This is a genomic window from Shinella yambaruensis, from assembly GCF_022899355.1.
GTDB lineage: Bacteria > Pseudomonadota > Alphaproteobacteria > Rhizobiales > Rhizobiaceae > Shinella > Shinella yambaruensis.
Genome location: NZ_JALJCK010000002.1, coordinates 280,629 through 394,872, shown reverse-complemented (window position 1 = coordinate 394,872; position 114,244 = coordinate 280,629). Strand labels below are relative to the sequence as shown.

Sequence of the window (114,244 nt, the reverse complement as noted above, 5' to 3'; positions counted from 1 at the left end):
AGATCCGGATTGCAGGCGAGCGCCATGGCGATCATCACGCGCTGGCGCAGTCCGCCGGACATCTGATGCGGATAGTTCTTCGCGCGGCGGTCGGGATTGGGCACGCGCACATTGCCCAGCGCCTCGACGGCAAGCTTTTCCGCCTCGCCCCAGCTCTTGCCCTGGTGCAGCACGAACATCTCGGCGATCTGCCGGCCGACCGTGGACAGCGGGTTCAGCGCCGTCATCGGCTCCTGGAAGATCATGGCGATGCGGTTGCCGCGCAGGCGCCGCATCTCGCGCTTCGGCAGGGAAAGCAGGTTCTGGCCCTTGAACAGGATCTCGCCGCCGAAGACGGCGAGCGGTTTCTTCAAAAGCCCCATGACGGCCAGCGAGGTGATCGACTTGCCGGAGCCGGATTCGCCGACGAGCCCATAGGCCTCGCCCGGCATGATCTGGAAGGTGACGTCCTTCAGCAGCGGATGGTGGACGGAGCGGCCGAGCGCGACGCCGAGGCGAAGGTTCCGGATGTCGAGAAGCGGCGCGGTCATGGCTTGCGCGTCCTCATATGCGGGTCGAGGCTGTCGCGCAGACCGTCACCCAGAAGGTTGAAGCCGAGCACGGAGAGGAAGATGGCAAGGCCCGGGAAGATCGCCACCCAGGGCGCGAGCTGGATGAGCTGGCGCGCATCCGTCAGCATCGAGCCCCAGCTGGGGAACGGCGGCTGGATGCCGAGGCCGAGGAAGGAGAGCGCGGCTTCGGAGAGCACGGCCGAGCCCATGCCGAGCGTCGCCATGACGAGGATCGGCCCCATCATGTTGGGCAATATCTGCGTGAACATGATGCGCAGGTCCCCGTAGCCGAGCGTCTGCGCCGCCTGCACGTAGCCCTGCGATTTCAAGGAGAGCGTCGAGGAGCGGGCGATGCGGCAGGTCCAACTCCAGTTGGTGAGGCCGAGCGCGATCAAGAGCGACGGCAGGCCGGGGCCGAGCACCGCCATGACGGCGAGCGCGAAGATCAGCGAGGGGATGGCGAGCATGACGTTGGTGAGGCCGTTCACCAGGTCGTCCCACCAGCCGCCCCAGTAGCCGGCGGTCATGCCGAGCGTGATGCCGATGACCGAGTTGATCACCTGCGAGACGATGCCCACCGTCAGCGAGATCTGCGCGCCGTAGAGGATGCGGGTATAAACGTCACGCCCCTGCCCGTCCGTGCCGAACCAGAAGGTGGCGTCGGGCGGCAGTTCCGAGCTCATCAGGTCCGCGTCGAGCACCGGATCGAAGGGCGCGATCCACGGGGCGAGCACGCCGGCGAGGATGACCAGCGCCGTCAGGCTCGCGCCGAGCCAGAAGTTGAAGCCGAGGCGCATTCCCGTCACTCCTGCTTGATGCGCGGATCGATCGCGGCATAGATCAGATCGACGGCCGTATTGATGACGAGGAACCACAGCACGATGACGAGGATCGTGCCCTGCACCACGGGAATGTCGCGGATGGCGACGCTGTCGACCAGCAGCGAGCCGATGCCGGGCCAGGCGAACAGCTTCTCGATGACGACAGCCTGGCCGATCAGCGAGCCGAATTGCAGGCCGACCGTGGTGACGATCAGCACCAGGACGTTCCGCGCCACATGCCAGCGCACGACCTTCGCCTCGCTCATGCCCTTGGAATGGGCGGTGCGGATGAAATCGGCGTTGAGCACATCGAGCACGCCCGCCCGCGTGGTGCGCGCGAGAAGCGCCAGCGGCGTGACGCCGAGGGTGACGGCGGGCAGGATGAGGTTGCGGAACGAGCCGTCGCCATAGCCGAAGCTCGGCAGCCAGTTCAGTTGCAGGGCGAAGAGATACATCATCAGGAGGCCCAGCCAGAACTGCGGCATGGAGAGCCCCGAGACCGCGCCGATCATCGTCACCGTGTCGAGCACGGAGCCGGGCCGGAGCGCGGCGAGGAAACCGAGCGGCACGCCGACGACGAGGGCGAAGACCATGGCGGCGATGGCAAGCTGCAGCGAGGCCCACATGCGGTCGTTGATGAGGTCGATCACCGGCTGGCGCGTGCGGAAACTGGTGCCGAGGTCGAACTGCGCAAGATCCGTGACATAGGTCGTAAAGCGCTCGATCAGCGGCTTGTTGAGGCCGAACTCCTCGTTGAGGCGGGCGATCATCTGCGGATCGGCGGCGCGCTTGCCATCGGCGAAGAGGCTGGCGGCGAAGGTTCCGGGCACGACGGAGAAGATGACGAAGATTAGCAGCGCCACCACGACGACCGTCGGAATGATCTGGAAGATGCGGCGCAGGGTGAAGCGAAGCATGAGCGGTTCCGTTTTGGCCGCCCGGACGGGCGCGACAATCGATGCGGGGGCGACATCGATGCCGCCCCCGAACCCCTCAAGGCTTTACTTGCGCGAGTCCGGCGCGGTCTCGTCGATCCAGATCTCGTCATAGGGCTGGACCGCCAGTTCCGTGGCGTTGGGAACGAGGCCGTGGATCCACGGCTGGTAGGCCATGACCGCCTTGTTGTAGTTGAAGAACCAGACCGGCGCGTCGTCCTGCACGATGTTGTTGGCCTGGCGCAGGAGGTCGTTCTGCTTGGCGGGGTCACGCTCCTGCTGGGCCGCGTCGTAGAGCTTGTCGAATTCGGCGCTCGCATAGCTCGTATAGTTGCAGGCCGATTGCGCCGTCTTGGAGTGGTAGCAGCGCAGCGCGTTCAGCGGGTCGGGGCCGGAGAGGTTCGACCAGATGAAGGCCTGGAAGTTGTTGGTCGTCACCGCCTCGCCGAGCGCCGAGCTTTCCACCGGCTTCGGCTTCACGGTGATGCCGACCTTCTTCAGCATCGGCAGGATGGCCTCGACAATCGGCACGCCCCAGCTTTCGTTCGGGCTCGCCGTTACCTCGAATTCGAAGCCGTCGGCATAACCGGCCTCCGCCAGCAGGGCCTTGGCCTTTTCCGGATCGAAGGCATAGGCCGGCTTGTCCTTGTCGAAGGCCGGCGAGGAGATCGGCAGCCAGCCGGAAGCCGGATAGGCCTTGTTCTTGACGAGGCGCTCGATGATCAGCGGCGCGTTGATGGCGTGGTTGATCGCCTGGCGCACCCGCTTGTCCTTGAAGGGCTCGAAGGCCGGGTTGAAGCCGATGTTGCGGGTATAGACCTCGGCGACCTCCAGCAACTGCCCCTTCAGCGCGTCCTCGCCCTGATAGGCCTGGTACTGCGTCGGGCCGAGGATGGAGACGTCGATCTCCTTGTTGCGGAAGGCGACGTCGCGCGCGGCATCCTCGGCCATCAGCACGATGTTGATGCGGTCGAGATAGGGCTTGCCCTCCTCGTAATACTTGTCGAACTTCTCAACGACGACCTGCGAGCCCGGCACATGCTCCTTGAAGGTGAAGGCGCCGAGGCCGACGGGGGACTTGCCGAAGCTCGATTCGTCCTCGACATTCGACGGATAGATGACCGTCGTGTTCTGCATCAGCGGGAAACCGGGATTGATCGGGCCGGTATAGGTGATCTCCAGCGTGTTGTCGTCGATCTTCTTCAGGCCGGAAATCTCGTCCGCCTTGCCAACGATATAGTCGTCCGCACCCTTGATATTGGCGATGAAACTCGCCCCCGGGAAGGCATTCTTCGGATTGGCGATGCGCTTGTAGCTGTAGATGAAGTCGTCGGCCGTCAGCGGCTTGCCGTTGTGGAAGACGGCATTCTTGCGCAGGTGATAGGTATGGACCGTGCCGTCCTCGGAAACGTCCTCGGAATCCGCCAGTTCCAGCACCGGCTTGTTCTGGATCGAGTCCCAGCTGTAGAGCGCGCGGTGGATCGCCTGGGTGATGAACTCTTCCTGCGTGTTGGGGCTCGCCTGCACGTCGAGCGTGGCGAAGCTCGATCCGTAGGGTGCGGTGAAGACGAGCGTCCCGCCCTGGCGTTCACCCGCGGCGAGCGCCCCGGAAGCCACGCCGAGGCTGAGCATTGCGGCCAGTGTCAGTGTCTTGAGCATGTCGTTCTCCCTCTCGTGCCGTTTTCGGCATCGTTTCAGTTCAGTCCGGCAGGCGTTTACCGCGCATCATGCACGACACGGCCTGCAAGCAGGGTCAGCAGGCAGCGCGTGCCTGAGAGAATGGTTTTCGACTCCACTGTCAGAAGATCGTTGTCGAAGACCGCGATATCGGCCCATTGGCCGGGTATGAGCCGGCCCTTTACGCCCTCGGCCTTCTGGGAATAGGCGCCGTGTTCCGTATAGGCCTGCAGCGCCTCCTCCGGGCTCAGCCGCTCGGACGCGTCCATCACCGTGCCCTTGCCGGTCTGGCGCGTGATCATCGCGTGAAGGTTCGGGAAGGGATCGGGCGAGCAGACCGGCGAATCCGAACCGGTCGAGGGGTTGAGGCCCATGCGCATCCAAGTGCCGATCGGATAGGACGGCTTGCCGCGCGCCTCGCCGAGCACGGAAATGTAGCTGTCGCCGAAATCGTGGATGAAGGCCATCTGCGGCGCGGGCAGGATGCCGGCGGCCTGCATGCGCGCATGCTGTTCTGGCGTGGAGAAGCCGCAATGCTCGATGCGGTGGCGGCGGTCGGGATCCGGGTTGGCGGCGAGCGCCTTCTCATAGGCCGTGATCAGCTGTTCGATCGCCCCGTCGCCGATGGCATGGCAGACCATCTGGTAGCCGCGGTCGTGGCAATCGCGAACGACCGCCTCGACCGTCTCGTCCGGCAGCATCTGCACGCCGATATTGTCGGGCTCGCCCTCATAGGGCTTCGTCATCCAGGCGGTGCGCCCGCCGGCCGAGCCGTCGAGGAAGACCTTCACGCCGCCGACGCGCAGCATGTCGTCGCCGGCACCCGACAGCAGCCCGGCGCGCCAGGCGTCCTCGACGATGGAGACGCCGGGATCGCCGAGCAGCGTCAGCCAGACGCGCACCGGCAGGCGGCCGGACAGTTTTGCCATCTCATAGGCCTGGATCTCGGAGAACCCGGCGACATGGCCGACCGCCGCATCCATGCAGCTGGTGATGCCGAAGGAAAGCAGATGCCGGCCGGCCCGCTCGATGCCGTCGATCAGCTCCTCGGTGGTCGCCGGCGGCATGACGGCCTTGACGAGGTTCTGGGCGTTCTCCGCGAGAAAGCCGTTGAGCTTCCCGTCGGTGACGCCGATCACGCCGCCATCGGGCACCGGCGTCGCTTCGCTGATGCCGGCAAGTTCCAGCGCGCGGGAATTGGCGATGGAGACATGGCCGCAGGCGCGCGTCAGCAGGACCGGGTGATCCGGCGCGGCGCGGTCGAGATCGTCCCGCGTCGGGTGGCGGCCGGTGTCGAGCTTGACCTGATCATAGCCGCGGGCGCGCACCCAGCCGCCCTTCGGCGTCGAAGCCGCGCGCTCGGCAATGCCCTTCATCAGGGTTGCAAGCGTCGGCGCGGCTGCGGGCGTCGCATCGACGAAGCCCATGGCGATGCCGGTCGCGATGAGATGCAGGTGGTTGTCGATGAGGCCGGGCGTCGCAAAACGGTCCTCGAGGTCGATCACCTCGGTCGCCGCCCCCTTCAGGCTCAGCATGTCGGCCGTGCTGCCGGTTGCCAGAACCTTGCCCTGCCAGACGGCCAGGGCCTCGCAGATGCCTTCCTCCCGTCCCCGCCAGATGCGGCCATTGATGAGGACAAGATCGGCTTCAATTCCGAATGCCATGCACAGCTCCCCCTGTCGGCACCGGCGAACCAGCGCCCATTTCCTCCACGCGCAAACTGAAAGGTTGCGGCGGGCTTGGCCAATTCGCTTTTGGCACGATCCTATGCGAAATCGGCATACCCATTTCGATTGAATGACTTATGATCGCTTTCGCCGCGCAGAAGGCACCGGGGGACGCGCAAATGGAGATCAAGTGGCTGGAGGACTTCGTGACGCTGGCCGACACGTCCAGCTTTTCGCGCGCCGCCGAATTGCGCAATGTCACCCAGCCGGCCTTCAGCCGCCGCATCAAGCAGCTGGAAGGCTGGCTCGGCGCCACGCTGATCAGCCGCGCCACCATGCCGGCCGAGCTGACGCCCGCGGGGCGCAATTTCCTGCCCGTCGCACAGGAGGCGATCCGCACCTTCTATGCGGCACGGGAAGCCTTGCGCCCCGCGCATGAGCCTGGCCTCATCCGCTTTGCCGCCCTGCACACGCTGACGGTCACCTTCTTCCCGCGCTGGCTGAAGACGCTGGAAGGCGCGGGCGGCGCCTTCAGCACCTCGCTCATCCCCGATCGCGGCGGCATCGAGGCCAATCTCGACGCACTCGTCGGCGACGAGGCGGATTTCTTCCTCACCTATGCCCATCCGGAAGTGCCGTTCCATCTCGACCGCGGCCAGTTCGCCTCGCTGACGGTCGGGCGCGACCGGCTGATGCCGCTGGTATCGGCGGAGATCGCGATTTCGGGCCAGCTGCAGCCCGGGCGCAATCTCCTCGACCGCGCCGTCGCGCAGCCGCGGCTCGCCATTCCCTATCTCAGCTACGGCTTCAATTCGTTCTTCGGCGTCGCCCTGTCGCGCCTCCTCCTGCGCCGCCCGCCCTTCCGCCGGCGCACGACGCATGAAAACACCATCAGCGCCGGGCTGATGAACATGGCGGTGACGGGCGCGGGCGTCTGCTGGCTACCGGAGAGCCTGGCGCGCGAGGAGATGGAGGCGGGCCGCCTCGTGCCGGCCTCCGTGGACGAGGGCTGGAACCTCGACCTCGAAGTCCGCCTCTACCGCCATGCGGCGAGCCGAACCGGCAAGGTCGAGGATTTCTGGCGCACGGCGCGGCAGCTTCTCGAACGCGGGCCGCCGGACATCAGACCTTCAGGAAGAGCAGCGCCCTGAGGATTTCGGAGAAATCCCTGTGCTCGAAGGCGACGGCACGGGGACCATGTGCCTTCGCACCGGGATACCACGCGGCCCGGTAGGCCTCGGTCGGCGTGCTGAACTCGATCACCACTTCGTAGTGATCCGCCTTTGCGGGCAGCGCCTGCGCGAAGTCGCCCGACAGCGCCGCCGCCACGCCTTCGCGGATAAGGCGGCGCGACCAGGCCGGCGAGATGGATGTCGAGGCGCGGCCCCTGCCATCCAGCGTTTCCACCGTCGCAAGGCCGGGCACCATGGCCCGCGCCTCCGCGCAGATGCCCACGTCCCCGGCGAGGAAGACGGACGGTACGCCGTAGCCGGCCGCGCAGAGCGCGTTGAAGGTGAACTCGGACGCCACCTCGCCGTTCAGCAGGAGCCGAGAGATGCGCAGGTTGGAGGTGTGCGCGAGCGGATTGCCCTCCGTGCCGGCCTTGGAATGGTAGCCCGTATAGATCGCGGCGGCAAAGCCGGCGTCGATGCCGAACATCATCTCGTCCGGATGGCCGGACCAGCCGCGCACGATGCGGGCGTAGTCGGGCAGGCGGTCGAGGATGAGGTTGCGGCCGCTGTCATGGGCATCCTTGATCACCACTTCCGTGACGCCGGCGGCGCGCGCGCCTTCGCAGGCGGCGACCACCTCGCCCGTCATCAGCGCGCGGAATTCGGCCCAGTCCGGGTGGGTGCGCTCCGCCTCGTTCCAATGGGCGATGCCGGCCGTGCCTTCGATGTCGGCGGAGATGAAGACTTTCATGCGGCGGAGCTCTCCTTCAGCCAGTCCGTGAGGGCGGGATAGATGCGGCCGCTGCGCGCCGGCGTGGCGGGAGCCGCACAGAGCGCGTTCAGCACCGCCTCCTGCGTGGTTTCCGCGGCGGCGCGGAAGGCGATGTCGATATAGCTGTCGGACAGCCGCTGCTGCATGGCGACGGGCGCCGCCGGATCGTGCTCCACCGGATCGGCTGTGGTGAAACAGAGGACGACATCGCCGCTGCCATGGCCCCAGAAGGCGCCAAGCCTTGCAAGCCCCGCGCCGCCACGCCGGGCGACGCGCTGCAATTGCCGGTCCCCCAGCGGCAGGTCCGTCGCCATGACGACGATGACCGAGCCGCGCTCGGGGCTTGCCGGCACCCGCGGATCGGGCCGGCGGCCGTCCGGCAGGACGAGATCGCCCGCGGCACCGAAATTGGCGAGCACCAGCGTACCGAGCATGAAGTCGCGCTTGCCGATGCGCATCAGCCGCGAGGCGGTGCCGATGCCGGCCTTGAAGCCGAAGGCGGTCATGCCGGATCCGGCACCGACCGCGCCCTGCTCGACCGGCCCCGGCCGCGCGGCATCGAGGGCCGCCTCTGCATCCGCGGGCGTCACGCCGAGCGCCTGGATATCGTTGATGCTGCCGTCGTTGCATTCGCAGACCAGCGCGTTGACCGTCGAGGTCTTGCGGCCGATCGCCGGATTGGCGGCGATGGCGCGGCGGATCAGCGCCTCGGTGCAGGCGGCGACGCCGAACGTGTTGGTGAGCAGGATCGGCGTCTCGATCGTGCCGAGCTCGGCCACCTGCATCAGCCCGGCCGACTTGCCGAAACCGTTGACGACCTCGACCGCCGCCCGCGGCTTGACGCGGAAGAGATCGCCGGGATGCGCCACGATGGCCGTCACGCCGGTGAAGAGGCCTTCGCCGCGCAGCGAGCGATGGCCGACGGCGACCCCGGCAACATCGGTAATGGCATTGCCCGGCCCCGGCTCCAGCCGCCCCTCAGGGATCAGCCCCAGTTCACGCGCCGTCTTCATGTCCGCCCCTTCCGGCCTTCCAATCCTTGAAAGGATGACTTTTCCCGAGCGAGCCGCCTCGCCGGAAATGCTCTGGATTCCTGCTTTTACCGCATTATCCGACGCCGAAGCGACTTCGCTTCGGTGGGAAATGCTCTAGACCGAAACGCCGGCCGCTTCCAGATAGAGCGCCTGCAGTGCCCGCGTCCGCGGCCCGGGTCTTCCGTCACCGATCACCCGGTCGCCGATGCGCACGACGGGCGTGACCAGGCTGGAAGCGGAGGTCTGGAAGGCCTCCGCGGCATCCTGTGCTTCGGCGGGCGTAAAGGCGCGCTCCTCGATGTGCAGGCCCTCGGCGGCACAGAGTCGCGCAAGGGCGCGCTGGGTGCAGCCCGGCAGCGTGGCCTGCGAGGCGGCGCGGGTGAGGATGCTGCCATCGGCGGTGATGACGTGGGCGGTCGAGGAGGCCCCCTCCGTCACCAACCCGTCCTCCACCAGCCAGACATCGTCGAAACCGCGGGCGCGCGCCGCCTGCTTGGCCATCACCTGGCCGAGCAGCATGGCCGTCTTGATGTCGCGCCGCTGCCAGCGCGGATCGGCGGCAAGATCGACCGCAATGCCGTTCTGCTGCGCCTTGGTGCCGGTGAGGGTCTTGGCCTGCGTGAAGCCGACGAGCCGCGGCGCCAGCGTCGCGGGGTAGAAGAAGTCGCGGTCCGCCTCGCCGCGCGAGACCTGCAGATAGACCGTGCCGTCCTGCAGGGCGTTGCGGGCGATAAGTTCCGTCTGGACGGCCACGATGTCCGGCCGGGCCAGCGCCAGGGGGATGCCCAGCTCCTTCAGCGAACGTTCGAGCCGGGCGAGATGCAGGTCGTTGTCGATCATCCGCCCGGCGATCACCGCCGTCACCTCGTAGACGGCATCGCCGAACAGGAAGCCACGATCGAACAGCCCGATCCTGGCCTCCTCCTCCGGCACGAATTGACCGTGGACGTAGACGATCCTGCCCATCTGTTCCCCTTGCTGCGCCTGTGGCTCTTTGCGCCGAACATTGGTGCGACTTGCCGCGGCTGACCAATTCAATTTGGGCAGCATCCTATGCAAAAATCGCCTGAGCCATTGTTTCGCAATGACTTAGGTATTGTCACGTGCATCGGGTATAGCGGATTCCTCGGGCCAGCCAGCAGCCGAGCGTCAGGCCGGTGATGTGTCCGGCCGCATCGCGCTCGGCCAACAGCGTCCAGTCCCCCGGAGCGGGCGCGTCCATCGAGCGGCGCGTCACGACGATCCAGATATCGGGCCCGGCCGGCTGGACGATCTCGGGCCGGCCCGCGCCGAGGAAACCCTCCGCCCAGAGATAGGTCCCCCCGTCGCGGCATTCGATGACGATATCCGCCTCCAGCTCGGTGGAGCGGTAGCGGCCCGCAAGGCGCCCGTCTCCGAACGCCGGCACCGGGGCGACCGGCGCCAGCCTCTCGGCGTAATTTTCCTGCGCGCGCTGCATCAGGAGGTCCTCGCCCGCGCGGGCGACCGTGACGGACGAGGAGGCAAGGCCGCCGTCCTCCGTCTGCGAAAGGCTTTCCGGCGACGTGCCGAACCGCAGGGTCGCCGCGTCGAGGCCCGGCTCCAGCCGCGCGAGAAGACCGGTCTCGCGGCTCATCCACTGCCCACCCCAGCGCTCGCCGAGCGGCTGGGGGACGGGGTGCGGCAGGCCGAGCGCGGTGCGCAGCAGCCGGTGCGCCGCCCCATGCGCATCGCCGTGATGGTTGAACATCACCACGACTGAGAGCCGCGCTTCGGCCGAATGAGCCCGGTAGGCCCGGAAGCCGCGCAGGGCGCCGCTATGGCCGGTGAAGGCGACATCACCGACACGCGAATGCTGCAGGCCGAAACCATAGGCCGCGGCCGCACCGTCACGGAAGGTCTGCGGCACCGCGATCTGCCGGTAGAGGCTGTCCGGATCCCCGCGCGTAGCATCGATCCAGCGCTCATAGGCGATCATGTCGTCGAGCGAGGCGGAAATGCCGGCATCGCCCCGCCAGTAGATGCCGTTGTCCGCCGGCAGGTAGCCGGTGGCGTCGCTGCCCTCGTAGCCCACCATGCCGTCCTCCGGCTGGCGGGTATCGGCGGTCAGCACCGCGCCGGCCATGCCGGCCGGCTCCCAGATGTGCCGCGCATAGAGCGCCTCGAGCGTTTCGCCGGAGAACTCCTCGAGAAGATCGGAGACGAGGCGGAAATTGCCGTTGCTGTAGGAATAGCGCGTGCCGGGCGCAAAGTGCCCGCTGCGCGTGCGCTCGAACACCGCTGCCGCGTCATCGCGCGAAAAACGCTGCTCGGCCCTGGCGCCGTGCAGCACGGTTAGCGCCCAGTAGTCGCGCAGGCCCGACTGGTTGTTGCAGAGATCGCGCACGCGCGGCAGCGGGCCTTCGAAATTCGGCAGGTGCGCGGCAAGCCGTCCATCGAGTGCCTCCGGCGCCCCACAGGCGGCGAGCATGGCCGCGCAGGTGAACTGCTTGGAGACCGAGCAGATCGGCAGCCGCGTCCCCGTCGTCATGGCCCGAGGCGTGTCGAGATCGGAGAACCCCCAGGCACGAAGGGCGACGACCCGCCCTTCGCTGACCACGCTGGCGACGCCGCCCGGCCCGGGGAACCGCAGGGGAAGCGCATCCATCTCCGCTTCGAGCCGCTTGCCGTCGATCATGCCCTGCCTGCCTTCCATTCTTGCCCCGCCCGGCGCCTGACCTGCGGGGATCGCTGCGAATCTCACGGGCGGCCATTGTTGCCATCCGTGGCCGCTTCGCAACTCGGCAAATCTGGCCGGCAGGGCATGCGCCGGTCAGTCGATACCGTTTGCCCGCTGCAGCTCGCGCACATAGGCGATGACGTTCCGGAGGTCAGCCCATGTCATCGCCGGCTGGGGCGGCATGTCGCCAAATGTCCAGTGATGCGCGCACACCGTTGGCGACGGCCACCGCAAAGGCTGGGTCGCCGTGGTGCGAGGGCTCGTAGATCTCATGCACCAGCGGGGGCCCGGCCTCGGTTCCCGCGGCATTGGCGCCGTGGCAGGCGGCACAGACGGCGTTGAACGCCTTCTCCCCCATCTTCGCCGCCTCCGAGAGGGTGGCGGGAACGGTGACCGCGACCATGGCATCTTTGCCGGTCGCTGCTCCGGTCACCGGCGCCTCCGCGCCCCGACGCGTCCAGAGGGCGGCAGTGGCAATGCCCACCGCGACAATGGCGATGACGGCAATCTTCCCCTTGTTCATGCTGCCGGCCGACGCCGGCTTTTCCGGTGCGCCGGGCGCAGTCTTCGAATGCCCGGGCTGTTGATCGTTTCGTGTCATGGTTCCTGTCCTGATAGGAAGCCGGTCGCGGCGATCGCGCCCGGCAAGGAGCGGTTTCCAGAAAGGGCCGCGGGACAGGCGGGGCGGCCACCGGGGCCGCCCCGCCCGCAATGCACGCCGCCTTCACGCCTCGACCCGGAACTCGGTCATCATGCCGGTCGCAAGATGCGGCATGTGATGGCAATGCAGCATCCAGCGGGCGGCCTCCCCCGCATCCAGCGCCACCGTGACCATGGACATCGGCGGCACGTAGAGCGTGTCGCGCCGCGCGCCGGCAAAGCGGCGGGCATTGATCCCGACCACCTGGAAGGCATGACCGTGCAGGTGCATCGGATGCCCCATCATCGACATGTTGTGGAAGGCGAGTTCCACCCGCTCGCCGCTTTTTGCGACGATGGGGCGATGGTTGCCCCAGACCGCCCCGTCGATGGTCCAGGCATAGGGCTGCATCGCGCCGCCCAGCATGATCATGTGGCGGCGCTCCACCGGCCTTTCGGGCAAGGCGTCGATGCCGACAAGGCTCGCCTCCTGCGCAAGGTCGGTATCGAAGGCCGGCGCTGCCCTCTCGGCGAGGGCGTCGAGCCTGGCGACCACCGCACCGGGCGTGGCAAGGACGATGCCGGTCCGCTCGCGGGCACCCTCGCGAAGGGCGAGCATGGGCCATGCGCCGCCCTCGTTCGGCAGGTCGATCTCGATGTCGAGGCGCTGCCCCATGGCGACCCCGAAACGCGAACCCGCAAGCGGGCGCACCGGGTGCCCATCCACCGCGACGAGCTGCCCTACCACCGTGCCGGTATCGATCCAGAAGACCGTCGCGGCGGCGGCATTGATGACACGCAGCCGGACCCGCCCACCGCGCTCGACCGGCACGACCTCGGGATCGGAGAGCGTGCGGTCATTGGCGAGATAGGCATCCCAATCGTAGTCGTTGAGGTCCATGGCCATGCCGCCCATGGTGCCCATGTCCATCGGCGTCGCCATCGATCCCTCGGTTCCGGCGCCGCCATGCATGCCGCCGTGGCCCATGCCCGGCATCGCGCCGGAAGCCGTGGCGCCGTGTCCGCCGGTGATCTCCGCCAGCACCTCTTCCGCCGCCTTGAAGGAGAAATCATGCAGGAAGAGCACAACCTCCTGCCGGTCGGCGGCGACGTCCTCCGGCCGGCGCACGATCAGCGGGGCGGCAAGCAGTTGCATTTCCTGGATGGGAACGTGGCTGTGCATCCAGTGCGTGCCGGAAAGCGGGGCGAAATCGAAGCTGCGCGTCTCGCCGGGCGCAAGCAGCGGCTGCGGCATGTCGGGCACGCCGTCCTGCGCGTTCGGCGGGATCTGGCCGTGCCAGTGCACGATGGTCGGAACGGGCAGGTCGTTGTCGAGGTCGACCCGGAAACGCTGGCCGGGATCGAGCACGAGGCCTTGCCCGCCGGGGCCGGCAAGGCCGAAGACGGTGGCGGCGCGGCCGTCGATATCGAGCGTGCGGCGCGTGGCGGCAAGCCGTAGCGGCGCGGCCGCCTGGCCGAAGGCGCGGATGGGGAACTGGGTTGCAGCGAGCGTCGCTGCGCCGGCGGCCAGGAAGCCGCGTCGGGAAAAGGATCTCATGGCATCACCTCGGGACGGACGTCCCGCTCAAAAAATCTGGAGGAATACGGCAGGCGTGGCCTGCCGCGGCTTCAGAGGCGATGCGCTATGGGAGGCCGGTCGGTAAGGGCCGGCGGGGTCGAGACAAGGACCGCATCGGGATGGCGGCGATAGGTTTCACGCGGCATGGCGAGGCCTGCGGACAGCCGCCCCGCCGGCAGGAACACGCCGACGCCCATGCAGACGAGATCGCACAGGCCGGGATCCATCTTGCAGGTCCCGTCGTCGCTACAGGACGCCTTTGCCATGGAAGCATGGTCCATCGGCTGCATGCGGCCGGCCAGTTCCGTCGAGACGATCATGCCGGTTTCGTGCGCCGCGGCCGTAAAGGACACGACCGCGAACAGACACGCCGAAACGATGAGCATCAGGAACCGCAGCATGGAGCGAAAGTAGGAGCCCGGCCCGGCTTTGTCCATCGGACGGCCATGGGCAAAGTGCCGCGCGGCCTCCGATCCGGCCACGGCGATGGATTTACAGGCAAAAGGCCTTTAATCCTCGCAGGCGACGGCCCGAGGCCGTGCGTTCCGACAGCCGCGCCTTGCCGCTCGTCCGGATCGAGAATGGACCTATCGAGGCCGGGGCAGGGAGTGCGCAGATGCTCGTCGGAATTACGATCTTGCTTGTTTTCCAGTTGATCGGCGAAGTGACCGCCTATTTTCTCGGCGGCTTCGTGCCGGGACCGGTCATCGGCATGGCGATGATCGCCGTGGTCCTCACGCTGACCGGCGGCAAACCGCTCCTCGAATCCGCCCACCGGCAGACGCTCGACACCTCCAGGGCGATCCTCGCCAATCTCGGCATCCTCTTCGTGCCGGCCGGGGTCGGCATCATCCAGCACCTCGACCTCATCCGCGACCGCGGCCTGGCGCTGCTTGCCATCGTGCTGCTCTCGACCGTCATCACGCTCGCCGTCACCGTCTGGGTCTTCATCCTGGTGAAGCGGCTTTCCGGAGGCTATGCCGATGACTGAAGGGCTCTGGGTCTATCTCGCCACCTCGCCCCTGCTCTGGCTCGCCGCCACGCTGGCCGTCTGGCTGGCCGCCACCGGCCTTGCCGGGCTCAGCCCGGGAAATCCCCTGCTGAACCCGATCCTCTTCTCCATCGCCGCGATCGCGACGGTGCTCTGCGTCAGCGGGATCGACTACGCCGCCTATTTCGAGGGCGCGCAGTTCATCCACTTCCTGCTAGGCCCGGCGACCGTGGCGCTCGGCATCCCGCTCTACGAGAAACTGTCGCTGGTGAAGAGCAACCTCCTGCCGCTGCTCGCCGCCCTCTTTGCCGGCAGCCTTGCGGCGGTCGGCTCGACGGTGGTCTTCAGCCGGCTGTTCGGCTTCACGCCCGAGGTCGTCGCCTCGCTCGCCCCGAAATCCACGACCGCGGCGGTCGCCATGGCCATTTCGTCGGGCCTTGCGGGTGATCCGGCCCTTACCGCGGCCGTCGTCGTCCTCACCGGCATCTGCGGCGCGATCGTCGTGACGCCGATGATGAACGCCATGCGCATCAAGGACTACAGCGCCCGCGGCTTTGCCGTCGGCCTCGCCTCGCACGGCATCGGCACGGCGCGCGCCTATTCCGTGGATCCGGTCGCAGGCCTGTTTTCGGGAATCGCGATGGGGCTGAACGCGGTACTCACGTCGCTCATCGTGCATCTCTTCCTGTGACCGCTCACGCGATGGCGATGATCTCGAGCTCCTGCGCGCCGACGGTCACGAGATCGCCGACGGCCTTGCCCATGAGAATGCGGGCCACCGGCGCCACATAGGAGATCGAGCCGGCCTTGGGGTCGGCCTCGTCCTCGCCGACGATGCGGTAGGTCTGCACCCGACCGTCGTCGCGGCTGAAAGTGACGGTGCTGCCGAAGGAAACGACATCGTTCGAGGCCGGGGCGGCAACGAGCTCGGCGGTGCGGACCCTCTCGGCGAGATAACGCAGGTCCCGCCCGGGGCCGGCCGCCTGCCGCCGGCGCTCGTTGACGTCCTCGATGGCATTCGCCGCCGCATAGGCCTCGCGGGCCTCCTGAAGCTGCGCCTCCAGCGCCTTCAGCCCGGCCTCCGTGACGAGGTTCGGGTGCGGGGAAATCGCCCGTTCGGGCAGCAGGGTTTCCGCTGCCGTCTCGGCGCTTTCTTCCTTCATGAAGGCAACGCTCACGCTCGAACTCCATTCCTGTCGCGGCGGGCCATGGCCCGCGGGAACAGGAACCGTATCCCATCGCGAAAGGACGGGTCAATTCCTCGGCGGCGGAGCGCCGGCGGTCAGGCGTTCGGCGCCGGCATCGCGACGCCCAGCCGCTCCGCATCCCGGGCGAGCTTCGCCCAGACCGCATCGCCGACGGGAACGCCGCCCGACAGCGCCGCCTGCCGCTTGCGGGCCGCACTGTCGCCGGGCATGCGCACGGGACCGTTGTTCCAGGGGGCCGGCGGATTGTCCCGGCAGGCGGCGGCCGTCCAGTCCGCCTGGGTGGTGAAGGCGTCGAGCCCGGCGAAGAAGGCCGGATCCATCACCTGCAGGAAGGCGCTCTGCGCGAAGGTGCCGGGCGCGGTATTGGCGCGACCCTTTCCGGAAAGGCCCTGCCCCATGAGGTCGACCATGAGGGCGAGGCCGAAGCCCTTGTGCCCCTTGGCCACGCCGCCGAGCGGCATCATGGAGCCGCCGCGCTCGGTGATGTCGCGCGGGTCGCGGGTCGGCTCACCCGCCGCCGTGAGGCCCCAGTCTTCCGGAAAGTCCTCGCCGCGCTTGACGAGCGTCTGCGTCATCGTGGTCGTCGTGATCGAGCAGGAGACGTCGATCAGAATCGGATCGCCGAACGTCGGATAGCCCGCCGCCGTCGGATTGGGCGTCAGCAGCGGCCGGGTGCCGCCATAGGGCGCGACGCGCGCCGCGCCCGGATTGGAAACGGAGATCTGCACGATATAGCCGCGTTCGGTCACGCGGCGCATGAAGGCCGACAGCGCACAGGTATGGTGGCAGTTGCGGATGGCCGCCGCGACGATGCCATGATCGGCGACGCGTTCGCAGGCCTGGTCGAGCGCCCTGGTCAGCAGCCAGGCGCCCGGCAGCAGATTGCCGTCCCAGACGAAGGTGCTGCCCCGGTCGGCTACCACGTCGTAGCGGCCGGCCTTGGCCAGCGATCCGTCCTCGAGCGCCTCGAGATACCAGTGCAGCAAGCCCACCCCGTGCGTGTCATGGCCGATCATGTCGCCTTCGACGAGGATGGCGGCGGTGGCTTCAGCCTTGTCGGCCTCCATGCCGGCCTTGGCCAGCATGCGTTCGACGAAAGCGGTCAGGGCACGGTGGTCGACATGGGGCATCGGGCTATCCATCCATCGCTTGGCAGACGATGCGGGCCGGTCGGACCGGCCCGCACGACAGGCTTACTTGAACTTGATCTGGGAGAGCTGGAGCTCGGAATTCGTCGCGATCGTCGGCTTGAAATCCAGCCGGGGCGAGACGCGGGTGAAGCCGACCATGTGGAACATCGGGATATCGGCGATGATCTCCGCGTTCACCTTGGCGAACAGCTCCTTCCACAGCTTTGTGCGCTCGTCGCCCGTCGCCGTCGTCGCCTTTTCGATCAGCGCATCGACGGCCGGATCCCGCACCATCGAATGCGCGCCCGTCGAGGCATATTTGACGAAGGCGGTGAAGACCGGGTCGCCGGTGGCGTTGTCATGCTGCGACTGGGTCAGCGTCGGGCCGGAATCGGCCACATAGGGCGAGACGAAGTAGTTGTTCCACACCGACACGTCGTACATGTCGAGCTTCACGTTGAGGCCGACCTCCTGGAGCATCGCCATGATGGCTTCCATCGCCTCGGTGGCGTTCGGATACTGGCCATTGCGGCCGATGATGCGGACCACCTTGTCGACCGGTACGCCGTCGGCCTTCGCCTCCTCGACCAGCTTCCTGGCCTTTTCGGGATCATAAGGCCAGACGGGAATGTCGGCATTGTAGCCGATGGTCGTCGGCACGACGAGCTGGGTGGCGATCTGCGCCTGCTCGGGGAACAGCGTTCCGAGCATGGCCTGCCGGTCGATGGCAAGGTTCATCGCCTCGCGGATGCGCCGGTCGTCAAGCGGCGCCTCGCGCGTGTCGATGCGCAGGGACGTCGTCTCGGAATTCGGATAGGCGAAGTCCGTTTCCTTGTTCGTGGCATCCTGCAAGGCGACGGACGGCACGATATCCGCCTCGCCGGCCTCGACCATGGCCGCCGCCACGGCGCTGTCCGAGCGGAACAGATAGGTGGCCTGCTCCACGGCGGGCTGCTCGCCCCAATAGTTCGGGTTGCGCTTGAGGACGATCGACTGGCCGACCTCCCACTTGTCGAAGACATAGGCGCCGGTGCCGACGGGGTTGCGGGTGAATTCGTCGGCCGGCGTCGCCTCGGCGGATTCGACCGGCATGACGGTCATCAGCAGCGGAAGGATCGGCTGCGCCGGCTTGGTGGTGATGCGGATCGTATGCGCGTCGGGGCTCTCGAAGCTGAATTCGGTGCCGCCGAAATACTTGCCGCCCACCTCGCAGCTGAATTTGGGATTCTTGTTGCGCTCGATGGTGAACTGCACGTCCTTGGCCGTGAAGTCCTTGCCGTCGTGCCACTTGACGCCCGGCCGAAGCTTGAATTCCCAGGTATCGGCGTCGACCTGCGACCATTCCGTGGCAAGGCGCGGCTTCAGCCCGCCATTCACATAGTCGAACTCGACGAGCATCTCGTTGACATTCTCGGAAATGACGCGGCCGACATCCTGGCGGGCCGCCATGCAGGGCTCGACCACATCGACGGTTTCGGCAAGCACGATCGTCACGTTCCTGTTCGCGTCCTGCGCGGTGGCGTGGCCGGCGCCCAGCGCCAGCATCGTGGTGGAAAAACAGACAGTTGTCATGCGGCGTTTCATTTCGGTCTCCTCCCTCGGCATCCGGCAGGACGCCTCTTTTCTTTGATGAAATCCAGACCTGTGGGTCGCGATGGTGATCCGGGCAATTCCCCTCCGAATTGCGGATCAACTAATGCACATGCACACTAATATTCCAGTTCACCTCCTATTTCAAGCTTGGATGAGTCGGTTTGCGACGAGGAACTGCCGCAGGATGGCCTGCTGGTCGGACGAAAGCGGCCAGGCCGCGGGCGGGCGCGTCGAGCCGCAGTCGCAGCCCATCGCCGCAAGCGCCGCCTTCACGCCGGTGACATTGGCCCCGTTCAGTTCCATGGCGCGAACCGCTTCGAAAGGCGCCATATCCGCGATCAGGCCGCGCGCGGCGGCATAGTCGCCGGTTTCGAGCGCCGCATGGATGGCGATGGAGCGCTCCGGCCAGATGTTGATGAGGCCGGAGGTGAAGCCCCGCGCGCCGACGGCATAGAGCGCCGGCGCCCAGACCTCGGCGAGCCCGCCCACCCAGAGGATGCCGGGATCGCAGGCCGCGATCGCCTCGGCGAGCTTCAGCGGGTTCGGCGTCGCCCATTTCACCCCGATGACGCCGGGAATGGCGCAGAGCCGGGCGATGGCCGCGGTGCCGATGGCGTCGTTGCGCAGATATAGCACCAGGGGCAGTCCCGCGCCGGCCTCCGCCACCCGCTCGACATAGTCCACGACGCCGCGCGGGGCGGCGAAGGGATCGGGCGGCTGGTGCACCATGAGGCCCGCCGCGCCGGCGCGGCGGGCCGCGGCCGCCAGCCGGCAGGCGTCCTTCACCGACCGTCCCACGCCGGCGACAACAGGCGCGCGGCCGTCGACGAGCGCGCAGACCGCAGCGGCCATCGCCTCGGCCTCCTCGACGGTCAACGCATAGAACTCGCCGGTATTGCCGTTCACCACGGGCACATGCAGGCCCGCGGCGAGCGCCCGGTCGAGGATCGGGCGCAAGCGATCCGGCGCAACCCGGTCCTCGGCATCTAACGGGGTGACGAGGATGCCGGAAATGCCGCCCAGCGCCTTTCTCAGATCGCCCGCCATCATTTTGCCGACGCGATGAGGTCGCGCATCATCGCGATCTCCTCCTCGGAAAGGTCCGTCAGCGGCGCGCGCACCGGGCCGGCATCGAAGCCGCGCAGGCGCACGCCCGCCTTGACGGCGGAGACGGCATAGCCGCTCTTGCGGTCCCGGATCCGGGCGAAGGGATAGTAGAAGCCGCGCAGCATCTGCTCGCAGGTCGCATCGTCGCCGGCAAGAAAGGCCCCGTGGAACCTCAGGGCCGTCTCGGGAACGAAATTGAAGACCGCCGAGGAATAGGTCGGCATGCCGGCGCCGCGATAGGCCTGGGCGAAGAGCTCGTGCGTCGGCATGCCGCCGATATAGGACAGGCGATCGCCGAGCATCACCGTCACCCGCCGGACGGTGTCTATGTCGCCCGTGCCGTCCTTGAAGCCGATGAGGTTGGGGCATTCCTCGGCCAGTTTCGCCAGTTGCTCGGCGGAAACGCGGGCCTGGCCGCGGTTGTAGACGATGACGGCCATGCGAGTGGCCTTGCATACCGCGCGGATGCGGGCGGCAATGCCCTCCGGCGGCGCTTCGGTGAGGTAGTGCGGCAAAAGCAGGATGCCGTCGCCGCCGGCCGCCTCGATCTCGCGCGCCATGTCGCAGGCGATCCGCGTGCCGTAGCCGCAGCCGGCGATGACGGGCGCATCCCCCGCCACCATGCGTGCCGTCTTCACGACCTCGACCACCTCGCCCGGCGCCAGCGAGAAGAGCTCGCCCGTGCCGCCCGCGACGATGAGGCCCGCCACCGGATAGGACGAAAGCCATTCGAGATGCGCGGCAAAAGGTTTTGCCGCAAAATTGTCCTCGGCATCGAAGGGCGTGACCGGGAAGGACAGGAGGCCGTTGCGAATGATCTCGCGCAGGTCGGTCGGGTGGATCATGCTATTCTCCTTGGTTCGGTTGCGCCGCTCTTGCGGAAAAGCGGCGGGAAATTCCGATGGCCGTGCCGGGCGCGCGCGTCCTCTCGGCCGGAACGGACGCCCCGGCCTTGCAATGCTGTCGTGCCTTGAGGGCGGAGGGCCTAGCGGCCGTTCGCCGCCCGCCAATCGGCAAAGAGCGCGAGATTGGCCTCGTCGGTCGCCGGGTAGAGCCCGATGATCGTGTGCCCCGCCTTCACCCGCTCGACGACGAAGTCCTCGTAGGCGGTCATCTCGACAGCCTCGTCGGCGATCTCGTCGGCGATCTCCGCCGGGATGACGATGACGCTGTCGTCATCGCCGACCACCACGTCGCCGGGGAAGACCGCGACATCGCCGCAGCCGATCGGCACGTTGATGTCGATCGCCTCGTGCAGCGTCAGGTTCGTCGGGCTGGAGGGCCGGTTGTGGTAGGCGGGGATGTCGAGCGCGCCGATCACCATGGAATCGCGAAAGCCGCCGTCGGTCACCACCCCTGCCCCGCCGCGCGCCATCAGCCGCGTGATCAGGATGTCGCCGGCCGAGGCCGCGCGCGGATCCTTGCGGCTGTCCATGACGAGCACATGCCCTTCGGGGCAGGTCTCGATGGCGAGGCGCTGGGGATGTTTGGGATCGCGGAAGACGGACATCGGATTGCGATCCTCGCGGGCCGGCATGTAGCGCAGCGTGAAGGCCGGCCCGACCATGTTGCGCCCCTTGGCGCGGACAGGGCGCACATCCTGGATCGTCTGGTTCCGGAGGCCGCGCTTGTAGAGCGCCGAGCACAGGGTCGCGACGGAAACGCCCTGCAGCTTCTCACGGGTTTCGGGTTTCATCTGTCCTCCTCAATCGCCGAAGCGGCGGGTTTCAACGGTCCAGTCGCGCGCCCTGCCGGCAAGGCCGCAGCCCACCGGGCATGGCGCGCCTCGTCAGTTGATGACCGGTTCCGGCGTCTTGCCGCCGAATTCGGTGCGCAGGAAATCGAAGTCGCAGCCCTTGTCGGCCTGCTCGATATGCCGGGTGAACATGAAGCCGTAGCCGCGCTCGTAACGGGGCTCCGGCGGTCGCCAGGCCGCGCGGCGCGCGGCAAGCTCCGCCTCGGGAACGAGCATGTTGAGGCTGCGCGCCGGGATGTCGAGCTCGACGATGTCGCCGGTCCTCAGCAGGGCGAGCGGACCGCCGACGAAGGCCTCGGGCGAGACATGCAGCACGCAGGCGCCGAAACTCGTGCCCGACATGCGCGCATCCGACAGGCGCACCATGTCGCGCAGGCCGAGCTTCAGGAGCGCCTTGGGCATCGGGATCATGCCCCATTCCGGCATGCCGGGCCCGCCCTGCGGCCCGGCATTGCGCAGGACGAGCACCGTCTCCGGCGTCAGCGGGTAGTCCGGATCGTCGATGATCGCCTTCAGGTCGGGGTAACTGTCGGCCACGAGCGCCGGGCCGCGGTGACGGTGGAACCTGGGATCGCAGGCCGCCGGCTTGATGACCGCGCCATCGGGCGCGAGATTGCCCTTCAACACGGCCAGCGACCCCTCGTGGTAGACCGGATCGGAGAGCGGCCGGATCACGTCGTCGTTCCAGACCTTGACGGCATCGAGCCCCTCGACCAGCGGCCGGCCGGTCACGGTGATCGCGGTCGGGTCGAGCTTGTCGCCGAGCTGCTTCATCAGCGCGCGCAGGCCCCCGGCATAGAAGAAATCCTCCATGAGATAGGTCGAGCCCGACGGGCGGATATTGGCGATCACCGGCGTCGTGCGGCCGATGCGGTCGAGATCGTCCAGCTCCAGCGGAACGCCCGCGCGGCGGGCCATGGCGATGAGGTGGATGATGGCATTGGTCGAACAGCCCGTCGCCATCGCCACCGTGACGGCATTGTTCACCGCAGCCGGCGTGATAATCCGGTCCGGCGTCAGATCCTCCCAGACCATGTCGACGATGCGCCGGCCGCAGGCGGCCGACATGCGCTGATGGTTGGCATCGGCGGCCGGGATCGAGGAGGCGCCCGGCAGCGTCAGCCCCATCGCCTCGGCGATCGCCGTCATGGTGGAGGCCGTGCCCATGGTCATGCAATGGCCGTAGCTGCGGGCGATGCCGCCCTCGATGCCCTGCCATTCCTCCCTGGAGATCGTGCCGGCCCGGCGCTCGTCCCAGTATTTGAAGCCGTCCGTGCCGGAGCCCAGCGTCTTGCCGGCATAATTGCCGCGCAGCATGGGGCCGGCCGGCAGGTAGATGAAGGGGACGCCCATGGAGACCGCACCCATGACCAAAGCGGGCGTGGTCTTGTCGCAGCCGCCCATCAGCACCGCGCCGTCGATCGGATGGGAGCGCAGCAGCTCCTCGGTCTCCATGGCAAGGAGGTTGCGGTAGAGCATGGTCGTCGGCTTGACGAAATTCTCCGAGAGCGACAATGCCGGCAGCTCCATCGGAAAACCGCCCGCCTGCAGGATGCCGCGCTTCACCCATTCGGCCCGCTCGCGGAAATGCATGTGGCAGGGCTGGGCGTCCGACCAGGTGTTGATGATCGCGATGATCGGCTTGCCCTGCCAGTCCTCCGGCGCGTAGCCCATCTGCATCGTCCGCGACCGGTGCCCGAACGACCGCTGGTCGTCCGGCATCATCCAGCGGGCCGAACGCAGCTCTTCGTAGGTCTTCCTCCCGGCCATTTCCGTCTCCTTCCGCAGCCGCCTCCCGGCTGCGCCTCAACATCGATACTAATATTTTAGTTTTACATCTATATCAACATCTATATTTCTATTCTTGTGTATGAGCGGCACGCCGGATAACACTGCGGGAAAAAGGACCACCACGATGACCACATCGCTTGCCCAGACGTTCGGCCTTTCGTCACCCGGCTTCCCCGCCATCGCGGGAAGCACCGTGCAGCGCGTCTACGACGACCTGCGCAAACGCATCATCACGATCCAGCTGCCGCCGGACACCACGCTGTCGCGCACCGAGCTGACCGAGACCTACGAGGTCAGCCAGACCCCCATCCGCGAGGCGATGCAGCTCCTCAAGCAGGAGGGCCTCGTGCGCATCTATCCGCAGTCGCGCACCGTCGTGACGCGCATTGACGTGCCGCAGATCTACGAGGCGCATTTCCTGCGCGTGGCGCTGGAGACCGAGGTCTGCCGCCGCCTGGCGCAGGAGCCGGATCCCTCCACCGTCACGCGGGCCCGCTCCATCATCAAGATGCAGGAGGCCGTCGCCGACGATCCCGAGCAGATGGTCATCTTCCAGGAGCTGGACGAGCTGTTCCACCAGACGCTGTTTGCCGGCGTCAAGCGCAGCGGCCTGCACCAGTTGATCCGCGAGCGCTCTGGGCATCTGGAGCGCATCCGCCGCCTGCACCTTCCGGAGAAGGGCAAGGTGGTGAACATCCTCGAGGGCCACCGAGCGATCGTCGAGGCGATCGCGGCCGGCGACGAGCATGCCGCCATCGCCGCCATCCGCGATCATCTCAGCCGCACCGTCGCCAAGGTCGAGGAGCTGCGCAACGAGTTTCCGCACTACTTCGCCTGACGCACCGCCCCTGCTCCGTTCACCGGCGTCAGGAGCGGCTTTCCGGCGAAGAAGGCCGCAAGGTTGTCGATGACGAGCTGTGCCATGCGGTCGCGCGTCTCTTCCGTGCCGCTGGCGTGATGCGGGTAGAGCACGACATTGTCGAGCGCGGCGAAGGCCGGGTCCGGATGGGGCTCGTTGTAATAGACATCCAGCCCGGCCGAGGCGATCCTCCCCTCGCTGAGCGCACGGATCAGCGCCGGCTCGTCCACCACCGAGCCGCGCGCGATGTTGACGAGGCTGCCGGCCGGGCCGAGGGCGTCGAGCACGGCGGCGGAGATCAGCCCCTCGGTTTCCGCCCCGCCGGGCGTTGCGACCAGCAGGATGTCGGCCCATTCGGCCAGCTTCACCGGATCGTCGAAATAGGCATAGTCGTTGCCGGTTTTCCGCGACCGGCCGTAGTAGCCGATGGTCAGCCCGACGGCCTCGCAGCGCCGGGCGATGGCAAGGCCGATCCGGCCGAGCCCGACGATGCCCGCCCTCTTCCCGGCGGTCGACGTCGTCAGCGGCATCATGCCCTGCCGCCCCCAGTCGCCCGAGCGGACGTAGCGGTCGCCGACGACGAGCCGGCGCCGGGCGGCCAGCATCAGGAGCAGCGCCATGTCGGCGACATCGTCGAGCAGCACGTCGGAGGTGTTGGTGAGGGTGATGCCGCGCCGGGTCATCGCCGCGACGTCCATCTGGTCGTAGCCGGCCGAGGAGCAGGCGGCGAGCTTCAGGGCCGGCAGCCGCGCCAGGAACGCGTCGTCGATCGCCACATGGCCGTTGACCACCATGGCGGTGCAGCGCGGGCCGGCTTCCGCCAGCATCGCCTCGCGGTCATCGCCCTTCAGGAGATCGAGGCGGTGCACCGTATAGGCCTCTTCGAGCAGGGCCATCTGGCGCGGGCGGAGCGGATAGGCAACCAGAACATCGGATTTCATGCGGTGACACGTCCTTCTTCGAGGTTTCGGGCGGCGCGACGGGCGGCCTGGATATCGGGATCCGGATCGAGGCTCGCGGCGAGCAGCGCACGCGTATAGGGATGCTGCGGGGCATCGAAGATCTGCCGCACCGGGCCTTCCTCGACGATCTCGCCGGCCTTCATGACGATGACGCGGTCGGCGAAATCGCGCACGACCGGCAGGTCATGGGCGATGAACAGGTAGGAGAGGCCGAATTCGCGCCGGAGCCCGTCGAGCAGCGCGATGACCTGCGCCTGGATCGACACGTCGAGGGCGGACACCGCCTCGTCGCAGACGATCAGCTTCGGCTCCATCGCCAGCGCCCGGGCAATGGCGATGCGCTGCCGCTGGCCGCCGGAGAACTGGTGCGGATAGCGGCCGGCCATGTCCGGCTTCAGCCCGACCTTGACCAGCAGCTCGGCCACCTTCTCCCTCCAGCGCGCCTTGGGCAGGATATCCGGATGGATCACCCAGGCCTCGGAGATGAGCTGGAACACCGTCATGCGCGGATTGAGCGATTGCGTGGGATCCTGGAACACCATCTGCAGGTCGCGCCGCAGCCCGAACAGCTCCCGCGGGGTCATCGCCAGAAGGTCCCTGCCCCGATAGAGGATCTCTCCCCCGTCGGGATCGTCGAGCCGCAGCATGGCGCGGGCGAGTGTCGACTTGCCCGAACCGCTCTCCCCCACCACGGCGACCGTCTCGCCGGGCATGATCGCAAGGTCGATGCCCTTGAGCGCATGGAAGAGGCCGTAGTGCTTGTGCAGGCCGACCGCCTTGACGAGCGGTTCGCCCCGGCGCTCGCGCCCCTCGGGCATCGCCCCCTTCCCGGGCGCCGCGTCGATCAGCTTGCGCGTATAGGGATGCTGCGGGTTCCGGTAGACGGCCGCGGCCTTGCCGGTCTCCACGATGGAGCCGCCGTTCATCACCACGACCCGGTCGGCGATCTCGGCCACGACGCCGAGGTCATGCGTGATGAGGAGGAGGCCCATGCCGGTCTCCTGCTGCAACGCCTTCAGAAGCTCCAGCACCTGGGCCTGCACCGTCACGTCGAGGGCCGTGGTCGGCTCGTCTGCGATGAGGATGTCCGGCTTGCAGGCGAGCGCCATGGCGATCATCAGCCGCTGCCGCTGGCCGCCGGAGAACTGGAACGGATATTTGCGCATGGCCGCTTCCGGCTGCGGGATGCCGACACGCTCGAGGAGGTCCAGCGCGCGCCGTCGCGCCTCCGCCCCGGGGGTACCGTGCGTCGTCATCATCTCGCAGATCTGCCAGCCGACGGCATAGACGGGATTGAGATGGGCGAGCGGATCCTGGAAGATCATGGCGATCTTCGCGCCGTTGATCGCCCGGCGCTCTTCGGCATCCATGGCCAGCATGTCCCTTCCGTTGAAGAGAATGGCGCCGGCGGTGATCCTGCCGGGCGGCATGTCGATGAGGTTCATGATCGCCGAGGCGGAGACGGACTTGCCCGAGCCGCTTTCGCCGAGGATGGCCAGCGTCTCGCCGCGATCGAGATGCCAGCTGACGTCCTGCACGGCATTGACCGTGCCGGCAGCGGTATGGAACTCGACCGACAGGCCGCGGACCTCCAGCAGGTGTTCAGCCATTCCTGCGGCCTCCCATTTCAAGGCGCCAGCGCTGCGTCGGATCGAGCGCGATGCGCATCCAGTTCGAAAGAAGATTGAGCGACAGGGTCGTCAGGATGATCGCAAGGCCCGGCCAGAAGGACAGCCACCAGGCATTGGTGAGATAGGGCCGACCCTGGCTGACCATGAGACCCCAGGTGATCTCCGGCGCCTGGATGCCGATGCCGAGGAAGGAGAGCGAGGATTCGGCCAGCATGACGAAGGCGAAATCCAGCGTCGCGATCGTCACCAGCGTCGGCAGGATCACCGGCAGGATATGACGGAAGACGATGCGCCGGTGCGAGGCGCCCATCACGGTCGCGGCCTGCACGAACATGCGCTCGCGCACCTCCAGCACCTCGGCGCGCGTCGTGCGCAGGTAGATCGGGATGCGCGTGACGGCGAGCACCAGCACGATGTTGGCGACGGAGGGCTCGAGCATGTAGAGCACGATGACGGCGAGCAGCAGCGAGGGGAAGGACATGATGACGTCGCCGAGCCGCATGATCCACTGGCTGGCGGATCGCCGGCTGTAGCCGGCCACCAGCCCCAGCGTGCCGCCGACGAGCGACGAGGCCAGCACCGCCGCGCCCGCGACGAGCATCGTGTTCTGCGCCGCCACGACGATGCGGGCCAGCAGCGGCCGGCCGAGCGCGTCGGCGCCGAGAATGTAGATCCAGCCGCGCGCAAGATCGAAGGGCGGCGCGTTGCGGCCGCGCAGGTTCTGCTTCGTGGCGACCGCCTCCAGAAGGAGGGGGCCGAAGAGCGCACAGAGCAGTGCCAGCAGCAGGAAGAGCGCCGCGAAGAAGGCGAACTTGTCCGCCCACAGCATGGAGAACCAGCGGGCCAGCGCACCGCCCGGCTTTCGTCCGGAGAGAGTTTGCGTGTCGGTCATGGTCATCGCTCAATACCGGATACGGGGATCGAGCAGCGCATAGGCGAGGTCGATCAGGAGGTTCATGAGGAAGATCGCCAGCGCGGAGACCATGATCACGGCGAGCACAACGGCGAAATCGCGCAGCAGGATGGAATCGATCATCAGCTTGCCGATGCCCGGAAAGCCAAAGACCGTCTCGACCACGACGGCGCCGTTGAGGATCGCCGCGGCCTGGTCGCCGATCACGGTGATGACCGGCAGCATGGCGTTGCGCAGGCCGTGCACGAAGATGATGCGCGGCGTGCGCACGCCCTTCGCCCGCGCCGTCTTCACATAGGCGGAGGAGAGCACGTTGATCATCGAGCCGCGCACCACCTGCAGGATCAGGCCGAAGGGGCGGATGAAGAGCACGCTGACCGGCAGGATCCAGTGCAGCGCCGTCCCCGTTCCCGAGGTCGGCAGCCAGTGCAGGTTGACTGCGAAGATGACGATGGCGACGATGGCGAGCCAGAAATCCGGGGCGGAGGCGCCGATCAGCGAGAAGAAGGTGGCGATCCGGTCGAAGATGCCGCCGACGCGGAAGGCGGCGAGCGACCCGATGACGATCGCCGCCACCGTCACGCAGCTCATGGTGATGACGGCGAGCCGGAATGTCCAGGAGAAGGCCTCCAGCACCACCTCCATCGCCGGCCGCGCCTGGCGCAGCGAATGGCCGAAGTCAAGCTGCACGAGATCGGCGACATAGCGGCCGAACTGCACGATCAGCGGATCGTTGAAACCGTGCATCTGGCGGAACTGCTCGCGCATCTCCACGGACGCATCGAGCGGCAGGTAGAGGTCGGTCGGGTCTCCCGTCAGCCTCGACAGGAAGAACACAAGGACGACGAGCCCCACCAGCGAAACGCCGCTGGCAATGGCCCGCTTGCCGATGAATGATTTCATGCCACTCCTCCCGAGCGAGAATTTCATGGGTCCGGTCCTGCCGCGGCCGTCTTGCAGGAGGCCGCCCTCCCGGCTCCTGCAGGCCCCTGCGGACCAATCGACGGCACGTCGCCTGAACCCACCGTAAGTAATATATTAGTACATCTGAGATTTTTGTGAACCTGTTTTTTCACGTTTGGCGAAATCAGTCGCCGCCCTCGGCGCGGTGACGCCGCCACCGCGCGCCGCCGGCCGCCAGGAGCGCTGCGCCGAAGATGATCGCGGCACCGATCCAGGTCGTCACCGGCGCGACCTCGCCGAAGAACAGGAAGGCGAGCCCCGCCACGACCGGCAGGCGCAGGAAATCGAGCGGCGCGAGGAACGACGCGCTCGCCATGGCGAAGGCGCGCGTGATGAGCGCCATGTTGAGCGCCCCCAGCCCACCCTGCAACGCCAGCAGGCCGATCTGCGCCGGGCTCGGCGCCGCCCAGACCGGCAGAGCGGCGAGAAGGCCCAGCGGTGCCATCGCCAGCAGGTTCCAGGCGACGAGGCGATCGGTCGTGTCACGCAGCGCCATGCGCCGCAGGATTAGCTGGCTGATCGCCGTCAGGATCGCGCCGGCAAGGGCAAAGAGCAGCCAGGGATCGAACGCGCCGGCGCCGGGCCGTATGATGATGACGATGCCGATGAATCCGGCCAGCACGCCGAAGACCACGGACAGCGCGACCTTCTCCTTGAGGAAGATCCAGGCGCCGAGCGTGAGGAAGATCGGCATGGTGAAGTTGATCGCCGTGGCATCGGCGAGCGGGGCATGCCCGAAGGCGATGAACAGGGCGACGAGCGAGGCGAACTTCAGGCCCGCGCGCACGACGTGCAGCGCGCGATAGGGGGACGCCATGATCTCGACCCGCCGCAACAGGAATGGCAGCACGGCGAGAAGGCCGAACAACGCCCGGAAGAACCCGATGATCAGCGGATGGACGCCGCCCGCCAGCATGCGCACGATCACCGCATCGAGCCCCGCCAGCATGGCCGCACACACCATGATGAGCACTGCCGCGCCTGCCCGCGGCCCCGGCACCGCCGCCCTCACGCAAAACCGCCCGCGACCGGCCCGGATATGATGTGGAACGCCATGACCTTCCTCCGCGCACGCCCCTCTTCCTGCGCGCGAACTTACGGCATGGCGACGCGGCGATCCATACTAAAATATAAGAATATTAGTACCGAAGGTGGGAGATCACGCAATGGCATAGCCGGCTGCCACGGGCACCAGCGGCACGGTTGAGAAGTGAATGTAGCTTATCTACATTTTTTTTGACAAATGTAGATTTCTTCATTATACCCATGCTCACCCACGGCGGTGAGACGCGAGGACCCGACCGGTCTTTGCAGGAGGCCGTGGCGTCACCTGGAGGAAATCGATATGTCACGCCGTTTCGCGCTGGCCTCAGCGCTCGTAGTCCTGTGCTCGCACGTCTTTTCGGCCGGTAGCGCCGATGCTGCGGGAATGACCGTCTATTGCCCGATGTCGGAAGACGATTGCGGCGCCGTGCTGAAGGCCTTCAAGGACGATACCGGCATCGAGGCGCAGTTCGTGCGCATCGGCGCCGGCGAGATCCTCGCCCGCATCCGCGCCGAAAAGGCCAATCCGCAAGCCGGCCTCTGGCTGGCAGGCGCGGCGGACAACTTCATCCAGGCGGCCGGCGAAGGCCTGCTTGCCGCGCACAAGGCCGCTGGCATCGACAAGGTCGATCCGCGCTACACCGACAAGGAAGCCCGCTGGACGCCGATCTCGCTGTCGCCCATCGTCTTCGCCTACAGCCAGCAGGTGCTCGACGAAATCGGCGCCAAGCCGCCGACGAGCTGGGAGGCCTTCGCCGATCCGGCCTTCAAGGACAGCGTGGCGCTCGCCCATCCGGCCTCGTCCGGCACGGCCTATGTCGCGCTCGCCTCGACCGTCCAGCTGCTCGGCGAGGAGCCGGCCTTCACGCTGATGAAGGAGATCGACAAGAACGTCGTGCAGTACACCCGCTCCGGCATCGCCCCCTCCCGCATGGTCGCCAACAACGAGATCGCGCTCGCCATGGCCTATACGCAGGACATCGAGGCGGCGCTCGCCCAGGGTTATCCGGTCGGCTATTCCTTCCCGGAGGAAGGCACCGGCTTCGAGGTGAATGCCGCCGCTGCCATCGCCAATGCGCCGGAGGAGCAGGCCAAGGGCGCCAGCGCCTTCCTCGACTGGGTGCTGACGGAAAAGGGCCAAGCCGCCATCGGCGCCACCTTCCGCGGCCCGATCGTGCCTGGCTACAAGAACCCGGATGCCAGGATCGACCTGTCGAACGTCAAGATGATCGACTACGACTTCACCTGGGCCGGCGAGAACCGCGCGCGCCTGCTGGAGCGCTACGAGAACGACGTCCGCCACAAGGCCGACGCCAAGTAAGCCACTCCGACCACCGACCGGCCGCCGCCTCCCCTCTCCCAGCCGGCTGCCCTTTCTTCCCGGCGGGGAGAAAGGGCAGCCCCTGGCAAGGGGCTTGTCAGCAGGCGAAAGGCTCGCTCTCTTTGTCTTCATGCGGTTCCGCGCGGACCGCTCAAGGAGCCCCATCATGACCCTCGCCTCGCAAGCGACGCCGTCCGGGCGGACGGCGGCAGCGCCGGCCTTCCTGCGCAACATCGTCGTCGATCCCTGGCTGTTCGGCATTTTCGCCGTCACCACGCTTTCGGTGCTGGTCTTCGCCGCCCTGCCGATCTTCACCGTCCTGAAACAGGCGGTCGTCACCGAGCACGGCTTCGACATCGCCGTCCTCATCAGCACGCTGTCGCAGTCCTTCGTCTGGGAATCGCTCGCCAACACGCTGCTGCTCGGCGCCACCTCGGCGCTGATCGCCACGGCCGCCGGCTTCCTGCTCGCCTTCTCCGCGACACGCACCACGATGCCGGGCAAGATCTTCGTGCATGGCGTGGCGCTCCTGCCGATCATCTCGCCGCCCTTCGTCATGGCGCTGGCGGTGGTCATCCTGTTCGGCCGCTCGGGCCTCATCACCCGCGAACTGCTCGGCATCCGCAACGCCAATGTCTACGGCTTCCATAGCCTCGTGCTGATCCAGTCGCTTGCCTTCACGCCCATCGCCTATCTCAACATCCGCGGCATGCTGCAATCGATCGACAGCGCGCTGGAGGACGCCTCCGCCTCGCTCGGCGCCTCGCGCTGGACGACCTTCTCGCGGGTCACGCTGCCGCTGGTGACGCCGGCCATCCTCTCCTCCACGCTGCTCGTCTTCGTGAAGTCGGTCGAGGATTTCGGCAATCCGATGCTGATCGGCGGCAATTTCAACACGCTTGCCGTCGAGGCCTATTCGCAGATGGTGGGCTACTTCAACCTGCAGGCCGGCGCATTGCTCGCCAGCCTCATGCTGGTGCCCTCGATGACCGCCTTCCTCATCCACCGCTACTGGGTGAGCAAGCGCAGCTATGTCACGGTCACGGGCAAGCCCTCCGCCCAGACGATCCGCATTTCCGGCGCGGTCGTCGTGCCGCTCACCATCGCCTGCTACGCCATCGTGCTTGCCATCCTGCTCTTCTACCTGACGGTGATCTACGTCTCCTTCACCAGGCTGCCGGGCGTCGACAACACGCTGACGACGGCGCACTACGTCACCGTCTTCACCGCCGGCTTCCACACGCTCAGCAACTCGCTGCTGCTCGCGGGCATCGCAACGCCCGTCACCGCCATCGCCGGCATGCTGATCGCCTATCTCCTGATCCGCAAGGCCTTCCCGGGAAGCTTCCTGCTGCGCTGGGGCACGCTCCTCTCCTTCGCCGCGCCCGGCACCATTCTCGGCATCGGCTATGTCAGCACCTTCAACGCCCCGCCGCTGCTCCTGACCGGCACCGCCTTCATCGTCATTGCCGCCATGGTCGTGAAGAACCTGCAGGTCGGCATCGAGGCCGGCTCCAACCAGCTGCGCCAGATCGACAAGTCCATCGAGGAAGCCTCCACCATTCTCGGCGCCTCCAACACGCGGACCTTCTTCCAGATCACCCTGCCGCTCCTGAAGCCCGCGCTGTTCACCTCGCTCTCCTATGCCTTCACGCGCTCGCTGACGACGCTGTCGGCGGTGATCTTCCTCGTCTCGGCCAACTGGACGCTGATCACCGTCACCATCCTGTCGCAGGTGGAAACGCTGAAGCTCGGCGTGGCGGCCGCCTATTGCAGCATCCTCGTCTTCGTCGTGCTCGCCATCCTGGCGCTCATGCAGCTCGTTCTCAATTCGACATCGAAGAGGTAAGCCCCATGTCGAAAGTCATCTTCTCCAACATCACCAAGCGCTATCCCGGCGTTGCCGGCGCGACCGCCGTCGACCGGCTGAACCTCACCATCGAGGAAGGCACGCTCGTCACCCTGCTCGGCCCCTCCGGCTGCGGCAAGACGACGACGCTGCGCATGCTCGCCGGCTTCGAGACGCCGACGGACGGCACGATCACCATAGGCGGGCGCGATGTCACCAACGTGCCGGTCAACGCCCGCAATGTCGGCATGGTGTTCCAGAGCTACGCCCTCTTCCCGCACATGACGGTGCGCGAGAACGTCGAATACGGCGTGCGCCTTCTGCCCCTGGCCAAGGGCGAGATGAAGGACCGGGTCGATTCCATCCTCGAGACCATGGCGCTCGCGCAATATGCCGACCGCGCGCCCGCGCGGCTCTCCGGCGGCCAGCAGCAGCGCGTGGCGCTCGCCCGCGCCGTCGTCACCCAGCCGAAGGTGCTGCTCTTCGACGAGCCGCTTTCCAACCTCGACGCGCAGCTGCGTGAGCGCATGCGCGACGAGCTGCGCGCCATCCAGCTGCGCCTCGGCATCACCAGCCTCTACGTCACCCACGACCAGAGCGAGGCCATGGCGATCTCCGACCGCGTGGTGGTGATGCGCGGCGGCGTCATCGAGCAGGACGACACGCCGCTCAACGTCTATTCCCGCCCCGGCACCGGCTTCGTCGCCGAATTCATGGGCAAGGCAAACATTCTTCGCGGCACGGTCGAGACCGTGGACGAGACAACGGTGCGCGTGCGCATCAGCACGACGGTCGCCTTCACGCTGGCGCGCGGCCCCCGCGCCTTCAGGCCGGGCGAGGCGGTGCGCTGCGTCGTGCGGCCGGAGCATATCCGGGTCGATCCCGACGGTGCGATGGAGGCGAAGGTGCGCCGCGTCGTCTTCCAGGGCGCCCATGTCGAGTACCTTACCGAGATCGAAGGCCAGGAATGCGTCTTCCTCGACAGCGACTATTACCGGACGGGCGTTGCCGAGGTCGGCCAGACGCTGCGCCTTTCCATCGACAGCCGGCCGGTCTGGATCCTGCCGGAAACCGAAACAGCCAGCATGGGAAAAGCCGCATGACCCTCAACCAGCCCCTCACCACGGACCTTCATGACATGATCGCGACCGTGGCCTGCGAAGCCGCACTGGCCGCCGGCATCGTCGCGCACCGGGGCTTCGTCAATGCCAGCCCGGAAACCCTGCAGACCCAGCAGAAGGCCGGCTTCTTCGACATCGTGACCGCCTCGGACAAGGCGGCGGAACGGGCCGCGTGCGACACGATCTGGTCGCGCCTGCCGGCCTCGCGCATCCTCGGCGAGGAAGGCGGCTGGCAGGGCGAAGGCGAGACGACCTGGATCATCGACCCGATCGACGGCACCAGCAATTTCGCCTCGGGCCTGCCCTTCTTCTGTGTCTCGATCGCCGCCTATCACGCCGGCAAGGCGGTCTGCGGCGTCGTCTACGATCCGGTCCGCGAGGAGCTGTTCATGGCCGCGCACGGCCGGCTGACGCTGAACGGCGAGCCGACAAAACCCTTCCTGCGCGGACGCACGGACCGCGAGGTGGAAGTGCTGACGAATGCGCCCTACGAGGGCGAGCGCCCTTCCCGCGCCGCCCAGGAAGCCCATGCCGACCTCGTCAACGCGTTCCGCGCCGTGCGCCGGCTCGGCTCCTGCGCGCTGCATCTTGCCTATGTCGCCGTCGGCCGCGTGGCGGTCTGCTACGAATCGAAGTTCAATGCCTGGGACATCGCGGCCGGAATCCAGCTGGTCGAGGCGGCCGGCGGGCAGGTCGTCGCCGCGGACGCGGAGGGGCGGCGCATCGAGCCGCACGAGGATGCGCTGGCATCGGTCAAAAGGCTCGTTGTGGCGCAGGCCGGTTTTGACTATCAATCGTCCTGCCTGTCGGCGGTGATGGCCGGCAGCACACTGTGACCGTCACCCGCAAGACCATCGTCCCGCCGGCACAAAGGGTTCCATGCTCGACCTGATCAGGCAATCGCTGTCGCAGTTCACGCCCGCCGAGCGCAGGATCGCCGAGGCGATCCTCGACACGCCGAGCACGGCGATCACCTGGTCGATCACCGATGCCGCACGCATCGCCAAGGTCAGCGAGCCGTCGATCATCCGCTTCTGCCGCCGGCTCGACTGCGACGGCTTTCCGGATTTCCGGCTGAAGCTCGCCCAGCAGCTGGCCGTGCGCCAGGCGCCGGCGAGCACGGCGGAAAGCGGCGCGGATCCCTTCACCGGCCTCGTCGACGACGTCTTCAACCGCGCGGCGGAATCCCTGCGCGAGGCGCGGCACGATCTCGACCTCGACTCGCTCCGGCGCGCCGTGGACCTGCTCGCCGGCGCCCGCCGCATCGACGTCTACGGCTATGGCGGCTCCGGCTTCCTGGCGGGCGAGGCACAGCACCGCCTCGCCTCGCTCGGCATAGCGAGCGTCGCCTATGCCGACCCGACGCTGCAGATGGTCTCCGCCCCGCGGCTGACGGCGCAGGACGTGCTCTTCGTGCTCTCCTTCTCCGGCCGCACGAGCTACCTCATCGCCAATATGGAGATCGCCAAGAAGGCCGGCGCGCGCATCCTGTCGATCTCGCCCGGCGGCTCGGTCGTCGCCTCGCTCGCCGAGGAGAACATCAATCTCAACGCCTACCGTGCCTCCGGCCATCCGCTCATCGTGCCGACGGGCCGCGCGCCGATGTATGTGATGCTCGACGTGCTCTTTGCCCTGCTCGCCCGCAAGCGGGAGGCCGGGCCGCCTGCCTGATCCGGCCGCCTTGCGGTTTCAGGGCGCCTCAAACTTCACCATCGTGCCGCCGCCGGTCGCCTGGTCGGTCGGGAAGACCTCGACGCGGGCGACATCGACATGGGCGGGCAGAGCGATCACGTCGTGGACGATCTGCGCGATGTTTTCCGGCTGGATGGGCCGGTAGCCGTCATAGAGCGCGGCATTCGCCTGGTCGCCGGGAAGGGAGGTGCGGTAGAGCGCCGTCTGGACGCGGCCGGGCACGATCTCGCTCACCCGCACGCCGGTGCCGAGGAGGTCGCAGCGCAGGTTGTCGCAAAAGAGGCTGAGGCCTGCCTTCGAGGCACCATAGGCGCCCATGTTCGGATAGGGCGCCTGGCCGCCGCTGGAACCGACATAGAGGAGATGGCCGCGCTTGCGCGCCACCATGCCGGGCAGGAAGACCCGCGTCAGGTGCATCGGCGCCTTGAGATTGACATCGATCATCGCGTCGATCTCGGCGGGGTCGATGTCCTGGAAAGCCGCGCGGGTCGACAGGATGCCGGCATTGTTGACGAGGATGTCGACCGCGACGCCCGCCAGCGCCTCGGCGATACGCGCCGTATCGCGCACGTCCGCCTCGACGGGGATCGCCCCGCAGCGTTCCGCCAGCCCGGCAAGCGCCGCCGCGTTGCGGCCGACGGCGTAGACCGCCAGTCCCCGCCCCCGCAGCATCGGCACGATGGCCTCGCCGATGCCGCTGGTAGCCCCCGTGACGACGGCGACGCGGTTTGCGTCAGACATAGATGTAGCCCCCGCTGACCACGACGTTCTCGCCCGTCGCATAGGTGTTGCGGCTGGAAGCCATCATGACGATCCACTCGGCCATTTCCACCGGTTCAGCCGCCCGGCCGAGCGCGCTTGCCCTGGCAAGTTCCGGCAGGAAGCCGAGTTCCCTGGCGCGGTCCGTGGCAAAGCCGGCCGGCGCGACCGAGTTCACGAGGATCTGGTCCTTGGCACATTCCTGCGCGAAGGACTTGGTGAGGCTGACGACCGCGGCCTTGGTGGCGGCATAGTGGGCATTCTGCGGATGCGCCTTGAAGGCATCGACCGAGGTGACGTTGACGATGCGGCCGGTCACCTCCGGCAGGGTCACGAAACGGCGCATGTGGCGCACCGCCGCGACCATCATGTGATAGGTGCCCTTGATGTTGATGGCGTTCTCCAGGTCCCAGTCCTCGTCCGTGATGTCGAGGATCGGCTTGCGCGGATAGATGGCGGCGCTGTTGACGAGGGCATGGACGCGGCCGAGCTTTTCCGCAACCGCGGCGAACCCGCCATGGGCCGTCTCGGCCCGGGAAATGTCGGCAACGGCGGTCGCCACCTCGGCGCCCATCGCGGACAGCGCCGCCGCGGAGGAAGCGAGCAGCGCCTCGTTGCGGTCGATAAGGCCGATCTTCGCAGCGCCCCGTTCCACCATCAGCCGGGCCGTGACGAGACCGAGCCCCGAAGCGCCGCCGACGATGACAACAGACTGGTCCCGCATGCTCCATCTCCTCCGCGTTTTTCGCGGCAACGCCATATTGGTATGTTATCACTTATATGCTAACTTTGCCGAAAAGCAAGCTGCTTCCCGAAGACCGCCCGCCGGCGTCCTTCCTCTGGAGAAGCCGGCTGTGTATGATATGTGATAAATGAAAACCCGGGAAAGGCTGGATCGGCATGTCGATCATCACGCAGCGCGGCAACCTCGCGGAGATCGTCGTCGCCAGGCTCGCCGAGCGGATCGACTCGGGCCTCTATCCACCCGGCGAGAAGATCCCGTCGAGCGCCCAGCTGTGCGAGGAATTCGGCGTCTCCCGCACCGTCATCCGCGAGGCACTGGCCTCGCTCAAGGTTGCCGGCCGCGTCATCGCGCGGCAGGGCGCGGGCGTCTATGTCACGGAGAAGGATGCGCGGGCGCTGAACTTCGAGATCAGCCGCATCGACGACATCCGCTCGGCCATGCAGATCCTCGAACTGCGGCTCGGCGTCGAAATGCAGGCCGTGGCGCTGGCCGCCCAGCGCCGCACCCCGGAAGCCCTCGCCGAGATCGCCCGCGCCTTCGACCATATCGAGACGCTCGACACAAACAATGCCGAGATCGAGGCGCGCGCCGATTTCGAGTTCCACCTCGCCATCGCCAAGGCGACGCGCAACCCGCATTTCCCGCGCTTCCTCGAGGCCGTGATGGGCGAGATCAATCTCGACCTGGTTCTCAAGCACCGCCAGTCCGGCCCCGCCTCGAAGACGTACCTGAAGAAGATTAACCGCGAGCACGCCGCCATCCTCGCCGCCATCACCCAGGGCGACCCGAAGGCCGCCAAGCAGGCGCTGACCGCCCATCTGGAGGAAAGCCTCGACCGCTACCGCGCCCTCCTGGACGAGCCGGCAGGCAGCAAAGGGGACGATTGAGGGGCCGGCGCACGCGCCGTCAGATAACGGCGTCCTCCAGGAAGGGCCGGTTTGCGACAACACGCTCGTAGCCGAAGGGCGAGAGGTCGAGCGTGCGGAAGCCGCCATAGGTGATCAGTTCGCAAAGCCCGCGCCCCATGGCCGGCGACTGCTGCAGACCATGGCCGGAAAAGCCGTTGGCGAAGAGGAAATTCCTCACCTCGGCGTGCGGGCCGAGGATGACGTTGTGGTCGAGCGTGCAGTAGTCATAGTGCCCCGCCCAGCTGTTGACGACCTTGATCGCCTCGAAGGCCGGCACGCGATTTGCCAGCGTCGGCCAGATCTCCGTCTCGAATTCGTCGTGCATGACGGCAAAATCGGCCGGGTCGACCTCCGGATCATGCCTGGGGGAGGTGCCCATCAGGTAGAATTTGCCTTCCGGGCGGAAGAAGACGCCGGTCGGGTCGATGGTGAGGCCGACGCCGGGGCCGAGCGGCGTGCGGCAATCGACGACGAAGATCGACCGGCGGCGCGGCTCGACGGGAATGTCGAGGCCCGCCATGCGCGCCATGACCTTGCCGTTGGTGCCCGACGTGTTGACCAGCATGCCGCAGGCGATCACCTGCCCGCCCCCGGTCGTCACCGAGACGATGCGATCGCCTTCGCGATTGATCGCGACGACCTCGTCCTCGATATACTCGACGCCGAGCGAACGCGCCTTCTTGCGGAAACCCTGCAGGAGACCGACGCTGTCGAACCAACCCTCCCCGCGCTCACCCTTGCTGCCAAGCGTGAGGCCTTCCGTGTTCAGCCAGGGAAAGCGCTTTCCCAAACCATCCGGGTCGAGCAGCGAGACGTCCGCGCCGCAGGCGACCTGCGTTTCGTGGTTGCGGCGAAGCACGTCCGCCCCCCGCTCGTCGCCCGCCAGGAAGAGATAGCCGTTCTCGTGGAAGCCGATCTCCGGCGTGTCGGCGTCGACCGCGACATTCTCCTTGAAGTTGCGGATGAATTCCGTTCCGAACTGCGAGATCTTCACATTGATCGCGTTGGAGAACTGGTGGCGAATTGAGCTGGAGGAGAGCGCGGTCGCCGATCGCTGGTAGGTCCAGTCCTTCTCGATCACCAGCACGGAGCCGGCGAAATCCGGATTGGTCGCCAGGAAATAGGCCGTCGCGCTGCCGACCACCGCGCCGCCGACGATCACCACGTCGTAGGATGTCCGCGAAGCCTGCATCACTCGTCCTCGAAATGACCGGCAGCCGTGAAACTCCCGCCCTGGTAGCGTACCGCCGGATCGCTCGGGTCACCCTGCCTGGTCGCGGCGAAAACCTTGTCCGCATAGTCATCGGCGCTGTCTTGCGGCCTGTAGCCGAGCGAGGCCGCCGTGCGGTTGTCCCAGAAGGCGCGGCTGTTGTTCGACATGCCATAGGCGACCATGAAGCCGACGCGCTCGGCCGACAGGCATTTTTCGACGAGCTGGCGGCAATCGCGGTAGGAGAGCCAGGTGATGAGATGGCGCCGGTCGGTCGGCTCCGGGAAGCAGGAGCCGATGCGGATGCTGACACTCTCGATGCCGAACTTGTCGAAATAGTAGCGGCCGAGATTTTCGACAAAGGTCTTCGAAACCCCGTAGAGGCTGTCCGGCCGCGTCGGCACGTTGCCGTCGATCGTCTCCGTGCGCTCGTAATAGCCGATGGCATGCACGGAGCTGGCATAGACGATGCGCTTGACGCCGTGGCGGCGTGCGGCCTCGTAGATGTGGTAACCGCCTGAAATGTTGCTGTCGAGGATCGTCTTCCATTCGGCCTCGAGCGGCTGACCGCCGAGATGCACGATGGCATCGCAGCCGTTCACCGCCGCACAGACCGCATCGAAATCGGCAAGATCGAGCGTGAAATCCTCCTCGTGCGGCGCGAGGTTTTCGCAGGGCCGGCGGTCGGAAAGCCGCACGACCTTGCCGAGCCGCGTGCCCGACTGGCGCAGCGCCGTGCCGACGCCGCCGGCCGCCCCCGTCAACAGAACCCTTTGAAAATGCGACATGATCTTTCCTTCAGCAAAACCGGCCGGTCCACGGGCGATGCGCCCTATGGCCGGCATGAGCGTATCATACGAGGGAGGGCGCGTGTTGACGGCCCGTGGCCGGACGTCCGCGATTGTCTACGGGACGCACCGTCTCATGCTTTCCCTTCCGCCTTGCCGTAGAGCGCGGCCTGCTCGCCGGTGATATAGCCGTGCCGGACGTCATGGGCGACGGCATCGGCGGGGCGCCCGGACGGATCGCCATAGCCGCCGCCACCCGGCAGCGAGAGCACGAGGCGGCGCCCCTCCGGCACGAATTGCAGCCCCTTGCCCTTCAGCACCGTGCCGTCATCGAGCGCGACGCCGCCGGGCGCGCCGTCGAGCCCGCCGTCGCGGCCGCGGGCCGGATGGTTCAGGCGGTCGAACATGGCGGAGAAGCGGAAGGAATAGCCCTCGGCCGCTTCGATCTCGATCATCTGGCCGAGGCCGCCGCGCTGTGCACCGGCACCGCCGGATCCCTCGCGCAGCTCCTTGCGCCAGACGATGACCGGGCCGACATTTTCCGTCGCCTCGATCGGCATCGTGTGCACGCCGCTCGGGAAGGCCGTGGCATTGAGGCCGTCGAGACTGGCGCGCGCGCCAGTCCCGCCGGAGTTGAACATCAGGATTTCCGCGCCCTTGCCGCCGATCTGGTCGGAAACCGGGCGCACGCTCATATGCAGGTTCCAGAGCGCGCTCGCCCCTTCCGCCGGCACCTGGCCGGGCAGCGCCTGGTGCAGCGCGCCGAGCACGAGGTCCGGCACGAAATGGCCGAGCACATGGCGCACCGCGACGGGAGCAGGCCGCTTGGCATTGAGGATGCAGCCCTCCGGCGCGGCGACGTCGAACGGCGCAAGCGAGGCGGCATTGTTCGGGATCTCGGGGGCGACGACGCATTTGATGCCGTAGCAGGCATAGGCTTTCGCATAGACCAGCGGCACGTTGATGCCGAACTTGCTCATGCCCGAGGTGCCGTCGAAATCGACCAGCACGCCATCCGGCCCGATGCTCAGCGTTGCGGCGAGATGCACCGGCTCGTCATAGCCGTCGAGATCGAGGCTGTAGGACCAGCTGCCGTGCGGCAGGTTTTTGAGGCGCTCCAGCGTCGCCTCGCGGCTATGCTTGAGGATGAAGCCGCCGATCATCGACAGGTCTTCGAGGTTGAACTCCGTGAGCATGTCGACGAGACGGCGGTGGCCGGTCTCGTTGCAGGCGGCGAGCGCGTGGAAATCGCCGACCACCTTGTCGCTCTCGCGCACATTGTTGCGCACGATATGGATGAGCGTGCGGTTCAATTCGCCGCGCTCGAAGAACTTCATGATCGGGATGAAGAGGCCTTCTTCATAGACCTCGCGCGCATCCGGCCCGAAGCCGCGTCCGCCGATATCCACCACATGGGCGGTGGAGGCGAAATAGCCGACCAGCCTGCCATGGTGGAAGGAGGGCGTGACGACGGTGATGTCGTGCAGGTGCCCGGTGCCCTTCCACGGGTCGTTGGTGATGTAGACATCGCCTTCGAAGATGTTCTCCGGGCCGATGTCGCGGATGAAATGGGCGACGGATTCGGCCATGGCGTTGACATGGCCCGGCGTGCCGGTGACGGCCTGCGCCAGCATGCGGCCTTCGAGGTCGAAGACGCCGGCGGAAAGATCACCCGCCTCGCGCACCGAGGTGGAAAAGGCCGTGCGGATCAGCGTCTGTGCCTGCTCCTCGACGACGGAGATCAGGCGGTTCCACATGACCTGCATGTGAATATCGATCATCGACTGGTTCATGCCTTCGATCCTCGATCAGGTCCGGGTGACGAGCAGGCAGCCGTCGTTTTGCACGACGGCCCTGAATGCGGCGGTGAGCATGGTGGAGGTCTCGCGCTCGACGATGACGGCAGGGCCCTTGACGACATCACCGGGCCTCAGGCTGTCGCGCTCATGGATGCCGGCGTCGAGGAAAGCGCCTTGGGCGGCCTCGAACAGGCGGCGGGTTTTTGCGGGCGTCACCGCCGCGCCTTCCGCGATGGCGGCGACGCGCGCGACCGGCGGCAGCGGAGAGCTTGCCTTGACCGACCAGCTGACGATCTCGATGTCCAGCCCCTCGATGGCGCGGCCGAAAAAGCGCTCATATTCCATTTCGAACAGCGCGGCGATCTTCTGCGCGCTTCCCGCATCGAAGCGGCTGGCGGCGAGCGGCACGGGAATGTCCCAGCCCTGCCCGGCATAGCGCATGAAGAGCGTGCGTTCGATGACGGGTTCGCCGGTGTCCAACCCGCCCTCGACGAAGCCGAGCGCTTCCACCTCCATGGATTCCACCAGCCGGTTCGCCTCCGCTACGTCGAAGCCCGCGAGGCTGAAGACCGCGCTGCGTACGGATTCGTAACCGAACGGCGCGCGCAAGAAACCGATGGCGGAGCCGACGCCGGCGCCGGGCGGAACGAGGAAGGTGGAGATGCCCATCTTCTCGCAGAGCCGCGCGGCATGCAGCGGGCCGGCGCCGCCGAAGGTGATCATGGTGAAATCGGCGATGTTCTTGCCGTTCTCGACGGTGTGGACGCGGCCGGCATTGGCCATGTTCTCGTCCACCATCTCGCAGGTGCCGAAGGCGGCGGCCTCCGGATCAAGGCCGATGACGGCGCCGATGTCGTCGGCCATGGCCTGCCGGCTGGCCGCGATGGAAAGCGGAATGGCGCCGCCGGCGAAATTGTCGGGATCGAGCTTGCCGAGGATGAGGTCGGCATCCGTCACGGTCGGGTTCGTGCCGCCGCGCTGGTAACAGGCGGGGCCGGGCTCGGAGGCGGCGGAATGCGGCCCGACGCGGATCTGGCGCATGCCGTCGACCGAGGCTATGGAGCCCCCGCCTGCGCCGATCTCCACCATCTCGACCACCGGAATGGAGATCGGCATGCCGGAGCCCTTGCGGAACCGGTAGGTGCGCGCGACCTCGAAGGTCTTGGCGGTCTTCGGCACCTGGTTCTCGATCAGGCAGATTTTTGCTGTCGTGCCGCCCATGTCGAAGGAGAGCACCGTGTCGAGGCCATGGCGGCGGGCAATGTCGGCGGCGAAGATCGCCCCGCCCGCGGGGCCGGATTCGACGAGGCGGACGGGGAATTCCGCGGCGCTTTCGACCGAAACGATGCCGCCGCCGGAATGGATCATGAAGACCGGGCAGGAAACGCCGATCTCCTTCAGCGAGACGACGAGACGGTCGAGATAGGATTTGATCGCCGGCTTCACATAGGCATTGGCGCAGACCGTGTTGAAGCGCTCGAACTCTCGCATCTGCGGCGAGACCTCCGAGGAGATCGACACGGAAAGACGCGGCAGGTGCGCGAGGATCGCCGCGCGCACGGCCGCCTCATGCGCGCCGTTGGCATAGGCGTGGATGAAGCCGATGGCAACGCTCTCATAGCCGCCCGCAGCAAGCGCCTCGACGGCGGCGGAAACCGAGGCCTCGTCGAGCGGCAACAGAACCTTGCCGGCTGCGTTCATGCGCTCGCGCACCACGAAGCGATCGGCGCGGGGTATAAGGGCCGGCGGCAGGGTGATGTTGAGGTCGTATTGCTCGAAGCGGTTTTCCGTGCGCATTTCCAGCACGTCGCGAAAGCCTTCCGTCGTGACGAAGGCGGTCTTCGCGCCGCGCCGCTCGATTAGCGCATTGGTGGCGAGTGTCGTGCCGTGGATCAGCAGGCCGATCTCGGAAAGGGCGATGCCGGCAAGATCCGCGACGGCGGCGACCCCCTTCAGGATCACCCGCTCGGGTGCCGCATAATCGGTCAGCACCTTCGTCGAATGCAGGACGCCGTCGACATCGAGCGCGATGTCGGTGAACGTGCCGCCGATATCGACGCCGACCCGGCAGTTCCGCGACCTGTCCTTCATCATCGCATTCTCCACCGACGATATCCTCGCAACGCCGCCCTCGCCGCCGGCCGGCCTCCCCGGCCGCGCACGGGATCATTCCCAGGCAAAAATGGATATATCACTTATCATACATGTGTCAACTTGTAGAGACCTTGCTATCCCCGCCTCCTCTGCGCGGCAACCAGCGGCGATACAGGTGCAGGACCAGAGCGGGCCGCTTTCGTATCGAGCACGAGTCGTCGACTGCGGCAAGCCCGGCCGGCACCCGGCGCGGCGTGGTGCGACGCCCCGCGAAAAACGCATGCGGGACGGCGAAATCCCCGCTTCCCGACGCAGAGCGCGGGATTTCGTGCACGCCTCACGCTGCCGATGTGCTTTCGCGCTCGCTGGGCGGTGACTTGACGACCGCGAGCATGATGCCGCCTGCGGCGACGATTGCCGACCCTGCGACGACACCCAGTGTCGGCTGTTCGCCAAAAAACAGAAAGCCGATCAGGCCCGCGAAGATCAACCATGTATAGTCGACGGGACCGACGACCGACAGAGACGCAAGGCGGTAGCCCTGGACGATGCAATATTGCGCCGTCACCGCAAGCGGCCCGAGCAGCACGAATGGCAGAGCACCTTCGAGCGTGAGCGGCACCCACTGCATGGCAGCGGGAACGGCCATCAGCAGGAGGCCGAACGTATTGACATAGAGCAGCACCGTCATCGTGCGGTCGGCGTGCGAAAGCACCTTGATCATCAGCCCTTCGACGGCCAGCAGCGCCGCACCGAGAACCGCGATACAGGCCGGCAAGACATAAGCCGGCTGGAATTCGGTGAAGGCGCCGCGCGAGGCCATGATGATCGCCGCGCCGGCGCAGCATACCGTGATCGCGCCAAGCTGCTGCCGGCCAAGCCGTTCCTTCAGAACCAGCACCCCGAGAGGAACGACGAACACGACATAGAGAAGGCCGATGGCCGTGGCATCCACGATCGGCATGTTTGCCGATGCGTAGATCAGCGCGCCCCCGCCCGAAGCGCCGAAAACGGCCCGCATGAAATGGGAGAGCGGTTTCGGGCTTCGATAGGCGGACAGCCTTTCCCGCCGCGCCACCACGACCAGCAGCAGCGTTGCCAAGCCGCCGATGTAGCGGAGGAACAGGATCTGCAGCGGGGTTGCGCTTCCATCGGCGAATTTGCCCGATGCGAAGATCAAGGAAAATAATGCTGTCCCGACCGTGACCCATGCAATGGCTCTGGTGTTGGTGTAGAACTGGCGTGGGCGCATTGCACATCCATGAGGTTTTTGCCCTTGCCTTGTGCCGGATTTCCGTTTTCTGCTCAAACGAGGATTTTGAGGGGAGCCTGAGGAAAATTCATGCAGATCGGCCGCCGCGTCTCTCTCAATGCCATCCGGGTGTTCGTCACCGCCGCACGCACCGCGAGCCTGACGGCCGCAGGCACAGAGCTCGGCGTCACCTCCGGCGCGGTGAGCCACCAGATCAAGAAGCTCGAGGACGAGCTCGGCGTGAGCTTCTTCCGTCGCGGACACAATTCCGTTTCGCTGACCGATGCCGGCGAACGGTTCTATCAGGAGGTCGCGCCGGCAGTCGCGCTCATCGAGCGGTCGGCCGATGCGCTGTACAGAGACGAAAACGAGATCAGCGTTCTGGCGTCGATGTCGTTTGCCGTGCGGTGGCTCATTCCGTCGTTGGACCGTTTCCGCTCCCTATGCCCCGAAGCGCGCGTGCGGGTGGAAACAAGTGCCTATCTCACCTTCCCGGCCGCTCCGGCGTCCGACGTGAGCATCCGCTATGTCCGGGCCGGTGACGCGGTTGACGGCTGGGAGCACCTGTGCCGCGACTTCAGCCGCCCCGTCGTCTCGCCGGGCCTGCTGGCGAGGGGCGCCACGGGCCGGGAGATCAGCGTTTCGGATGTGCCCGCGCTTCGATGCGCAGCCGGCAACTGGGATTGGAAGCTCTGGTGCAAGACCTTCGATATTCCCATAACGGCCCTGACCTTCGCCCATGAATTCGACACGGACGACGCAGCTCTTCATGCCTGTGTTGCCGGCCTTGGCATGGTGCTCGCGCCCCCCATCCTCACAGCCAGGGAAACACGATCCGGCGCATTGGTGGCCCTGCCCGGATATGAGCCGGTCGAGATCGGGGCATATCGTTACCAGCGCCGCTCGGAATCGAGAGTGGTCCGGCAATTCTGCAACTGGATGAACGCCGAAATGCGGGGCCTTGAGTAGCGGATGGCGATTTCAGCGGCCGAACGGTGCCACGAAAGCGACAGGCCCGACTGGCCGGAAGCCCCCCCCCCCCGCGAGACTCGCACGCGGCGCACGCTCCACCTCGGTGGGCGGGCGGCCGCTTTACGATGCCAGCGGACGGGTGTAATCTGGCGGCCTATCATCTGGAGCCTCAGCCATGCGTCTTGGAGTGCTCGTACCCGGCCTCGCCGTGGCCCTGATTCCCACATTGGCGGATGCCCACAACTGCAAATGCCGCAATCGCGGCGTCATGTTCGAACTCGGCGAGACATCCTGCCTGAGGGTCGATGGCGGTTCCTATCTCGCGCGCTGCGAGATGAAGCTCAATGTCTCGTCCTGGACCAAGATCCAGGAAGGCTGCCCCGTGACGGAACGGATCCTGCCGCGGCCGACGCTCGTTAACTGACCACTTCGTCAAAGGGCGCCTAGCTAAGGCGTGGGAAGAAAACACCTAGTGCTTCAACACGCGTGCGAGGAAGGCGCGGGCGCGTTCGTTCTGCGGGTTGTCGAAGAATGCGTCCGGCTTGCCGACCTCCAGGATCGCGCCCTGGTCGATATAGACGATCCGGTCGGCCACTTCGCGGGCAAAGCCCATTTCGTGCGTCACGATCATCATCGTCATGCCGTCGGCGGCCAGTTCGCGCATCACGTCGAGCACCTCGCCGATCATTTCCGGATCGAGCGCCGAGGTCGGCTCGTCGAACAGCATCAGGTGCGGCTCCATCGCCAGCGAACGGGCGATCGCCACGCGCTGCTGCTGGCCGCCGGAGAGCTGGCCGGGATATTTGTGCGCATGCGCCTTCAGGCCGACGCGGTCTAGCAGCCTGAGCGCGGTCGCCTCGGCCTCGGCCTTCGACTTGCGGTGCACGCGCATCGGCGCGATGGTGATATTCTCCACCACCGTCTTGTGCGGGAAGAGGTTGAACTGCTGGAACACCATGCCGACGCCCTTGCGGATGGCGGCAAGCTCGCTTTCACCGCCGAGAAGGCGATCCTCCTCCACGGGCATCGGGTAGCCGTCCACCAGGAGGCTGCCGTTCTGGTACATTTCCAGCCCGTTGACGCAGCGGATGAGCGTCGACTTGCCCGAGCCGCTCGCGCCGATCACCACCACCACCTCGCCGCGCGCCACGGAAAGGTCGATGTTCTTCAGGACGTGATGGCTTCCGTAGAACTTGTTGAGGGTCTTCATTTCGACGATGGTGCTCATGGAGCGGCCTCCGGTGGTGTTCGCGTCGCTCATCGGCTGCCCCGCGCAAGGTGCTTTTCGAGCTTGCGGGCGACGAAGGTGATCAGGGATCCGACGAGGAAATAGGTCAGGAACAGGAACGAATAGACTTCATATGTGCGGTCGCCATATTGCGGGTTGGCGAGGATCATCTGACCGGCGCGCAGGAAATCGGTGAGGCCGATGATGAAGACCAGCGGGGCCGTGTTGAAGATGTCGAGCACGTTGCCGACGAGCGGCGGCACCACCACGCGAAGGGCCTGCGGCAGGACGATCGAACGGTTGATGTCGAACTCGCTCATGCCGAGCGACCGGGCGGCTTCCGTCTGCCCGCGCGGCACGGCCTGCAGGCCGCTGCGGACATATTCGGCGACATAGGCGGAATAGAACAGCGTGAAGCCGATCATGCCGCGCACCACATCGGCAAGGTTGAGCTGCGGCGTCAGCACGGGCATCAGGATCCAGATCCAGTAGACGACCATGATCAGCGGCACCGAGCGCATCACCTCGATATAGGCGGTGCAGATCCAGCGCACGCTGGAAAAGCGGCTGCGGCGGCCGAAAGCAAGCAGGATGCCGATCGGCAGGGTGACGACCGCGGTGACGAGCGTCAGGAGGATGCTGAGCAGCAGGCCGCCCCAAAGGCCGGCGCCGGGCGGCGCCATCACGGCGAAGATCGCGATCAGCCCGACGAAACTTGCCGGCACGAGCCCTTTGCGCACCGCCGGAACGCGGGAAATCAGCGCCCAGGACAGCCCGAAGAGAACGACCAGTGCCGCAACAAGCAGGATGTTCGCAAGGTCGTTCGTCCCCGTCAGGATCAGCGCAACCGCCACCACGAGGAGGAGGCCGCCGGCATGTCGCCCGCGGAACGCGAAGACGCAACCCAGCGCTGCGCCGAGCAGGGCGGCGATGATCATCGCCGCGACCCAGGTCCGCCACACCTGGTCCACCGGGAAGATGCCGATCATCAGGACGCGCAGGCTTTGCGGAATGATGTCCCATTGCGCCACCGTCAGCGCCCAGCCGGCGATCTGCCAGATGAGCCAGAGCACGCCGGGAATGACCGTGAGGGACAGGAGGATGTCGAACGGCTTGGCGAACAGGTTGTGCCGCGACCATTTCAGCGATCTGGCGATCATCGCGACGCTCCGTGTCTTGTCATGCGGCGGTCGGCCCAGCCGACGGCGGCGCTGATGGCCCAGCTGAGGATGAGGTAGGAGGCCATCACGATGACGATGCCTTCGAGGCTGTGGCCGGTCTGGTTCGCGATGGTGCCGTAGATGTTGAACAGTTCGGGATATCCGATGGCGATGCCGAGGGCGGTGTTCTTCGTCAGGCTGATATACTGGTTGCCGAAGGACGGGAGGACGACGCGGAAGACCTGCGGCAGGATGATGTCGTTGACGGTGTCGCGGCGCGTGAGGCCGAGGGAAGCGGCCGCCTCCCATTGCCCCTTCGGCAGCGCGTCGATGGCGCCGCGCACGATTTCCGCGATGTAGGACGCGCTGTTGACGACGATGGCAAGCAGCAGCGCGGCCATTTCCGGGCTCATGCTGGTTCCGCCGCGCGCCTGGAATTTCGAGGCGACGGGAACGTCGAGGCCGACGATGCCGGTTGCGAACATCATGCCGCCAAGCAGGAGGACGGCGCCGGCGCAGATCCACCGGACCGTGCCGTGACGATCGAAGAGCACGCCGAGGATGGCGACCCAGAGTGCCGTTGCGGCTCCGACGGCTAGGAGCGAGTCACCACCCTGCCAGGTGGGAACAGGAAAATAGAGGCCCTGCTGGCTGATCACGACGCCATAGAATTTCGCGGCCGCGGCGATCGGCGGAAAATGCAGGACGACGGCGAAATACCAGAAGACGAGCTGGATCAGGAGCGGCGTGTTGCGCACGAACTCCACGCACCAGAAGGAGAGGTTGCGCACCACCCAGTTGGTCGAGAGCCGGCCGACGCCGAGCAGCATTCCCAGCACGGTGCTGAGAAGGATGGCGAGGACGGCCACCTTGATCGTGTTGAAGATGCCGGTGACGAAGGCCTGGGCGATCAGGTGATCCGACGTGAAGTTCAGCAAGGCCGGCCAGACGCCGTCCTTAAGGGCGACCGTCTTGCCTTCGCTGATGTCGAAGCCCGCGGCATCCCAGAGGAAGGAGAAGCTGAACCTGATCCCGTGCCGGGCCAGCCCCTCCTTCACGGCGAAGGCGAAGAGGACCACGAGGACGATGGCAGCCGCGACGATGGCGGACTGGGTGGCGTTGTGCCGAATCCGGTTGCGGCGGCGGCGAGCCGGAAGGTCGTCGTCGGCCATGTTACCGGCCACGTTCGCTTGGGTTTGCACAGTCATGTCGAAATACCAGAACCGATGGGAGGCCCGGGGCGCGATGCCGCCCCGGGCCGGTCAGGAGGGGATCAGTTCCAGAGGGGCGAATAGATGGCGCCGCCCTCGGTCCACAGGGCATTCGGCGTGCCCTTGCGGTCAAGGAACATCCGGGTGTCCGGGCCGAGATTGCGCGCGTAGATCTCGCCGTAATTGCCGGTGGCCTTGATCACCTGCGCGACGAAATCGTCCGGCAGGCCGAAATCCTTGCCGTAGCCGCCGCCGACGCCGAGGAACTTCTGGACGAACGGATCCTCGCTCTTCTGCTTCTCTTCGAGATTGGCCTGCGTGATGCCGGATTCCTCCGCCTGGAACAGGCCGTAGGTGACCCAGCGCAGCGCGTTGCGCCACTTGGAATCATTGGCCGCGACGAAGCCGCCGAAGGGCGACTTGTCGAGCGTGTCGGGCAGGATCAGGTAGTCGGCCGGCTTGGGCGAGTTGCCGGCCCAGGCGGCAAGCGCGGACTTGTCCGTGCTCATCGCGTTGCAGCGGCCGGAATTGAGGGCCGCGAAGAGCTTTTCGAGGTTTTCGTAGGTCAGGACCTTGGAGCCTTCCCAGCCGCGCGCCTTGAAGGCGCTGGTGAGGACCGTCTCGGTCACCGAGCCCTGCGTCGTGCAGAAGGTGGCGCCGTCGAGGTCGGCGAATTCCTTCACGCCCGACTCCGTCTTCACCATGACGCCCGTGCCGTCGTAGAAATTGACCGGCAGGAAATCGATGGCGATGGAGGATTCGCGCGCCGGCTTGATGGTGGTGTGCGCGAAGACGACGTCGACCTGGTTGGTGAGGACCGCATCGAAGCGGCTCTTGTCGGTGACCGTGACGAACTTGACCTTCGACGCATCGCCGAGCACCGCGGCAGCGACCGCGCGGCAGAAGTCGACATCGAGGCCTTCCATCTGGCCCGTCGTCGTATTGAGGTAGCCGAAACCGGGCGCGGTGTTGTCCGTGCCGCAGTTCAGCGTGCCACGCTGCTTGACCGTGTCGAGGACGGAGGCCGACGCGTGACCTGCGGTAACGGCGAGGCCGGCAAACACGCCGGCCGTGAGAAGCTTGATCAGTTTCATTGCAGTCCCCTGTGAATATCGCGAGCGCCCTGCACGCTGGTGCAGAGCCCGGTTCTCATGCCGAGAGCTGATTTGGGCGATAGGGCAACAGCGGCTCTTGCCGTTCTGTAGCGATTGTTCCCGCCATTGGCCTAAGTCCGCCGTTTGGTAGCCAAGCTGCGAACCCATATCAATCGACAGGGGGACGATAGGAACACGATTTGTTCAGGTCTACTTAATTCTGCTTTACGTACTATTTAGCAAAACTGTTTGATTTTAACCGCCGGCATTGCCTGCGGAAGTCGCATCGGGCGGGAGCCGCGCCTCGCCCTTGCCCGTGGGCAAGCGGCGGCGGGAGCCGATCCGCGCGTTGATCTGCGCGATGAAGGCCTGGACGGCGGGGCTGCGTTTTTCCCCCTTGCGGAAGGCCAGCGAGATCTTGCGGCGGATCTCCGGCTCGACCTTGCAGACCCAGACGTCCTCGAGGTCGTAGCTCGCCCGAAGACCCGGCAGGATCGAGATGCCATAGCCCTCCCGGATCAGCGCGATCGTCACCTCGAAGCCCTTGCAGCGGGCGACGATGTTGGGGGTGAAGCCGGCCTCCTGGCACGCATCGGTGATCATCCGGTTGTAGGTCGAGGAGGCGGTATCGAGCGCCCAGCGCTCGTCGCGCAGCTGATGCAGCATGACGGTCGGCTGCTCGGCCAGCGGATGGGTCTGGGACACCATCACATTGAAGACGTCCTCCATCAGCGGGATCGTCTCGATGTTCGGATCGACGGCACCGGCAGGCACGTTGAGGTCGTCGATGATCGCGATGTCCGTCTGCCAGCTGCGCAGGGCGGCAAGGCTTTCGGCGGGCTCCATCTCGTCGAACTGCACCGTGAGGTGCGGATGGAGGCGATAAAGGCTCTGGATCGCCCCCGCCACCACCGCCGCGGCAACGGAGGGAAAGGCCGCCACCCGCAGCTCGCCGGCAATGACCTTCTTCAATTCGGCGATGTCCGCGCGGGCCGATTCCAGTTCGATGAGGATCCGCTCCGCCCGCTCGACGAGCTGCTTTCCGGCCGGCGTCAGCTCGACGCCGCGGCCGCGCCGCTCGATGAGGTCGATGCCGACCTCCTGTTCCAGCAGCGCGATCTGCTGCGAGACGGCGGATGGGGAAACGTATAGCGCCTCGGCCACCGCGGCCATGGTCTTGCGGATCGACAGTTCGCGCAGCGCGCGCAAGCGGGCAAGGTCCATTCTTTCCTCCTGGAGCAGCACGAAGAATGATTAGCAAATCAGAACGCATGTGCAAATATTATTAACTTTTTCTGGATCGAAGCCGTGACTAGCCTTTCTCCACGCCCTCATACCCCTTGCGGAGACTGGTCATGACCGAACAGACGAAAGCCTATTTCAACGCCCCCGTTCACGAACGCGACCCGCTCGTCGCCGGCGCCATCGACAACGAGCGCAAGCGCCAGCAGGACCAGATCGAGCTCATCGCATCCGAGAACATCGTCAGCCGCGCCGTGCTCGACGCGCTCGGCCACGAGATGACCAACAAGACGCTGGAGGGCTATCCGGGCAACCGCTTCCACGGCGGCGGCCAGTTCGTCGACATCGTCGAGCAGGCGGCGATCGACCGCGCCAAGCAGCTCTTCGGCTGCGCCTATGCCAACGTCCAGCCCCATTCGGGCACACAGGCCAACCTCGCCGTCTTCTTCCTGCTGCTGAAGCCGGGCGACAAGGTCCTCTCGCTCGATCTGGCCGCCGGCGGCCACCTGTCGCATGGCATGAAGGGCAACCTGTCGGGCCGCTGGTTCGAATCGCACAACTACAATGTGGACCCGCAAACCGAGGTCATCGACTATGACGCGCTGGAGCGCATCGCCGAGGAGGTTCGCCCGACGCTGCTGATCACCGGCGGCTCGGCCTATCCGCGCGAGCTCGACTTCGAGCGCATGGGCAGGATCGCGAAGAAGGTCGGCGCCTGGTTCCTCGTCGACATGGCGCATATCGCCGGCCTCGTCGCGGGCGGCGCCCACCCCTCACCCTTCCCGCATGCCGACATCGTCACCTGCACCACGACCAAGACGCTGCGCGGGCCACGCGGCGGCCTGATCCTCACCAACAACGAGGCCTGGTTCAAGAAGCTGCAGGCCGCCGTCTTCCCCGGCGTCCAGGGCTCGCTGCACAGCAACGTGCTCGCCGCCAAGGCCGTCTGCCTCGGCGAAGCGCTGCAGGACGACTTCAAGGTCTACGCCGCGCAGGTCAAGGCCAATGCCCGCGCCCTTGCCGAGACCCTGATCGACCGCGGCGTGCGCATCGTCTCCGGCGGCACGGACACGCACATCGTGCTGGTCGACCTGTCGAGCAAGGGCCTGATCGGCAAGCAGGCGGAAGACCTTCTGGCGCGCGCCAACATCACCGCCAACAAGAACCCGATCCCGGGCGACAGCCCGCGCCCGCCCGAATGGGTCGGCATGCGCCTCGGCGTCTCCGCCGCCACCACGCGCGGCATGAAGGAAGAGGAGTTCCGCACGCTCGGCACCATCATCGCCGACCTCATCGAGGCGGAAGCCGCCGGCACGGCGGACGACGTCGTCGACGGCGCGAAGGCCAAGGTGGCCAGGCTGACGGCAGCTTTCCCGGTCTACGCGCACTGAGCGCGAGAGATCCGGACTGACAGAAGGGGGCGCGCCACGCGCCCCTCGTTCCGGCCCGAGCCGGGCCTTGGATGATGCGAAAGGGAACGTCATGGGAATGGACAGGGGCGCCGGCGGTGCGATCATCGACGGCAGGATGTTCGCGGCCGGCCTGCTGGACGACGTCGCGGTGAAGGTCGCACGGCTGAAGACCGCGACCGGCGCCGTGCCGGGCCTCGCCGTGGTCCTCGTCGGCAGCGATCCCGCCAGTGCCGTCTATGTCGGCTCGAAGCATCGCCAGACGGCCGCCGCCGGCATGAATTCCTTCAAGCACGAGCTTGCGTCAGACACGACGCAGGACGAACTGATGGCGCTGATCGGCCGGCTCAACGGCGATCCCGCGGTGCACGGCATCCTCGTCCAGCTGCCCCTGCCGCCTCATCTCGACGCCAGCGCCGTCATCCAGGGCATCGATCCCGACAAGGATGTCGACGGCTTCCATGTTTCCAATGCCGGGCGCCTTTCCACCGGCCAGCCGGCGCTGGTGCCCTGCACGCCGCTCGGCTGCCTGATGCTGCTGAAGCACCGGCTCGGCGGCGATCTTTCCGGCCTGAACGCCGTGGTGGTCGGCAAGTCGAACATCGTCGGCAAGCCGATGGCGCAACTGCTGCTTTCGGAAAACTGCACGGTGACCATCGCCCATTCGCGCACGCGCAACACGCCGGAACTCTGCCGCGCCGCCGATATTCTCGTCGTCGCGGTCGGGCGGCCAGGCCTCGTGCGTGGCGACTGGATCAAGCCGGGCGCCACCGTCATCGATGTCGGCATCAACCGGGTGGAGATCGACAGCAAGCCGCGCATCGTCGGCGACGTCGCCTTCGAGGAAGCCCGCCATGTGGCCGGCGCGATCACGCCCGTTCCGGGCGGCGTCGGTCCCATGACGATCGCCTGCCTGCTCTCCAACACGCTCACGGCCTTCGGCCGCCAGCATTCCGTCCCTGTCGACTGATCGACCCGAAAGGATCGCCAATGTCCGCCCTTTCCAACCGCTATGCCCTGCGCGTCGCCTGCCCCTCGATCCGGGGCGTCACGGCCGCGATCGCCACCTACCTCTCAGCCAACGGCTGCAACATCTCCGACAGCGCCCAGTTCGACGACAAGAGCACCGGCCGCTACTTCATGCGCGTCAGCTTCCAGTCCGAGGAGGGCCGCACGCTGGAAGCGCTGCGCGAGGGCTTTGCCGAGATCGCCGCGACCTATCAGGCGGATGCCGAATTCTTCGACGAGACGACCAAGCGCAAGGTCATCCTCATGGTCTCGCGCTTCGGCCATTGCCTCAACGACCTGCTCTATCGCTGGCGCATCGGCGCCCTGCCGATCGACATCGTCGGCGTGATCTCCAACCATTTCGATTACCAGAAGGTGGTCGTGAACCACGACATCCCCTTCCACCACATCAAAGTGACGAAGGAGAACAAGCCGGAGGCGGAGGCCGAGCAGATGCGCATCGTCGAGGAGACGGGCGCCGAGCTCATCGTGCTCGCCCGCTACATGCAGGTGCTCTCCGACGAGATGTGCCGGACGATGTCGGGCCGGATCATCAACATCCACCATTCCTTCCTGCCGTCCTTCAAGGGCGCCAATCCCTACAAGCAGGCCTTCGAGCGCGGCGTGAAACTGATCGGCGCGACCTCGCACTACGTGACCGCCGACCTCGACGAGGGCCCGATCATCGAGCAGGACACGGTGCGCGTGACGCACGCCCAGAGCGCCGAAGACTATGTCAGCCTCGGCCGCGACGTGGAGAGCCAGGTGCTCGCCCGCGCCATCCACGCCCATATCCACGGCCGCGTCTTCCTCAACGGCAACCGGACCATCGTCTTCCCGCCCTCGCCCGGCTCCTATGCCTCCGAGCGAATGGGATAGGCGCCGCCCGCCGCGGGCCCCGTAAAAGGCATCGCTGCCGGCACGCGCCTTGCCAGGTCGAGATCGCCGCGGCTATCGCTACCCCCCGAAGACCGGCACGCCGCCGCCAATGGCGCGGCGCGCGCCTCCCACCCGAAGCAGGATCACGACATGGCCATCCATCTCCCCGACAATCCCGCCCGCACCGATGTGCTGGCAGCGCGCCCGACGCTCTGGACGAACCCGCACTACACGGAAAACGCCATCGCGGACGCGACGCTTCCCGTGCGGCCGTCGGATGTGGACGAGGCGCAGGAGAACTGGCGGCATCTCGCGCCCCTGCTGGAAGCCTGCTTCCCCGAACTGCAAGCCACGAACGGCGAAATCCGCTCCGACCTCGTGCCGCTGGAGGCCATGCGCAAGGCGCTGGGCTATGACGGCGCCGAATTCGGCACCCTTCTCGTCAAGGCGGACAACGCCCTTCCTGTCGCCGGGTCGATCAAGGCGCGCGGCGGCGTCTACGAGGTCTTCCTGTTCGCCGAACGGCTGGCCCGGCGCGAGGGCCTGCTGAAGGCGGGCGAGGACATCCGGCGCCTCGCCGGATCGGACGCGAAAGCCTTCTTCTCCCGCTACACCATCGCCGTCGGCAGCACCGGCAATCTGGGGCTCAGCGTGGGCGTCGCGGCCCGCGCGCTCGGCTTCCGGGCGACGGTCCACATGTCCGCCGACGCCAAGGCGTGGAAGGTGGAGCGGCTGACGCGGCTCGGCGTCGCGGTCGTCAGGCACGACGCCGACTATACGACCGCGGTGGAAAATGCCCGCATCGCCGCCGAGAGCGACCCGACGATCTACTTCGTCGACGACGAGCAATCCCGGCAGCTTTTCCTCGGCTACAGCGTCGCCGCGCTGGAGCTTGCCGGGCAGCTCCGGGCCCGCGGCATCGTCGTCGATGCCGGACATCCGCTGTTCCTCTACCTGCCCTGCGGCATCGGCGGCGCGCCGGGCGGCGTCGCCTATGGCGCGAAGGCGGTCTTCGGCGACGATGTGCACTGCTTCTTCGTGGAGCCGGTTCAGTCGCCCTGTGCGCTGGTCCATCTCATGAGCGGTTCGGCGGATCTCGTCTCCGTCTACGATGTCGGCCTGACCAACCGCACGGAGGCGGACGGCATGGCCGTCGCCCGCATGTCGGCCTTCGTCGCCACCGTCATGCGCCGCATGCTGGCCGGCGTCTTCACCGTCGACGACCCGTCCCTCTTCCGCTGGCTCCTGAGCGCCCATCAGAGCCAGAACCTGCGCCTCGAACCCTCGGCCGCCGCCGGCTTCGCCGGACCGGACTTCCTCGTGAAGCACCCGGCGGGCAAGGAATTCTGCGCGCATCGGCAGATCGGCGACCGGCTCGCCCAGGCAACCCACGTCATCTGGACCACCGGTGGCGCCTTCGTGCCGGAGGACCAGTTCCAGGCCTTCCTGCGCACGGCGAGCGAGATCGGCGGGACGAACTGACGGTTGGCGACACGTCTTGCCTGGATCCACGCGGCCGTATCCCGGCGCCTATGCGCCGGGATACGGCCCCTGGCCGGACAACTACGCGGCCACCGCAGGCGTATCGTCGCGGCCGGCGGCGATGTAGGCGATGAGGTCCTCGATGCTGATCAGCGGCAGCCGATGGGTTGCCGCAAAGTCGATCAATTCGGGCAACCGGGCCATCGTGCCGTCATCGTTGGCGACCTCGCAGATCACGCCCGATGCGGTCCTGCCTGCAAGGCGCGCAAGATCGACGGCGGCTTCCGTATGGCCCGGGCGACCGCGCACGCCCCGCGGATGCGCACGCAGGGGGAAGATATGGCCCGGGCGGGCGAAGTCTTCCGGGCGGCTCGCGGGGTCCATGAGCGCCTTGACGGTTGCGGCGCGGTCGGCTGCGGAAATGCCGGTCGTCGTGCCGGGAAGGTAATCGACGGAGACGGTGAAGGCCGTATGGAGATATTCCGTGTTCTGCGGAACCATCAGCGGGATGTCGAGCGCATCGAGCCGCTCGCCTTCCATCGCCACGCAGATGAGGCCGCGGGCGTGTTTCATCATGAAGGCGATCGCCTCCGGCGTCACCGCATCCGAGGCCACGATGATATCGCCCTCGTTTTCCCGGTTTTCGTCGTCCACGACGACGATCATGCCACCGCGCGCAAGGGCAGCGATTGCGTCTTCAATTTTCGAGAGTGCCATTTCATTGCCTTTCAAGGGTTGCCGATGCCGGCGTTTCAATCCCTTGGGCGAACAGGCCCGCGACCGCCCGGGAAAGGGCGGTTTAGCAGACATGTCCTCTTCCATCCGGACTGTGACCGTCGGCTCCGGCATCGCACCGGATCTGCTGACCTTCCGCGTCAACGGAAGCGCTCGCGGGCTCCCGGATCGCTCCGGATACCGCCGGTGGGGAATTTCACCCCGCCCTGAGAACAGGCGTAAATAAGGAATTTTCGCCGGGGGATGCAAGAGGCCGCGTGCGGCCGGCCCCGGGAAAATCACCAGCAGCAGAAGCCGCCATCGACGAGAAGGTCGACGCCGGTGACGAAGCTCGCGGCATCCGAGAGCAGGAAGACGGCGGGGCCGACCATCTCGTCGACGCTGGCCATGCGCTGCATCGGCGTCTGCTCCTCGAAAAGCTTCGTCTGGTGCACCATTTCGGGCCGGGTGTTCATCGGCGTCGCGGTATAGCCGGGGCTGATCGTGTTGACGCGGATGCCGCGGCCGACCCACTCCATCGCCATCGACTTGGTCATGTGGATGACGCCCGCCTTGGAGGCGTTGTAGTGGCACTGGCTGAGGCCGCTGTTGACGATGACGCCGGACATGGAGGCAATGTTGACGATGGCGCCGCGGCCGGTCTTCAGCATGGCGCGCGCTTCGGCCTGGCAGGACAGGAAAACGCCCTTCAGGTTGATGTCCATCATCGTCTGGAACTGGCTTTCCTCCATCGTCTCCGCCGGATTGGCATTGGCGATGCCGGCCGCGTTGACGGCGAGCGAGAGGGCGCCGAGCTCCGCCTCGGTGCGGGCGACGGCCTCGGCGAGCGCCGCGCCGCTGGTGACGTCGGCGGCGACCTGGATGCTGCGGCGCCCGGCCCGCGCGATGAAATCGGCCGTCCGGGCAAGCCCGTCGTCCGTGCGCCGGTCGAGCAGCGCGACATCGGCGCCGCACTGGGCAAGGCCGATGGCGATGCGCTGGCCGATGCCACTGCCGGCGCCCGTGACGAAGGCGACATTGCCCGAGAGATCGAACAGTTTCGGCGCGTTGAGCGTGATGTCGGACATGATTTCTTCCTTGTTCAGATCGTTGCCAGTTCCATGACCGAGACGTCGTTGGCGTCCTCGCGGTTCAGGATGCCGGCCTGCTTGCCCTGGGCCATGACCATGATGCGGCTGGAGACGCCGAGCACCTCCTCGAGGTCGGAGCTGACCACGATGACGGCGACGCCCTGGCGCGCCAGGTCCATGATGAGATCGTAGATCGACGAGCGGGCACCGACGTCGATGCCGCGCGTCGGCTCGTCCAGCACCACGACCTGCGGCTTGCGCGCCAGCCATTTGGCAAGCACCACCTTCTGCTGGTTGCCGCCGGAGAGCTCGCCGGCATTCTGCCCGCCGCGGCCCTTCACGCCGAATTTCCTGATGTAGTCCTCGGCGAATTCGCGGATGCGGCGGGTGGAGAGCCAGCCGTTGCGGGCGATTTCCCCGAGATTGGCATAGCCGATGTTTTCCGCGATCGAATGGTCGAGCACCACGCCCTGGAGCTTGCGATCCTCGGGCACGAGGACGATGCCGTTGCGGATCGCATCGATCGGCGAACGCGGCGTGACGGGTTTTCCGTGCAAAAGCACCTCGCCGGCAGAAATCGGGTCCGCGCCGGTGATGGCGCGGACAAGCTCCGTGCGGCCGGCGCCCATCAGGCCGGCAATGCCGAAGACCTCGCCCTTGCGGACGGAGAAGTTGATGTCGCGAAACGCCTTCGACGGCGAGGAAAGGCCGCGCACCTCCAGCGCCACCTCCTGTGTCGGGACGGGGAGCGCGGGGAACATGCGTTCGAGCGAACGGCCGACCATGGCCTCGACGATGGTGCGGATCGGCACGTCGCCACGGTCGAATTCCTGCACCTTGGCGCCGTCGCGCATGACGACGATGCGGTCCGTGATCTGGCGGATCTCTTCCAGCCGGTGCGAGATGTAGATGATACCGACGCCTTCGGATTTCAGGCGCTCGATCTGGCGGAACAGCGCCTGCGTCTCCTCGCCGCCCAGCGCGGCGGTCGGCTCGTCGAGGATGAGCAGGCGCGCGTTGAGCGTCAGCGCCTTGGCGATTTCGATGAGCTGCTGCTTTCCCGTCGAAAGCCCTTCGACGGGGCGGTCGGGCGCGACGTCGAGCCCGAGGCGCTGGAGGCCGGCGCGTGCCTTGTCCTCCATCGTCTTGCGGTCGAGCCGGCCGGATTTCATGGGATAGCGGCCGACGAAGACGTTTTCGGCAATCGAAAGCTTCGGCAGCAGTTTGAGTTCCTGGTGGATCATGCCGACCCCCTCGTCCATGGCGGCGCGGGGATTGGCGGGGGCGTAGGGCTTGCCGAGCCAGGTCATTTCTCCGGCGGAGGGCTGGACGGTGCCGGAAATGATGTTCGACAGGGTCGATTTCCCGGCACCGTTTTCGCCGAGCAGCGCCACGACCTCTCCCGGATGGATGTCGAGATCGACACCGTGGAGGACCTTGATCGGTCCGTAGGATTTCTGGATCCCGCGGAGCGACAGGATGGGAGAGCGGTTCGTCATGGCGCTGCTGCCTTCGTGCTGTTACGGGTGGACCTTGACGAATTCCGGCGCGTTCTCGCAGGTCGTCAGCACGGCGTTCGGCGTCTGGCGCTCCTCGACCTTCTCGCCGGCAGCGACGGCGAGCGCGGATTCGACGGCGAGAACGCCCATCTTCTGTGTGCTCTGCGTCGCGGTGGCGATGAACGGGCCCGTGCACTTGGCGAGGTATTCGAGCGCCGAGACATCGCCGTCATAGCCGCCGATGATCACCTTGTCGGAGAGGTTGGCGACGTCGACCGCCTTGGCCGCGCCCATCGCGAGGCCGTCGGCCTGGCCGAAGATGATCGTGATGTCGGGATTCGCCTGCAGCATGTTCTGGGCGATCGTGAAACCTTCGTCAGCCGACCACATGTTGCTCCATTGCTGGTCGACCAGTTCGACGCCCTGGTTCTCGTCGATGGCGCGCTTGCAGCCGGTGAAGCGGTCGACTTCCGGCGTCGTGCCCTTCTGGCCGTGGATGATCGCCATCTTGCCCGAACCGCCCGCCTTGCCGATGATGTACTTGCAGACTTCATAGGCGGATTCGACGCTCTCGCCGGCGATGAACGTGTCGCCCGGGGCACCCTCGGGCGTGCGGTCGACGTTGATGACGGGAATGCCGGCCTCGCGGGCAAGGCGGGTCGGCACGGCAGCGGCGGCGGCGCCGGCCGGGATGTAGATGAAGGCGTCGATGTCCTGCGTCATCAGGTCCTGCACCTGGCTGACCTGGGTGTTGGTGTCGTTCTTGGCATCGACCACGACCACCTCGATGCCCTTTTCCTTGGCATGTTTCTCGACGCCGAGCTTGATCTGGTTGAAGAAGTCGGCCTGCAGGTTCGGCACCGCGAGGCCGATCTTCTTGACCTCGGCGGCGGATGCAGGAAGCGCGAGGACGGACGCGGCGCTTGCCGCGATCAGCAGTCTGGACAGTTTCATGGTTTCTCCTCCGGTTTGCCCGGCAGCCCCCGCCCCTGCAGGAAGCCACCTTCCTTTTGCCGGCCCGCACCATTGCGGGCCGTTTTCGCCACCCCGCCGGCGGCGGGGGTGAACGGGGTTACTTGCGCTTGCGGTAGGTCTCCGCCGTCACGGCGAGCACGATGACCGCGCCGATGATGACCTGCTGCATGAAGGGCGAGACGCTGAGCAGGTTGAGGCCGTTGCGCAGGACGCCGATGATGAGGACGCCGATGATCGTGCCGCCGATGCCGCCCGTGCCGCCCGAAAGCGAGGTGCCGCCGATGACGACCGCCGCGATGGCGTCGAGCTCGTAGGAGACGCCCGAGGACGGCTGGACGGAGTCGAGGCGGGCGGCGAGCACCATGCCGGAAAGGCCGGCAAGGAAGCTGCACACGACATAGACGAGCACGGTGGCGCGCTGGACGTTGATGCCGGCAAGGCGCGCGACCTCGGCATTGCCGCCGATGGCATAGAGCACGCGCCCGCCATGGCGGTAGCGCTGGTAGAGCAGGCCGACGATGAAGACGACGATCATCACGGCGACGGTCAGCGTCAGGAAGCCGCCGAAGCGCACGATGGCCATCATGTTGAACCAGGCCGGAAAGCCGATGATCTGCTGGCCGTCGGTGATCATGTTCGCAAGGCCGCGCGTGATCGACATCATGGCAAGCGTCGCGATGAAGGCCGGCACGTTGAAGCGCGTGATCAGAAGACCCGCGACGAGCCCGTTGAGGGCGGCGACGAAGAGGGCGAGCGGAATGGCGATCCCCATCGGCAAGCCGGCGACGACGTTGAGATAGCCCAGCACCATCATGGCCAGCGCCATGACCGAGCCGACCGCAAGGTCGATGCCGCCGATCAGGATGACCATCGTCATGCCCACAGCCATGACGCCGAGCACCGTGATCTGGTCGAGCACGTTGAGGAAGTTGCGCACCGACAGGAACTTGTCCGTCGCAAAGGTGAGAAAGAGGCACAGCACGATGAGGCCGATCAGCGGCCCCGTGGCGCCGCGCAGCGAGGGCAGCGCAATACCGGCCACCCCGCGTCTTTCCTTCACATCCGCCACCATGAGCACTCCTCCCGACCGGTCTCCGCCTCGCGTTTCGCTTAACGCATAAATATTCATTAGTGTGTGTAAATTCGTAACGCATCCAGGTGGAGCGTGTCAAGGCGCCGCTTCCGAATTCTTTAGCGGCTACTGATGGTATTTTCGCTTGACTTGTCCGGCGTCCATGCAAATATATGTATCACTGTATATTTATTCACAACGAGGGTTTCATGCAGCCGAACGATCTCGACCGCATCGCTCGCCAGATCCGCCTTCGCGATCTGCAAGCGGTTTTTGAAGCTGGCGCAGGCCATATCGGCGGGGAAATGTCCGCCATCGACATCCTGACGGCGCTCTACTTCCGCGTCCTCGACGTCTCGCCCGAGGCGCCGAGACGGCCGGATCGCGACCGCTTCGTGCTATCGAAGGGGCATGTGGCACTGGCGCTCTACGTGACGCTCGCCAGGCGCGGCTTCATTCCGGAAGAGGAGATCGCGACCTTCCTGAAGCCCCATTCGCGGCTCAACGGCCATCCGAACTGCAACAAGGTGCCGGGCGTCGAGACCAATACCGGCCCGCTCGGCCATGGCCTGCCGGTCGCGGTCGGCATGGCGAAGGCCGCCAAGCTGACCGGCGCGACCTACCGCGTCTACGTGCTGACGGGCGACGGCGAGATGCAGGAAGGCTCGAACTGGGAGGCGATCGCCTCGGCCGCGCAGTTCGGCCTCGACAACCTAACGCTGGTCATCGACCACAACCGCTTCCAGCAGGGTGCCTCGCTGAAGGACACCAACAACCTCGCGCCCTTCCCCGCCAAGCTTGAAGCCTTCGGCTGGGATGTCACCGAGATCAACGGCAATGCCATGGACGAGATCGTTCCGGCGCTGGAAAAGCGTGGGCGCCGCCCGCATTGCATCGTCGCCCACACCAACAAGGGCCACGGCATTTCCTTCATGCAGGACAAGGTCGACTGGCACCACAAGGTGCCCAATGCCGAACAATACGAAATTGCCGTGGCTGAGCTTTCGGAGGCCCTTTGATGAACGCCGTGACCCCTTCCGCCAAGCTTCACGATTGCCGCGACGCCTTCGTCGCCGTGCTGGAGCGCCTCGGCGCCGACAATCCCAAGGTCGTGGCCGTCTGCAACGATTCTGTCGGCTCCTCCAAGCTCGGGGGCTTTAAGGCCAGGTGGCCCGAACGCCTCGTCAATGTCGGCATCGCCGAGCAGAACCTCGTCGGCGTCGGCGCCGGCCTTGCCAATGGCGGGCTGCTGCCTTTCGTCTGCGCCGCCGCCTGCTTCCTGACCGGCCGGTCGCTGGAGCAGATCAAGGCCGACATCGCCTATTCCAACGCCAATGTGAAACTCGTCGGTATCTCATCCGGCATGGCCTATGGCGAGCTTGGCCCGACGCACCATTCCATCGAGGATTTCGCCTGGACGCGCGTCCTGCCGAACCTGCCGGTCATCGCGCCCTGCGATTCCATCGAGACGGCCGCCGCCGTGGAATGGGCCGCCAGGTATGACGGCCCGGTCTTCCTGCGCCTCTCGCGCGTCGGCGTGCCGGACCTTCTGCCGGCCGGCCACACCTTCGCTCTGGGCAAGGCCAACCTGCTGCGCGACGGCGATGCCGTCACCCTCATCGCCAACGGCACCCTGACCCACCGCATGGTGAAGGCCGCAGCCATCCTCGCCGAGAAGGGCATCGAGGCGCGTGTCCTCAACATGGCGACCGTCCGGCCGATCGACGTCGAGGCCGTGGTGGCCGCGGCACGCGAGACCGGCGCCATCCTGACGGCGGAGGAGCATTCCACCTTCGGCGGCCTCGGCTCCGCCATCGCGGAGGTCGTCGTGGCGGAAGCCCCCGTGCCGATGAAGATCCTTGGCGTGCCCGGCATTTTCGCCCCCACCGGCTCGGCCGAATTCCTGCTCGACGAGTTCGGCATGTCGCCCGCTGCCATCGCCGAGGCGGCCATCGCCCTGATCGCGCGAAAATCTTCCCGCACGTGATTGTGCGGGGCTAGATTTCGTGCCGGGGCGCGGCAAGACCTCCCTTTCGCCGCGCCTTCCAACTCCTGCTTACCGGAGCCGCCATGACGACCGCCATCCTCGCCATCGACCAGGGCACCACGAATTCGAAGGCCGTGCTCGTCTCCACGGACGGCGCGATCCTGGCCCGCGGCGCATCTCCCGTCGGCATCGAGCATCCGCAGCCGGGCTGGGTGGAGCAAAGCCCGCAACGCCTTTGGGAATCCGTACAGGAGGCCATCGCCGCCTGCCTTGCGGCAGGTCCTGCGGTAAATATCCTCGGCATCGCCATCTCCAACCAGCGCGAATCCGTCACCGTCTGGGATGCCGAGACCGGAAAACCGCTCGGCCCGGTCGTGAGCTGGCAGTGCCGCCGCAGCGCGCCGGCCTGCGCCGACCTGATCGCGGCGGGCCATGCGCCGCGCGTCCAGGCGCTGACCGGCCTTCCCATCGATCCGATGTTCCCCGGCCCCAAGATGAAATGGCTGCTCGACCGCGTGCCCGGGGAACGTCCCGTCCGGCTCGGCACGATCGACGCCTGGCTCATCCACTGCTTCACGGACGGCGCGGTCCATGCCTGCGACGCCGCCAACGCCGCGCGCAGCCAGCTCTACGACCTCAACCGGCGGGAATGGAGCGACGAGCTCTGCGCCCTCTTCGGCGTCGAAAAGGCCGCCCTGCCCGAGGTGCGCGACAGCGCGTCCCGTTTCGGCGTGACGAGGAACGTGCCGGGCCTTGCCGACGGCATCCCGATCGCCTCGGCCATCGGCGACAGCCATGCCGCCCTCTTCGGCCACGGCGCCTTCAATCCCGGCGACGGCAAGGTGACCTTCGGCACCGGCTCGTCTATCATGACCACACTGCCGCGCTTCATCGCGCCGGAACAGGGCATCACCACGACCATCGCCTGGTCGATCGGCGGCAAGCCGACCTACGCCTTCGAGGGCAATATCCTGGTCTCGGCCGCCTCGCTGCCCTGGATGGCCGAGATGCTCGGCCTGCCGGACGTGCAGGCCCTGACCGAGCTTGCCGCCACCGCCGAGCCCGGCGGCCCCGGCTTCGTGCCCGCCTTCGTCGGCCTCGGCGCACCCTATTGGCACTCCGACGCGCGGGCACTGTTCTGCGGCATCACCTTCAACACCAGCCGCGCCCAGATGGCCCGCGCGGTGACCGACAGCATCGCCTTCCAGGTGCACGACGTCTTCAAGGCGATGTCCGCGCAATCGCCGACACCGCTCGGCCGGCTCCATGCCGATGGCGGCCCGAGCAGGAACACCTTCCTCATGCAATGCGTCGCCGATACGCTGGGCCACGCCGTCATCCAGTGCGATGCGCCCGAGGCCTCCGCGCTCGGCGCGGCCTATCTCGCCGGCCTCTCGCTCGGCGTCTGGCCGGATCTCGCCGCCATCGCCGCCCTGCCGCGCACCGCCAATGCCATCGCCCCGCGTGCTTCCGACGCCACACGACGACTTGCGGTCTGGAAAGACGCGATCTGCCGCTCGACCCTAACGGGTCCATCCACTATGAGTGAATAAAAATTCACTCATGGAGAACCCTATGGGAAGGCTCAACGAGCTGCGACTGATCGCCCGCGTAGCCCAGATGTACCATATCGAAGGCAAGCGGCAGGCGGAGATCGCCGAGATCATGCACATGTCGCAGGCGACCGTCTCGCGCATGCTGAAGCGCGCGGAGCAGGAAGACATCGTGCGAACGACGGTCATCCCGCCCGCCGGCACCTTCGCCGAACTCGAATTGGCCCTGCGCGAGCGCTACAGCCTGACCGAAGCCATCGTCATCGACTGTTCGGAGGACCGCGACGGCGCGATCATGGCCCGCGTCGGCGAGGCTGCCGCCCATTTCCTCGAAGTCACCCTGCAGCAGGACGAGATCATCGGCGTCTCGAGCTGGAGCCAGACCATCCTGCGCATGGTGGACAACATCCACCCGCTGAAGAACGCCAAGGCAAAGTACATCGTGCAGATCCTTGGCGGCATGGGCGATGCCTCGGTGCAGATGCACGCCACGCAGCTGACGGCGCGGCTTGCCAAGCTCACCGGCGGCGAGCCGCGGCTCCTGCTCGTCCAGGGCATCACCTCCTCGCGCGAGGCGAAACTCGTCATGCTCGCCGACCCGGCCGTGCGCGAGACGATGGACCTCTTCGGCCGCCTCAGCCTCGCCATCGTCGGCATCGGCGCGGTGGAGCCGTCCGAAATGCTGGCCCGGTCCGGCAACACCTTCTCCCGCCAGGAAATGGCGATGCTGCACGAGGCCGGCGCCGTCGGCGAGATTTCCTACCGTTTCTACGACCGGGACGGAAAACCGGTGGAAACCCCGCTCAACGACCGCGTCATCGGCATCTCGCTGGAGGACCTGCGCAGGACCAACCGCGTCATGGCCCTTGCGGGCGGAGAATCGAAGACCGAGGCCATCGCCGGCGCCCTGAAGCTGGGCGTCATCGATGTGCTCGTCACCGACAAGTTCACTGCGGCACGGCTCACGGCCTGATCCATCCCGGACCAGTCCACGGCCTGCTGCGCATTATGGAGAGAAGACCATGAGACGTTTCGCAGGCCAGACGGTATTCGTCACCGGGGGCAACAAGGGCATCGGCCGCGGCATCGCCAAGCGCTTTGCCGAGGAAGGCGCGAAGGTCGCCATCGCGGCGATCGAGAAGGACACGGCCGCGGCCGCCGAGGCGCTGGCCGCGGAAACCGGCGCCGAGGTGATCGGCCTTGCGCTCGACGTGACCGACGCGAAAGCCGTGCAGGACGCCTATGGCGAGGCCGAGGGGAAGCTCGGCGCGATCTCCGTTTCCGTGCAGAATGCCGGCGTCATCACCATCGCCAAGGTGGAGAACCTCACCGAGCGCGAATGGGACCTCAACCTCGACGTCAACACCAAGGGCGTGTTCCTGTGCTGCCAGGAGGCGATCCGCCGCTTCCGCGCCAGCGGCATGAAGGGCCGCCTGGTCAACACCGCCTCCGGCCAGGCCCGCCAGGGCTTCATCTACACCCCGCACTATGCCGCCTCGAAATTCGGCGTCGTCGGCCTGACCCAGAGCCTCGCCAAGGAGCTGGCGCGGGAAGGCATCACAGCCAACGCCATCTGCCCCGGCATCATCCACACCGAGATGTGGGACTACAACGACCGTGTCTGGGGCAAGATGCTCGGCGAATACGGCCCGGGCGAGCTGATGGCCGAATGGGTCGAGGGCATCCCGATGGGCCGCGCCGGCACCCCCGCCGAAGTCGCCGCCCTCGTCGCCTTCCTCGCCTCCGAGGACGCCGCCTATATCACCGGCCAGACGATCAATGTCGACGGCGGACTGATCATGTCGTGAAGCCGCAGCCGATTGGAGCATTTCCGCTTTTCCTCTGATCGCGGAAATGCTCCGTCGCCGTCCCCCCTCTGCAGGTCCAGCGTCGGTCTATGGCCGCTGGATCTTGAACGTCTTGACTTCATTGCCCCGCTCGATCGAGCGGTTGGCGATGAAGCGTTCCGATTTTGCCGCGTCCGTCTTCCTGTCCTCCAGATGCTGCAGCATGGCTGCGAGCCGCTTGACCGCCAGCGCCTTGTTGCGATGCTGGGATCGCTCGTTGCGGGCGATGACGCGCAGCCCGGTTGGAATGTGAATGGCCCGGACGGCGCTGTCCGTGGTGTTCTGGTGCTGGCCGCCGGGTCCGCCGGCCCGCAGGGTTTCGAACCGGATGTCACGCGGATCGATCGCCACGCCCTCACCGCCGGAAAGGTCGACGCGCTGTACGGAGACGAACCAGTTCTGCCGCTTGTGGCCGGGACGCACCGGGCTCTTGAACAGGAACTTCACGGTGCCGCAGAACTCCGCGGCCATGCACGGTGCCGCTTCGCCCTCCAGGCTGACGAGGGCGGATTTCGGGCCGTGACAGTCCGGCATAGGCCCCGTGCTGACCTCGAAGAGGTAGCCACGCGCCGCCGCTTCCTTTTCCAGGATATCGAGACACGCCCTGACGGCGATGCGGCATTCGGCAGGACCGTTGCCGGCGGTGATCAGCAGATCAATAGCGGTCATGCTTGCGCCTCCCCGTCTGGCGGTGATCCGGCTTGTCCGGACGGCGGGCACGCCCCTCCTCGTCGACCGCCTTCTTGTAGGTGACGAGCGGCCGCATGGCGGCCAGGCTTTCGACGAGGCCCGCCGCCACGAGATCGGCAACCACCCGCCCTGCATCCTTGTAGGCGGAGGGCGCCTCTTCGATGACGAGCGCGCGGTCGTCGCATATGGCGATGCCGCCCCAGGCATTGCGCAGGAGGTCGTCCCGCTCGGAGCGGGTCCGGCCGACGCGGCCGTGCATGGTGGCACGGTCGTATTTGCGCCCCGCACCGTGCGATATGCCGCCCAGCGAACCGGCAACCTTTTCCGTGGCCCGCACGATGTAGCTCAGCGTCGCGCGCGACCCTGCGAGCGGGGCGATCGTGCCGGGATCGACGGCCGCCGCGCCCTTGTGGTGGACATAGCCCTTCTCGCTCCGGCGAACGAGATTATGCGGCACGTCGGTCACCAGGCGGCAATCGGCGCCAAGCGCCGAGGCCGCCTTCTCGGCGATGAGGATGCGGTTGAGCGAGGCCCAGGCAACACATTGATCATGCCTGCCGAGCCAATGGAGGCCGGCCGGAGACGAGGCATCGAGCCCCGACATCAGGTCCGGTTCGGCCGAGAGACTGTCGGACAGGACAGCTGCTCCGAAGCCGCGGGAACCGGAATGGACGAGCAGGTAAAGGCCCTGACGGCCGATGCCGGATACCGGCGAGGAAAGGCTCTCCACCGCCTGCAGCTCGCAGAAGTGATTGCCGCCGCCGATCGTTCCCAGCGCATCCGCGAAGAGATCGCCCGGAAGGCCGACACCGTCGAGGCGCCCGGCAGCATCGTCGACCGCAAGCGCATCGAACCGCCGGAGGCGGCTTGCCGCCCTGTCGAGCTTCAGCTTCCGCAATGGAAGATCGAGCTCGAACAGGGACATGCCGCAGCCGATGTCGTTGCCGACGAGCAGCGGATGCAGCCGGTCCGACAGGAGCGCGACACCTGTCGCACCGTATTTGCCCGGATGGAGATCCGGGAAGGCCGCGATGCTTCTGACGCCCGGAAGGCGCGCCATCCTGTCGAGTTGGTCGAGCGCGGCGCCCTCGATCCAGCTTTCGGCCGAGAAATAGTGATGGATAGTCGCCGGCGTGCATGCCGGCTGGGTGGAGACAGACGTGTCCCCGAAAAAAGTGCCCATGATAGAACTCTGGATAGGTGCTCGTGTCCGCCGTCGAAGACGGCGGGTCGAACGATCCTCCTCAGCCAGGCTGAGTCAGACCGGAACCCCGATGGGGCGTGAGGAGATGTTCTGCATCGATCCGCTCCCTTTCCAGAAACACATTGACGGCGCTTATACGCGAATTCTGTCCCGTTTCAACCGTCATCGCGCCGGCCGCCGCCACAAGGGCGACGGCCGGCCCGTCGTCACTCAACGCCTTTCCCGCCTCTTCCGCCACGGCGCGTCCCTTTGCCAGTCCCCGGCCATGATGCTCCCGAAGGGCACGACCTCGTCGACCACCTCGGCGAGGCCATAGTGCTCGATCTGGGCGCGCACATTGGCGGCGGACTTGTAGGCGCTCGGCAGCTCCGAAGCATCCGCAAAGCCGGAGAAGAAGCGGACGTCGAGCCCCGCCGTCTCCTTTTTCAGGACATCCGCCAGGTTGTTAGGGCTCAGGCCGCGGGCATCGGCGCCGTATTCCTCCGCAAGGCGCCGCATATGGGCGCTGCGGGAAAAATTGCGGCCGGCGCCATGCGGCGAGAATCCGAGGCCATGGGCGGCATTGGAACCGCGAACGATCAGGATCGGCTCCGCCATGTTGAGCGGAATGATCGTCAGGTCTGTCGCATCCTCCGCCCACTTGTCGAAGGCGGGCGTCGCCCCCTTGCCGTGGTAGAAGAGCCCGTCGGACTTGCGGAAGACGAAGTTGTGCTCGTTCCAGAAACGGTCGGCCACCTTGGCCGAGAGCCGTGCCGCAGCCATGTCGTGCAGGACGTAATGGTTCTCCTTCGTCCACTGGCGGATCGTCTGGAGTGCCGACCAGTAGAGGTCGCCCTCCTCGGTATCGGCGGGAATCCAGGCGTTTTCCCGATGCGTCTGCGGCGACAGCTGCTCGCGGAAGCGATTGGCGACCTTCATGCCCTTGTCGTAGAGGCGCGCGCCCGGTGCCCGCGACCCGTGATGGGTGACGAGCGCCGTTTCACCCGTCGATTTCATCGTCCCGACATAGGCGAAGTGGTTGCCGTCGCCCTGCGTCGCGAAGTGCTCGATACCGGCGCTGAGCGCGCCGTCCCGCAGGTAGGGGTTCTGCTGGAAGGCGGACAGCGTCGCCTGCGAGGGCTTGAACTGCGCACCGCGCGGGCGCCCGCCCGGACCGAAATGCGTCACCGCATGAACAGCATCGAGCAGGGCCTTCGGATCGACATCGGGGAAGATGGAGATCGCCATCGAGCAGCAGATATCGGCCGAATGCATGCCGGGGTGGATCGCCTCGGATGCGACGACACCGCCGACCGGGATCGTCCCGATCGGGCCTGCCGGGCAGGCATCGGGCATGATCGCCGCCGAGCGCACCACGGGCGTGCGCACCAGCGCCCGCATCGTCGCATTGACCTTCTCCACATTGTCCTGCTCGAAGGCGTTTTCCGCGCGGATGTTGGAATAGATCTCGATATCGTTGTCCGCCCTCAGCGCAAGCGTCGGGCCCGGCTGGAAGGCGCGTGCCGCTTCCAGCGCGCCCTCCATCGAACCGCCTTCGCTCAAGACCGTGTTGGCGGCGTCCAGCGCATCGCGGAACCACTTGCCCTGGGGCATGCCCGCATCGATCAGATCCTGCCCGCTTACTACCTGTTTCATCGTTTCTTCTGCTTCTGCAGTCCTTCTATCCATCGAGTTTCCTGTCCCCGGGCGACAAATTCAGGCGGAAGACGTTTCCGCACGCATTCCATTTGCATGGCGCGATGCGGCCCATGTAGTCCTCCGCAGCATTCGCCCGGGGCCTCTTGCCATCCCGGCGACGAACCTTGGCGGGACGGTTTCTGAGCTACGCACATCCTGACGAACATGCGGGATGGATCGAACATCCGACCTGCACGCCGGATATCCGGCGAGCCGCTCTTACCTGTAGTCCCACCGGCATTCGCCGGGCATTCCCTATGCAAGCCCTTGCAGCGGCGACGAGGATGAACGAAACCGGATGGCCCCGCTCGTGCCAGAGAGCGTATGCCCAGGAGGAGTCGAACCTGCCAGACCATCCAACGGTGGTGGCTGTAGTTCCGTCCGGCATTCGTCGCTGCAAGTCTTCCATGGGCAATAGCCTTCTTGCCCATGTCGTTCGTCCGTGACGACGAGGTGTGGTGAAACGACCCGCTCTATCCGCTGAGCTACGGGTCCATGGTTGGGGGACCCGGCGGGATTCGAACCCGCGACCTGGAGGTTAACAGCCTGTAGTTTCATCCGGCATTCGTCACGGTCCCCGTGCCGTTCACGGGCGGCACGGGGGTATTGCTTCATGTCAGAGCTCGATCGCCTCGATTGCCCTCACCCAGCCGTCGGCGCCCTTGCTGTCGGCGGCGAAAGCGGTGATGACCCCATAGACGGCATCCGAGAAGCCGCCGATGTTGAGCACGTCGTTCCGGGTCGGCGCCTGCGTGGTGGCGTGGGGCTGGAGATCGAGGCAGACCAGCTTTGCAGCCGGGTTGACCCGCTTGATCCGTGCCCATTCCGTCATCACGCCCGTCGGCTGACCGGCCTTGCGCGCATCCACCCAGGATTCGTTGTCCGAGATGAACACGACGAGATCGACCCTGGCCTTCTCGTCCGCGAGCTTGCGCAGCGGTGCGGAGCAGTTCGTTCCCCCGCCGCCGATGGCCGCCAGCTTGCCGGCATTGGTCATCACCGAATCCCGCCGGTTGAGCGCGACGCTCACCACGCCGGTCTCGAACGGCAGCACCCGTGCCTTCGGGTTGCGCTGCAGGAAGGCCGCCGTCATCAGGCCGGCGACATCGATGCAGCGGACCGCCGACGTCGCCCCCTTGCGGTATCCGGTCACCGGCGAAGCCATGGATCCGGAAACGTCGGGGCACAGCACCACATTGCCACCGAACGACGGCACGTTGGCGATCGCGATATCCATCGCGTCCTGCAAGGCATCGCGCACGACATCCGGAACCTGGCCGTCGACCATCTTCCACGCCATCATCAGCTGATAGGGGAAGACCCTGGCCTTGCGGACCTCGTCCGGATCGGCCAGCCGCGCAGCCAGCGCCTCGGCAAAACCCTCGACCTCGAACACGCCGTTGCGCGCGAAGGTGTTGAGGTTCTGCCGCACCATCTGCCAGCCGCCCTTACGGGCGATCTCGACCCAGTGCTCGCGCGTCAGCGGCAGCGAGGTCAGCATCTGGAACGGCACGTCCGGCACCGACCGCGTCTGGTCACGCCGGAAGGCTTCCAGCGCCTTGACGAGGTCCGGCAGCGCCGCAACGTCGTGCGGCTTGCCGATCGCCCAGGCATAGAGCGCCCTGCGTTCCTCCGACACCGGCTTAGGATGCACCATGCGGATGACGTCGGCCAGCGACGGGTCGTTGCCGACCATGGCGCGCAGGATCTGCTCGGTGCTTGCCCGTTCCAGCCATGCCTGCACGGCCTTCTTCGGCCGCGTGCCGAGCGACTTGCGCCCCGTCGCGCCGGAGCGCATCACCTGGACGAAGCCGCGCAGCATCTTGCCGCTCTTGACGACGCGCGGAAAGGCGCGGGCGAAAGCATCGCTCTCAAGGCTGGACAGCATGGCCAGCAGGGTGACCGGCATGTCCTTCATGTGCCCCTTCCCGGCCGCGTGGATGGCCACCTTGGCAAGGAATTCCGGCTCGACCTCGAGGGCCAGCGCCTTCACCGCCTCCAGCTGCTCGGCACCGTCGGCGTAGAACGTACCGTTGAACGTGCCGGTCACGGCATACTGCGCCAGCGCCTCGCGCGGCGTCAGCCTGTAGGCCGGCGCGGCTTCGTGGTTTTTCGTGTCCGTGCCCGCAAGCAGCTTTCCGAGATAGGTTTTGAAGATCGCCTTGTTGACCATGACGGCACCTCTTGTTGTTTGGTTCGTGCCAGATACGTTTCAAGCGGCGTGCCAGTTTGACGAAATAGTCTCTCAGAAGCAGAAATTTTCTTCTAACCAGCTGTAATCAATACTTAAAAATTATACCCGTTCAGAGGCCGGCCTAAATTGCCAAATTTCGACGCTCCCATTATCCTATCTAAAAATATCCATCCTTATAAAATTGGATAAGACATGAAGCGGCGTGTCGCCATCAGCATCCTGGGAACCACCCTCGACATGGGGAGGGACAATCGCTGGAGCCGCTGGCGGCCCAATGTCGGGCTCTGCCAGCAAGCCGGCCTGTTTATCGACCGGCTGGAACTCATCCATGACAACCACGCGAGCGCCCTCGCCACGCGGATCATCGCCGACATCGAGACCGTGTCACCGGCCACGGAGGTACGCAGCAATGTCATCAATTTCCGTGACCCGTGGGATTTTTCGGAGGTTTACACGAACCTCCGGGACTTTGCGCGCGGCTACCCGTTCGACCCCGATACCGAGGATTATCTCGTCAACATCACCACCGGAACGCATGTCGCGCAGATCTGCTGGTTCCTGCTGACCGAGGCCCGCATCATCCCCGGCCGGCTGCTGCAGCTCTCGCCGCCGCGCGATCGCGATCCGGGCGCGGACTTCGCCGGCACGCACCGGATCATCGACCTCGACCTCTCCCGCTACGACGAGATCGCCAAGCGCTTCGCCTCCGAACGCGAAGAGGCCGCCTCCTTCCTGAAATCGGGGATCTCCACGCGCAACACCGCCTTCAACCGGATGATCGACGAGATCGAGCGCGTGGTGATACGCTCGGCGGCGCCGGTCCTCCTGACGGGGCCGACCGGCGCCGGCAAATCCCAGCTCGCCAGGCGCATCTACGAACTCAAGAATGCGCAGCGGAAGGTCAGCGGTCCCTTCGTCGAGGTCAACTGCGCGACATTGCGGGGAGACCAGGCGATGTCGGCGCTGTTCGGCCATGTCAAGGGCGCCTTCACGGGGGCGGCCGGCGAGCGCGCGGGCCTCCTGCGCTCTGCGGACAAGGGCGTGCTCTTCCTGGACGAGATCGGCGAGCTCGGCCTCGATGAACAGGCCATGTGCCTGCGCGCCATCGAGGAGAAACGCTTCCTCCCGGTGGGCGCCGACACCGAGGCCTCCGCCGATTTCCAGCTTCTCGCCGGCACCAACCGCGACCTCGCCGAGGCCGTGCGCCTCGGAAGGTTCCGCGAGGACCTCTTCGCCCGCCTGAACCTCTGGACGTTCCGGCTGCCGGCACTTCGCGAACGCGCGGAGGACATCGAACCCAACCTCGATTTCGAGCTGCGCCGCTTCCTGGAGCGCGAGGGCCAGAACGTGACCTTCAACAAGGAGGCGCGCGAACGCTATCTCGCCTTCGCCACCGGCCCTGACGCCGCTTGGAGCGCCAATTTCCGCGACCTTTCCGCATCCGTCACCCGCATGGCCACGCTCGCCCCGCTCGGCCGCATCACCATCGAGGTCGTCTACGACGAGATCCGGCGGCTGAACACGGCCTGGCACGGCGCTTCACGGCAGACGGCGTCCGACGACATCCTTGTCGAGCATCTGGGCGAGGATGCTGCAGCGCAGCTGGACCGGTTCGACGCCGTGCAGCTCGCCGCCGTGCTGCAGACTTGCCGCAAACATGCCAGCGCCAGCGCGGCGGGCCGGGCGCTGTTCGCAAGCTCGCGCCTGGAAAAGAAAAGCAGCAACGACGCCGACCGCCTGTCGAAATATCTCGCGCGATTTGGCCTGAGGTTCAATGATGTGAGCATGCTGCGCTAGGCTGCCGATCTCCATCGAGACACCGGCTGGATTCGAATCTGCGGCGTAGCGTCATGCCGGGCCGCGTCAGCTTGCCCTCTTTCCGGCGCCTCGCATGAACAGCTCCCAAGCCTGCTCGAAATAGGCATCGCGCGCTTCGGTGGAGGCGAAGGCGGTGCTTCCGAGCATGGCATAGGTGATCGGCTTCACCGTCAGCGAATAGATGAGTTGATCGGCGATGAAGGCCGCCTCTCCTTTCGCAAGGTCACCGCTTGCCTGCGCGGCCTCGATCAGCTCGATCAGACAGCGGACGGTCGGATCGCTGCTCGCCCCGTCGGCAAGGCTCTGCCTGAACATCGCGGCTTCGCTCAGGGTGATGCGCTTCATGGCGATTTGCTGCGGCTCGAGATGGGCGGTCAGGAACCAGTGGCCGGCCACCTTGAGCCGCTCCAGCGGCGCGCCCGCGGGTGGAACGGTCATTTCGAGGCTGCGCAATGCGCTTGCGCGGATGCGCTCTATAACACCGCGGAACAGCACTTCCTTCGATGGGAAACGCCTGTAGACCGTGTCCTTGCCGGCACCGCAAGCGGCCGCGATCTTCTCCATCGAGGTGCCCGCATAGCCCTGCGCCGCGAACATGCCGGTCGCGACATCGAGGATCCTGGCCGTCAGCTCTTCGGATTTCTGCCGCGACGGCCGGCCGGTTTTCGAAACACGGGCCTGTTCGTCAGGGCCTGGCGCACCTTCGACACTGATTTCCGCGGCCGATCGCCGAACGCCATCCGTCATGCCCCGCTCCGACATCGCTGAATTTCCCATCATGCTCGTTTACGCCTTTCCTTAGCAGACTCCACCGCTCCCGCCCAACCCTTGGCCGACCGCGGCGTCGGGCAAGGCGACGTCAAAAAATATGAGTTCCAAGCTCATATAATTAACTGGACACTACCGTCCCGTTTGATTAATAGACGACTCCGACCGGCGGGGCAAATGCCTGCCGCCGTGATGGTGTCCGAGGGTCGGACAAGGGGCTGGGGATACACAATGGGACGCAAGCTGACCTACCTTCTCGCAACTGCCAGTCTCCTGCCCTTGCAGGTTGCCGGCGCTCAAGCTCAGGACGCCGCGACCCGGCTCGAGACGATCGTCGTCGAGGGTGAAAGCGAAACCCCGCGGAAGGGCGATCGTTATGTCGTCAATCGGACGACCACCGCGACCAAGGGCGCGACGCCGGTCGAGAACACGCCCCAATCGACGACGACCGTCAACCGCAAGCAGATGGATGACCAGAACGCCCAGACGGTGCAGAGCGCACTGAACTATACGGCAGGCGTTCTTTCGAACGTCGATGAGAACAGCCGCTTCGACAGCCTCTCGATTCGCGGTTTCGGCGGCTTCTTCAGCGCCATGCGCACGGTCGACTATCTCGATGGCTTGAAGCTTCCGCGCGGCCAGGCATGGGGCATACCGCAGATCGACCCCTTCCTGCTCGACCAGATCGACGTGCTCAAGGGTCCGTCGGCGGTTCTCTACGGCCAGGGAAGCCCCGGCGGGCTCGTCAACCAGATCAGCAACATGCCGAGTGCCGACCCGTCCCACGAGCTGCGCCTTGAGACCGGCAGCCATGGCCGGGTCCAGGCCGGCGTCAGGAGCCGCGGCGCGCTGAGCGAGGACGGCGTCCTGCAATATTCGTTCAGCGGGATCGGCCGCCAGTCCGGCACGCGCCATGACGACGTGGATGAACGGCGCCTTGCGGTCGCGCCGGCGCTGACATGGCAGCCGGACGAGGACACGAGCCTGACGCTGCTCGGCTTCTACCAGAAGGACCCCGAAGGCGGCTACTTCAACCACATCTATCCGCGCTTTCTGGCGCCGGCCTCATACCGTCCCTACCTGACCGGCGGCCTCAATGTGGGCGACCCTTCGTACGACAGCTATGACCGCGACCAGTTCGGCATCGGCTACATCTTCGAACACCGCTTCAACGATATGGTGAAAGTGGGCTCGCGCCTGCGCTATGGCGGTCTCGATTCGACATTCCGGACCCTTCAGATCTCAGGGCCGCTCACTCCCGACGGTCTGCTACCGCGCTGGGCGGCGCACTCGGCGGAAAGCGTGCGCGGCGTGAGTGCCGACAACAACGTGGAACTGAGCTTCGCGACAGCGGCCCTGGAGCACAAGGTCCTCGTCGGCATCGATGTCCAGCGCTCGACAAGCGACTTCCTGTTCCTGCTCGGCGGTGCCCAGCCGCTCGACGTGACAAATCCGCAGTACGGCCTACCCGTCGGGCCGTTCACCACCTTCACGGATGCAAAGCAGGATTTGCGGCAGACGGGGATATACCTCCAGGATCAGATGACCCTCGGCAATCTGCATATCCTGCTGGGCGGCCGCTACGACTGGTCCCGGGAAGGCTCTCTCAACCGTCTCACGGGCGTTGAGCGCAACCAGACGGAACGCGCGGCCAGCTACCGGGCGGGCCTGCTCTACGAGTTCGACAACGGCATCGCCCCCTATCTCAGCTATTCGACATCCTTCGAGCCCGTCGTCGGCGTCGGATCGGACGGCCGGCCTTTCGTCCCCACGGAGGCCGAGCAGTTCGAGATAGGCGTCAAATATTCACCCGAAAGCCTCGATGCCATCTTCACCCTCGCCGCCTTCGACATCAAGCAGAAGAATGTCCTCACGCCCGGCCCCGTGCCCGGCTTCAGCATCCAGCAGGGCGGGGTCCGTTCCCGCGGCATCGAGTTCGAAGCGCGTGGGAACGTGACCGACAATCTCGAACTGATCACAGCCGTCACGCTGCTCGAAACCGAGATCTCCCGATCGAACGTCGTTCCGTCGATCGTCGGCAACCGGCCGCAGGGCGTGCCGCGGTATTTCGGCTCACTCTGGGCGAACTACACCTTCGATGACGACGTGTTCGACGGCCTTTCGGTCGGGGCCGGGGTGCGGATCGTCGGCAGCAGCTACGCGGACGATGCAAACGCCGTCCGCACGCCGGGTTACGCCCTGGTGGACGCGGCCCTGCGCTATGATCTCGGCGCGGCCAATCCGGCCTTCAAGGGGGCGGAGGCGACCCTCAACGTCACGAACCTTTTCGACAGGGACTACTATTCGGGCTGCAGCAACGGTTTCTACTGCCAGGTCGGAAAGGGCCGCGAAGTCGTGGCCGGCCTTCGCTATCGCTGGTGACGGGCATGCGGATGAACCGAAGACGCTTCCTGACGCTTGCCGCCGCAACACTCTCCGGCCCGGCTCTCGGTGCCGGTCCGCAGGTGATCACAGTAACGGACATGGCAGGACGCACGGTGGAGCTTGCGGCGCCACCGCAACGCATCGTGCTTCTGGAGGCGCGCGACATCCTCACCATGTCCATGCTGCATCCCGACCCGGCACGGCTCGTCGTCGGCTGGGCCGCGGTCGAGCGCATGGACAGTGACGATCTCCATTCCGCCTACAGCACGGGTTTCGACATAGCCCTGGTCGGCCGGCAGACGCCGGAAACCGTCTCGCTGGAGGGCCTGATATCCCTGCAACCCGATCTCGTCGTCGCCACCGCCTACATGGCGCCCGGAAACGGCGCCGACGCCCTGTCCGAACGGCTTGCGGAGCTTGGCATTCCCGTCCTGTTCAGCAGCAGCTTCAGCAATGACGCGGCAGGTGAGGCGCCCTCGCCGCTCGCGGAACTGCCACGCCTGATGCACATGTGGGGCGCGATCCTGGATCGCCGCCGGGAGGCCGCGGCCTTCCGGACCTTCCATGAGCAGAAAATCGAGCGGCTGAAACGACGTCTGGCGGGCGTCGCGCCGCGCAAGACCTATTTCGAAATCGGCTCGCTCTACGATGATTGTTGCTGGGCCGTCGGCCGGGACATCTGGGGCACGCTTCTTGAAGCGGCCGGCGGCCGCGGGCTTGATGCCGCGTCCTCCCCGTGGGCCGCCAAGATCCAGCTCGAACAGCTGCTCGCGGAAGGCGCCGACGTCTACATCGCGACGGGTGGCGGCTATGCGAACGCCACGAGACCCGCGATCGGCCCCGGCCTTCCCGAAGCCGAAGCGCGCGCCGGGCTGGAGCGCCTCACCGGACGGCCCGGCTTTCACCTCTTGAAGGCTGTAGAGCACAAGCAGGTGCATGGCATCTGGACGGGGCTGATCACCGCCCAGCCGCTCAACCTCCTCTTCCTGGAAGTCGCCGCCAAATGGCTGCATCCCGACCGCTGCCACGATATCGATCCGCACGAAACATTGGCGGAATTGAACCGGCGCTTCCTGGCAAGACCGATCGCCGGCCCGTGCTGGGTCAGCCTCTGACAGCCCCGGAAATCCCAGGAATTTGGCCATGCCGAGCCTAAAGGCGCACACCACGATCACATTTTCCGACCTGACGCGATATCTGGACAATATCCTCATCTTGCTCGGCGATCACGACATGCAGGTTCGTTTTGCGGACGGCATCCATGTCGCGACGTCGCCCTATGGCACCGTTCGCGTGCGGCCCGCCGGCCAGATGCTCCACATCGCGGTGGAAGCCGAGAATGGCGCATCCCTCAACCGCCTGAAGAACGCCCTCACCGGCCTGGTCGATTTCGTCGCACGAGCCGAGGATCCCGACATCGTCTGGACCGGCGACAAGGCCGGCGACACATGGCCGCCGGACTTTCGGGTCCTGACGGTTCGCGCCGTGCGCGACCTGACACCGCGGATGCGCCGCATCCGCTTCGCCGGGGAAAATCTCGCTCACTACGATGTGCCCGATCAGATCCATTGTCGCCTGCTGTTCCAGCCGCATGGCGAGCCCAATCCCGAATGGCCGAGGCTCGGCGACAACGGGCGGCTGGTCTGGCCGAAGGGCGGGCAACAGCTCGCGTCGCGCATCTACACGATGCGGACCGTCGATGCGGCAACGGGAATGCTGGAGGTCGATTTCTATCTGCACGATGCCGGCGGTGCCGGCGTCGAATGGGCCCGCAAGGCGGCACCGGGCGCGCTCGTCGGCCTGCTCGGCCCGGGCGCTCACGGGCCCAAGCCCGCGAGATGGAACGTCTATGTCGGCGACGAGACGGGCCTGCCGGGCATAGCCCGCATGATCGAGGCGTTGCCGCGGGATGCGAAGGGCGTCGCTCTCATCGAGGTGGCCGAACAGGCCGAGGAACAACCGATCGCCGCGCCAGGCGGCGTCGACATACGCTGGTTTCACCGGCACGGCCGGCCGCCGGGCACTCCGGATCCCTTGGCGCAGGCGGTTCGATCCCTCGACTGGCCCGCGGACAAGGAAGACACCTTCTTCTGGTGTGGCTGCGAATACTCGACCTTCCGGGAAATCCGTCAGTTCCTGCGCGAGACGGTCAAGCTGCCGAACCACCGGCAGGTCGCCTTCTCCCATTGGCGTCGCGGCCTGAGCAATGATGAAATCATCGAGGCCGGCGGCGATGTCGTCGCCGGTTGATGCCCGCACACTATGCGCCCCCCGCGCTTACTGCGCCGCTGGCGGCTGGCGCGCGATACGGATAAGGTATGACGCTCACGGTTCGACGGTTGCGGCGCGAAACCAGGAGGCCGACGGATGCCTGTCACCGAACCCGACCCCATGTCACGAACGAAGACCAGCGCCTATGCGATAGGCCTGCCTGCGGCGCTGCTGGCTTTGGTCTTCCTGCCGGCCGGGCGCCTCGACTGGATGCCCGGCTGGATCTTCATCGGCTTCCTCGTCGCCGCCTTCGCGGTCTCGGCCCTGATCCTGCAGCGCGTGAACCCGGCGATCTATCGGGCTCGCAGCCGCTTCCAGCCAGGAACGGAACGCTGGGACCGGATCTTGCTGTTGCTGATGCTGCCGGCGATGGTGGCCGAAGTGCCGCTCGCCACGCTGGATGCCGGCAGGATGTCCTGGTCGAGCGTGCCCCCGGCCTTTATCGTCCTCGGCTACGCGCTTCTCGCCGCCGGCATCGCGATCACCACCTGGGCGCAGGGGGTCAACCGCTTCTTCGAGCCCGGCGTGCGTCTTCAACGCGAACGCGGCCAGCGCGTCATCACCTTCGGCCCCTATGCCTTCGTCCGTCATCCCGGCTATGTCGGCGCGCTGATGATGTTCGCCGGCCTGCCGCCGGCGCTCGGTTCCTGGTGGGCGCTCGTGCCGGCGGCGGTTGCCGGCGCGGTGCTTGTCCTGCGCACGCATTGGGAGGACGCCCTTCTCCAATCCGGGCTGGAGGGCTATGCCGACTATGCGCGCCGCGTCCGGTTCCGGCTCGTTCCGGGCCTCTGGTAGCTCTGCACCGGCGGAGGCGGACGGCGCGTCATGCGCGCGCCGGAACGGCCCCCAGGATCACGGGCGCGATCAGGGAGACGCCGGACAGCAAGAGCAGCACGAAGGCTGCGAAGCGGAGCGTGCGCGCCGAAAGCGCCGGGGGCCAGCGGCGCGCCAGATAGGTCGAAACCAGGACGGCCGGCAGGCCGGCAAGCGCCCATAAAAGCGCGTGATGCTGCCAGTCGCCGGCTGCCGCGACGAGGCCGAGACGGAACACCGAGTTGAGCGCGAAGATCGCCACGAGCGTCTCGCGGACGACCCGATGCGGCAGGGGCTGGCGGTAGAACTGGAAGACCAGCGGCGGCCCGGCGGTGGAGAAGAGCCCGCCCATCAGGCCGCCAAGCGCGCCGAAGAACAGGAAGGCAGGCCCGCCCGACTGCTGCGCCAGCGGCGACGGCCGCCGGATCAGCTGGAGGCTCGACACGATGATGGCGAACCCGAGGATGAGGCGCAGCGCCGACAGCGACGAGGCCGCCAGAAGCGTCAGCACCCCGTAGCCGGCGGCGACCATGGGCAGGGCGCCGGCAAGCGACAGAAGGAACGGTTTCACGACGATATCCCGCCAGCCCCGCGCCAGCACCATCACGGCATTGGCGAGCGTCAGCAGGCTGACGACGATGGCGGCCTCCGGCAGCGGGACAAGGCCCGTCAGCGCCAGGGCGCCCATCAGCAACAGGCCAAAGGCGAAACCCGTCAGGGTCTGCACATAGGCCGCCACGAAGGCGAGCGCGGCGAAGAGGGCAAGTTCGCTCGTGCCGATCATGCCGTGGAACCGGCCGCCAGGGCGAGGGTGCGGAAGGGTTCGAGCCGGTCGAGGTCCGGCACCGTTCCGAGGCCCGGCCCTTGCGGCAGCACGACGACGCCCTTCTCCACCACGGGCCATGCGGGCGCGACCGCGTCGCGCAGCGGATTCGGATTGACGTCGATTTCGAGCAGCCCGTCCCCGCCGGCTGCCGCCAGGACATGCGCCGAGGCGGCAAGGCCGATGCCGGCGCCGAGGAAATGCGGGCAGTAGCGCCGGCCGGCGGCGATTGCGGCCCGGGCCACAGCGCGGCAGCCTGTCGGTCCGCCCCATTTTGCCGCATCGGGCTGGATGACGGAGAGGTGGCCGGCGCCGATTGCCGACCGGAAGGCCCGCAGGCCGGCAAGGTTCTCCCCTCCGGCCAGCGGCGTTGCGGTCAGCCGCGCAAGCTCGCCCCAGACGGCCGGGCCGGCATCCACACGCACGGGCTCCTCCACCCAGCCGAGCCCGAGATCGGCCGTCGCCGACAGGAAGTCTCGCGCCGCTTCCGGAGAAAACGCCTGGTTGGCGTCCGCATGCAGCGTTTCCCCGGGCTGCAGGCTCCCGGCGAGCGCCCGGATCAGCACCAGGTCGCGATCGAAGTCGAAACCGACCTTGACCTTGAAGTCGCGGTAGCCGGCCGCGCGGGATTGCGCCACGACCTTTTCGGCGTCGCGGATATGAATGCCGCTGGCATAGGCGCGCACCGCGCCCGCCGCATCGGGCGACAGCGCCACGGCAAGCGGCACGCCGCGGCGGCGGGCGGCAAGGTCCCAATAGGCCATGTCGAAGCCGGCGATCACCTGCGCATAGGGGCCGGCCTCCCCGGTCTGCAGCACGAGTATGTGCGTTGCCGCGGTCAATTCCTTCCAAAGGTCCGCCGGATCGGGCAGCGGCCTGTCGAGGATGCGCGGCGCGATATCCGAGACGAGCAGGCGGGCGCGATGCTCCGCGCCGCAGGCCGGCCAGTTGCACCAGATCTCCCCCCAGCCGACCAGGCCCGCATCATCCTCCAGCCGCACCAGCACGGCCGGCCGGTCCCTCATCGTGCCGAAGGACGTCGAGACAGGCTTTTCGAGCGGCATACGGAAGACATGCGCCTCAACGGACCTGATCACAGGGGAACGGGTGGACCCTGTCTTGCTCATGGCATCCTCACCCCGCAAGGAAGCCGCCGTCGACGGCATAGACCGTACCGGTGGCATAGCGTGCAGCCGGCATGGTGAGGAAAACCACGGCGCCCGCCACCTCCTCCGGCTGGCCCCAGCGCTTCAGCGCCGTGCGCGCGGCTATCCGGTCGCGATGCGCGATGTCCTTGCGCCCCTCGCTGTTGATCGCCGTCTCGATATAGCCGGGCGCGACGGCGTTGACCCGGATCCCTTCCTCCGCCCAGGCGAGCGCGAGGGCCTTGGTCAGCATCACGACGCCGCCCTTGCTGGCACAATAGGCCGGAAGGCGGGGCAAGGCGGCAAAGGCGTTCATGGAGGCGATGTTGACGATCGAGCCGCGGCTTGCGGCAAGATGCGGGCGAAAGGCCGTGGAGGTCCGGAAGGTGCCGGTCAGGTTGACGTCGAGCACGCGTTGGAAGGTCTCTATCCGGAACTCCTCGTCGCGGGCGAGGATGCCCGCGCAATTGACGAGCGCATCGACCCGCTCGAAGCGGGCGGCGAACGCCGCCACGGCCTCGTCGGAGGTGACGTCCAGGACGTCGAGATCGACGGCCGGAAGGCGCGACAGGGCGGAGCGGTCGAGCGCGGCGCGGTCGTGGCCGGTCGCCACGACCTTCGCGCCGCGGGCGTGGAACAGCGCGGCAATCGCCGAGCCGATATCCCCCGCGCCGCCGACAACGACGACCTGGAAGCCGGGCGGAAAGGCAAAAGGATCCGTGGTCTCGCCCATCAGATGCCTGCCACGGCGACATATTTCAGTTCGAGGAAACCCTCGATGCCATAGGAGGAGCCTTCCCGCCCCATGCCCGACTGCTTGACGCCGCCGAACGGTGCCATCTCGTTGGCCAGCATGCCGGTGTTGACGCCGACCATGCCCGCCTCCAGCGCTTCGGCGACCCGCCAGACGCGGCCGAGGTCACGCGCGTAGAAATAGGAGGCGAGACCGAACTCGCTGTCGTTCGCCATGGCGATGACCTCGTCCTCGTCGCGGAAGGTGATGATGGGGGCGAGCGGCGCGAAGGTCTCCTCCTTCGCCACCTTCATGTCCTGCGTGATGCCGCTCATGACGGTCGGCTCGAAGAAGGTGCCGCCGAGCGCGCTGCGCTTGCCGCCGGCGAGAATCCTGCCGCCCTTGGCGAGCGCGTCGCTGACATGCTCCTCCATCTTGGCGACGGCCCTGTCGTCGATCAGCGGCCCCTGGCTAACGCCCGCCTGCGTGCCGCGGCCGAGCGTGATCGCCGAGACCTTTTCCAGGAGCCTGGCGGTGAACGCCTCCGCGACGGTCTCCTGGACATAGATGCGGTTCGCGCACACGCAGGTCTGGCCGGCATTGCGGAACTTGGAGATCATCGCCCCCTCGACCGCCGCGTCTATGTCGGCGTCGTCGAACACGATGAAGGGCGCGTTGCCGCCAAGCTCCAGCGACAGGCGCTTGATGCCGTCCGCCGCCTCCTTCATCAGCCAGCGCCCGACGCCGGTCGAGCCTGTGAAGGTGATCTTCGCGACCTTCGGATTGTGGCAGAACTCCATGCCGATCGGCCTTGCCTCGCCGGTAATGACGGAAAAAACCCCCGCCGGCACGCCGGCACGCTCCGCCAGAACGGCGAGCGCGAAGGCCGAGAGCGGCGTCTGAGCGGCGGGCTTCAGGATCATGGAGCATCCGGCGGCAAGAGCGGGCCCTGCCTTGCGCGTGATCATCCCGTTCGGGAAGTTCCAGGGCGTGATGGCCGCGCAGACGCCCACGGGCTGCTTGAGCACCATGATGCGCTGGTTGCGGTTCGGGCCGGGAATGATGTCGCCGTCGATGCGCTTGGCCTCTTCCCCGAACCATTCGAGATAAGCGGCATTGGAAAGGATCTCGCCTTTCGCCTCGCCGAGGGGCTTGCCCTGCTCGGCGGTGAGGATCTGGGCGAGGTCTTCCGCATTCTCGACGATGAGCTCGTACCAGCGCCGCAGGACGGCGGCCCGCTCCTTGGCGGACCGCCGTGCCCATTCGGCCTGCGCGAGGGCCGCCGCGTCGATCGCCTGGCGAACCACCTCCACGCCGAGATCCGGGACACGGGCGATGACCGATCCGTCGAACGGGTCCGTGACCGTGATGGTCCTGTCGTCCACCGCGCCCAGCCAGCGGCCGGCCACATAGGCCTTGTCGGTCAGGAGGGACCGGTCCTTCAGGGCCGGCACCGGCTGCGTCGATCGATCGTCCATGGTCGTTCCTTCCGTCAATGGCCCGTGTCAGGCAGCGGCATAGCTCTTGGCGAAGTCGCCTTCATTGTGAATCTCCTGGAAGGCGGGCGCCGGGGGGGTCCAGCGCGGGGCCTTGGCGGCGGTGAGTGCGCTCAGGCGCTCCACCACGGACACGCCTTCCTCCGTAAGCGCTTTGGCGACGGCAGCGGTATCCGGGAAATGCGAGCGGATCGCATTGAGCCAGATGGTGCGGCCCGCCAGGAAACCGCCGGCGCCGGCGGCATAGGCGTAGTCGAGCACGCGTTCGAACTTTTCCGTCGCCGCGCCGCCCGACAGCAGCACCCACGGAATGCCCGCATCGGCGCAGATCCTGCCGATCGCATCGAATTCCCGCTGGGCGGCAAGGGCAGCCGCGCTGCCGTCGCGCGGCGGCAGGCTGTTTGCGGCAAGCGGGCTTTCGAGCTTCAGGAGATCGACGCCGTATTCAGGCTTTGCGAATTCGCGCACGCTCTCGATCACGAGTTCCGGCAGCTTGGTCGGCGATTCGACATAATCCGCCGTATGGCCCGCGGTGCCGAGGAACGGGAACACGAGCAGTTCGAGCACATAGGCGATGTCGTGGCGACGGCAATCCTCGCCGATCTTGCGCACAAACGCCTTCTGGTGCGCGAGAACGTCGGCCGAGGCATCCGGCCGGTACCATGCGAGCACCTTGACCGCATCGCCGCCGAGACGGCGGATCTTCTCGACGCTCCAGTCGGCGATGACCTTGGACTTGCGGCCGCCCTCGGTCTCCTCGGTGCGGTGATCCTCCAGGGTGACGATCAGGCCGCAGTCCGGCGGCAGCACGTCGATGGCGGCGGGAATGGCATAGTTCGGATCGAACAGCATGGAGCTGCAATGCGGGGCGAGATTTTCGACCAGAAGCCGCTTTGCCGTGATCATGTCGGAGAAGGTGACGTCCGACTTGTCGATGCCGCGCGCCGCCGCGAGCGCTTCGAAGAGCGGCGGACGCTGGTCGAGCGCCACCATGCAGAAGTGGCCGTCCTTGTTGGCGAGACGGGCAAGGCCGCGGGTTTTTCCGAGTGTGAGCATGACGTTTCCTTTCAGGATGACTTCAGATCGTCGAGGGAGGGAATGGCGGCACGGCCGCCGGGCCGTGTGCATTTCAGGGCAGCGACCGCGCTGGCGAAGCCGAGTGCATCGGCAATGCCGAGGTTCGCCCCGATCGCAAAGGCATAGGCGCCGTGGAAGACATCGCCGGCGGCCGTGGTGTCGACGGCTTGGACGGCCGGTGCGGGCATGTCGTGCCTGCCGGAACCGTCCTGCCAGACGAGGCCGTCGCCACCGCGGGTGACCGCGACCATGCGGCAGCCGAAGCCCGCCGCCAGCGCCAGCGCCGCGTCCAGGTCCTCTCCGCCGAAGCCGCGCAGGCCCGGCTCGGAGAACACGGCGTGGTCGGTCAACGGAAGCAGGCGTTCGAAGATATCGGCGTCGGCGACGTCACCGTCGAGAACCGTCGGGATGCCGCGGCGCCGCGCCTCGGTGAAAAGCGCCTCCGCCCCCTCCGGCCAGCGCGGATCCGCCAGCACGCAATCGGCAGACAGGCCGGCAAGCGGGAGCCAGGCGGGATCGGCCGGATAGCGGCCGCGGAAATTGACGATCTGCCGCTCGCCGCGCGCATCGACGATGACGCCCGAGACGGACGATGCCCCGCCCTCGAAGAGCCGGAACTGGCCGATATCGACACCTTCGGCCGCAAAGGCCTCCGCCATGAGGCGGCCTGCATCGTCGTCGCCCGCCCTGCCCCAGAAGGAAGCCCGGCCACCAAGCCTTGCGACGGTCACCGCGGCATTCGCCGCCATGCCGCCCGCTTCTGTCAGGTGCTCGCCCGCGCGGATCTTCTCGCTACCGCCGGTGAACGGCGTCTCCACCCGCCAGATGCGGTCGAGCGCGGACAGCCCGAGGCAGACGACCGCCGGGGCGGCCCCTGCCGGCATGATCGGCGGGCGGTTCATCGGATGGCCTTTCCGTCCACGCTGTCGAAGAGATGCGCCTTGCCGGCCTGCGCGACGAGGCCCAGCCTGTCGCCGACCTTCGGCCTGAGCTCGGGATCGACGCGGGCGACGGTCCTCACCCCGGCAAGGTCGAAATGCGTCAGCGTGTCGGAACCGAGCGGCTCCACCAGGTCGATCACGACGGGAAGCACGCCTTCCTCACCGCCGACGGGAACGAAATGCTCCGGCCGGATGCCGAGCACCGCCTCGCTCCTGCCGCCGAGCGCCGCTTTCAGCGCGTCCGGCACGGGGGCGGCCAGATGCGGGGCGCCTTCGAAGACGAAGGCATCGCCCGCGCGCCGGATCGGGAAGAAGTTCATCGCCGGGGAGCCGATGAAGCCGGCGACGAACTGGTTCGCAGGCGTCTCGTAGACCTCCTCCGGCCGGCCGAACTGCTGGATCTCGCCGCCTTTCAGGACCACGATGCGATCCGCCATCGTCATCGCCTCCACCTGGTCGTGGGTGACGAAGATCATCGTGGTCTTCAGCTCCTGCGACAGCGCCTTGATCTCGGTGCGCACCTGGCCGCGCAGCTTGGCGTCGAGATTGGAGAGCGGCTCATCGAACAGGAAGACCTTCGGGTCGCGGACGATCGCCCGCCCCATGGCGACACGCTGGCGCTGGCCGCCGGACAGCGCCTTCGGCTTGCGCTCCAGGAAGGGCTCGATATGCAGGAGGCCCGCCGCACGGCGCACGCGCTGGTCAATCTCCGCCTTGCTCATGCCGCGCAGCTCGAGCGCGAAGGCCATGTTGTCGTAGACGGTCATGTGCGGATAGAGCGCGTAGTCCTGGAAGACCATGGCGATGTCACGCTTGGAGGCCGGCACGTCGTTGACCTTCGTCTCGCCGATGAAGAGCTCGCCCGAGGTGCACGGTTCGAGCCCGGCGATGATGCGCAGGAGCGTGGACTTGCCGCAGCCGGACGGCCCGACGAAGACGACGAACTCCTCGTCGGCGATCTCCAGGTCGAGGCCGGGGATGATGGTGAGCTCGCCGAACTTCTTGGCGATGTTCCTGATCGTGATCGAGGCCATGGTGTCACCCAAACGAGAGGACGGGCTTGATGAGCTTGCCTTCGGCGAAGCGGGCGAAATTCTCCGGCAGGTCGTCGAGACCGAAAGCGGCGTCGACGAGCCGGCGATAGCGCTCCTTGTTGGCGCGCAGCAGTTCGACATTCGGCGCGAAGTCGCCGACCGGGAAATAGAAGGTGCGGATCATGTAGAAGTCCTTGCGGCGGAAGATCTTGCCTTCCTCGATGGTCCAGGGCGCGGCGTTCTCCCCGACCAGCATCAGGGCCCCGCGCGGCAGGACCAGCTCTATGCCGAGATTGCGCGCCACATGCGCGCCGGAGCATTCGAAGATCAGCTTGAAGCGCTTTTCGCGCGCGCCGACGGGATGGGCCTTCGCACCGAAGGAAACGGCGATCGCCAGCCGCTCCTCGTTCGGATCGCTGACATGGATGTCCTCATAGCCAAGGCTCGATAGCGCCAGCACCACGCCGAGCCCGACCGGGCCTGCACCGGTCACGAGGACCGGCACAGACCCTTCGGGAGGAACCAGCGGCATGGCGAAGCGAACGGCGTGGGCGGACGTCCCGATCGTATCGAGCAGCAGCGGCGCGAGGTCGTCCTCGATGTCGTCGGGGACGGGCAACAGGCAGTTTTCCGGAACTGGCACATATTCCGCATAGCCGCCCGGCCGGTTCCAACCGATCAGGCTCGATACTTCCAGGCACATCTGCGTGTCGCCCGCACGGCAGGCATCGCAATGGCCGCAATGCACCGGGATATAGACTGCGCAGCGCTGTCCGTGGCGCGGATGGCCCGGCTGTTCGACGACGCCGAAGATCTCGTGGCCGGCGGTGAACTCCGCCCCCTTGTACCAGAGCTTGAAGTCCGAGCCGCAAAGCGCGGTGCGCAGCACCTTGACCAGTACCTCGCCCTGCCCGACGGGCGGCAGGTCCCGGGTTTCGATGGTGATCCTGCGGTCGCCGTGGAAGACGGAGGCGCGCATGCGGGCATTCTTTCTGTCTGTCATCCTGATCATCCCTTGACGGCACCGAGGGTCAGCCCTGCGACGAGCCAACGCTGGACGAGGATCGCGAGCGCGAGCGGCGGCAGCGCGATGAGCGTGGCGGCCGCCATCAGCGAGCCCCACTGGGTGGAACCTTCGCCGACGAAGTTGAAGGCAGCGGCAATCAGCGTCTTCGTGTCGGAATTCGACAGGATCAGCGAGAAGAGGAAGAAGTTCCACGAGAAGACGAAGGCGAGGATCGAGGCGACCGCGACGCCGGAGCCGACGAGCGGCAGGGCGATCCGCCAAAGAATGCGGGTCACCGAGCAGCCGTCCATCTGCGCCGCCTCGAAGACGCTGCGCGGAATGTTGTCGAAGAAGGGAAGCAGCACCCAGATGACGATCGGCATGGTGATCACCGCGTGGCTGAGGATCAGCGCCGTGTAGGAGCCGATCAGCCCGACCTCGCGGAACATGATGTACCAGGGCAGCAGGAACAGCGTGCCCGGCGCCATCCGCGCGGCAAGCGTCAGGACGGCCGGCCAGGTGATGCGCGACCAGGAGACGGCGAAGGCGGCCGGGATGCCGAAGGCAAGGCCAAGCAGCGTCGAGCCGATGGTCACCACGAAGCTGTTGACCGCATAGGACAGAAACGGCGTCGTCTGCCACAGCGTGACGTAGTTCTCGAAGGTCGGCTGGAAGAACAGCGTCGGCGGATAGGCCGTCACCTCGAAGGACGGCTTGAAGGAGGAAAGCACCATCCAGACGGTCGGCGCCAGGATAAGGATGCCCGCGACGGTCAGCTGCAGCGTGTTCAGCCAGTGGACCCAGCGGGGGCTCGAATGGTCGTTCATCGTCGTCTCCTTACCAGGCGACCGCGTTGCGCAGACGGTTGAGCACGAGCACGGCGGCCAGCACGATGGCCGAGAGCGTGATCATGAGCGCGCTGGCATAGCCGATGTTGAAGAACTCGAAACCGACCCGGAACCCGTAGATGTTGAGCGTGTTCGAGGCATTGCCCGGCCCGCCCTGGGTGGTGATGTAGATGATGTCGAAGAAGCGCAGCAGATCGACGCTCCGCAGCACGGCGGCCGTGACGATGGTCGGCAGCAGCAGCGGCAGGGTGATGCGCCGGAAGATGCGGAACGGAGAGGCGCCGTCGATCTGGGCGGCCTCGTAGACGCTGGGCGGCAAGGACTGCAGCCCGCCGAGAACGATCAGCGCGACATAGGGCGCCCATTGCCAGGTATCGATCAGGGCGATGGTCGGGATCACCCAGGTCGGAGAGGCCAGCCATTCGGAGGCCGGAAGACCGAGCGACACCAGGATGTAGTTGGCCGCGCCCAGCGACGGATCGAGAATGACGAGCCACATCATGCCGGCCACCACGGGCGGCATCATGAAGGGCGAGATCAGGAGCGAACGCAAGAGGCCGGACAAGCGCTTGGAATGAAACAGCAGCATGGCGAGATAGATGCCGGCGACGAGCTGCAGGACCATGGACAGGGCATAGAGCGCGAAGGTGACGTAGAGGCCGTTCCAGAACTCGCCGTCGGCAACGAGCGCCGCATAGTTGGCTCCGCCTGCAAAGCTTGCCTCCCCCGTCGACGAGAACGCGTGGAAGCCGAGCCAGATCGTGTAGACAACCGGAAAGGCGATCATGGCGACGGTGAAGAGGACCGCCGGTGCGGAGAGCGCGGCAAGCTGCCGTCCCTGGCTGTTGGTCGAGCCTGGAATCATTGTCCGGTCCTTCCAGTGGGCGATTGTGTCGGATACCGGGTCCCGCCGAGGCAGGACCCGGCAGATGCGCTACTTGCGGGCGATCAGGCCGTCGAGCGCGCTGTCGGCGGCGGCGCACGCCTCCTCGACCGACCGCTGCCCGAGAAGCACGTCCTGCACGGCCTGGCCGATATAGTCCCGCGATTCCGGATTGGCGATGATGGGGTAGCCGACTTCGGAAGACCCGTCGGACGCCAGCACGCCCAGCGCCGCCTGCCAGCTCGCCCGCACGGGCGCCTCGGCGATCCAGGCCTTGTACTCCTCATCGGCGGCGACGGAGGCGCGCGGCGAGGCGACGCCCTGAAGCGCCAGGCGTTTCTGCATTTCCGGGCTGGAGGCCCACTGCACGAAGTACCAGGCCGCATCCTTCCTGGCGCTGCGGCTGGAAATCGCAAGGCCCCAGCCGATCGCCGTCGGGACGGTTCCCGCCTCGCCGGCCGGCAACGGAATCACATCCGTATCGTTCAGGCGCTCGCCGCCCTCCATGATGGTGCGCAGTTCGTTGGAGGATTCGAAGGCCATCGCCGCGCGGCCGCTGCGATAGAGCGCGGAAATCTGGTAGAAGCTGTAGTTCGCCGCGCCGGGCGGCCCGTATTCGCGCATCAGGTCGCCGTACCAGGCGATGGCCTTCTGGCCCGCCGGGGCGCAGAGCGCCGACTTGCCGTCGACGATGTAGGTGCCGCCCATATTGTGCAGGACGTTGCTGAACGTGTAGGCGATTGCCGGCTTCAGGCCGCGCGAGGCGAAGGGCGTGACGCTGGCGTCGCATGCCTTGATCTTCTCGGCCGCGGCCCGCACGTCGTCGAGCGAAGCCGGCTTGGCAAGGCCGCATTTCTCGAAGATATCCGTCCGGTAGTAGAGCAGCGGGCCTTCGAGGTTGAGCGGGATGCTGGTCAGCTTGCCATCGAATGTCGCAGCCTTCACGAGAGCGGGGCTCACGCCTGAAAAATCGTATTCCGGAGCCACCGAGCCCTGCGTATAGGCCGAAAGGTCGGCATACCAGCCGGAGGCCGCGAACTGCTGCCCTTCGCGGGAGGCGAGGGTCATGAACACATCGATCTCGTCGCTGCCGGAGTTGAGCACGGTGACGAGGCGCTGGCGCATCTGCTGCTCCTGGTAGGAGTCGACCCGCAGGTTGATCCCGGTCAGCGCGGTGAATTCATCCTTGTAGGACAAGACCGCCTGGGACCAGGGATTGTTGTTGGCCAGGAATGAAACCGTTTCACCTTCATGCGCCTTCCAGTCGAAGGCAAAGGCGGAGGTCGCCGTTCCGGCCAGGAGCACGGACAGGACAACAGCAGGGATAGAACGATTTTTCAGCATATCTTCCTCCACAAGGCCGCTCTCCGGCGGCAGACCGAGCGCTTCTCCCGAGCGCAATTTCTATGTAACCGGTTACATATTATGTTGCGGGCATGGCTGTCAACACTCGGCGGGCATGAAAATAATGCTGCATTGCAAGGCTATTTCCGTTTGACATTCACGAGCTGATCGTCACACAACAATGTAACGTTACATGATCCAGGCGGCTGCATGACCAGTGAAAAGGAAAAGACAGGCATCCGGGCGGTCGCGAAGCTTTCGGGCGTCTCGACGGCAACGGTCTCGCGCGCCCTCAACAATCCGCAGAGCGTGAGCGAAGACCTGCGCGCCCGCATCCAGCGGGTGATAGACGAGACCGGCTACGTGCCGCACGGCATGGCACGGGCTTTGTCCAGCAACAGGACGCGCACGATCGGCGCCATCATCCCCACCATCGACAATGCCATGTTCGCCCGCGGGATCGAGTCGCTGCAGAAGTTCCTCTCCTCGCGCGGCTACATGCTCATTCTGTCGACGAACGGCTACGACATCGATGTGGAGCTGGAGCAGGCACGCAACCTGATCAGCCGCGGCGTCGACGGGCTCATCCTGCGCGGCGACTGTCACCATCAGGCGCTGCGCGACCTGCTGGCGGCCCGCGACGTGCCCTTCATCAATGTCGGCATCTACAATCCGAGCCAGCCGCATCCGAGCATCGGCGTCGACAACGAGGCGGCCGCGCACCGCGCCATGATGCATCTCATCGAGATCGGCCACCGCCGCATCGGCGTGGTCAGCGCGCTCCAGCGCAACAACGACCGCGCCAGCGCGCGAATAAGGGGGTTCCGCCGTGCCCTTGCCGAACACGGGCTGGACCTGCCGGAGGCGTGGCACGTCGAGGTGCGCTACACGCTGGACGATGCGCGGGAAGCCGCGCGGCAGATCCTCATGGGATCGAGCGTCCCGACGGCCATCGCCTGCGGCAATGACGTACTCGCTTACGGCGTCATGCTGGAAGCGGAGCGTAGAGGCCTGAAGATCCCCGCCGACCTTTCGGTCGTCGGCTTCGACGACCTCGAATGGAGCCGCCACCTGCGTCCCGCCCTGACGACGCTCCACGTTCCGACGGACCTGACCTGGAAGGGCGCCGGCGAATATATCCTCGCCCGCCTCGACGGCCACAAGGTTCCCACGCACTACGAGGTCGACTACGCGCTTGTCGTGCGCGAATCGACCGCCCCGCCGGCGAGCACCGCATAGGATTGCTGGCGGGAGCCTCCCGTATCCGGCATGTTCCAGAACGCGCGGAAATGTATCGAAACGTAGCGGCCCGACGTCGCCGTGCTTTTCAGGGCAGCACGATCTCGGCGGCAAGCCCGCCGCCTGGACGGTTGGAGAGAGCCGGCAGGACCATATGGCGTGAGGTGGAAAGCCCAGCACATGGCCGGGCTTTCCGTTTTCGCCTCTTACTTCGCGATCGGCGCGTAGCTGCCGTTGCTCCAGCGGTTGATGTCGTAGCTGGCGTCCTTCAGGTCGCCCTTCTCGTCGAAGGTAACGGTTCCGACGACCGTGTCGATCGGCTGGCCGTTCTTCAGCGCTTCGGCAACCTTGGCCGGATCATCCGAGCCGGCGCGCTCGATGCCCTGCGCGAAGGCCTGGATGACGGCATAGGAGAAGAGCGTGAAGCCTTCCGGCTTGAAGCCGCCGGCCTGGATCTTCTCGACGGCCTCCTTCGCCTCGGGCTTGGCCTGCGGATCGGACGGGAAGACGAACATCGTGCCTTCACCGGCGGGACCGGCGACCTGCCAGAATTCCGGCGAGGCGATGGAATCGGGCATGATCAGCTGGAACTTGTAGTCCTGCTCGGCGGCCTGGCGCAGGATGAGGCCCGCCTCCGGGTGATAGCCGCCGAAATAGACGACATCCACCTTGGCATCCTTCAACTTCGTCACAAGCGCGTTATAGTCCTTCTCGCCGGCATTGATGCCTTCGGAAAGCACCTCGTTGAGGCCGTTTGCGTTCATCGTCGTGCGCACCGCGTCGGCGACGCCCTGGCCGTAGGCCGTCTTGTCATGCAGCACCGCGACATTCTTGCCGGCATATTCCTTGGCGATCCAAGGGCCGATGAAAGCGCCCTGTGCGTCGTCACGCGTGTAGAGGCGCATGATGTTCGTCCAGCCCTTGGCGGCGGCATCGTCCGTCATGACCGGGTTCGACGAGGCCGGGCTCATCATCAGCGTGCCGTTTTCGGCATAGACCGCCGAGGCCGGTATGCTGGAGCCGGAGCAGGCATGGCCATCGACGAACCGGATGCCGCTTGCGGCAATGCGGTTGGCGACGGAGACGGCCTGCTTCGGATCGCACTGGTCGTCCTCGAACTGCAGCTTGATCTGGCGTCCCATCACGCCGCCCTTGGCGTTGATGGCATCGGCCGCCGCCTGCGCGCCCTGCTTGAACTGGTCGCCGATCGTGGCGAGCGGACCGGTCAATGGACCGGCGACGGCGAAGGTGAGGTCTTCCGCCTGCGCGGCGGTGCCCATGAGCAGGCCGAGCGCCGTGCCGAGGATCAGGATTTTTCGCATTGTCTCAACTCCCTTTTGTGCCCGCACCAGCGCGGGTCGCTCCTTCCAGAAATGAAGTTTTATGCTTGCAGAAAGAGTGGCTGGCATTCGAACCACTCCCAGAGGTAGGCGGCAAGCCCCCTGTCGACATGGATGCGCAGCGTTTCGGCGTCGGCGTGCCGGTATACCGTGCCCATCACCCCGCCGAACGGCATCGCAGCACAGGGTCCCGGATTGTCCGGATCGATCGTCGTCGCCCGGGCGAGGAGATCGCGGATGCCCTCTCCCTTCGCCTCGAAGACACGCAAGGCGGAATCGACGGTCGAGACCGCATAGCCCTCCTCATGCCATCCGTCGGGCAGATCGGCGAATGAAAGCCCGATGACGAGCAGCCGGTCGCGGGCAACACGCACCGCATAGCGCGCGCCGAGGGCAAGCCCAAGCGCGCCGACGTCCTTACCGAGGCCGTAGCGGGCGAGAAAGCGCCCGGCATCGCCGCTGACGAGACGCTGCGTCACCCCCATGATCGCCCCGACCTCGATGGTCCGGCCCTTCAGGCGGGCGTTCGCCCAATCCGGCTCGGGCCGCCATTTGCACGCGACATCAAGCATGGAGACGCGCTCCTTCCTCGTCGAAAGCACAGGACGGGACGATGCGCGCTTGCCTCACGTCTCTGAGGTGCTGCAGCTCGATGATGTCGCCCATGCGGGAAAGGCCACGTTCAATCAGCCCGAGCGCGATCGGCTTTCGCAGCGCCGGGCTGAAATAGCTGGACGTGACATAGCCGAGGCTGCGCGTGGCACCGGCCTTGCGCTCGATGCCGTGCGCCCCCGTCGGCAGCACGCCCTTGCCGTCAACCGCTTCGAGCCCGACGAACTGGCGGCGGTCCGGTCCGGCCGCATCCTCCGTGATCAGCGAGCGACGGCCGATAAACGCGACCTTCTTGCGCTCCAGCGGCGCGGTCAGGCCGAAATCGATCGGGCGGCTCGTGCCGTCCGTATCCTTGCCGATGACAATGTAACCCTTTTCCGCGCGAAGGATCATCAGGGCCTCAAGGCCGAGCAGCGTCGCGCCGCACGCCTCGCCCGCCTGCCGCAGCCGTGCCCAGAGCGCCCGGGCCCGGTCGGCCGGTACGGAGATTTCGTAGGAGCGCTCGCCGGTGAAGCTGACGCGGGCGATCCGCACCGCAATGCCGTCGAACAGGCCGGACACCACGGCCATATGCGGCAATGCCGCATCGTCGAGCGCGATGGAAAGGCCAACGCTTTCGACAAGCGCCCGCGCCCTCGGGCCTGTGACGGTCAGCGTTGCCATCCCGGCCGTCACATTGTGGATGAAGACGCGCCGCTTGTCGAAACGGTCCTGCCGCCATTCCTCCAGAAGACCGTGCACGCCCGCCACATGCGAAGACGAGCAGGAGACGACGAAGCGGTTCTCGTCGAGCCGCATCAGCACGCCGTCGTCATAGATGTTGCCCGCCTCCGTGAGGATGAAGCCGTAGCGGCAGCGTCCAGGCGCCAGCGTCGACATGGTGTTGTAATAGATGAAATCGAGGAATGGCGCGGCATCCGGACCCATCACATCGATCTTGCCGAGCGGGGAACCGTCGAAGAGCGCGACGCCCTCGCGCGCGGCCTGCGCTTCCGCCTGGATGCGCTCCTCCGGTGCACCGGCGCCATAGAAGGCCGGGCGCAACCAGCCGCCATATTCACGGAACATCGCGCCATCGGCCCGGTGCTGTGCTTCCAGCGGCAGGCGGCGGATCGGGTTCATGCGCGTGCCGGAGCGGGCACCGGCGAAAGAGGCGAGCGGCACCGGCGTGAAGGGCGGGCGATAGGTCGTCGTACCGACCTCGGGAATGCGGCGCCCGGTGAGCTCTGCCATCAGCGCAAGTCCGTTGACGTTCGAGGTCTTGCCCTGATCGGTCGCCATGCCGAGCGTGGTGTAGCGCTTGAGATGTTCGACGGAGACAAAGTTCTCCCGCACGGCCAGTTCCACGTCCTTGGCCGTGACATCGTTCTGGAGGTCGATCCAGACCCGCTCCCTTGCACCGGGCTTCGGCCAGGCTGCAACGATGCGGAAGTCCCGCTCCGACCCTCCCGCAAGCTCGGCCGGAAGGCCGAAATTGCCCGCGGCAGCGCCGACCACCTCCACGCCGTCGACCGACCGGCCGGGAACGAAGGCGAGGATATCGTCGCGCCAGTCGAGCTTGCCCTGCGCCTGGCAATAGAGATGCACTGTCGGCGTGAAGCCGCCGGAGGCGAGCAGCGCGTCTGCTTCCAGCACCGTGCCGTCGGAAAGCTTGACGGCGGTCACGGCGCTGCGGCCGACCGCGGTCGCGACGGCTAGGCCCTTCAGCACGCGCAGCCCGGCGGGCGATGCGGCATCGGCGCGATAGTCGACGACGGTGACATCCGCACCGGCCGCCGCCAAGGCTTCCGCCGTCTCATAGGCAAGCCCGTTGTTCGCCGCGATGACGACCTTGCGGCCCGCGGCAACGCCAAAGCGGCGGAGGTAGACCAACGCGGCCTCGGCGGACATGACACCCGGCAGGTCGTTGTTGCCGAAGGGCAGCGGCCGTTCGATGGCACCGGCGGCAAGGACGATCGACCTGGCACGGATGCGCCACAACCGGTCCGGCGCGCCGTCCGCGGCTTTCTGGTGGAGGCCGACGAGACGGTGGTCGTAGATGCCGAAAGCCGTGGTCCCGGTCAGGACACGCAAGCCGGCCCGTTCCAGCTCCGCGGCGACGTCCGCCGCCCATTCGGCGCCGGGTTTTCCCTCAATGACTGCCGCCCGGAAAAGCAGGCTGCCGCCGACCTGCCGGCCATCGTCGCAGAGCACGACACGTTTGCCGGCGCGGGCCGCCTTGCGCGCGGCAAGCAGGCCGGAAGGCCCTGCGCCGACCACCAGCACATCACAATGCTGGTTCACCTGCTCCGCGAAGGCAGGTCCTTTCGTCGCCTCATCCAATGTTCCGAGGCCGGCCATCTCCCGGATCCGCGGCTCGAAGAGATGCCAGTCCGGGAACATGAAGGTCTTGTAGTAGAAGGCGGCCGGGATGAAGCGCGAAAAGGCGTCGAGGAAGGCATGGCGATCCTTCTCCGCGTTCGGCTCGGCATTGACGCTGCGCACGACAAGGCCGTCGGCTGCAGGCACCTGCGTGGCGCGCGTGTTCGGCAGGCCGCCGGCAATGTCGACCAGCGCGTTCGGCTCCTCGACGCCCGCGCCCCAGAGGCCCCGCGGCCGATGATACTTGAAGCTGCGGGCGAGTACGGAAACGCCGCCGGCAAGCAGCGCCGAGGCGACCGTGTCGCCGGCAAAACCGTCGATCGCCTTGCCGTCGAAGGTGAAGGCGAGAGGACGTGACCGGTCGATGGCCGTGCCGCCTTCAGTGCGCCATGCCGTCATTGCCGCCTCCTTTCCCGAGCGCGACGGACTGCGCCACGCGGTGGTTCACGGTGTCGCGCTCCATGCGGAAGACCTCGCCGCAGGCCATATGCATCCAGATTTCGCTTGCCGCCCCGCGCCGGTTGTTACGCTCGTAGAGATAAGCCGCCCATACGCCGTCCGTCACATCGCGAAATCCTTCCGGGCGATGGTTGCCGGCGTCACCCCCGAAATGGAACTCGCTCTCGCTTCTCGGACCGCAGAAGGGGCATGGGAAAAGCTGCATGGAGACCTCCTAGTGGGCGATGCCGGAGCCGGCGGTCTCGTCGATCAACCGCCCGCGCGCAAAACGGTCGAGATCGAAGGGGCGGCTGATATCGTGGTGCTTGCCGGTCGCCAGCAGATGGGCGAGCAGCGTGCCGCCGGCGGGAATGGCCTTGAAGCCGCCCGTTCCCCAGCCGCAGTTGAGGAAAAGGCCCGGCAGCGGGCTTTCCCCGAGGATCGGCGAGGAGTCCGGTGTCACGTCGACGATGCCGGCCCATTGCCGCATCAGCCGAAGCTGGCGGAAGGACGGGAACATTTCGAGAAGGCCGGCGACGACGCCTTCCAGCACCGGCAGGTTGCCGCGCTGGCCATAGGAGGGAACGCGGTCGAGCGCTCCGCCGATGACGAGCTCACCCTTGTCCGACTGGCTGGCATAGGTGCCCGTGCCGGGCGACAGCACGACAGTATCGAGCACCGGCTTGATCGGCTCGGAAACGCAGGCCTGCAGGGCGTAGGAGGTGATCGGCAGGCGGAAGCCGGCCTTGGCGGCGAGATGGGAGGAATGGCCGGCGACGACCATGCCCGTCCGCTCGGCGCGGATCTCGCCGCGGCTGGTCTTCACGCCGCGGCAGCGTCCGCCCTCGATCAGGAAGTCCTCCACCTCGCAGGACTGGATGATATCGACGCCCAGCCGGTCGGCAGCGCGGGCATAGCCCCAGGCGACCGCATCGTGCCGTGCCGTGCCGGCCCTTCCCTGCCAGACGCCACCGAACACCGGATACCGCGCCTCCGGCGAGACATTGAGGAGCGGCAGGACGCGGCGAACATCCTCGGGGCCGAAGAGTTCGGCATCCGTGCCGTTGATCTGCATGGCATTGACGGTCCGCGCCGCCATTTCCATCTCGGCCTCGCTGTGGGCGAGCGTGACGATGCCGCGCTGGGAGAGCATGATGTTGTAGTTGAGGTCCCGGCCGAGCGTCTCGTAGAGGCGGAGCGCCAGATCGTAGAGCGCCGTGCTCTCGGGGAAGAAGTAGTTGGAACGCACGACGGTCGTGTTGCGCCCGGTATTGCCGCCCCCGAGCCAGCCCTTCTCGATGACCGCGATGTTGCGGATATCGTGCACCTTGGCAAGGTAGTAGGCCGTCGCCAGGCCATGGCCGCCGCCGCCGATGACGAGGATGTCGTAGCGCGGCTTCGGCTCGGGCGAGCGCCAGGCGGGCTGCCAGCCCTTCTGGCCCCTGAGGCCCTCCTTGAGAAGGGAGAAGGCGGAATAGTGCCGCGTCATCGCGCCGTCCTCCTGCGCGTGCCCGCGCCGCGGTGAAATGGCAAAGCTGAATGCTGCTTCATGCGCCGCCCATGAATGGAGGAACCCGCCGAACAGTCACATTGCGCCCGTTCGGGACCATCCGTATTCCTTCTGGACATTAATGTCCAGAAAATTGCATGGAAACACACTGAATGTTGGAGAACCTGCGAGGTTACCCTTTAAATTTCAGGAATTCCAGAACGTACAGATATGCCCATTACTCAGCCATCCGGCTGAACACGCCGCATCAATGTCTCGAATGCCTCGACCTCGTCGTCGGTGGCGTGACGGCCGGTGAAGCCGAGGAGATAGGGGCGCAGGAGGCGCAGCCGCATTTCCCGGTCGTCGCGCATGCCGAGCGTGAAGTGGCCGATCTGCGTGAAATAGAGAATCCGCGCGCGGATGAAGGCCTCCGCCTCCGGATAGTCGTAGCGCAGGAACATGCGCGTGATCGCATCGACGCGCTGGTCATCCGCCTGGTCGACAACGCCGCGCACGGCAGCGTCCACCTGCCCCCAGGACCGCACCGCCGCATCGAGACGCGGATCGAACAGGGCCGGATCCACCCAGCATTCGAAGATGTGGCATACGGCCTTCGTCACGGTCGGTGCGGGACGAAGGGCGCGCTCGATGATCGGGCTCGTATTCTTGCAAAGCCAATGGTCGAGCAGCTCGCGGTGCAGGTCCTGAAGGTCGGCAAAGAACCAGTAGAAACTGGAGCGCGACACCGCGAGCGCCTTGGCCATGACCTGGATCTTCACATTGGCGATGCCCTCTTCGACAAGCGCGGCGATGCCCGCCTCGATCCAGGCCTCCCGCGTCATGCGACCCGTGGGCTGCCTTGAAGAACCGTGTTTCGCCCGAAGGGGTTTCATCGCACTCACTTGCGCTCCAAAGGCGGACTTGCTCGTCACCGATCTTGAAAATGATCATGTGGCTGAAAGAGAGGCCGATCGCAAGCGCCGCAACGACGCGAGGCGAGGCCGCGGCCCGCGAGAGCCACCGGCGCCTGCCTTCGAGCGGACGGAATTCAGGCGTCCCTCCGCGACCACGCGTCGCGAACAGCCCACTTTCCTTCCTCACCAGCGATACGTCAAAGTCGCCGTGACGGAGCGATCCGGCCCGTAGTAGCAAACCTCGCCCGCGCAGTTCGAGACGAATTCCTTGCCGAGAAGATTGCTGGCATTCACGTTGAGGACCCACGATCCTGCCCATGGAACCCCCTCTACGCTGCAAATACGTGGGAGCGTCGCGCCCGCCGCCACCGGCGGGGCCCGCATCCCCTCACAGCCAAGGACGTCGCGGCATTTCCGATCTTGCAGCGGGACGCTCAAAAAAGATGACTTGCCGGCTCGATTGAAGCCGGCGCCCATCGGAGGATCGTAACAAGCGGCAGACGAATGGCGCGGACCGGCAGCCCGGCCTTGCCGAAAGCGGGTGCTCTATCGGGAGATTCCGGAAAGGAAGGCGGCCAGCGTTCCGGCGAGGAATGGCGAGACATAACCCCCTTCCTGAACGATGACGGTCGGGATCCGTAGATCCGCAATGTCCTCCGCGATGCGGGCGAAGTCCTCGTCGTTCACCGTCATGCAGGCGAAAGGATCGTTCACGGACGCATCGAGGCCGAGGGCAAGGACCAGGAAGTCGGCGCCGAACCGTCGGACTTCGTCACAGGCCGCCCGCACCGCCACCCGGTACGCCGCGCCGTCGCTGCCGAGCGGAAGGAGGAAATTGCGGTTCCTTCCCACCCCCGCGCCGGTCCCGGCCTCGTCGGCATAGCCGGCATAGTAGGGATAGAGATATGCAGGATCGCCATGCACCGACAGCGTCAGCACGTCACCGCGATCGTAGAACATCGTCTGCGTCCCGTTGCCGTGGTGCACATCGATGTCGAGGATCGCGACGCGCCGCCCCGCCAGGACCGCCCGTTCGGCGGCAAGGGCGGAATTGTTGAGGTAGCAGAAGCCGCCGGCCTTGTCGCGATAGGCATGGTGGCCAGGCGGCCGGCACAGGGCGTAGATCATGCCTTCGCCTTCAAGCACGCGCGCCGCGGCATCGAGCGCCGTCAGCGCGCTCGCCCGGGCGGCCTGCCAGGTTCCTTCCACCAGAACGCAGCCCGCATCGGCCTGGTAGAAGCCGGCGCGGCCGAGAAGATCGTCGGGACGCCGGTTCATGTAGATGTTCGGATGGATGCTGGACCGCAGCTCCGGGCCATTGCCCGGGATTGCGCGCCAGGCGGCAAAGCCGTTCTCGAGGAAATCGAGGTAGCCGACATCATGCAACGCACGGATCAGGCCCTCATCGTCGCCGGCGGGCGCGACGACATCGATACCGGCCAGCGCCAACCCCTCGCGCAGCAGCGCTATGCGCTCGGGAACCTCGAGATTGGGTTTCAGCACGCCGCCCGCAATGCGCGTCAGCGGCCGGTGCAGCGCCTGCCGTTCGTCATGGATCGCCAGCACGATGGCCTCCCCTCATTCGCCGAGCCGGCCGCCGCCGGCAAGGTAGGCGTCGAGAGACCTGTCGAGAGCGTCGCGGAACCGCGAGACGATCGCGTCGATCTGCTCCGGCGTGCTGATGAGCGGCGGCGCGAAGGCGATCGCCGTGCCGAGCGAACGGCAGACCAGCCCGTTCTCGAAGGCGCGGTTCTGGATGCCGATGCCGAACTGCATGTCGGCGGGGAAGGCTTCGCGCGTCCGCTTGTCGCGGACGATCTCGACGCCCCACATCAGGCCGACGCCGCGCACCTCGCCGACGAGCGGATGCTCGGCAAGCGGCATCATGCCCTCGGCCATGCGCTCCCCGAGCGCTGCGACACCGTCGATGATACCGTCCTCCTCGTAGATCCTCAGCGCCTCGACACCGACGGCGCAGGCAACGGGATGCGCGCCGTAGGTATAACCATGGCCGAAGACGCCGATCTTCTCGCTTTGCGCCTTCATGCCGGCATAAAGCCGTTCGGAAAGCAGCACCGCCGACAGCGGCATATAGGCGGCGGTCAGCGCCTTGGCGCAGGTGATCATGTCCGGCTCCAGCCCGAAGGTCTGGCTTCCCCACCAGGCGCCGGTGCGCCCGAAGCCGGTGATGACCTCGTCGGCCACGAGCAGGACGTCGTGCTTCTTCAGAACCTTCTGGATCTTCTCGAAATAGGTTTTCGGCGGAATGACGACGCCGCCCGTCCCCATGGCCGGCTCGGCGAAGAAGGCCGCAACCGTATCCGGCCCCTCCGCCAAGATCAGCGCATCCAGCTCCTCCGCAAGACGCGTGGCAAAATCCTCCTCCGTCTCCCCCGGCCTGCCCTCGCGATAGAAATGCGGGCATGTGACGTGCAGGAAGCCCGGCAGCGGCAGGTTGAACTCCCGGTGCAGGTGCGGCAGGCCGGTGATGCTGGCCGAACCGATCGAGGTTCCATGATAGCCGCGGTTGCGCGCGATGATCTTCTTCTTTTCCGGCTTGCCCTGAGCGTGGAAATAGTACCAGGCGAGCTTGACGGCGGTGTCGTTCGCCTCCGAGCCGGAGCTCTGGAAGAGCACCTTGGACATCGGCACCGGCGCGATCTTCAGGAGGCGCTCCGAAAGCTCGATCGCCGGCTCCGTCGCGCGATGGGCGAAGTTCTGGTAGTAGGGCAAGGTATTGAGCTGGCGCGTCGCCGCATCGACCAGCCGCTTCTCGCTCATACCGAGCGCCGCGCACCAGAGGCCGGACATGCCCTCGATATATTGCTTGCCGTCGTCGTCATAGACATAGGCACCCTCGCCGCGGGCCATGATCGTCGGCCCGACAGTCTCGTGGGCGGCAAGATTGGTCTGCGGGTGGATCTGGGACGCGATGTCGCGCATGCGCAGCGAATTGTACATGGTTTCCTCCTGAAATGGGATGCGGGGCGTATCGGACGGCCGTCACGCGTCCTTGCGCTTCACGAACTGGGCGGCGATCAGCACGACGATCGACAGGGCCACCAGCATGGACGAGATGGCGGCGACGGTCGGATCGACCTGGTCGCGGATATTGGCGAACATGCGCTTGGTCAGCGTGGAGTTCGCGCCGCTCGACACGAACAGCGAGACGACGACCTCGTCGAAGGACGTGACGAAGGCGAACAGCATGCCGGAGAAGACCGAGATGCGGATCTGCGGCAGCGTGACGGTGAGAAAGGCCGTCACGGGCGAGGCCCCGAGGCTGCGGGCGGCACGTTCGAGGTTGGGGTCGAAACTCTTCAGCCCGTTGCCGACGGCGATCATGACGAAGGGGATGGCGAGCGTGGTATGCGCCAGGACGAGGCCGGTGATGGTGTTGTTGAGCCCGAAGCGGGCGTAGACGAAGAACACGCCGATGGCGACGAAGATCAGCGGGATCATCATCGGCAGCATCAAGAGGCCCCGGGTAATCGGCGTGAAGAGGCTGGTCGCCTTGTAGAGCCCGTAGGAGGCCAGCGTGCCGAGCACGGTGGCCAGCACCGTCGTAAGGCCCGCCACCTTGAGCGAGACCACCGCGGACTGGATCCATTCCGGCGAGGTGAAGAAGGCTTCGTACCAGCGCAGGCTGAGGCTGCGCGGCGGAAACTCGAGATATTGCGAGTCCGAGAACGACATGGGGATGACGAGGATGCAGGGAATGACCAGGAAGGTCATGACGAGCGCAACCGTCGCATAGAGCCAGAGGCGCTGGCCATGCGTGACCTGGGTGGAGGTGGCAGGCGTGTTCAGCATCATGGTTTCCCCGCGGAAAAGCTCAAGGCGTCGGTCAGCCTGCGCACGCCCCACAGAACGACGGCCGTCACCACCAGCAGCGCCACGCTGAGGGCGCTCGCCGCGCCCCAGTTGGAGAATTTCGAAACGGCATCGGCGATCTGCGTGGACCACATGGCGACACGGCCGCCGCCGAGAAGGGCCGGCGTCAGGTAGAAACCGAGGCAAAGCACGAAGGTCAGCGCAATACCCGAGGCAAGGCCGGGCATCGACAAAGGCAGGAAGACCTGTCGGAACGCCTGGCTCGGCGAGGCGCCGCAATTGGCCGCCGCGCGCAAAAGCACCGGGTCGATCGCCTTCATGGACGCATAGAGCGGCAGGATCAGGAAGGGCAGCATGACATGCACCATGCCGATGATCGTGCCCGTCAGATTGTGCACCAGCGCAAGCGGCTCGTCGATCACGCCCATCGAAAGCAGCCAGTCGTTGATGACGCCGTTGCGCTGCAACAGGACCAACCAAGCATAGGTGCGCACCAGCACCGACGTCCAGAACGGCAGGATGACGAACACCAGGAGGATCTGCGCGGCACGCGCGGAAAGCTGCGACAGGAGATAGGCGACCGGATAGCCGAAGACCACGCACAGCGCCGTCACCAGGCCGGCGACCTTGAAGGTGGTGAGGAAGCTGCCGACATAGGCGGGCCGCAGCAGCCGGGCATAGTTCTGGGCCGAGAGATTGCCGGCGGCGTCGAACAGCGACAGCCAGGCAAGCCAGGCAAAGGGGATGAGAAGAATGCAGGCGACGAGGACCAGCGCCGGCAGGGCAAGCCCGCTGAAAATGCGCCGTTCCCGGCGCCTGGCGCTCTTGAGCATGGCGCGATTGAGCGGCATGCCCGGGGCTCCGTCCATGGCGAGCGTCATGGCGCGGCGCTCCCGATGACGAGGCTCGCTTCCGCCGGCAGCCACAGGGCAAGGGTATCGCCAGGCTGCGGCAAAGGTTGCCGTTCCGCCCCGGAATGGCGGATAGCGACCTCATGGCCACCGGGCAGCGAGACGGAAACCTGGTTGCAATCCCCCCGATAGACGACATCGAGCACCCTGCCCTCGATGCGGTTGTCGCGGTCGGCATCGCCCTGCCAGCGCAGCCGCTCCGGGCGGACCATGAGCCAGGCCTCCCCCGTCGATGAGGCGGCCCTCGTATCGGCAAGCCGGAGCGGTCGTCCGTCGAGGACATAGGTCTGATCGCGGCGCTCGACGGGCAGGAAGCGGGTCTCGCCCATGAAGCCCGCGACGAACTTGCAGTTCGGGCGGTCGTAGACCGTCGCGGGCACGTCGAGCTGGATGATCCTTCCCTTGTCGAGAACCGCGATGCGGTCCGACATGGTCAGGGCCTCCTGCTGGTCGTGCGTGACATAGATCGTCGTCATGCCGAGCTGCCTGTGCAGCCGCTTGAGCTCAATCTGCATGTGTTCGCGCAGGTTCTTGTCGAGTGCGGAGAGCGGCTCGTCCATCAGCAGCAGGCGCGGCTCGAAGACGAAGGCGCGCGCCAGCGCCACACGCTGGCGCTGGCCGCCCGACAGCGCGGTGATGCGCCGGTCGGCAAGGTGCTGCATGTGCACGATCTCCAGCGCGTCCATCACTCGCCTGCGGATGGAGGGCCTGTCCACCTTCCGCAGCTTCAGCGGATAGGCAACGTTCGAGAAGACGTCCATGTGAGGGAACAGCGCATAGTTCTGGAACACCATGCCAAGGTCGCGCTTGTGCGGCGGACGCGTGATGAACTCGACGTCATCGACCAGCAAGCTGCCGAGATCGGGCCGCTCGAAGCCGGCGATGACGTTGAGAAGCGTGGTCTTTCCCGAGCCGGAAGGGCCGAGAAGCGTCAGGAACTCCCCCGCCTTGATATCCAGGGAAACGCCGTCGAGCGCCCTGAAGCTGCCATAGGCCTTGTGGACCTCGCGAAGGTTGACTCTGCCCGAGCGCATCCTGTCCTCCCGGCTCGTTCGATCAGTTCGACATCAGCAGGCTGTAGTCCTCGCGAACCAGCTCGTTGTTGTCGCGCCACCAGTTGGCGTCGAGGAAGGTCTGCTTCTTGACGTTTTCCGGCGACATGTTGGATTGCGCCAGCACCTCCGGCGAAAACGCCTTCACCTCGAAGGCCAGGCTGTTGGTCGGGCCATAATAGGGCATCATTTCCGGAATGCGCGCCTGCACGTCGGGCGACACGACGCCGGCGATGAACTTCTGGGCGCTCGCCGCGTGCGGCGCGCCCTTGAGGATCGCCAGGCAGCCGTAGCCGAGGATCGCATCCTGGTAGGTGAACTTGACGGGTGCCCCGTCCGTGATCACCGACGCGACGCGGCTGCCCCAGATCGCCATCATGTCGACCTCGCCATCCTTGAGGAGCTGGGCGGATTGCGCTCCGGACGACCACCAGACGCCGACATTGGCCTTGATCTTCTCGAGCGCCGCGAGCGCCCGCTCGGTGTCGAGCGGATAGAGGCTGTCCTTGTCGACGCCGTCGGCGATGAGCGCGATCTCCATCATTTCCTGCGGATAGGTGCTGAGCGCGCGACGGCCGGGAAAGGCCTCCACGTTCCAGAAATCCTGCCAGCTTGCCGGCGCCTTGTCCTTGTAGACATCGGTGCGCCAGGCCAGAACGACGGAATAGGTGTTCGTCGCGATCCAATGCTCGCCGTATCCGCGCGCGTCAAAACCCTTCGTGCTGATCGTGCCGTAGTCGAGCGGCTCGAAAAGCCCTTCCTTGCCGCCGACCGCGCATTCGTCAGCGCCGAGATGCACGACATCCCAGGTCGGGGAGCCGGACTGGACCTGCACCCGCACGGCGGCGAGCCCGTCATGGGTTTCCTCGCGCAGTTCGACGCCTGCGGCATCGGCCGCGGGCTGCCAGATCGTCTTGCGCAGGTCTGTCTGAAGGTTGCCGCCGAAGCCGGCGACGGTGAGGACGTCCTGCGCCGCGGCGACGCCGGCGAAGGAGAGCACGCCCGCTGTCGCGGCGATGGTCAAGAATGCGCGATTACACGATGCCATTACCAAGTTCCTCCTCTGGTGATGCCCGGCCGGAGCCATCCTCCACGGCCCGAATGCATGATCGACATTCCGTTCCCTGCGTGCCAATCTAGTTAATGAGATGAACTATATTGTTCACCTTGTCAACTAAATTTCTGCGCATAAAATGACCCGGCGGGAACCGTGAGGAGCAACCATTTGAATAAGAAAGTCGAAAACATGACGGACCGCTCCGACGGCAGTTTCTTTCGCGGACACCTGGCGCCCCAGAAGAGCGAACCGGACATACGGGACCTGTTCTCCTTCGAGCTGCAGCGGCTGGCCGGCCTTTCCACCCGCATCGCGGCCCTTTCGATCCGGCCGAAATACGGCATCACCGCGCGCGAATGGCGCGCGCTCGCCGTTCTCAAATATCTCGGCGAAGTACCGCTCCAGGAACTGGCGAAACACAGCGGACTGCTGAAAAGCCAGATGAGCCGGACGGTTTCGTCGATGATCGAGCGCGGCTACATCCTGAAGACCGCCAATCCCGAGGACGGGCGCAGCATCCTGCTCAAGCTCAGCCCGGAGGGGCTGGACCTGTCGCAGGCGATCCTGGCCGACGCCTTCGAGCGCAACGAAAACATGCTCTCGACCCTCAGCCACGCCGAACGACAGATCCTGATCGAACTGCTGCAGCGGGTGGGACGCAACAGCGCACATTATTTCCACGACCTGAAAACCAGGGCATCCCAGGAGGATCTGCGCGAACTGGACGAGGAGTGAACATGCAACGCCAGAATTATAGTTGACAATATGAACTAAATTTCGCATCACTACCTCCAAGGAAACCGGGAGGATCGAGATGTCGGAGGCGCTGACAATCTGCGAGTGCTTTGCAAGGGACGGCTTGCAGCACGAAACGACGGACCTTTCCACGCAAACCAAGATCGCCCTGATCGACGCCATTTCCGAAGCCGGCTTCCCGCGCGTGGAAGCGACGAGCTACAGCAGCCCCCGCCAAGTGCCGGTCTTCGCCGATGCCAGCGACGTGCTGGCCGGCATCCGCCGCCGGCCCGGCACGGCCTACAAGGCGACCTGCCCCAACCTTCATGCCGTCAGACGAGCAATCGAGGATCGAGAAGCCGGCCATGGACCGGAGGAGATAAGCCTGCTCGTGTCGGCGACACAGGCGCACACCGAGAAGAACCTGCGCACGACGCGCGAGCAGCAATGGCGCAACATTGCCGAGATGGTCGCGCTGGCGGATGGCGGGTTCCGCCTGATCGGCGTGATCTCCATGGCGCTCGGCTGCCCCTTCGAGGGCCGGGTCGACCCGGCATCCGTCATCGGCGACCTGAAGGCCTTCTCCGACCTCGGCGTGCGCCACGTCTCCATCTGCGACACGACCGGCCACGGCACGCCCGGCAGCGTGCGCCGCCTCTTTGCCCGCGCCATGGCCGAGGTGCCCGACGTCACGCCCATCGCCCATTTCCACGACACGCGCGGCACCGGCATCGCCAATTGCATGGCCGCCTACGAGGTCGGCTGCCGCTGGTTCGACAGCGCGATCGGCGGCGTCGGCGGCCACCCCGCCCAGATCCGCTATGGCGGCGGCTATACCGGCAATGTGGCGACGGAAGATCTCGTCAATCTCTTCGAGGCCGAGGGCATTGCGACCGGCATCGACATCGACAGGCTCCAGGCCGCCTCGCTGCAATGCGAGCAGGCGCTTGGGCGCGAGTTGCAGAGCAAGGTGGCGCGCACCGGTTTCGGCCATCTGGCAGCGTAGGATTTCTCATGACACAGACTGACGCTTCACCGATCCTCATCAGCGAAGACCGCGGCCCGGTCCGCATCCTCTCGCTCAACCGGCCCGACAAGCTGAACGCCCTCGACACGGCCCTGACGCAGGCGCTGCACGATGCGATGCTGGCCGCGGACGCCGACGAGGCCGTGCGGGCGATCGTACTGACGGGGACGGGACGGGCCTTTTGCGCGGGAGCGGACCTTGCGGAGTTCTCCACCCTGACGCCGGCCAACCAGGACCTCGTGGAAAAGCGCGCCGACCTCACCTGCCGGACCCAGGCGATGATGCAGCGCCTTTCCAAACCGGTCGTTTCGGCCGTGCGCGGCGCGGCCGTCGGCGGCGGCGCTGGACTGGCGATCGGTTGCGACATGATGGTGGCCGGCACCGACCTGAAATTCGGCTATCCCGAGCTGAAGCATTCCATCGTGCCGGCATTGGTGATGACCGGCCTGCAACGCTCGCTCGGCCGCAAGGCGGCCTTCGAGATGGTCAGCCTCGGCCGCCTCATCGGGGCCGAGGAGGCGCGTGCCCTCGGCCTCGTCAACCGGGTCGTCGCGCCGGAGGCGGTCGTCGAGGCGGCCCTCGATATCGCCGGTCAATGGGCCGCCGCGCATCCGAAGGCGATGGCCGCCGTCAAGTCGCTGTACTATCGCGTCGCCGACCTCCCCCATGACGAGGCGATGGCCGCCGGACGCACCGTCAACGCGCAGATGCGCAGCTTCCGGGAGGAGTGCTGATGAAGCCGCTGGAAGGCATCCGCATCCTCGACTTTTCCCGCGTGCTCGCCGGCCCCATGGCGACGCAGATCCTCGCCGAGCTCGGCGCGGAGGTGACGAAGGTCGAGCGGCCGGGCACGGGCGATGAATCCCGCCTGTTCGAGCCCCGGCTGCCCCGCGGCGAAAGCGCCTATTTCTTCGCGTTCAACCGCGCCAAGCGCTCCATGACGCTGAACCTGAAATCTCCGGAAGGACAGGAGATCGCCGCCAGGCTGGCGGAGACGCACGACGTCGTTCTGGAGAACTTCCTGCCCGGCGAGATGGACCGCTTCAATCTCGGCTACGACGCGCTCTCCCGCCGCAATCCCGGCCTCGTCTATGTCTCCAATACCGGCTTCGGGCAGACCGGGCCCTATCGCCTGCGCAATGGTTACGACACGATCTTCCAGGCGCTCTCCGGTATCATGCATCTCACCGGCCATCCCGACGCGCCGCCCGCCAAGGCCGGCATTCCGGTCTCGGACATGACCTCCGGCCTGTGGATCGCGATCGCGATCCTGACGGGACTGGTCGGGCGCGGGCGCAGCGGCCGGGGATGCCATGTCGACCTGTCGATGATGGATGTCCAGACGAGCCTCCTGGCGCTTGCCGCCGCCCGCCTCTTCGCGCTGGGCGAGGATATCGGCCGCTCGGGAACGGAGCATCCGGGCCGCGTTCCCTCCGCGGCGTTCCAGTGCGCCGATGGCACATGGCTGCATATCAGCGGCAGCGACCAGCACTGGGACGATATCTGCGGGGTCCTCGGCCTCGACGATCTTGCCGCCGACGCGGCCTTGAGGAAGAACGCCGCCCGCGTCGCCGCCCGCGAACGGGTGATGGCGGACATGCGGCAGGCGATCGCGCAGCGCGAACGCGGACCGCTCGCCGAGGCGCTGCGAGACCGCGGCGTGCCGGCCGGCGAGGTGAACACGGTCCGCGAGATCCTGAGCGATCCCCACAGTGAGGCCCGCGGCGTGGTCGGCACGTTCGACCACCCGGAGGAGGGCACCGTCCGCGCCTTGCGCACGCCGCTGCGCTTTGCGGGCTACGAGGATCCCGTCATCGGCTGCCCGCCGCCGCTCGGTGCGGACACGGCGGCGCTGCTTGCCGGGGAGCTGGGCATGCCGGCCGAGACCATCGACCGGCTGAGGAATGAGGGAGTGATCTGATGAGCAAAGCAACCCCCCCGGTTCTCCTGCGGCGCGAGGAGAGTGTCGCCCATGTGGTCCTCGACCGCGCGGAAGCGCGCAACGCCCTCAATCTGCCGATGTGCCTTGCCCTGAAGGAGATTTTCGAGGCGCTCGATGCCGATGCCGATATCCGCGCCGTTGTGCTTTCGGCGAACGGTCCCGTCTTCTGCGCCGGAGCGGACCTGAAGGAGCGCAACGGCCGGGACGAGGCCTGGGTGATCGCCCGGCGGCGCGCCTCCTTCGCCGCCTACGACGCCATTGCCCGCTGCCGCAAGCCGGTGGTCGCGGCAACGCAAGGCCCCGTGGTCGGCTCCGGCGGCGAGATCCTGATGAGCTGCGACTTCGTCATCGCATCGGACAGGACGACCTTCCGCTTCCCCGAGCCGCAATGGGGCACGGTCGGCGCAACGCAGCGCCTGCAACGCACGATCGGCAAGATGCGGGCCAAGGAACTCCTGTTCACCGGCCGCACCATGCCGGTCGAGGAGGCCTACCAGCTTGGCCTCGTCGCCCGCATCGTGCCGGCGGAAGCCTTGGCCGAAACCATCGCCGGCATCGCCGAGGCGATCGCCGCCGCGCCACCGCTTGCCATGGCGCTGACCAAGCAGGCGGTGGATCTCGGCAGCGAAACCGACCTCAACAACGGCATCCGCGTCGAAATGGCCGCGATCGAGCGGTGCCTGGCGGACGGCGGCTGGCGCGATGGCCTGAACCGCTTCGCGAACAGCGTCGGAGGCAAGGAAAATCATGATCTCTGACCATGCCGCCCCCTTCGACATCGACGCGCTCTGCGCAACGACGATCTCCGCCGCACTGGCGCGGGCCGCAACGCTTGCCGGCGATGTCGAGGCCGTCGTGGCGACAGACGGGCGGCTGACCTATGCCGCGCTCGCCGCCGAGGTCGCACGCATCCGCGACGGACTGGCGGCGCAGGGCGTGAGGAAGGGCGAGCACATCGGCCTTTGCCTCGGCAATTCCACGCGCTGGGTGGCGATCTTTCTGGCGATCGGCTCGCTCGGCGCGGTGACCGTGCCGATCAACACCCGTTTCGTCGCCGCCGAGATGGCCTATGCGCTTTCCCAGTCGAAGGTTTCGCGCCTTATCCTGTGCGACCGGTTCCTCAAGATCGATTTCATCGGCCTGCTGCGGCAGATCGACCCCGCGCTCACCGACCGGCTGCCCGCCCTCGCCCTTCCGGATCTCAGGCAACTGATCGTCATCGGAGACAACGTGCCGCCTACGGCCCTCGCCTGGGAGGCCCTGCTCGCAAGCGGCGCCGCGCCCGCGCAGGCACGGGGCGAGGCCAACGACCCGCTGCTCATCCAGTATACGTCCGGCACCACATCCTTTCCGAAAGGCGTTCTCCTCACCCAGCGCAGCATGCTGGGCAACGCCTTCGTCTCCGGTCATCGCATGGGCCTTCGCGTCGGCGATCGGTTCCATAGCGCCCGGCCGTTCTTCCACGTCGCGGGCACGACGCTCTCCATCCTCTCCTGCCTCCAGCACATGGCGACGCTCGTCTCCATGGACCGGTTCGAACCGGGCGAGGCGCTGCGTCTCATGGAGGCCGAGCGCTGCACGCATTTCTCCGGCAACGACACGATGGCGCTGATGCTGCTCAGCCATCCCGAGCGCCCGGCGCGCCGCCTCGTCCTGCGCGGCGCCTGGCTCGCCGCCTCGCCGACCATCGTCGCCCGCGTCATCGACGAGCTCGGCGCAGGCGAATGCGTCGTCGGCTACGGGCTTTCGGAAGCCGCGCCCAACATCGCGCAATCCTCCTGGTGGGAGCCGGAGGCCGTCCGCATATCGGCCGCCATGCGGCCGCAACCGGGCATCGACGTCCGCATCCTGAAGGAAGATGGCGAGGATGCCGCCTGCGGCGAACCGGGGGAAATCCTCGTGCGCGGCTGGAGCGTCATGCGGGAATATTTCGACAAGCCCGCCGAAACGCGGGCCGCGCTCTCGGCCGACGGCTGGCTGTCCACCGGCGATCTCGGCGCGCTGGACGAGAACGGCAGGCTGACCTTCCTCGGCCGCGCCAAGGAGATCGTGCGCGTCGGCGGCGAGAACGTTTCGCCGGCCGACGTGGAGAACGTCCTGCATCGCCATGCGGCGATCCGCCAGGCGGCGGTGGTCGGCGTGCCGGACGAACGCCTCGTCGAGGTGACCGGCGCCTTCGTCATCCTGAAGGAGGGCGCCAAGGCCGAACCGGCGGAGATCATGGACTGGGCGAAGGCCAACATGGCCGGCTTCAAGGTGCCGCGCCATGTCTGGATCGTCGAGAGCTTCGAAGCGATCGGCATGACGGCAAGCGCCAAGATCCAGAAGAAGCAGCTCGCCGAACACGCCCGCAAGCTGATCGGAGCGTGACCCCATGCGGATAGAAACCCCCATGCGGATCGAAACCGATGTGACGCAGCTTCTCGGCATCGACCTGCCGATCATCCAGGCCGGCATGTCGTGGGCATCGTCCAACGCGGCCCTGCCGCTTGCCGTTTCGGCCGCCGGCGGTCTCGGCGTGATCGCCGCAGGTCCCATGTATGCGCACGACCTCGCCGCGGCGATCGATGCGGTGCGGGCGGGCACGGACAGGCCGTTCGCCGTCAACCTGCCGCTCTATCGCAAGGGCGCCGACGAGATCATGGACCTCCTTGTCGAAAAGCGCGTGCCCGTGCTCATCGCCTCC

General features: G+C 66.5%; 103 protein-coding genes and 1 riboswitch (2 of these 104 only partly in view). Of the genes, 34 read left to right on the top strand and 69 right to left on the bottom strand.

The features are described from left to right. From MUU56_RS05765 to MUU56_RS05745, 5 genes are all read right to left on the bottom strand, one after another. Positions 1-530, bottom strand: the 5' portion of a protein-coding gene (locus MUU56_RS05765) for an ABC transporter ATP-binding protein (RefSeq protein ID WP_244766358.1). Its footprint begins 382 nt before the window's first position; the window shows 530 of its 912 coding nt (coding positions 1-530); its start codon is at positions 528-530; the stop codon falls past the left edge of the window. Continuing rightward, positions 527-1,348, bottom strand: coding sequence for an ABC transporter permease (locus tag MUU56_RS05760; RefSeq protein WP_244766357.1), 822 nt, complete (start codon positions 1,346-1,348; stop codon positions 527-529). The genes MUU56_RS05765 and MUU56_RS05760 overlap by 4 nt, the downstream gene beginning before the upstream one ends. Before the next feature lie 5 nt (positions 1,349-1,353). After that, positions 1,354-2,289, bottom strand: a complete 936-nt coding sequence (locus MUU56_RS05755; protein ID WP_244766356.1) for an ABC transporter permease — start codon at positions 2,287-2,289, stop codon at positions 1,354-1,356. An 84-nt stretch (positions 2,290-2,373) separates the two neighbouring features. Then, positions 2,374-3,966: an ABC transporter substrate-binding protein gene (locus MUU56_RS05750; RefSeq protein ID WP_244766355.1), complete on the bottom strand. Its 1,593-nt coding sequence runs from the start codon at positions 3,964-3,966 to the stop codon at positions 2,374-2,376. A 56-nt stretch (positions 3,967-4,022) separates the two neighbouring features. After that, positions 4,023-5,648 carry an amidohydrolase gene (locus MUU56_RS05745; RefSeq protein ID WP_244766354.1) on the bottom strand — a complete coding sequence of 542 codons (1,626 nt, stop codon included), beginning with the start codon at positions 5,646-5,648 and terminating at the stop codon, positions 4,023-4,025. 182 nt (positions 5,649-5,830) lie between these two features. Here MUU56_RS05745 and MUU56_RS05740 point away from each other — a divergent pair, with 182 nt between their 5' ends. Then, positions 5,831-6,802 (top strand): LysR family transcriptional regulator, encoded by a 972-nt coding sequence (locus MUU56_RS05740; protein WP_244766353.1) that lies wholly within the window; start codon positions 5,831-5,833, stop codon positions 6,800-6,802. On the opposite strand, the gene MUU56_RS05735 is transcribed toward MUU56_RS05740, so the two are convergent. From MUU56_RS05735 to MUU56_RS05705, 7 genes are all read right to left on the bottom strand, one after another. Further along, a complete protein-coding gene (locus MUU56_RS05735) occupies positions 6,774-7,574 on the bottom strand; it encodes a M55 family metallopeptidase (protein ID WP_244766352.1) in 801 nt (266 codons plus the stop codon). The genes MUU56_RS05740 and MUU56_RS05735 overlap by 29 nt on opposite strands. Continuing rightward, positions 7,571-8,608, bottom strand: coding sequence for a DmpA family aminopeptidase (locus tag MUU56_RS05730; RefSeq protein WP_244766351.1), 1,038 nt, complete (start codon positions 8,606-8,608; stop codon positions 7,571-7,573). Before MUU56_RS05730 ends, MUU56_RS05735 begins: the two co-directional genes overlap by 4 nt. Before the next feature lie 135 nt (positions 8,609-8,743). After that, entirely contained in the window at positions 8,744-9,595 is an 852-nt protein-coding gene (locus MUU56_RS05725) for a D-amino-acid transaminase (RefSeq protein ID WP_244766350.1), read from the bottom strand. 133 nt (positions 9,596-9,728) lie between these two features. Next, positions 9,729-11,303, bottom strand: coding sequence for a D-aminopeptidase (locus MUU56_RS05720; RefSeq protein WP_244766349.1), 1,575 nt, complete (start codon positions 11,301-11,303; stop codon positions 9,729-9,731). A 175-nt stretch (positions 11,304-11,478) separates the two neighbouring features. Further along, positions 11,479-11,928: a c-type cytochrome gene (locus tag MUU56_RS05715; RefSeq protein WP_244766348.1), complete on the bottom strand. Its 450-nt coding sequence runs from the start codon at positions 11,926-11,928 to the stop codon at positions 11,479-11,481. A gap of 123 nt (positions 11,929-12,051) precedes the next feature. Further along, entirely contained in the window at positions 12,052-13,524 is a 1,473-nt protein-coding gene (locus tag MUU56_RS05710) for a multicopper oxidase family protein (protein WP_244766347.1), read from the bottom strand. Positions 13,525-13,595: 71 nt separating this feature from the next. Next, positions 13,596-13,982 carry a hypothetical protein gene (locus tag MUU56_RS05705; RefSeq protein WP_244766346.1) on the bottom strand — a complete coding sequence of 129 codons (387 nt, stop codon included), beginning with the start codon at positions 13,980-13,982 and terminating at the stop codon, positions 13,596-13,598. Between the two features lie 179 nt (positions 13,983-14,161). Between MUU56_RS05705 and MUU56_RS05700 the strand changes: the two genes are divergently transcribed. Both MUU56_RS05700 and MUU56_RS05695 read left to right on the top strand, forming a co-directional pair. Beyond that, positions 14,162-14,536 carry a CidA/LrgA family protein gene (locus tag MUU56_RS05700; protein ID WP_244766345.1) on the top strand — a complete coding sequence of 125 codons (375 nt, stop codon included), beginning with the start codon at positions 14,162-14,164 and terminating at the stop codon, positions 14,534-14,536. Further along, positions 14,529-15,227: an LrgB family protein gene (locus MUU56_RS05695; RefSeq protein WP_244766344.1), complete on the top strand. Its 699-nt coding sequence runs from the start codon at positions 14,529-14,531 to the stop codon at positions 15,225-15,227. Before MUU56_RS05700 ends, MUU56_RS05695 begins: the two co-directional genes overlap by 8 nt. A gap of 4 nt (positions 15,228-15,231) precedes the next feature. Here MUU56_RS05695 and greA read toward each other — a convergent pair whose 3' ends face one another. From greA to araD, 7 genes are all read right to left on the bottom strand, one after another. Beyond that, positions 15,232-15,714: a transcription elongation factor GreA gene (greA, locus tag MUU56_RS05690; protein WP_244766343.1), complete on the bottom strand. Its 483-nt coding sequence runs from the start codon at positions 15,712-15,714 to the stop codon at positions 15,232-15,234. A gap of 104 nt (positions 15,715-15,818) precedes the next feature. Next, entirely contained in the window at positions 15,819-16,874 is a 1,056-nt protein-coding gene (locus MUU56_RS05685) for an Ldh family oxidoreductase (protein WP_244766342.1), read from the bottom strand. 63 nt (positions 16,875-16,937) lie between these two features. Then, entirely contained in the window at positions 16,938-18,446 is a 1,509-nt protein-coding gene (locus tag MUU56_RS05680) for an ABC transporter substrate-binding protein (RefSeq protein ID WP_244766341.1), read from the bottom strand. Positions 18,447-18,608: 162 nt separating this feature from the next. Then, positions 18,609-19,514: a dihydrodipicolinate synthase family protein gene (locus MUU56_RS05675; protein ID WP_244766340.1), complete on the bottom strand. Its 906-nt coding sequence runs from the start codon at positions 19,512-19,514 to the stop codon at positions 18,609-18,611. Continuing rightward, a complete protein-coding gene (locus tag MUU56_RS05670) occupies positions 19,514-20,419 on the bottom strand; it encodes a 5-dehydro-4-deoxyglucarate dehydratase (protein ID WP_244766339.1) in 906 nt (301 codons plus the stop codon). The genes MUU56_RS05675 and MUU56_RS05670 overlap by 1 nt, the downstream gene beginning before the upstream one ends. A 140-nt stretch (positions 20,420-20,559) precedes the next feature. After that, entirely contained in the window at positions 20,560-21,270 is a 711-nt protein-coding gene (locus MUU56_RS05665) for a ribonuclease activity regulator RraA (RefSeq protein ID WP_244766338.1), read from the bottom strand. A 93-nt stretch (positions 21,271-21,363) separates the two neighbouring features. After that, positions 21,364-23,100 carry an L-arabinonate dehydratase gene (gene araD / locus MUU56_RS05660; RefSeq protein WP_244766337.1) on the bottom strand — a complete coding sequence of 579 codons (1,737 nt, stop codon included), beginning with the start codon at positions 23,098-23,100 and terminating at the stop codon, positions 21,364-21,366. 145 nt (positions 23,101-23,245) lie between these two features. On the opposite strand from araD, the gene MUU56_RS05655 reads away from it, so the two are divergent. After that, a complete protein-coding gene (locus MUU56_RS05655; protein ID WP_244766336.1) occupies positions 23,246-23,959 on the top strand; it encodes a GntR family transcriptional regulator in 714 nt (237 codons plus the stop codon). Here the strand turns inward: MUU56_RS05655 and MUU56_RS05650 are convergent. From MUU56_RS05650 to MUU56_RS05630, 5 genes are all read right to left on the bottom strand, one after another. Further along, positions 23,947-24,921, bottom strand: coding sequence for a 2-hydroxyacid dehydrogenase (locus MUU56_RS05650; RefSeq protein WP_244766335.1), 975 nt, complete (start codon positions 24,919-24,921; stop codon positions 23,947-23,949). The genes MUU56_RS05655 and MUU56_RS05650 overlap by 13 nt on opposite strands. Continuing rightward, the gene (locus MUU56_RS05645; RefSeq protein ID WP_244766334.1) at positions 24,918-26,552 is read right to left on the bottom strand and encodes an ABC transporter ATP-binding protein; all 1,635 of its coding nucleotides are present in this window, start codon (positions 26,550-26,552) and stop codon (positions 24,918-24,920) included. The genes MUU56_RS05650 and MUU56_RS05645 overlap by 4 nt, the downstream gene beginning before the upstream one ends. Further along, a complete protein-coding gene (locus MUU56_RS05640) occupies positions 26,545-27,465 on the bottom strand; it encodes an ABC transporter permease (protein ID WP_398430904.1) in 921 nt (306 codons plus the stop codon). Before MUU56_RS05640 ends, MUU56_RS05645 begins: the two co-directional genes overlap by 8 nt. Positions 27,466-27,474: 9 nt before the next feature. Next, positions 27,475-28,389, bottom strand: a complete 915-nt coding sequence (locus MUU56_RS05635; protein ID WP_244766332.1) for an ABC transporter permease — start codon at positions 28,387-28,389, stop codon at positions 27,475-27,477. A 184-nt stretch (positions 28,390-28,573) separates the two neighbouring features. Next, on the bottom strand, positions 28,574-29,413 hold the full coding sequence (locus tag MUU56_RS05630; RefSeq protein ID WP_244766331.1) for a DMT family transporter: 840 nt from the start codon (positions 29,411-29,413) through the stop codon (positions 28,574-28,576). 381 nt (positions 29,414-29,794) lie between these two features. Here MUU56_RS05630 and MUU56_RS05625 point away from each other — a divergent pair, with 381 nt between their 5' ends. The 5 genes from MUU56_RS05625 (at position 29,795) to MUU56_RS05605 (ending at position 35,455) form a co-directional block, all read left to right on the top strand. After that, a complete protein-coding gene (locus tag MUU56_RS05625; RefSeq protein WP_244766330.1) occupies positions 29,795-30,814 on the top strand; it encodes an ABC transporter substrate-binding protein in 1,020 nt (339 codons plus the stop codon). A 166-nt stretch (positions 30,815-30,980) separates the two neighbouring features. Then, a complete protein-coding gene (locus MUU56_RS05620; RefSeq protein ID WP_244766329.1) occupies positions 30,981-32,663 on the top strand; it encodes an ABC transporter permease in 1,683 nt (560 codons plus the stop codon). Between the two features lie 5 nt (positions 32,664-32,668). Further along, on the top strand, positions 32,669-33,766 hold the full coding sequence (locus MUU56_RS05615) for an ABC transporter ATP-binding protein (RefSeq protein WP_244766328.1): 1,098 nt from the start codon (positions 32,669-32,671) through the stop codon (positions 33,764-33,766). After that, positions 33,763-34,620: an inositol monophosphatase family protein gene (locus MUU56_RS05610; protein ID WP_244766327.1), complete on the top strand. Its 858-nt coding sequence runs from the start codon at positions 33,763-33,765 to the stop codon at positions 34,618-34,620. Before MUU56_RS05615 ends, MUU56_RS05610 begins: the two co-directional genes overlap by 4 nt. A 43-nt stretch (positions 34,621-34,663) precedes the next feature. After that, a complete protein-coding gene (locus tag MUU56_RS05605; protein ID WP_244766326.1) occupies positions 34,664-35,455 on the top strand; it encodes a MurR/RpiR family transcriptional regulator in 792 nt (263 codons plus the stop codon). A gap of 18 nt (positions 35,456-35,473) precedes the next feature. Here the strand turns inward: MUU56_RS05605 and MUU56_RS05600 are convergent, their stop codons facing one another. After that, entirely contained in the window at positions 35,474-36,217 is a 744-nt protein-coding gene (locus MUU56_RS05600) for an SDR family oxidoreductase (protein WP_244766325.1), read from the bottom strand. Next, on the bottom strand, positions 36,210-36,959 hold the full coding sequence (locus MUU56_RS05595) for an SDR family NAD(P)-dependent oxidoreductase (RefSeq protein WP_244766324.1): 750 nt from the start codon (positions 36,957-36,959) through the stop codon (positions 36,210-36,212). Before MUU56_RS05595 ends, MUU56_RS05600 begins: the two co-directional genes overlap by 8 nt. A gap of 176 nt (positions 36,960-37,135) precedes the next feature. Here MUU56_RS05595 and MUU56_RS05590 point away from each other — a divergent pair, with 176 nt between their 5' ends. Further along, a complete protein-coding gene (locus MUU56_RS05590; protein ID WP_244766323.1) occupies positions 37,136-37,867 on the top strand; it encodes a FadR/GntR family transcriptional regulator in 732 nt (243 codons plus the stop codon). A gap of 19 nt (positions 37,868-37,886) precedes the next feature. Here the strand turns inward: MUU56_RS05590 and MUU56_RS05585 are convergent, their stop codons facing one another. From MUU56_RS05585 to MUU56_RS05565, 5 genes are all read right to left on the bottom strand, one after another. Next, positions 37,887-39,080, bottom strand: a complete 1,194-nt coding sequence (locus MUU56_RS05585) for an NAD(P)/FAD-dependent oxidoreductase (protein ID WP_244766322.1) — start codon at positions 39,078-39,080, stop codon at positions 37,887-37,889. Next, on the bottom strand, positions 39,080-39,886 hold the full coding sequence (locus MUU56_RS05580) for an NAD-dependent epimerase/dehydratase family protein (protein WP_244766321.1): 807 nt from the start codon (positions 39,884-39,886) through the stop codon (positions 39,080-39,082). Before MUU56_RS05580 ends, MUU56_RS05585 begins: the two co-directional genes overlap by 1 nt. A 134-nt stretch (positions 39,887-40,020) precedes the next feature. Then, positions 40,021-41,679 (bottom strand): hydantoinase B/oxoprolinase family protein, encoded by a 1,659-nt coding sequence (locus MUU56_RS05575; protein ID WP_244766320.1) that lies wholly within the window; start codon positions 41,677-41,679, stop codon positions 40,021-40,023. Between the two features lie 15 nt (positions 41,680-41,694). Then, the gene (locus tag MUU56_RS05570) at positions 41,695-43,776 is read right to left on the bottom strand and encodes a hydantoinase/oxoprolinase family protein (RefSeq protein ID WP_244766643.1); all 2,082 of its coding nucleotides are present in this window, start codon (positions 43,774-43,776) and stop codon (positions 41,695-41,697) included. A gap of 340 nt (positions 43,777-44,116) precedes the next feature. Further along, complete coding sequence (locus tag MUU56_RS05565; RefSeq protein ID WP_244766319.1) at positions 44,117-45,031, bottom strand: DMT family transporter; 915 nt, start codon at positions 45,029-45,031, stop codon at positions 44,117-44,119. A gap of 90 nt (positions 45,032-45,121) precedes the next feature. On the opposite strand from MUU56_RS05565, the gene MUU56_RS05560 reads away from it, so the two are divergent. Next, a complete protein-coding gene (locus tag MUU56_RS05560; protein ID WP_244766318.1) occupies positions 45,122-46,000 on the top strand; it encodes a LysR family transcriptional regulator in 879 nt (292 codons plus the stop codon). 178 nt (positions 46,001-46,178) lie between these two features. After that, on the top strand, positions 46,179-46,427 hold the full coding sequence (locus MUU56_RS05555; RefSeq protein WP_244766317.1) for a hypothetical protein: 249 nt from the start codon (positions 46,179-46,181) through the stop codon (positions 46,425-46,427). A 45-nt stretch (positions 46,428-46,472) separates the two neighbouring features. Here the strand turns inward: MUU56_RS05555 and MUU56_RS05550 are convergent, their stop codons facing one another. The 5 genes from MUU56_RS05550 to MUU56_RS05530 form a co-directional block, all read right to left on the bottom strand. Next, positions 46,473-47,231 (bottom strand): amino acid ABC transporter ATP-binding protein, encoded by a 759-nt coding sequence (locus MUU56_RS05550; protein ID WP_280530946.1) that lies wholly within the window; start codon positions 47,229-47,231, stop codon positions 46,473-46,475. A 29-nt stretch (positions 47,232-47,260) separates the two neighbouring features. Continuing rightward, complete coding sequence (locus MUU56_RS05545) at positions 47,261-48,391, bottom strand: amino acid ABC transporter permease (protein WP_244766316.1); 1,131 nt, start codon at positions 48,389-48,391, stop codon at positions 47,261-47,263. Continuing rightward, positions 48,388-49,563 (bottom strand): ABC transporter permease subunit, encoded by a 1,176-nt coding sequence (locus MUU56_RS05540; RefSeq protein WP_244766315.1) that lies wholly within the window; start codon positions 49,561-49,563, stop codon positions 48,388-48,390. The genes MUU56_RS05545 and MUU56_RS05540 overlap by 4 nt, the downstream gene beginning before the upstream one ends. A 101-nt stretch (positions 49,564-49,664) precedes the next feature. Continuing rightward, positions 49,665-50,696: a transporter substrate-binding domain-containing protein gene (locus MUU56_RS05535; RefSeq protein ID WP_244766314.1), complete on the bottom strand. Its 1,032-nt coding sequence runs from the start codon at positions 50,694-50,696 to the stop codon at positions 49,665-49,667. Between the two features lie 255 nt (positions 50,697-50,951). Continuing rightward, complete coding sequence (locus MUU56_RS05530) at positions 50,952-51,920, bottom strand: LysR family transcriptional regulator (RefSeq protein WP_244766313.1); 969 nt, start codon at positions 51,918-51,920, stop codon at positions 50,952-50,954. A gap of 131 nt (positions 51,921-52,051) precedes the next feature. Between MUU56_RS05530 and MUU56_RS05525 the strand changes: the two genes are divergently transcribed. The 4 genes from MUU56_RS05525 (at position 52,052) to MUU56_RS05510 (ending at position 56,716) form a co-directional block, all read left to right on the top strand. Next, positions 52,052-53,329, top strand: a complete 1,278-nt coding sequence (locus MUU56_RS05525; protein ID WP_244766312.1) for a serine hydroxymethyltransferase — start codon at positions 52,052-52,054, stop codon at positions 53,327-53,329. A gap of 91 nt (positions 53,330-53,420) precedes the next feature. Continuing rightward, positions 53,421-54,317, top strand: coding sequence for a bifunctional methylenetetrahydrofolate dehydrogenase/methenyltetrahydrofolate cyclohydrolase FolD (gene folD / locus MUU56_RS05520; protein WP_244766311.1), 897 nt, complete (start codon positions 53,421-53,423; stop codon positions 54,315-54,317). Positions 54,318-54,337: 20 nt separating this feature from the next. Then, positions 54,338-55,234, top strand: coding sequence for a formyltetrahydrofolate deformylase (gene purU, locus MUU56_RS05515; RefSeq protein WP_244766310.1), 897 nt, complete (start codon positions 54,338-54,340; stop codon positions 55,232-55,234). A 150-nt stretch (positions 55,235-55,384) separates the two neighbouring features. Continuing rightward, on the top strand, positions 55,385-56,716 hold the full coding sequence (locus tag MUU56_RS05510; protein ID WP_244766309.1) for a D-serine ammonia-lyase: 1,332 nt from the start codon (positions 55,385-55,387) through the stop codon (positions 56,714-56,716). 81 nt (positions 56,717-56,797) lie between these two features. Here the strand turns inward: MUU56_RS05510 and ribB are convergent, their stop codons facing one another. From ribB to MUU56_RS05485, 5 genes are all read right to left on the bottom strand, one after another. Continuing rightward, positions 56,798-57,433 (bottom strand): 3,4-dihydroxy-2-butanone-4-phosphate synthase, encoded by a 636-nt coding sequence (gene ribB / locus MUU56_RS05505; protein WP_244766308.1) that lies wholly within the window; start codon positions 57,431-57,433, stop codon positions 56,798-56,800. Positions 57,434-57,522: 89 nt separating this feature from the next. Continuing rightward, a riboswitch (FMN riboswitch) is annotated at positions 57,523-57,669 on the bottom strand. A gap of 60 nt (positions 57,670-57,729) precedes the next feature. Next, a complete protein-coding gene (locus MUU56_RS05500) occupies positions 57,730-58,518 on the bottom strand; it encodes an SDR family oxidoreductase (RefSeq protein WP_244766307.1) in 789 nt (262 codons plus the stop codon). A 14-nt stretch (positions 58,519-58,532) separates the two neighbouring features. Beyond that, positions 58,533-60,020 carry a sugar ABC transporter ATP-binding protein gene (locus MUU56_RS05495; RefSeq protein ID WP_244766306.1) on the bottom strand — a complete coding sequence of 496 codons (1,488 nt, stop codon included), beginning with the start codon at positions 60,018-60,020 and terminating at the stop codon, positions 58,533-58,535. Positions 60,021-60,041: 21 nt separating this feature from the next. Further along, positions 60,042-60,974, bottom strand: coding sequence for a substrate-binding domain-containing protein (locus MUU56_RS05490; protein WP_244766305.1), 933 nt, complete (start codon positions 60,972-60,974; stop codon positions 60,042-60,044). Positions 60,975-61,092: 118 nt separating this feature from the next. Further along, positions 61,093-62,067: an ABC transporter permease gene (locus MUU56_RS05485; RefSeq protein WP_244766304.1), complete on the bottom strand. Its 975-nt coding sequence runs from the start codon at positions 62,065-62,067 to the stop codon at positions 61,093-61,095. Between the two features lie 209 nt (positions 62,068-62,276). Between MUU56_RS05485 and MUU56_RS05480 the strand changes: the two genes are divergently transcribed. From MUU56_RS05480 to MUU56_RS05460, 5 genes are all read left to right on the top strand, one after another. Beyond that, positions 62,277-63,086, top strand: coding sequence for a transketolase (locus MUU56_RS05480; protein ID WP_244766303.1), 810 nt, complete (start codon positions 62,277-62,279; stop codon positions 63,084-63,086). Beyond that, positions 63,086-64,054 carry a transketolase family protein gene (locus MUU56_RS05475; protein WP_244766302.1) on the top strand — a complete coding sequence of 323 codons (969 nt, stop codon included), beginning with the start codon at positions 63,086-63,088 and terminating at the stop codon, positions 64,052-64,054. The genes MUU56_RS05480 and MUU56_RS05475 overlap by 1 nt, the downstream gene beginning before the upstream one ends. An 83-nt stretch (positions 64,055-64,137) precedes the next feature. Next, a complete protein-coding gene (locus MUU56_RS05470; protein WP_244766301.1) occupies positions 64,138-65,607 on the top strand; it encodes an FGGY family carbohydrate kinase in 1,470 nt (489 codons plus the stop codon). 22 nt (positions 65,608-65,629) lie between these two features. Then, on the top strand, positions 65,630-66,580 hold the full coding sequence (locus tag MUU56_RS05465) for a sugar-binding transcriptional regulator (protein ID WP_244766300.1): 951 nt from the start codon (positions 65,630-65,632) through the stop codon (positions 66,578-66,580). Positions 66,581-66,629: 49 nt separating this feature from the next. Continuing rightward, a complete protein-coding gene (locus MUU56_RS05460) occupies positions 66,630-67,415 on the top strand; it encodes an SDR family oxidoreductase (RefSeq protein ID WP_244766299.1) in 786 nt (261 codons plus the stop codon). Between the two features lie 87 nt (positions 67,416-67,502). Here the strand turns inward: MUU56_RS05460 and prfH are convergent, their stop codons facing one another. The 4 genes from prfH to MUU56_RS05440 form a co-directional block, all read right to left on the bottom strand. Beyond that, positions 67,503-68,123, bottom strand: coding sequence for a peptide chain release factor H (prfH, locus tag MUU56_RS05455; RefSeq protein WP_244766298.1), 621 nt, complete (start codon positions 68,121-68,123; stop codon positions 67,503-67,505). After that, positions 68,110-69,327 carry an RNA ligase RtcB family protein gene (locus MUU56_RS05450; protein ID WP_244766297.1) on the bottom strand — a complete coding sequence of 406 codons (1,218 nt, stop codon included), beginning with the start codon at positions 69,325-69,327 and terminating at the stop codon, positions 68,110-68,112. Before MUU56_RS05450 ends, prfH begins: the two co-directional genes overlap by 14 nt. 231 nt (positions 69,328-69,558) lie before the next feature. Then, positions 69,559-70,983 (bottom strand): RtcB family protein, encoded by a 1,425-nt coding sequence (locus MUU56_RS05445; RefSeq protein WP_244766296.1) that lies wholly within the window; start codon positions 70,981-70,983, stop codon positions 69,559-69,561. 658 nt (positions 70,984-71,641) lie between these two features. Beyond that, positions 71,642-73,198, bottom strand: a complete 1,557-nt coding sequence (locus MUU56_RS05440) for an RNA-binding protein (protein WP_244766295.1) — start codon at positions 73,196-73,198, stop codon at positions 71,642-71,644. A 213-nt stretch (positions 73,199-73,411) separates the two neighbouring features. Between MUU56_RS05440 and rtcR the strand changes: the two genes are divergently transcribed. Further along, positions 73,412-75,016 (top strand): RNA repair transcriptional activator RtcR, encoded by a 1,605-nt coding sequence (gene rtcR, locus MUU56_RS05435; RefSeq protein WP_244766294.1) that lies wholly within the window; start codon positions 73,412-73,414, stop codon positions 75,014-75,016. 66 nt (positions 75,017-75,082) lie between these two features. Here rtcR and MUU56_RS05430 read toward each other — a convergent pair whose 3' ends face one another. Then, the gene (locus MUU56_RS05430; RefSeq protein WP_244766293.1) at positions 75,083-75,784 is read right to left on the bottom strand and encodes a TetR/AcrR family transcriptional regulator; all 702 of its coding nucleotides are present in this window, start codon (positions 75,782-75,784) and stop codon (positions 75,083-75,085) included. A 252-nt stretch (positions 75,785-76,036) separates the two neighbouring features. Here MUU56_RS05430 and MUU56_RS05425 point away from each other — a divergent pair, with 252 nt between their 5' ends. The 4 genes from MUU56_RS05425 to MUU56_RS05410 all read left to right on the top strand — a co-directional run bounded on the left by MUU56_RS05425 (position 76,037) and on the right by MUU56_RS05410 (position 81,256). Beyond that, complete coding sequence (locus MUU56_RS05425) at positions 76,037-78,187, top strand: TonB-dependent siderophore receptor (protein ID WP_244766292.1); 2,151 nt, start codon at positions 76,037-76,039, stop codon at positions 78,185-78,187. Between the two features lie 11 nt (positions 78,188-78,198). Continuing rightward, positions 78,199-79,305 carry an ABC transporter substrate-binding protein gene (locus tag MUU56_RS05420; protein WP_244766291.1) on the top strand — a complete coding sequence of 369 codons (1,107 nt, stop codon included), beginning with the start codon at positions 78,199-78,201 and terminating at the stop codon, positions 79,303-79,305. A 28-nt stretch (positions 79,306-79,333) separates the two neighbouring features. Further along, complete coding sequence (locus tag MUU56_RS05415) at positions 79,334-80,440, top strand: siderophore-interacting protein (protein ID WP_244766290.1); 1,107 nt, start codon at positions 79,334-79,336, stop codon at positions 80,438-80,440. Positions 80,441-80,557: 117 nt separating this feature from the next. Continuing rightward, a complete protein-coding gene (locus MUU56_RS05410; RefSeq protein WP_244766289.1) occupies positions 80,558-81,256 on the top strand; it encodes a methyltransferase family protein in 699 nt (232 codons plus the stop codon). A 28-nt stretch (positions 81,257-81,284) separates the two neighbouring features. Here MUU56_RS05410 and MUU56_RS05405 read toward each other — a convergent pair whose 3' ends face one another. From MUU56_RS05405 to MUU56_RS05355, 11 genes are all read right to left on the bottom strand, one after another. Further along, positions 81,285-82,058 (bottom strand): TSUP family transporter, encoded by a 774-nt coding sequence (locus MUU56_RS05405; RefSeq protein WP_244766288.1) that lies wholly within the window; start codon positions 82,056-82,058, stop codon positions 81,285-81,287. Next, positions 82,055-83,224, bottom strand: coding sequence for a mandelate racemase/muconate lactonizing enzyme family protein (locus MUU56_RS05400; protein WP_244766287.1), 1,170 nt, complete (start codon positions 83,222-83,224; stop codon positions 82,055-82,057). The genes MUU56_RS05405 and MUU56_RS05400 overlap by 4 nt, the downstream gene beginning before the upstream one ends. 7 nt (positions 83,225-83,231) lie before the next feature. After that, complete coding sequence (locus MUU56_RS05395) at positions 83,232-83,975, bottom strand: SDR family NAD(P)-dependent oxidoreductase (protein ID WP_244766286.1); 744 nt, start codon at positions 83,973-83,975, stop codon at positions 83,232-83,234. After that, positions 83,975-85,453 (bottom strand): NAD-dependent succinate-semialdehyde dehydrogenase, encoded by a 1,479-nt coding sequence (locus MUU56_RS05390; RefSeq protein ID WP_244766285.1) that lies wholly within the window; start codon positions 85,451-85,453, stop codon positions 83,975-83,977. The genes MUU56_RS05395 and MUU56_RS05390 overlap by 1 nt, the downstream gene beginning before the upstream one ends. A gap of 27 nt (positions 85,454-85,480) precedes the next feature. Beyond that, positions 85,481-86,527: a tagatose 1,6-diphosphate aldolase gene (locus MUU56_RS05385; protein WP_244766284.1), complete on the bottom strand. Its 1,047-nt coding sequence runs from the start codon at positions 86,525-86,527 to the stop codon at positions 85,481-85,483. Positions 86,528-86,538: 11 nt separating this feature from the next. Further along, positions 86,539-87,450 carry a sugar kinase gene (locus tag MUU56_RS05380; protein ID WP_244766283.1) on the bottom strand — a complete coding sequence of 304 codons (912 nt, stop codon included), beginning with the start codon at positions 87,448-87,450 and terminating at the stop codon, positions 86,539-86,541. After that, complete coding sequence (locus tag MUU56_RS05375) at positions 87,447-88,523, bottom strand: ABC transporter ATP-binding protein (RefSeq protein WP_244766282.1); 1,077 nt, start codon at positions 88,521-88,523, stop codon at positions 87,447-87,449. Before MUU56_RS05375 ends, MUU56_RS05380 begins: the two co-directional genes overlap by 4 nt. A 4-nt stretch (positions 88,524-88,527) precedes the next feature. Beyond that, a complete protein-coding gene (locus MUU56_RS05370; protein WP_244766281.1) occupies positions 88,528-89,526 on the bottom strand; it encodes an alcohol dehydrogenase catalytic domain-containing protein in 999 nt (332 codons plus the stop codon). Between the two features lie 5 nt (positions 89,527-89,531). Continuing rightward, entirely contained in the window at positions 89,532-90,356 is an 825-nt protein-coding gene (locus MUU56_RS05365) for a carbohydrate ABC transporter permease (RefSeq protein WP_064333952.1), read from the bottom strand. Positions 90,357-90,366: 10 nt separating this feature from the next. Further along, positions 90,367-91,242 (bottom strand): carbohydrate ABC transporter permease, encoded by an 876-nt coding sequence (locus MUU56_RS05360; RefSeq protein WP_244766280.1) that lies wholly within the window; start codon positions 91,240-91,242, stop codon positions 90,367-90,369. 69 nt (positions 91,243-91,311) lie between these two features. After that, a complete protein-coding gene (locus MUU56_RS05355) occupies positions 91,312-92,604 on the bottom strand; it encodes an ABC transporter substrate-binding protein (protein ID WP_244766279.1) in 1,293 nt (430 codons plus the stop codon). A 210-nt stretch (positions 92,605-92,814) separates the two neighbouring features. On the opposite strand from MUU56_RS05355, the gene MUU56_RS05350 reads away from it, so the two are divergent. After that, a complete protein-coding gene (locus MUU56_RS05350) occupies positions 92,815-93,843 on the top strand; it encodes a LacI family DNA-binding transcriptional regulator (RefSeq protein ID WP_244766278.1) in 1,029 nt (342 codons plus the stop codon). Positions 93,844-94,049: 206 nt separating this feature from the next. Here the strand turns inward: MUU56_RS05350 and MUU56_RS05345 are convergent, their stop codons facing one another. The 12 genes from MUU56_RS05345 to MUU56_RS05290 form a co-directional block, all read right to left on the bottom strand. Beyond that, a complete protein-coding gene (locus tag MUU56_RS05345) occupies positions 94,050-95,165 on the bottom strand; it encodes an ABC transporter substrate-binding protein (protein ID WP_244766277.1) in 1,116 nt (371 codons plus the stop codon). A gap of 59 nt (positions 95,166-95,224) precedes the next feature. Next, entirely contained in the window at positions 95,225-95,755 is a 531-nt protein-coding gene (locus MUU56_RS05340) for a sarcosine oxidase subunit gamma family protein (RefSeq protein ID WP_244766276.1), read from the bottom strand. After that, positions 95,748-98,555 carry a 2Fe-2S iron-sulfur cluster-binding protein gene (locus tag MUU56_RS05335; RefSeq protein WP_244766275.1) on the bottom strand — a complete coding sequence of 936 codons (2,808 nt, stop codon included), beginning with the start codon at positions 98,553-98,555 and terminating at the stop codon, positions 95,748-95,750. The genes MUU56_RS05340 and MUU56_RS05335 overlap by 8 nt, the downstream gene beginning before the upstream one ends. Next, positions 98,536-98,820, bottom strand: coding sequence for a sarcosine oxidase subunit delta (locus MUU56_RS05330; RefSeq protein WP_244766274.1), 285 nt, complete (start codon positions 98,818-98,820; stop codon positions 98,536-98,538). Before MUU56_RS05330 ends, MUU56_RS05335 begins: the two co-directional genes overlap by 20 nt. Before the next feature lie 9 nt (positions 98,821-98,829). Beyond that, positions 98,830-100,083: a sarcosine oxidase subunit beta family protein gene (locus MUU56_RS05325; protein WP_244766273.1), complete on the bottom strand. Its 1,254-nt coding sequence runs from the start codon at positions 100,081-100,083 to the stop codon at positions 98,830-98,832. Between the two features lie 242 nt (positions 100,084-100,325). After that, positions 100,326-100,928: a TetR/AcrR family transcriptional regulator gene (locus tag MUU56_RS05320; RefSeq protein ID WP_244766272.1), complete on the bottom strand. Its 603-nt coding sequence runs from the start codon at positions 100,926-100,928 to the stop codon at positions 100,326-100,328. 618 nt (positions 100,929-101,546) lie between these two features. Then, positions 101,547-102,566 carry a histone deacetylase family protein gene (locus MUU56_RS05315; RefSeq protein ID WP_244766271.1) on the bottom strand — a complete coding sequence of 340 codons (1,020 nt, stop codon included), beginning with the start codon at positions 102,564-102,566 and terminating at the stop codon, positions 101,547-101,549. A gap of 12 nt (positions 102,567-102,578) precedes the next feature. Beyond that, entirely contained in the window at positions 102,579-103,961 is a 1,383-nt protein-coding gene (locus tag MUU56_RS05310; protein WP_244766270.1) for an aminotransferase, read from the bottom strand. 42 nt (positions 103,962-104,003) lie between these two features. Then, positions 104,004-104,813, bottom strand: coding sequence for an ABC transporter permease (locus tag MUU56_RS05305; RefSeq protein ID WP_244766269.1), 810 nt, complete (start codon positions 104,811-104,813; stop codon positions 104,004-104,006). Further along, entirely contained in the window at positions 104,813-105,715 is a 903-nt protein-coding gene (locus tag MUU56_RS05300; protein WP_398430858.1) for an ABC transporter permease, read from the bottom strand. The genes MUU56_RS05305 and MUU56_RS05300 overlap by 1 nt, the downstream gene beginning before the upstream one ends. Next, entirely contained in the window at positions 105,712-106,779 is a 1,068-nt protein-coding gene (locus tag MUU56_RS05295; protein WP_244766268.1) for an ABC transporter ATP-binding protein, read from the bottom strand. The genes MUU56_RS05300 and MUU56_RS05295 overlap by 4 nt, the downstream gene beginning before the upstream one ends. 22 nt (positions 106,780-106,801) lie before the next feature. Beyond that, positions 106,802-107,845 (bottom strand): ABC transporter substrate-binding protein, encoded by a 1,044-nt coding sequence (locus tag MUU56_RS05290; protein WP_244766267.1) that lies wholly within the window; start codon positions 107,843-107,845, stop codon positions 106,802-106,804. A gap of 177 nt (positions 107,846-108,022) precedes the next feature. On the opposite strand from MUU56_RS05290, the gene MUU56_RS05285 reads away from it, so the two are divergent. The 7 genes from MUU56_RS05285 to MUU56_RS05255 all read left to right on the top strand — a co-directional run. Further along, entirely contained in the window at positions 108,023-108,589 is a 567-nt protein-coding gene (locus MUU56_RS05285; RefSeq protein ID WP_133036248.1) for a MarR family winged helix-turn-helix transcriptional regulator, read from the top strand. Between the two features lie 79 nt (positions 108,590-108,668). Next, positions 108,669-109,595: a hydroxymethylglutaryl-CoA lyase gene (locus tag MUU56_RS05280; protein ID WP_244766266.1), complete on the top strand. Its 927-nt coding sequence runs from the start codon at positions 108,669-108,671 to the stop codon at positions 109,593-109,595. Between the two features lie 8 nt (positions 109,596-109,603). Beyond that, positions 109,604-110,350, top strand: a complete 747-nt coding sequence (locus MUU56_RS05275; protein WP_244766265.1) for an enoyl-CoA hydratase/isomerase family protein — start codon at positions 109,604-109,606, stop codon at positions 110,348-110,350. Beyond that, a complete protein-coding gene (locus MUU56_RS05270) occupies positions 110,350-111,537 on the top strand; it encodes a CaiB/BaiF CoA transferase family protein (RefSeq protein WP_244766264.1) in 1,188 nt (395 codons plus the stop codon). The genes MUU56_RS05275 and MUU56_RS05270 overlap by 1 nt, the downstream gene beginning before the upstream one ends. Beyond that, positions 111,537-112,316 (top strand): enoyl-CoA hydratase/isomerase family protein, encoded by a 780-nt coding sequence (locus MUU56_RS05265; RefSeq protein ID WP_244766263.1) that lies wholly within the window; start codon positions 111,537-111,539, stop codon positions 112,314-112,316. The genes MUU56_RS05270 and MUU56_RS05265 overlap by 1 nt, the downstream gene beginning before the upstream one ends. Next, a complete protein-coding gene (locus MUU56_RS05260; RefSeq protein WP_244766262.1) occupies positions 112,306-113,928 on the top strand; it encodes an AMP-binding protein in 1,623 nt (540 codons plus the stop codon). The genes MUU56_RS05265 and MUU56_RS05260 overlap by 11 nt, the downstream gene beginning before the upstream one ends. A 22-nt stretch (positions 113,929-113,950) precedes the next feature. Beyond that, positions 113,951-114,244: the 5' portion of an NAD(P)H-dependent flavin oxidoreductase gene (locus MUU56_RS05255; protein WP_244766261.1), read on the top strand. 696 nt of this gene lie beyond the right edge of the window; the window shows 294 of its 990 coding nt (coding positions 1-294); it begins with the start codon at positions 113,951-113,953; its stop codon lies off the right edge, out of view.

Coding starts and splice junctions, on each gene's coding strand:
- MUU56_RS05760 (WP_244766357.1), bottom strand. CDS start 1,348: ATGCGCCTCGGCTTCAACTTCTGGCTCGGCGCGAGCCTGACGGCGCTG.
- MUU56_RS05755 (WP_244766356.1), bottom strand. CDS start 2,289: ATGCTTCGCTTCACCCTGCGCCGCATCTTCCAGATCATTCCGACGGTC.
- MUU56_RS05750 (WP_244766355.1), bottom strand. CDS start 3,966: ATGCTCAAGACACTGACACTGGCCGCAATGCTCAGCCTCGGCGTGGCT.
- MUU56_RS05745 (WP_244766354.1), bottom strand. CDS start 5,648: ATGGCATTCGGAATTGAAGCCGATCTTGTCCTCATCAATGGCCGCATC.
- MUU56_RS05740 (WP_244766353.1), top strand. CDS start 5,831: ATGGAGATCAAGTGGCTGGAGGACTTCGTGACGCTGGCCGACACGTCC.
- MUU56_RS05735 (WP_244766352.1), bottom strand. CDS start 7,574: ATGAAAGTCTTCATCTCCGCCGACATCGAAGGCACGGCCGGCATCGCC.
- MUU56_RS05730 (WP_244766351.1), bottom strand. CDS start 8,608: ATGAAGACGGCGCGTGAACTGGGGCTGATCCCTGAGGGGCGGCTGGAG.
- MUU56_RS05725 (WP_244766350.1), bottom strand. CDS start 9,595: ATGGGCAGGATCGTCTACGTCCACGGTCAATTCGTGCCGGAGGAGGAG.
- MUU56_RS05720 (WP_244766349.1), bottom strand. CDS start 11,303: ATGGAAGGCAGGCAGGGCATGATCGACGGCAAGCGGCTCGAAGCGGAG.
- MUU56_RS05715 (WP_244766348.1), bottom strand. CDS start 11,928: ATGACACGAAACGATCAACAGCCCGGGCATTCGAAGACTGCGCCCGGC.
- MUU56_RS05710 (WP_244766347.1), bottom strand. CDS start 13,524: ATGAGATCCTTTTCCCGACGCGGCTTCCTGGCCGCCGGCGCAGCGACG.
- MUU56_RS05705 (WP_244766346.1), bottom strand. CDS start 13,982: ATGGACAAAGCCGGGCCGGGCTCCTACTTTCGCTCCATGCTGCGGTTC.
- MUU56_RS05700 (WP_244766345.1), top strand. CDS start 14,162: ATGCTCGTCGGAATTACGATCTTGCTTGTTTTCCAGTTGATCGGCGAA.
- MUU56_RS05695 (WP_244766344.1), top strand. CDS start 14,529: ATGACTGAAGGGCTCTGGGTCTATCTCGCCACCTCGCCCCTGCTCTGG.
- MUU56_RS05685 (WP_244766342.1), bottom strand. CDS start 16,874: ATGCCCCATGTCGACCACCGTGCCCTGACCGCTTTCGTCGAACGCATG.
- MUU56_RS05680 (WP_244766341.1), bottom strand. CDS start 18,446: ATGACAACTGTCTGTTTTTCCACCACGATGCTGGCGCTGGGCGCCGGC.
- MUU56_RS05675 (WP_244766340.1), bottom strand. CDS start 19,514: ATGGCGGGCGATCTGAGAAAGGCGCTGGGCGGCATTTCCGGCATCCTC.
- MUU56_RS05670 (WP_244766339.1), bottom strand. CDS start 20,419: ATGATCCACCCGACCGACCTGCGCGAGATCATTCGCAACGGCCTCCTG.
- MUU56_RS05665 (WP_244766338.1), bottom strand. CDS start 21,270: ATGAAACCCGAAACCCGTGAGAAGCTGCAGGGCGTTTCCGTCGCGACC.
- araD (WP_244766337.1), bottom strand. CDS start 23,100: ATGGCCGGGAGGAAGACCTACGAAGAGCTGCGTTCGGCCCGCTGGATG.
- MUU56_RS05655 (WP_244766336.1), top strand. CDS start 23,246: ATGACCACATCGCTTGCCCAGACGTTCGGCCTTTCGTCACCCGGCTTC.
- MUU56_RS05650 (WP_244766335.1), bottom strand. CDS start 24,921: ATGAAATCCGATGTTCTGGTTGCCTATCCGCTCCGCCCGCGCCAGATG.
- MUU56_RS05645 (WP_244766334.1), bottom strand. CDS start 26,552: ATGGCTGAACACCTGCTGGAGGTCCGCGGCCTGTCGGTCGAGTTCCAT.
- MUU56_RS05640 (WP_398430904.1), bottom strand. CDS start 27,465: ATGACCGACACGCAAACTCTCTCCGGACGAAAGCCGGGCGGTGCGCTG.
- MUU56_RS05635 (WP_244766332.1), bottom strand. CDS start 28,389: ATGAAATCATTCATCGGCAAGCGGGCCATTGCCAGCGGCGTTTCGCTG.
- MUU56_RS05630 (WP_244766331.1), bottom strand. CDS start 29,413: ATGGTGTGTGCGGCCATGCTGGCGGGGCTCGATGCGGTGATCGTGCGC.
- MUU56_RS05625 (WP_244766330.1), top strand. CDS start 29,795: ATGTCACGCCGTTTCGCGCTGGCCTCAGCGCTCGTAGTCCTGTGCTCG.
- MUU56_RS05620 (WP_244766329.1), top strand. CDS start 30,981: ATGACCCTCGCCTCGCAAGCGACGCCGTCCGGGCGGACGGCGGCAGCG.
- MUU56_RS05615 (WP_244766328.1), top strand. CDS start 32,669: ATGTCGAAAGTCATCTTCTCCAACATCACCAAGCGCTATCCCGGCGTT.
- MUU56_RS05610 (WP_244766327.1), top strand. CDS start 33,763: ATGACCCTCAACCAGCCCCTCACCACGGACCTTCATGACATGATCGCG.
- MUU56_RS05605 (WP_244766326.1), top strand. CDS start 34,664: ATGCTCGACCTGATCAGGCAATCGCTGTCGCAGTTCACGCCCGCCGAG.
- MUU56_RS05600 (WP_244766325.1), bottom strand. CDS start 36,217: ATGTCTGACGCAAACCGCGTCGCCGTCGTCACGGGGGCTACCAGCGGC.
- MUU56_RS05595 (WP_244766324.1), bottom strand. CDS start 36,959: ATGCGGGACCAGTCTGTTGTCATCGTCGGCGGCGCTTCGGGGCTCGGT.
- MUU56_RS05590 (WP_244766323.1), top strand. CDS start 37,136: ATGTCGATCATCACGCAGCGCGGCAACCTCGCGGAGATCGTCGTCGCC.
- MUU56_RS05585 (WP_244766322.1), bottom strand. CDS start 39,080: ATGCAGGCTTCGCGGACATCCTACGACGTGGTGATCGTCGGCGGCGCG.
- MUU56_RS05580 (WP_244766321.1), bottom strand. CDS start 39,886: ATGTCGCATTTTCAAAGGGTTCTGTTGACGGGGGCGGCCGGCGGCGTC.
- MUU56_RS05575 (WP_244766320.1), bottom strand. CDS start 41,679: ATGAACCAGTCGATGATCGATATTCACATGCAGGTCATGTGGAACCGC.
- MUU56_RS05570 (WP_244766643.1), bottom strand. CDS start 43,776: ATGAAGGACAGGTCGCGGAACTGCCGGGTCGGCGTCGATATCGGCGGC.
- MUU56_RS05565 (WP_244766319.1), bottom strand. CDS start 45,031: ATGCGCCCACGCCAGTTCTACACCAACACCAGAGCCATTGCATGGGTC.
- MUU56_RS05560 (WP_244766318.1), top strand. CDS start 45,122: ATGCAGATCGGCCGCCGCGTCTCTCTCAATGCCATCCGGGTGTTCGTC.
- MUU56_RS05555 (WP_244766317.1), top strand. CDS start 46,179: ATGCGTCTTGGAGTGCTCGTACCCGGCCTCGCCGTGGCCCTGATTCCC.
- MUU56_RS05550 (WP_280530946.1), bottom strand. CDS start 47,231: ATGAGCACCATCGTCGAAATGAAGACCCTCAACAAGTTCTACGGAAGC.
- MUU56_RS05545 (WP_244766316.1), bottom strand. CDS start 48,391: ATGATCGCCAGATCGCTGAAATGGTCGCGGCACAACCTGTTCGCCAAG.
- MUU56_RS05540 (WP_244766315.1), bottom strand. CDS start 49,563: ATGGCCGACGACGACCTTCCGGCTCGCCGCCGCCGCAACCGGATTCGG.
- MUU56_RS05535 (WP_244766314.1), bottom strand. CDS start 50,696: ATGAAACTGATCAAGCTTCTCACGGCCGGCGTGTTTGCCGGCCTCGCC.
- MUU56_RS05530 (WP_244766313.1), bottom strand. CDS start 51,920: ATGGACCTTGCCCGCTTGCGCGCGCTGCGCGAACTGTCGATCCGCAAG.
- MUU56_RS05525 (WP_244766312.1), top strand. CDS start 52,052: ATGACCGAACAGACGAAAGCCTATTTCAACGCCCCCGTTCACGAACGC.
- folD (WP_244766311.1), top strand. CDS start 53,421: ATGGGAATGGACAGGGGCGCCGGCGGTGCGATCATCGACGGCAGGATG.
- purU (WP_244766310.1), top strand. CDS start 54,338: ATGTCCGCCCTTTCCAACCGCTATGCCCTGCGCGTCGCCTGCCCCTCG.
- MUU56_RS05510 (WP_244766309.1), top strand. CDS start 55,385: ATGGCCATCCATCTCCCCGACAATCCCGCCCGCACCGATGTGCTGGCA.
- ribB (WP_244766308.1), bottom strand. CDS start 57,433: ATGGCACTCTCGAAAATTGAAGACGCAATCGCTGCCCTTGCGCGCGGT.
- MUU56_RS05500 (WP_244766307.1), bottom strand. CDS start 58,518: ATGTCCGACATCACGCTCAACGCGCCGAAACTGTTCGATCTCTCGGGC.
- MUU56_RS05495 (WP_244766306.1), bottom strand. CDS start 60,020: ATGACGAACCGCTCTCCCATCCTGTCGCTCCGCGGGATCCAGAAATCC.
- MUU56_RS05490 (WP_244766305.1), bottom strand. CDS start 60,974: ATGAAACTGTCCAGACTGCTGATCGCGGCAAGCGCCGCGTCCGTCCTC.
- MUU56_RS05485 (WP_244766304.1), bottom strand. CDS start 62,067: ATGGTGGCGGATGTGAAGGAAAGACGCGGGGTGGCCGGTATTGCGCTG.
- MUU56_RS05480 (WP_244766303.1), top strand. CDS start 62,277: ATGCAGCCGAACGATCTCGACCGCATCGCTCGCCAGATCCGCCTTCGC.
- MUU56_RS05475 (WP_244766302.1), top strand. CDS start 63,086: ATGAACGCCGTGACCCCTTCCGCCAAGCTTCACGATTGCCGCGACGCC.
- MUU56_RS05470 (WP_244766301.1), top strand. CDS start 64,138: ATGACGACCGCCATCCTCGCCATCGACCAGGGCACCACGAATTCGAAG.
- MUU56_RS05465 (WP_244766300.1), top strand. CDS start 65,630: ATGGGAAGGCTCAACGAGCTGCGACTGATCGCCCGCGTAGCCCAGATG.
- MUU56_RS05460 (WP_244766299.1), top strand. CDS start 66,630: ATGAGACGTTTCGCAGGCCAGACGGTATTCGTCACCGGGGGCAACAAG.
- prfH (WP_244766298.1), bottom strand. CDS start 68,123: ATGACCGCTATTGATCTGCTGATCACCGCCGGCAACGGTCCTGCCGAA.
- MUU56_RS05450 (WP_244766297.1), bottom strand. CDS start 69,327: ATGGGCACTTTTTTCGGGGACACGTCTGTCTCCACCCAGCCGGCATGC.
- MUU56_RS05445 (WP_244766296.1), bottom strand. CDS start 70,983: ATGAAACAGGTAGTAAGCGGGCAGGATCTGATCGATGCGGGCATGCCC.
- MUU56_RS05440 (WP_244766295.1), bottom strand. CDS start 73,198: ATGGTCAACAAGGCGATCTTCAAAACCTATCTCGGAAAGCTGCTTGCG.
- rtcR (WP_244766294.1), top strand. CDS start 73,412: ATGAAGCGGCGTGTCGCCATCAGCATCCTGGGAACCACCCTCGACATG.
- MUU56_RS05430 (WP_244766293.1), bottom strand. CDS start 75,784: ATGACGGATGGCGTTCGGCGATCGGCCGCGGAAATCAGTGTCGAAGGT.
- MUU56_RS05425 (WP_244766292.1), top strand. CDS start 76,037: ATGGGACGCAAGCTGACCTACCTTCTCGCAACTGCCAGTCTCCTGCCC.
- MUU56_RS05420 (WP_244766291.1), top strand. CDS start 78,199: ATGAACCGAAGACGCTTCCTGACGCTTGCCGCCGCAACACTCTCCGGC.
- MUU56_RS05415 (WP_244766290.1), top strand. CDS start 79,334: ATGCCGAGCCTAAAGGCGCACACCACGATCACATTTTCCGACCTGACG.
- MUU56_RS05410 (WP_244766289.1), top strand. CDS start 80,558: ATGCCTGTCACCGAACCCGACCCCATGTCACGAACGAAGACCAGCGCC.
- MUU56_RS05405 (WP_244766288.1), bottom strand. CDS start 82,058: ATGATCGGCACGAGCGAACTTGCCCTCTTCGCCGCGCTCGCCTTCGTG.
- MUU56_RS05400 (WP_244766287.1), bottom strand. CDS start 83,224: ATGAGCAAGACAGGGTCCACCCGTTCCCCTGTGATCAGGTCCGTTGAG.
- MUU56_RS05395 (WP_244766286.1), bottom strand. CDS start 83,975: ATGGGCGAGACCACGGATCCTTTTGCCTTTCCGCCCGGCTTCCAGGTC.
- MUU56_RS05390 (WP_244766285.1), bottom strand. CDS start 85,453: ATGGACGATCGATCGACGCAGCCGGTGCCGGCCCTGAAGGACCGGTCC.
- MUU56_RS05385 (WP_244766284.1), bottom strand. CDS start 86,527: ATGCTCACACTCGGAAAAACCCGCGGCCTTGCCCGTCTCGCCAACAAG.
- MUU56_RS05380 (WP_244766283.1), bottom strand. CDS start 87,450: ATGAACCGCCCGCCGATCATGCCGGCAGGGGCCGCCCCGGCGGTCGTC.
- MUU56_RS05375 (WP_244766282.1), bottom strand. CDS start 88,523: ATGGCCTCGATCACGATCAGGAACATCGCCAAGAAGTTCGGCGAGCTC.
- MUU56_RS05370 (WP_244766281.1), bottom strand. CDS start 89,526: ATGACAGACAGAAAGAATGCCCGCATGCGCGCCTCCGTCTTCCACGGC.
- MUU56_RS05365 (WP_064333952.1), bottom strand. CDS start 90,356: ATGAACGACCATTCGAGCCCCCGCTGGGTCCACTGGCTGAACACGCTG.
- MUU56_RS05360 (WP_244766280.1), bottom strand. CDS start 91,242: ATGATTCCAGGCTCGACCAACAGCCAGGGACGGCAGCTTGCCGCGCTC.
- MUU56_RS05355 (WP_244766279.1), bottom strand. CDS start 92,604: ATGCTGAAAAATCGTTCTATCCCTGCTGTTGTCCTGTCCGTGCTCCTG.
- MUU56_RS05350 (WP_244766278.1), top strand. CDS start 92,815: ATGACCAGTGAAAAGGAAAAGACAGGCATCCGGGCGGTCGCGAAGCTT.
- MUU56_RS05345 (WP_244766277.1), bottom strand. CDS start 95,165: ATGCGAAAAATCCTGATCCTCGGCACGGCGCTCGGCCTGCTCATGGGC.
- MUU56_RS05340 (WP_244766276.1), bottom strand. CDS start 95,755: ATGCTTGATGTCGCGTGCAAATGGCGGCCCGAGCCGGATTGGGCGAAC.
- MUU56_RS05335 (WP_244766275.1), bottom strand. CDS start 98,555: ATGACGGCATGGCGCACTGAAGGCGGCACGGCCATCGACCGGTCACGT.
- MUU56_RS05330 (WP_244766274.1), bottom strand. CDS start 98,820: ATGCAGCTTTTCCCATGCCCCTTCTGCGGTCCGAGAAGCGAGAGCGAG.
- MUU56_RS05325 (WP_244766273.1), bottom strand. CDS start 100,083: ATGACGCGGCACTATTCCGCCTTCTCCCTTCTCAAGGAGGGCCTCAGG.
- MUU56_RS05320 (WP_244766272.1), bottom strand. CDS start 100,928: ATGACGCGGGAGGCCTGGATCGAGGCGGGCATCGCCGCGCTTGTCGAA.
- MUU56_RS05310 (WP_244766270.1), bottom strand. CDS start 103,961: ATGTACAATTCGCTGCGCATGCGCGACATCGCGTCCCAGATCCACCCG.
- MUU56_RS05305 (WP_244766269.1), bottom strand. CDS start 104,813: ATGCTGAACACGCCTGCCACCTCCACCCAGGTCACGCATGGCCAGCGC.
- MUU56_RS05300 (WP_398430858.1), bottom strand. CDS start 105,715: ATGACGCTCGCCATGGACGGAGCCCCGGGCATGCCGCTCAATCGCGCC.
- MUU56_RS05295 (WP_244766268.1), bottom strand. CDS start 106,779: ATGCGCTCGGGCAGAGTCAACCTTCGCGAGGTCCACAAGGCCTATGGC.
- MUU56_RS05290 (WP_244766267.1), bottom strand. CDS start 107,845: ATGGCATCGTGTAATCGCGCATTCTTGACCATCGCCGCGACAGCGGGC.
- MUU56_RS05280 (WP_244766266.1), top strand. CDS start 108,669: ATGTCGGAGGCGCTGACAATCTGCGAGTGCTTTGCAAGGGACGGCTTG.
- MUU56_RS05275 (WP_244766265.1), top strand. CDS start 109,604: ATGACACAGACTGACGCTTCACCGATCCTCATCAGCGAAGACCGCGGC.
- MUU56_RS05270 (WP_244766264.1), top strand. CDS start 110,350: ATGAAGCCGCTGGAAGGCATCCGCATCCTCGACTTTTCCCGCGTGCTC.
- MUU56_RS05265 (WP_244766263.1), top strand. CDS start 111,537: ATGAGCAAAGCAACCCCCCCGGTTCTCCTGCGGCGCGAGGAGAGTGTC.
- MUU56_RS05260 (WP_244766262.1), top strand. CDS start 112,306: ATGATCTCTGACCATGCCGCCCCCTTCGACATCGACGCGCTCTGCGCA.